At 73.1% G+C, this 115343-nt stretch carries 84 protein-coding genes and 2 pseudogenes (1 of these 86 cut by a window edge); 42 read left to right on the plus strand and 44 right to left on the minus strand.

Annotated elements, in window-relative coordinates; translation table 11 throughout:
- The 3 genes from ACFVHO_RS01895 to ACFVHO_RS01905 form a co-directional block, all read right to left on the minus strand.
- Positions 1-212, minus strand: a 212-nt coding sequence (locus ACFVHO_RS01895) for a hypothetical protein (RefSeq protein WP_385708777.1), incomplete at its 3' end; no start/stop codon positions are given.
- A gap of 136 nt (positions 213-348) precedes the next feature.
- The gene (locus ACFVHO_RS01900) at positions 349-741 is read right to left on the minus strand and encodes a VOC family protein (protein WP_385708779.1); all 393 of its coding nucleotides are present in this window, start codon (positions 739-741) and stop codon (positions 349-351) included.
- A 114-nt stretch (positions 742-855) separates the two neighbouring features.
- Positions 856-1176, minus strand: a complete 321-nt coding sequence (locus ACFVHO_RS01905; RefSeq protein ID WP_385708782.1) for an ArsR/SmtB family transcription factor — start codon at positions 1174-1176, stop codon at positions 856-858.
- A gap of 134 nt (positions 1177-1310) precedes the next feature.
- Here ACFVHO_RS01905 and ACFVHO_RS01910 point away from each other — a divergent pair, with 134 nt between their 5' ends.
- Complete coding sequence (locus tag ACFVHO_RS01910) at positions 1311-2783, plus strand: MFS transporter (protein ID WP_385708785.1); 1473 nt, start codon at positions 1311-1313, stop codon at positions 2781-2783.
- 44 nt (positions 2784-2827) lie between these two features.
- On the opposite strand, the gene ACFVHO_RS01915 is transcribed toward ACFVHO_RS01910, so the two are convergent.
- The 4 genes from ACFVHO_RS01915 to ACFVHO_RS01930 form a co-directional block, all read right to left on the minus strand.
- Positions 2828-4876 carry a HEAT repeat domain-containing protein gene (locus ACFVHO_RS01915; protein ID WP_385708788.1) on the minus strand — a complete coding sequence of 683 codons (2049 nt, stop codon included), beginning with the start codon at positions 4874-4876 and terminating at the stop codon, positions 2828-2830.
- A complete protein-coding gene (locus ACFVHO_RS01920; protein ID WP_385708791.1) occupies positions 4877-5563 on the minus strand; it encodes a DUF7019 family protein in 687 nt (228 codons plus the stop codon). It abuts the gene before it with no gap.
- 144 nt (positions 5564-5707) lie between these two features.
- Entirely contained in the window at positions 5708-9604 is a 3897-nt protein-coding gene (locus ACFVHO_RS01925) for a GH92 family glycosyl hydrolase (RefSeq protein ID WP_385708794.1), read from the minus strand.
- A 125-nt stretch (positions 9605-9729) separates the two neighbouring features.
- Positions 9730-11289 carry an Hsp70 family protein gene (locus ACFVHO_RS01930; protein ID WP_385708797.1) on the minus strand — a complete coding sequence of 520 codons (1560 nt, stop codon included), beginning with the start codon at positions 11287-11289 and terminating at the stop codon, positions 9730-9732.
- Between the two features lie 114 nt (positions 11290-11403).
- On the opposite strand from ACFVHO_RS01930, the pseudogene ACFVHO_RS01935 reads away from it, so the two are divergent.
- The 10 genes and pseudogenes from ACFVHO_RS01935 to ACFVHO_RS01980 all read left to right on the plus strand — a co-directional run.
- Positions 11404-12386, plus strand: a pseudogene (locus ACFVHO_RS01935) (RNA-guided endonuclease InsQ/TnpB family protein); the annotation flags it as partial.
- A 568-nt stretch (positions 12387-12954) separates the two neighbouring features.
- A complete protein-coding gene (gene ngcE / locus ACFVHO_RS01940) occupies positions 12955-14403 on the plus strand; it encodes an N-acetylglucosamine/diacetylchitobiose ABC transporter substrate-binding protein (protein ID WP_385708800.1) in 1449 nt (482 codons plus the stop codon).
- A gap of 115 nt (positions 14404-14518) precedes the next feature.
- Positions 14519-15448, plus strand: coding sequence for a carbohydrate ABC transporter permease (locus ACFVHO_RS01945; protein ID WP_385708803.1), 930 nt, complete (start codon positions 14519-14521; stop codon positions 15446-15448).
- 13 nt (positions 15449-15461) lie between these two features.
- Complete coding sequence (locus tag ACFVHO_RS01950) at positions 15462-16388, plus strand: carbohydrate ABC transporter permease (RefSeq protein ID WP_385708806.1); 927 nt, start codon at positions 15462-15464, stop codon at positions 16386-16388.
- 177 nt (positions 16389-16565) lie between these two features.
- On the plus strand, positions 16566-17765 hold the full coding sequence (locus tag ACFVHO_RS01955; RefSeq protein ID WP_385708808.1) for an ROK family transcriptional regulator: 1200 nt from the start codon (positions 16566-16568) through the stop codon (positions 17763-17765).
- A 122-nt stretch (positions 17766-17887) separates the two neighbouring features.
- Positions 17888-18985, plus strand: a complete 1098-nt coding sequence (locus tag ACFVHO_RS01960; protein ID WP_385708811.1) for a substrate-binding domain-containing protein — start codon at positions 17888-17890, stop codon at positions 18983-18985.
- 211 nt (positions 18986-19196) lie between these two features.
- Entirely contained in the window at positions 19197-19997 is an 801-nt protein-coding gene (locus ACFVHO_RS01965; RefSeq protein WP_190115423.1) for an ATP-binding cassette domain-containing protein, read from the plus strand.
- On the plus strand, positions 19994-21310 hold the full coding sequence (locus ACFVHO_RS01970) for a sugar ABC transporter permease (protein ID WP_385708814.1): 1317 nt from the start codon (positions 19994-19996) through the stop codon (positions 21308-21310). Before ACFVHO_RS01965 ends, ACFVHO_RS01970 begins: the two co-directional genes overlap by 4 nt.
- A 267-nt stretch (positions 21311-21577) precedes the next feature.
- Complete coding sequence (gene dxs / locus ACFVHO_RS01975; RefSeq protein WP_385709358.1) at positions 21578-23506, plus strand: 1-deoxy-D-xylulose-5-phosphate synthase; 1929 nt, start codon at positions 21578-21580, stop codon at positions 23504-23506.
- A 149-nt stretch (positions 23507-23655) separates the two neighbouring features.
- On the plus strand, positions 23656-25179 hold the full coding sequence (locus ACFVHO_RS01980) for an amino acid permease (protein WP_385708817.1): 1524 nt from the start codon (positions 23656-23658) through the stop codon (positions 25177-25179).
- Positions 25180-25433: 254 nt separating this feature from the next.
- Here ACFVHO_RS01980 and ACFVHO_RS01985 read toward each other — a convergent pair whose 3' ends face one another.
- Positions 25434-26453 carry a hypothetical protein gene (locus ACFVHO_RS01985; RefSeq protein ID WP_385708820.1) on the minus strand — a complete coding sequence of 340 codons (1020 nt, stop codon included), beginning with the start codon at positions 26451-26453 and terminating at the stop codon, positions 25434-25436.
- Positions 26454-26530: 77 nt separating this feature from the next.
- Here ACFVHO_RS01985 and ACFVHO_RS01990 point away from each other — a divergent pair, with 77 nt between their 5' ends.
- The 6 genes from ACFVHO_RS01990 (at position 26531) to ACFVHO_RS02015 (ending at position 34363) form a co-directional block, all read left to right on the plus strand.
- A complete protein-coding gene (locus ACFVHO_RS01990; RefSeq protein ID WP_385708823.1) occupies positions 26531-27733 on the plus strand; it encodes a CapA family protein in 1203 nt (400 codons plus the stop codon).
- Between the two features lie 281 nt (positions 27734-28014).
- Complete coding sequence (locus ACFVHO_RS01995; RefSeq protein ID WP_385708826.1) at positions 28015-30249, plus strand: HAMP domain-containing protein; 2235 nt, start codon at positions 28015-28017, stop codon at positions 30247-30249.
- A gap of 6 nt (positions 30250-30255) precedes the next feature.
- The gene (gene pgsB, locus ACFVHO_RS02000; protein ID WP_385708829.1) at positions 30256-32136 is read left to right on the plus strand and encodes a poly-gamma-glutamate synthase PgsB; all 1881 of its coding nucleotides are present in this window, start codon (positions 30256-30258) and stop codon (positions 32134-32136) included.
- Complete coding sequence (locus ACFVHO_RS02005; RefSeq protein WP_030357209.1) at positions 32133-32615, plus strand: poly-gamma-glutamate biosynthesis protein PgsC/CapC; 483 nt, start codon at positions 32133-32135, stop codon at positions 32613-32615. The genes pgsB and ACFVHO_RS02005 overlap by 4 nt, the downstream gene beginning before the upstream one ends.
- A gap of 16 nt (positions 32616-32631) precedes the next feature.
- Positions 32632-33702: a C40 family peptidase gene (locus ACFVHO_RS02010; RefSeq protein ID WP_385708832.1), complete on the plus strand. Its 1071-nt coding sequence runs from the start codon at positions 32632-32634 to the stop codon at positions 33700-33702.
- A gap of 196 nt (positions 33703-33898) precedes the next feature.
- A complete protein-coding gene (locus ACFVHO_RS02015; RefSeq protein WP_385708834.1) occupies positions 33899-34363 on the plus strand; it encodes a hypothetical protein in 465 nt (154 codons plus the stop codon).
- 13 nt (positions 34364-34376) lie between these two features.
- Here the strand turns inward: ACFVHO_RS02015 and ACFVHO_RS02020 are convergent, their stop codons facing one another.
- Entirely contained in the window at positions 34377-34745 is a 369-nt protein-coding gene (locus ACFVHO_RS02020) for an NTP pyrophosphohydrolase (RefSeq protein ID WP_385708836.1), read from the minus strand.
- A gap of 119 nt (positions 34746-34864) precedes the next feature.
- Here ACFVHO_RS02020 and ACFVHO_RS02025 point away from each other — a divergent pair, with 119 nt between their 5' ends.
- A complete protein-coding gene (locus ACFVHO_RS02025; RefSeq protein ID WP_385709361.1) occupies positions 34865-35899 on the plus strand; it encodes a hypothetical protein in 1035 nt (344 codons plus the stop codon).
- Positions 35900-35963: 64 nt separating this feature from the next.
- On the opposite strand, the gene ACFVHO_RS02030 is transcribed toward ACFVHO_RS02025, so the two are convergent.
- The 5 genes from ACFVHO_RS02030 to ACFVHO_RS02050 all read right to left on the minus strand — a co-directional run bounded on the left by ACFVHO_RS02030 (position 35964) and on the right by ACFVHO_RS02050 (position 43208).
- On the minus strand, positions 35964-38096 hold the full coding sequence (locus ACFVHO_RS02030) for a 3-hydroxyacyl-CoA dehydrogenase NAD-binding domain-containing protein (protein ID WP_385708839.1): 2133 nt from the start codon (positions 38094-38096) through the stop codon (positions 35964-35966).
- Positions 38093-39319, minus strand: a complete 1227-nt coding sequence (locus ACFVHO_RS02035) for a thiolase family protein (RefSeq protein ID WP_385708841.1) — start codon at positions 39317-39319, stop codon at positions 38093-38095. Before ACFVHO_RS02035 ends, ACFVHO_RS02030 begins: the two co-directional genes overlap by 4 nt.
- Positions 39320-40229: 910 nt before the next feature.
- Positions 40230-41525 (minus strand): HRDC domain-containing protein, encoded by a 1296-nt coding sequence (locus ACFVHO_RS02040; RefSeq protein WP_385708843.1) that lies wholly within the window; start codon positions 41523-41525, stop codon positions 40230-40232.
- A 78-nt stretch (positions 41526-41603) separates the two neighbouring features.
- Positions 41604-42266 carry a response regulator transcription factor gene (locus tag ACFVHO_RS02045; protein WP_016643199.1) on the minus strand — a complete coding sequence of 221 codons (663 nt, stop codon included), beginning with the start codon at positions 42264-42266 and terminating at the stop codon, positions 41604-41606.
- Positions 42267-42548: 282 nt separating this feature from the next.
- Complete coding sequence (locus ACFVHO_RS02050) at positions 42549-43208, minus strand: DUF3000 domain-containing protein (protein WP_385708846.1); 660 nt, start codon at positions 43206-43208, stop codon at positions 42549-42551.
- A 362-nt stretch (positions 43209-43570) separates the two neighbouring features.
- Between ACFVHO_RS02050 and hemE the strand changes: the two genes are divergently transcribed.
- Positions 43571-44635, plus strand: a complete 1065-nt coding sequence (gene hemE, locus ACFVHO_RS02055) for a uroporphyrinogen decarboxylase (protein ID WP_385708848.1) — start codon at positions 43571-43573, stop codon at positions 44633-44635.
- Positions 44636-45367: 732 nt separating this feature from the next.
- Here hemE and ACFVHO_RS02060 read toward each other — a convergent pair.
- Positions 45368-46753: an FAD-dependent oxidoreductase gene (locus tag ACFVHO_RS02060; protein WP_385708851.1), complete on the minus strand. Its 1386-nt coding sequence runs from the start codon at positions 46751-46753 to the stop codon at positions 45368-45370.
- Between the two features lie 109 nt (positions 46754-46862).
- Complete coding sequence (locus ACFVHO_RS02065; protein WP_385708854.1) at positions 46863-48131, minus strand: DUF4349 domain-containing protein; 1269 nt, start codon at positions 48129-48131, stop codon at positions 46863-46865.
- 260 nt (positions 48132-48391) lie between these two features.
- On the opposite strand from ACFVHO_RS02065, the gene hemG reads away from it, so the two are divergent.
- The 3 genes from hemG to ACFVHO_RS02080 all read left to right on the plus strand — a co-directional run bounded on the left by hemG (position 48392) and on the right by ACFVHO_RS02080 (position 51154).
- Positions 48392-49888, plus strand: coding sequence for a protoporphyrinogen oxidase (gene hemG, locus ACFVHO_RS02070; RefSeq protein ID WP_385708857.1), 1497 nt, complete (start codon positions 48392-48394; stop codon positions 49886-49888).
- A 4-nt stretch (positions 49889-49892) separates the two neighbouring features.
- Positions 49893-50612 (plus strand): hydrogen peroxide-dependent heme synthase, encoded by a 720-nt coding sequence (gene hemQ, locus ACFVHO_RS02075; protein WP_385708860.1) that lies wholly within the window; start codon positions 49893-49895, stop codon positions 50610-50612.
- A 167-nt stretch (positions 50613-50779) separates the two neighbouring features.
- Positions 50780-51154: an RNHCP domain-containing protein gene (locus ACFVHO_RS02080; RefSeq protein ID WP_385708862.1), complete on the plus strand. Its 375-nt coding sequence runs from the start codon at positions 50780-50782 to the stop codon at positions 51152-51154.
- Between the two features lie 3 nt (positions 51155-51157).
- Here ACFVHO_RS02080 and ACFVHO_RS02085 read toward each other — a convergent pair whose 3' ends face one another.
- From ACFVHO_RS02085 to ACFVHO_RS02105, 5 genes are all read right to left on the minus strand, one after another.
- Positions 51158-52804, minus strand: coding sequence for an alpha/beta hydrolase (locus tag ACFVHO_RS02085; RefSeq protein ID WP_385708864.1), 1647 nt, complete (start codon positions 52802-52804; stop codon positions 51158-51160).
- 162 nt (positions 52805-52966) lie between these two features.
- A complete protein-coding gene (locus ACFVHO_RS02090; protein ID WP_385708867.1) occupies positions 52967-53737 on the minus strand; it encodes a TIGR04222 domain-containing membrane protein in 771 nt (256 codons plus the stop codon).
- Positions 53738-53843: 106 nt separating this feature from the next.
- Complete coding sequence (locus ACFVHO_RS02095) at positions 53844-54599, minus strand: DUF4142 domain-containing protein (RefSeq protein ID WP_385708870.1); 756 nt, start codon at positions 54597-54599, stop codon at positions 53844-53846.
- Between the two features lie 102 nt (positions 54600-54701).
- Positions 54702-56114 (minus strand): DUF692 domain-containing protein, encoded by a 1413-nt coding sequence (locus ACFVHO_RS02100; protein ID WP_385708873.1) that lies wholly within the window; start codon positions 56112-56114, stop codon positions 54702-54704.
- A 225-nt stretch (positions 56115-56339) separates the two neighbouring features.
- The gene (locus tag ACFVHO_RS02105; RefSeq protein WP_385708876.1) at positions 56340-57107 is read right to left on the minus strand and encodes a DUF4142 domain-containing protein; all 768 of its coding nucleotides are present in this window, start codon (positions 57105-57107) and stop codon (positions 56340-56342) included.
- Between the two features lie 234 nt (positions 57108-57341).
- On the opposite strand from ACFVHO_RS02105, the gene ACFVHO_RS02110 reads away from it, so the two are divergent.
- A complete protein-coding gene (locus tag ACFVHO_RS02110) occupies positions 57342-57785 on the plus strand; it encodes a DUF5959 family protein (RefSeq protein WP_385708879.1) in 444 nt (147 codons plus the stop codon).
- A gap of 75 nt (positions 57786-57860) precedes the next feature.
- On the plus strand, positions 57861-58247 hold the full coding sequence (locus ACFVHO_RS02115) for a hypothetical protein (RefSeq protein ID WP_385708881.1): 387 nt from the start codon (positions 57861-57863) through the stop codon (positions 58245-58247).
- A 22-nt stretch (positions 58248-58269) separates the two neighbouring features.
- Here the strand turns inward: ACFVHO_RS02115 and ACFVHO_RS02120 are convergent, their stop codons facing one another.
- Entirely contained in the window at positions 58270-59070 is an 801-nt protein-coding gene (locus tag ACFVHO_RS02120) for an aminoacyl-tRNA hydrolase (RefSeq protein ID WP_385708884.1), read from the minus strand.
- A gap of 199 nt (positions 59071-59269) precedes the next feature.
- On the opposite strand from ACFVHO_RS02120, the pseudogene ACFVHO_RS02125 reads away from it, so the two are divergent.
- Positions 59270-60139: pseudogene (locus ACFVHO_RS02125) on the plus strand (ATP-binding cassette domain-containing protein); the annotation flags it as partial.
- A gap of 254 nt (positions 60140-60393) precedes the next feature.
- On the plus strand, positions 60394-61062 hold the full coding sequence (locus tag ACFVHO_RS02130) for an ABC transporter (protein WP_385708887.1): 669 nt from the start codon (positions 60394-60396) through the stop codon (positions 61060-61062).
- A gap of 7 nt (positions 61063-61069) precedes the next feature.
- On the opposite strand, the gene ACFVHO_RS02135 is transcribed toward ACFVHO_RS02130, so the two are convergent.
- Together ACFVHO_RS02135 and ACFVHO_RS02140 are read right to left on the minus strand one after the other, a co-directional pair.
- A complete protein-coding gene (locus tag ACFVHO_RS02135; RefSeq protein ID WP_385708888.1) occupies positions 61070-61255 on the minus strand; it encodes a hypothetical protein in 186 nt (61 codons plus the stop codon).
- Between the two features lie 234 nt (positions 61256-61489).
- Positions 61490-62383: a polysaccharide deacetylase family protein gene (locus ACFVHO_RS02140; RefSeq protein WP_385708891.1), complete on the minus strand. Its 894-nt coding sequence runs from the start codon at positions 62381-62383 to the stop codon at positions 61490-61492.
- Between the two features lie 262 nt (positions 62384-62645).
- On the opposite strand from ACFVHO_RS02140, the gene ACFVHO_RS02145 reads away from it, so the two are divergent.
- On the plus strand, positions 62646-63056 hold the full coding sequence (locus ACFVHO_RS02145; protein WP_385708894.1) for a VOC family protein: 411 nt from the start codon (positions 62646-62648) through the stop codon (positions 63054-63056).
- Between the two features lie 167 nt (positions 63057-63223).
- Positions 63224-64507, plus strand: coding sequence for a methyltransferase (locus ACFVHO_RS02150; RefSeq protein WP_385708897.1), 1284 nt, complete (start codon positions 63224-63226; stop codon positions 64505-64507).
- A 30-nt stretch (positions 64508-64537) separates the two neighbouring features.
- Here ACFVHO_RS02150 and ACFVHO_RS02155 read toward each other — a convergent pair whose 3' ends face one another.
- From ACFVHO_RS02155 to zapE, 3 genes are all read right to left on the minus strand, one after another.
- Positions 64538-65488, minus strand: coding sequence for a PPK2 family polyphosphate kinase (locus ACFVHO_RS02155; protein WP_385708900.1), 951 nt, complete (start codon positions 65486-65488; stop codon positions 64538-64540).
- A 56-nt stretch (positions 65489-65544) separates the two neighbouring features.
- Positions 65545-66927, minus strand: coding sequence for an alkaline phosphatase PhoX (locus ACFVHO_RS02160; protein ID WP_385708903.1), 1383 nt, complete (start codon positions 66925-66927; stop codon positions 65545-65547).
- Between the two features lie 113 nt (positions 66928-67040).
- Positions 67041-68135 carry a cell division protein ZapE gene (zapE, locus tag ACFVHO_RS02165; protein WP_385708905.1) on the minus strand — a complete coding sequence of 365 codons (1095 nt, stop codon included), beginning with the start codon at positions 68133-68135 and terminating at the stop codon, positions 67041-67043.
- Between the two features lie 47 nt (positions 68136-68182).
- Here zapE and ACFVHO_RS02170 point away from each other — a divergent pair, with 47 nt between their 5' ends.
- The 5 genes from ACFVHO_RS02170 (at position 68183) to ACFVHO_RS02190 (ending at position 72161) form a co-directional block, all read left to right on the plus strand.
- Complete coding sequence (locus ACFVHO_RS02170) at positions 68183-68995, plus strand: pyrimidine reductase family protein (RefSeq protein ID WP_385708908.1); 813 nt, start codon at positions 68183-68185, stop codon at positions 68993-68995.
- A 133-nt stretch (positions 68996-69128) separates the two neighbouring features.
- Positions 69129-69605, plus strand: coding sequence for an indole-3-glycerol phosphate synthase (locus ACFVHO_RS02175; RefSeq protein ID WP_385708910.1), 477 nt, complete (start codon positions 69129-69131; stop codon positions 69603-69605).
- Between the two features lie 144 nt (positions 69606-69749).
- Positions 69750-71135 carry a UDP-N-acetylmuramate--L-alanine ligase gene (gene murC / locus ACFVHO_RS02180; protein ID WP_385708913.1) on the plus strand — a complete coding sequence of 462 codons (1386 nt, stop codon included), beginning with the start codon at positions 69750-69752 and terminating at the stop codon, positions 71133-71135.
- 43 nt (positions 71136-71178) lie between these two features.
- On the plus strand, positions 71179-71586 hold the full coding sequence (gene msrB / locus ACFVHO_RS02185) for a peptide-methionine (R)-S-oxide reductase MsrB (RefSeq protein WP_385708916.1): 408 nt from the start codon (positions 71179-71181) through the stop codon (positions 71584-71586).
- 47 nt (positions 71587-71633) lie between these two features.
- Complete coding sequence (locus ACFVHO_RS02190) at positions 71634-72161, plus strand: hypothetical protein (RefSeq protein WP_385708919.1); 528 nt, start codon at positions 71634-71636, stop codon at positions 72159-72161.
- A 246-nt stretch (positions 72162-72407) separates the two neighbouring features.
- Here the strand turns inward: ACFVHO_RS02190 and ACFVHO_RS02195 are convergent, their stop codons facing one another.
- Positions 72408-75827 carry a tetratricopeptide repeat protein gene (locus ACFVHO_RS02195; RefSeq protein ID WP_385708922.1) on the minus strand — a complete coding sequence of 1140 codons (3420 nt, stop codon included), beginning with the start codon at positions 75825-75827 and terminating at the stop codon, positions 72408-72410.
- A gap of 304 nt (positions 75828-76131) precedes the next feature.
- Here ACFVHO_RS02195 and ACFVHO_RS02200 point away from each other — a divergent pair, with 304 nt between their 5' ends.
- Positions 76132-77391, plus strand: coding sequence for a hypothetical protein (locus ACFVHO_RS02200; RefSeq protein ID WP_385708924.1), 1260 nt, complete (start codon positions 76132-76134; stop codon positions 77389-77391).
- Positions 77392-78093: 702 nt separating this feature from the next.
- On the opposite strand, the gene ACFVHO_RS02205 is transcribed toward ACFVHO_RS02200, so the two are convergent.
- The 4 genes from ACFVHO_RS02205 to ACFVHO_RS02220 all read right to left on the minus strand — a co-directional run bounded on the left by ACFVHO_RS02205 (position 78094) and on the right by ACFVHO_RS02220 (position 84271).
- Positions 78094-80301, minus strand: a complete 2208-nt coding sequence (locus tag ACFVHO_RS02205; protein WP_385708927.1) for a tetratricopeptide repeat protein — start codon at positions 80299-80301, stop codon at positions 78094-78096.
- A gap of 517 nt (positions 80302-80818) precedes the next feature.
- Positions 80819-82087, minus strand: a complete 1269-nt coding sequence (locus tag ACFVHO_RS02210) for a DUF1266 domain-containing protein (RefSeq protein WP_385708930.1) — start codon at positions 82085-82087, stop codon at positions 80819-80821.
- 109 nt (positions 82088-82196) lie between these two features.
- Positions 82197-83468 (minus strand): cytochrome P450, encoded by a 1272-nt coding sequence (locus tag ACFVHO_RS02215; protein WP_385708933.1) that lies wholly within the window; start codon positions 83466-83468, stop codon positions 82197-82199.
- Positions 83465-84271, minus strand: coding sequence for an alpha/beta fold hydrolase (locus ACFVHO_RS02220; protein ID WP_385708935.1), 807 nt, complete (start codon positions 84269-84271; stop codon positions 83465-83467). Before ACFVHO_RS02220 ends, ACFVHO_RS02215 begins: the two co-directional genes overlap by 4 nt.
- A gap of 145 nt (positions 84272-84416) precedes the next feature.
- Here ACFVHO_RS02220 and ACFVHO_RS02225 point away from each other — a divergent pair, with 145 nt between their 5' ends.
- The 4 genes from ACFVHO_RS02225 (at position 84417) to ACFVHO_RS02240 (ending at position 90259) form a co-directional block, all read left to right on the plus strand.
- Entirely contained in the window at positions 84417-87125 is a 2709-nt protein-coding gene (locus ACFVHO_RS02225; protein WP_385708938.1) for a GTPase-associated protein 1-related protein, read from the plus strand.
- Positions 87126-87334: 209 nt separating this feature from the next.
- A complete protein-coding gene (locus ACFVHO_RS02230; RefSeq protein ID WP_385709364.1) occupies positions 87335-87994 on the plus strand; it encodes a tellurium resistance protein in 660 nt (219 codons plus the stop codon).
- Positions 87991-88887 carry a protein phosphatase 2C domain-containing protein gene (locus ACFVHO_RS02235; RefSeq protein WP_385708941.1) on the plus strand — a complete coding sequence of 299 codons (897 nt, stop codon included), beginning with the start codon at positions 87991-87993 and terminating at the stop codon, positions 88885-88887. Before ACFVHO_RS02230 ends, ACFVHO_RS02235 begins: the two co-directional genes overlap by 4 nt.
- A gap of 19 nt (positions 88888-88906) precedes the next feature.
- Entirely contained in the window at positions 88907-90259 is a 1353-nt protein-coding gene (locus ACFVHO_RS02240; RefSeq protein WP_385708943.1) for a protein kinase, read from the plus strand.
- Between the two features lie 84 nt (positions 90260-90343).
- Here the strand turns inward: ACFVHO_RS02240 and ACFVHO_RS02245 are convergent, their stop codons facing one another.
- The 10 genes from ACFVHO_RS02245 to ACFVHO_RS02290 all read right to left on the minus strand — a co-directional run bounded on the left by ACFVHO_RS02245 (position 90344) and on the right by ACFVHO_RS02290 (position 108940).
- Positions 90344-92689: a hypothetical protein gene (locus tag ACFVHO_RS02245; RefSeq protein ID WP_385708946.1), complete on the minus strand. Its 2346-nt coding sequence runs from the start codon at positions 92687-92689 to the stop codon at positions 90344-90346.
- A gap of 3 nt (positions 92690-92692) precedes the next feature.
- A complete protein-coding gene (locus tag ACFVHO_RS02250; RefSeq protein WP_385708948.1) occupies positions 92693-93202 on the minus strand; it encodes a hypothetical protein in 510 nt (169 codons plus the stop codon).
- Positions 93199-94917, minus strand: coding sequence for a hypothetical protein (locus ACFVHO_RS02255; protein WP_385708951.1), 1719 nt, complete (start codon positions 94915-94917; stop codon positions 93199-93201). The genes ACFVHO_RS02250 and ACFVHO_RS02255 overlap by 4 nt, the downstream gene beginning before the upstream one ends.
- Before the next feature lie 94 nt (positions 94918-95011).
- Complete coding sequence (locus ACFVHO_RS02260) at positions 95012-97039, minus strand: Hsp70 family protein (RefSeq protein WP_385708954.1); 2028 nt, start codon at positions 97037-97039, stop codon at positions 95012-95014.
- Positions 97036-99177, minus strand: a complete 2142-nt coding sequence (locus ACFVHO_RS02265) for an Hsp70 family protein (RefSeq protein WP_385708956.1) — start codon at positions 99175-99177, stop codon at positions 97036-97038. The genes ACFVHO_RS02260 and ACFVHO_RS02265 overlap by 4 nt, the downstream gene beginning before the upstream one ends.
- Positions 99174-99725 carry a nucleotide exchange factor GrpE gene (gene grpE, locus ACFVHO_RS02270; protein WP_385709366.1) on the minus strand — a complete coding sequence of 184 codons (552 nt, stop codon included), beginning with the start codon at positions 99723-99725 and terminating at the stop codon, positions 99174-99176. The genes ACFVHO_RS02265 and grpE overlap by 4 nt, the downstream gene beginning before the upstream one ends.
- 31 nt (positions 99726-99756) lie before the next feature.
- Entirely contained in the window at positions 99757-100113 is a 357-nt protein-coding gene (locus ACFVHO_RS02275) for a hypothetical protein (RefSeq protein ID WP_385708959.1), read from the minus strand.
- Positions 100110-105857: a CHAT domain-containing protein gene (locus ACFVHO_RS02280; protein WP_385708961.1), complete on the minus strand. Its 5748-nt coding sequence runs from the start codon at positions 105855-105857 to the stop codon at positions 100110-100112. Before ACFVHO_RS02280 ends, ACFVHO_RS02275 begins: the two co-directional genes overlap by 4 nt.
- Positions 105858-105866: 9 nt before the next feature.
- A complete protein-coding gene (locus ACFVHO_RS02285; RefSeq protein WP_385708964.1) occupies positions 105867-108155 on the minus strand; it encodes a hypothetical protein in 2289 nt (762 codons plus the stop codon).
- 308 nt (positions 108156-108463) lie between these two features.
- Entirely contained in the window at positions 108464-108940 is a 477-nt protein-coding gene (locus ACFVHO_RS02290) for a hypothetical protein (RefSeq protein ID WP_385708967.1), read from the minus strand.
- 553 nt (positions 108941-109493) lie between these two features.
- Between ACFVHO_RS02290 and phsA the strand changes: the two genes are divergently transcribed.
- Positions 109494-111299 (plus strand): O-aminophenol oxidase PhsA, encoded by a 1806-nt coding sequence (gene phsA, locus ACFVHO_RS02295; protein ID WP_385709369.1) that lies wholly within the window; start codon positions 109494-109496, stop codon positions 111297-111299.
- A 36-nt stretch (positions 111300-111335) separates the two neighbouring features.
- On the opposite strand, the gene ACFVHO_RS02300 is transcribed toward phsA, so the two are convergent.
- Complete coding sequence (locus ACFVHO_RS02300; protein ID WP_385708970.1) at positions 111336-112073, minus strand: hypothetical protein; 738 nt, start codon at positions 112071-112073, stop codon at positions 111336-111338.
- Positions 112074-112169: 96 nt separating this feature from the next.
- Here ACFVHO_RS02300 and ACFVHO_RS02305 point away from each other — a divergent pair, with 96 nt between their 5' ends.
- Both ACFVHO_RS02305 and ACFVHO_RS02310 read left to right on the plus strand, forming a co-directional pair.
- Positions 112170-113036, plus strand: coding sequence for a LysR family transcriptional regulator (locus tag ACFVHO_RS02305; RefSeq protein ID WP_385708973.1), 867 nt, complete (start codon positions 112170-112172; stop codon positions 113034-113036).
- Between the two features lie 48 nt (positions 113037-113084).
- Positions 113085-113855 (plus strand): PDZ domain-containing protein, encoded by a 771-nt coding sequence (locus ACFVHO_RS02310; RefSeq protein ID WP_385708976.1) that lies wholly within the window; start codon positions 113085-113087, stop codon positions 113853-113855.
- 66 nt (positions 113856-113921) lie between these two features.
- Here ACFVHO_RS02310 and ACFVHO_RS02315 read toward each other — a convergent pair whose 3' ends face one another.
- On the minus strand, positions 113922-114671 hold the full coding sequence (locus ACFVHO_RS02315) for a metallophosphoesterase (protein WP_385708978.1): 750 nt from the start codon (positions 114669-114671) through the stop codon (positions 113922-113924).
- A gap of 129 nt (positions 114672-114800) precedes the next feature.
- On the opposite strand from ACFVHO_RS02315, the gene ACFVHO_RS02320 reads away from it, so the two are divergent.
- Positions 114801-115343, plus strand: the 5' portion of a protein-coding gene (locus ACFVHO_RS02320) for a LysE family translocator (RefSeq protein ID WP_385708981.1). The gene runs 81 nt beyond the window's last position; 543 of the gene's 624 nt are visible here — the first part of the coding sequence; its start codon is at positions 114801-114803; its stop codon lies off the right edge, out of view.

Genomic DNA, 115343 nt, shown 5'->3' on the forward strand with positions numbered 1-115343 from the left:
TTCTTCGTGCCGGTGGAGTAGCGCCCGTCCGCGCTCGGTGTCACGAAGGAGTTGAAGTGGTCGTCGAGGCTGCTGGCGTAGTACGCGCACTGGTGCAGGTTCAGATAGCCGGAGGCGGCCGCCTCCTGTGGGTCCTGGGCCGCCTGGGCTGGCCCTGCCGTGCCCAGGAAGGTGCCCGCGCCGACCGCGAGGGCGAGTACCGGTCGCCACACGCGTATGGCCGTCCATCGCTTCAATTCGGTTCTCCCGTTCGGGTGCGGGATGCGCTCTGGAACCTTCCCGCACGTCCTGCGACGAAGGTCCCATGGGCACCCCGCACCCCGGTAGGGCGAAATCCGGCGATAGCGGTTATGCCTGTGGCAGGCCGCCGTACGGGACCGTGATCAGCTCCATGGCGTGCTCCGACGGATCGAGGAAGTACACGCCCTTGCCGCCGTCGTTGCGGTTGAACTCGCCCGGCTGCCTCTGGTGCGGGTCGGCCCAGTGGGCGAGGCCGCCCTCCTTGATCTTCGCGTACGCGGAGTCGAATTCGGCCTCGGAGACGAGGAACGCGTAGTGCTGCGGGGTGATCGACTCGGCGGGGATCGTGGCGAAGTCCAGGGTGACCGCGTTGCTCAGGTCGACCGCGATGAACGGGCCCCACTCGGATGTGATCTCAAGTCCCAACAGCTCCGCGAAGAACTCGGCGGACTCCCGGTTGTCCCGGGCGTGGACGATCGTGTGATTGAGCTGAACCGGCAAGGAATGCCTCCGTGGGCATCTCCCGCACCTCCATGCCTCACCCAGGCGGTGACCGGCACGCGATGCTGCCGGGGATCTTAGGCAGGCTCCGGGCGCGCTGTCGAGCGGATTCGATCAGTCCTGTGCGGGCTCGGCACCCACCAGGCCGAGCAGGCCGGGGAAGCGCTCGTCCAGTTCCCGGCGGCGCAGGACCGCCGTGCGGCTGTTGCCGTGGTCGACCATCCGGAGCAGGCCCGCCTCGCGCATCACCTTGAAGTGGTGCGACGTCGTGGACTTCGACACCGGCAACTGGAAGGACGCGCAGGTGCGTTCGGTGCCGTCGGGCTCGCGCAGGAACCCGGCGATCACGCCGAAGCGCAGGGGGTCCGCGAGGGCGTGCAGGACCGTGCGCAGGTCCATCTCGGCGGGCAGCGGGTGGCCTTCTTCGTCCGGCACGGAGTTGCTCCTCGCGTTCAGGTCCCATCAGGTTCTACTTGCATCGTACCTCTGCCGCGTGCCAGGGTCAGGACAGGTTCGATTGGTGTCGAACCTATTCCGTGATCTTCTTCCTCCCCGGGGGTTCCCTCGTCATGCCCGAATCGTCGAACAGCGCGGCGGCGACGCTGCCCGCGCCCACCGCGGCCGACCCCGCGGCGATCGCCGCGCCGAAGCCGCCCTTCGCGCCGCTCGTCGCGATCCTGCTCGCCGTCTTCGTCGTCCCGATGTCCATCTCGGGGACGGCGGTCGCCCTGCCCGGCATCGGCGCCGACACGCACGCAGGGGCGGCCCCGCTCCAGTGGGTGGTGAACGCCTTCAACGTCGCCTTCGCCTGCTTCACCCTCGTCTGGGGCTCCGTCGCCGACGTCGTCGGCCGGGTCAGGGCCTTCGCCGCCGGTGCCGCCGTCTACGCCGTCGCCTCGCTGGCCAGCGCGCTCGCCTCCGGCGTGCTCCTGCTGGACGCGGCCCGTGCCCTCGCGGGCGTCGGCGGCGCGGCGATCTTCTCGTGCGGGGCCGCCATCCTCTCGACGGTGTACGAGGGCCCGGCGCGGGCCAAGGCGTTCGCGCTCTTCGGCACCGTGGCGGGCGTGGGCATCGCGGTCGGGCCCTCGCTCTCCGGGGTGCTGCTCCAGACCGTCAGCTGGCGCTGGGTGTTCGCGCTGCACGCGGTCGCGCTCGCCGTCGTCCTGCTCGCCGTGCCGGTCATCGCGCGGGCGGTGCCGCCGACGCCCCGCACCGGCGCGAGGATCGACGTCCCCGGCAGCGTGGTCTTCGTCGTCGCCATGGTGCTGCTCACCACCGCCATCGTGCAGGGTTCCCAGTGGGGCTGGGGGAGCGCGGGCGTGCTCGGGCTCTTCGCCGGGGCGGTCGTGGCCCTCGTCGTCTTCGGCTCCGTCGAGAAGCGGCGCGCGCACCCGCTGCTCGACCTGGGCCTGCTGCGCGACCGGCGCTTCATGGCGCTGTGCCTGGTCCCGGTCGCCGGATCGTTCGGCTTCGTCACGATGCTCACGTACCTGCCGACCTATCTGACGGAGGTGACCGGGCGCGGCACCGGCGCGGCGGGCCTCATCATGGTCCTGCTCACCGCGCCGATGCTCGTCTTCCCGCTGCTCGCCGCCAAGTTGGTGGCCCGAGGCGTCTCCGCGCTCACCGTCATCTACGCCAGCCTCGCCACCCTCGTCGTCGGCGACGCCGCCCTCACGGTCTTCGGGCCCGACGTGTCCGTGGCCGTCGTCGCCCTGCCGATGATCGTCACCGGCGCGGGCATGGCGCTCGCCGCGGGCCTCGTCGACGGCCAGGCTCTGGCCCTGGTCGACCCCGCGAAGGCGGGCATGGCCGCGGGCTTCCTCAACACGCTGCGGCTCGGCAGCGAGGCCGTCGCGGTGGCGCTGTACGGCTCGGTCCTGACGACGCTCACCGCGTCACGGTCGTACGACTCTGCCTTCCACCTGGTCCTGTGGGGGCTCGCGGCGATCTGCCTGGTGCTCGGGTTGGTCGTCTTCGCTCTGATGGGCGGGCGCGGTGCCGCCGAGGCGGGTGCCGATGCGGAGAAGGGCCTGGACTAGGGCCTGTCCGATGGGTCGGCGCGGCGGGTGAGGTCTCGTCCGGCCTACGGCCCGAGCCCGACCCCGCGGGCCTCGGCTATCGCGTTCACCGCTTCGACGTGCCAGCCGTAGAAGTGCTCGGCCCTGCGGCAGTACGCCAGCACGTGCTCGTGCGCCTCGCCGGTTCCGATCTCCAACAGGGCGCGTACGGCGGCCTCTTGGGCGCCGAACCACGCGTCGGGGCCGAGGAGCGGCGCCAAGGGCGTGAGGCAGTCGGGTGTGCCGCGCTCGGTCAGGGCGAGGGACGCGGCCTCCCGCGCGGGGCGCAACGTGGAGAGCCTGCCCGCGCCGGGCTTGACGTGCCCGGCGCCCCACGGCGGAGGCGGTGCCGCGGCGAGCCGGACCAGGACGGCGGTCGCCTCGGCTCCGGGGTGGGCGGCGAGCGCCGCGACGAGCCGGTCGGCCAGGTCCTCGCTCAGGTCGTCCACGCCGTCGGCGAGCGCGATGAGGACGGGCAGGGCGGGGGCGCCGATGCGGCGCAGGGCGTGCAGGGCGGCGCGGGCGAGCTCGGGGGTGTCGTGAGGCTCGGCGGGGGTGATGCCCGTGTCGGTGTCGTGCGGTTCGGTGCTGTACGTGACGATCTCCCCGAGCGCCCGGGCCGCCTCCGCCACGGGGAAGGCGCCCAGGGCCGCCACCGCCCGCGTCCGCACCGCCTCGTGCGGCGAGCGCGCGCAGGCCAGCACCACCGGGAGGGTGTGCGGTGCGCCGATCAGGCCGAGGGCCCGCACGGCATGGGCGCGCAGGGTGCCGGGTTCCTCCTCGTCCTCGGCCAGGGCCGCGAGGGGTGTGGTGGCCTCCGGGGGCCGTAGGGCGCCGAGCGCGTCCGCGACGGCGGTGCGCAACGCCGTCGGGGCCGCGTCGTCCGTCAGGAGGGCCAGCAGCACCGGCGCGACCGCCGTGTGCCCGGCGGCGCCCAACGCTCTCGTCGCGCCGCGCCGTTGGGCCACGGTCCGGTGCGTGTCGGTGAGCAGTTCCTGGAGTTCCCGGAGCGGCGGCTTGGGGAGACGTGCGATGACGTTCGCCACGGCGTCGCTGATGTGCGTGTCACTCAGAGCCTCCAGCAGGGCCGGGCTCGCATCGGCGCGCGCGTACGCGGCGAGGGCCCGGGCGGCGGCCCGGCGCACGGTCGGCACCGGTGACTCGCGCAAGTGGTGCCGGAGCAGGGCGTGGTGCTCGCCCGGGTCCGGCACGGCGAAGAGGCCGGGCCGTTCCGCTACGTGAGAGCAGACGGCAGCCACGGCGTGGGGCGGGGCATCGGGGTGGTCCGGGGAGTGCGACGACGTGCGGAGCACCTCCCACAGGTGGGCGCGGCCGTCCTCCGTCCGGGAGAGCAGAGCCGTCGCCAGGCGTGCCGTCTCGGGGTCCGGGTCGCGCTGCGGGGCGTGCAGGAGCGTTTCGGCGGACGGCCACGGGTGCGCGGTCGGCCAGTCGATGTCGGGCAGTGCGTGCAGCGCCGTCACGGCGGCCCGGCGCAGGTGGCTGTCGGGGGCGGGGGTGTGCGCGAGGACGAGGAGGGCCGAGGTTGCGCGAGGGTCCCCGATCGCGCCGAGCGTCCGCACCACGCGTTCAGCGCGCCCCGGCAGGTATGCCCAGAGCGCGGCGAGGAGCGGAGTCACGGCCTCCGGCGCGCGCAACGCGGCCAGCGCGTCGAGCACACGCACCGTCCAGTATCCGCGGCCGGTCGCCAACTGGCCGCACAGCTCGACGAGTCCGCGCACGACCTGCGGCCCACCGATGGCGACGAGGGCGTCGACGGCGGGCTTCTCCAGCTGCTCGTGAGCGGCACGCGACGCGGCCAGCATCCGCAGCAGCCCGGGAACCGCGCGGTGCTCCCGCAGCCTCCCCAGGGCCTCGGCGGCCTGCCACCGCGGCCCGCGCCGCAGGCAGGCGAGCAGCGTCTCGACGGCCTCCGGCGAATCCGTGCTGCCGCCGAGGAACGTCGTGGCGCTGAGTCGGACGTCGAGAACCTCCGACCGCGTGGCCCGGCACAGCCCCGCGACATCCCCGGCCAAGCGCATCCGCACCAGATCGGCGAGCGACGACTCCTGCTCCACTCAGACCTCCCCGTCCACGGGCACCCGGTCCGACATCGCCACGTACAGCGGTGTCCCGACGACGATCGTCAGCTCCCGCCCGTCCTCCCGCGTCACGGTGCCGCGCATCAACTGCCGTGCCAGGAACTCGCAGTACATCGGCGGTACCGTCAACGCCTCGGCGACGCGCAGCACGTCGGACGTCACGCTCCCTCGATCCGGCATGGTGTTCCACGAGCGGACATTGAACTGGCGCTCCCACTCGGGCGGGGTGTCCTGAAGGAGCCGGAAGATCGACGGCAGTCCCGAGAAGCCGACCCGGTGCATGTCGGGAGCCGCCTGATGGCCGATCAGATGGTGCGCCGACCCGATGAGCGCGACGACCGTGTCACCGTCGCGCCCCGTCATCAGCGTCGGCTTGTCCGCCTCGCCGTACCCCGCGATCCGCAACCCCAGGTCCCCCCGGAACCAGGCGGCGGGCTCCGACATCCAGCTGACGTCGAACTCCCGCTCCAGATAGGCCTCCACGAGGTCGAGCCGGTCGTACGCGCTGGTCTCGGCGCGCGGCGACTGCACGGCCACGCTCACGACCTTCAGGTCGACCTTGGCCTCGACGGCAAGCCGCCTGAGGAGCTTCGGCGGGATCTGCCCGTACAGCATGTCCACCTTGGCGGTGGAGACGTAGACGTAGTACCGCAAGCGCTTCATGTCCTAGGTGTGGAGGGCCTTTTGCCCGCAGCCTCCCACACGCGTGTCCCCGGCGGTCCACCTTCGACGACGCAGGCCGGCCCCGGCCCGTCGACGGAGGGGTCGACGGGCCGGGGCCGGGGTTCGGGTGGGATCAGGCGGGCGTCAGCGGAGGAGTTCCACCTCCGAGAGGGTGCCCCGGCCCCCGGTGAAGACGAGGCGGTACTTCACGTACGACCCCGGATCGCTCACCGTGAACGGCCGTGTCTGCTTGTCCCAGGCGAAGGACTGGCCGGAGCGCTTGTCGACGGTCTTCCACTTCTCGCCGTCGCGGGAGCCCTGGAGGACCCAGCCGCGCGGGGCCTCGGCCTTGTCGGCGGAGGTGAGGGTGTACTGGACGGCCTTGGTGCGGCCCTGCACCGGCAGGACGACGGACGCCGCGTTCGCGTACGTGGTCGAGGAGTTGTCGAACAGCTCGCCCTCGACCTTCAGGGCGTCCGTGCGCGGGGACGGCACCTTGTCGTCGTCGGTGACGGAGACCGGCTGGGCGTTCTTGCCGGTGCCCCAGGCCGACGGCTTCGGGCCCATGTCGAACTCCAGGGTGCCGCCGCGTGCGATCTCCTCGTGGGGGAGCGCGGTCGACTTCCAGGTCTTGCCGTTGACCTTCAGCCCCTGCACGTACACGTTCTTCGCGCTGTTCTTCGGGGCCTTGACCACCAGGTCCCTGCCGTTGTCCATGTGCACGGTCATCTTCGTGAACTGCGGGGAGCCGATGGCGTACTCGCCGCTGCCCATGACCAGCGGGTAGAAGCCGAGCGAGGAGAAGAGGTACCAGGCGGACTGCTCGCCGTTGTCCTCGTCGCCGTGGTAGCCCTGCCCGATCTCGCTGCCGGTGTACAGGCGGGACAGGACCTCGCGGACCTTCTCCTGCGTCTTCGATGGCTGCCCGGCCGCGTCGTACATGTACGCGGCGTGGTGCGCGACCTGGTTGGAGTGCCCGTACATGCCCATCCGCACGTCACGGGCCTCCGTCATCTCGTGGATGACGCCGCCGTACGAACCGGCGAACTCCGGCGAGGCCGTCTCGGGCGTCGCGAAGTACGTGTCGAGCTTCTTCGCCAGGCCGCCCCGGCCGCCGTAGAGGTTGGCGAGGCCGCGGGAGTCCTGCGGGGCGGTGAAGGCGTAGCCCCACGCGTTGGTCTCGGTGTAGTCGTGGCCCCAGATCCGCGGGTCGAACTTCTCCGACGGGACGCGCCAGTCGCCCTTCTTGTTCTTGCCCTGGAAGAACCCGGCCTTGGAATCGAAGAGGCGGACGTAGTCACGGGCGCGGTTGAGGAAGTACGCGGACTCCTCCTTGTAGCGCTTCTCGCCCGTCTTCTTGTAGAGCGCCTGGCCCATCTTCGCGATGCCGTAGTCGTTGACGTAGCCCTCAAGTGCCCACGACAGGCCCTCGTGCGTCTCGGACGGGGTGTAGCCGAGGAACGGCGAGGTGGTCATGCCCTTGCGGCCGTAGCCCGACTTGTCCGGCGCGACCGTCGCGTTCTTCACCGCCGCGTCGTACGCCGCCTTCGCGTCGAAGCCCTTGACGCCCTTCACATACGCGTCGGCGAACGCCACGTCGGAGGACGTGCCGGTCATCAGGTCCGCGTAGCCGGGCGAGGACCAGCGCGACGTCCAGCCGCCGTCCTTGTAGTGCTGCACGAAGCCGTCGACCAGCTCGCCCGCCTTCTTCGGGGTGAAGAGGGAGTAGGCGGGCCACGTCGTGCGGTACGTGTCCCAGAAGCCGTTGTTCACGTACGGCTTGCCCTCGACGATCTTCGCGCCGGTGTGCGTGGGCGTGTCCGGACCGGTCTGCGGCGAGAACGGGGACGCGTACTTGTGCTTCGAACCGACCTTCTCGAAGCCGGAGTTCGGGTAGAGGTACAGGCGGTACAGGCTGGAGTACAGGGACGTCTTCTGGCCCTCGCTCGCGCCTTCGACCTCGACGCGGCCGAGGATGTCGTCCCACTTGTCCTGCGCCCGCTCCTTGACGCGGCCGAACGACGTGCCCGCGGGGATCTCCGCGTCCAGGTTGTCCTTCGCCTGGTCGACGCTGATCAGGGAGGTGGCGAGGCGCAGCGAGACCGTGCGGTCCTTGCCGGGCTTGAAGCGGAAGTACCCGGTGGCGTCGGTGGTGCCGCCGCCCGTCAGCTTGCCGCCGTCCGTGACCGGGCTGTCGAAGGTGCCGTACACGAACATGCGGGTGGCACCCGTGGACAGGCCCGACTTCACGTCGGAGTAGCCGGTGACGACGCCCTTCTCCTTGTCGAGGGTGAGGCCGACGTTGTGCTTGGTGTCGCCCGTCTTCTCGATGTTGTCGAAGACGATGCTCGCGTCATCACCGGGATAGGTGAACTTGAACATGGCCGCGTGGTCGGTCGGCGTCATCTCGGCCTTCAGGCCGTTCTCGAACGTCACGCCGTAGTAGTGCGGCTTCGCCGTCTCCTTCTCGTGCCGGAACGGCAGCGCGCGCTTGGCGCGGTCGGCCTCCGGCTTGTCCTTCGCCACCGACGGCATCACCTGGAAGGTCTGCCGGTCGCCCATCCACGGGCTCGGCTCGTGGCTCGCGCTGAACGCCTGCACGGTCGGCAGGTTGTCGTCGTTGTTGCCGCGCGCGTAGTCGTACAGCCAGCTGATGGAGCCCGCGTTGGTCACCGGCGTCCAGAAGTTGAAGCCGTGCGGGACGGCCGTCGCGGGGAAGGTGTTGCCGCGCGAGAAGCCGCCGCTGGAGTTGGTGCCGCGGGTGGTCGAGGCGTAGTCGGAGGGGCGCGCCTTGGGCTTGGCGGGCGGGGTCTCCTTCAGCGACACGTCGTCCAGCCAGCCCCGGAACTTCGCCGGGCCCTTGGGGGAGTCGTAGCCGACCAGGACGCGGTCCACCGTCTTGCCCGCGGCGACCTCGCCGATGCGCCCGACGACGTCGTTCCACTGGTTGACGTAGAGGACCTTCGCGTCGCCCTGCCCGCGCGGGGTCAGCGGGAAGCCGTGCTGGTCGGTGGCCTTGAGGTCACTCAGATAGGTGCCGTCCGTGAAGGCCAGGTCGACCGCGACGTTCGTGGCGTCGTAGTCGAGGTCGCCCTCCGCCATCGACGGGAAGACGCGGTACGACAGCTCGGTGTCGCGCCGCACGTCCACATCGACGTCGAAGACCTTGTTGTACGAGAAGCCGCGCTTGTCGGCCGTGTGCGTGCCCGCGTACCGCAGCGCCTGCGTGCCGGTGAACCCGGCGCGGGCCTTGGCGGTCGGCGACCCGGCGGGACCGCGGTCGATCAGGCTCAGCATGTCGGCGGGCGGGGCCGGGGTGTCGCCGCCGCCGACGGAGAGCTGCACGTCGGCGAGTTGCAGGGCGTCGCCCGCGCCGTTGTTGGCGGTGATGTCCAGGCGGTAGTGGGAGTACGCGGCTGTGTTCTCGAAGTCGTACTTCTTCGTCGTGAACGGGCTCGCGAACTTCTCGCCCTTGCGGGTGTCGAGGTCCTTCCAGTCCTTGCCGTCCGTCGAGCCCTGGAGCGTCCAGTCCTTCGGGTCGCGCTCCGGGTGGTCGTTGGCGGAGGTGAGCGCGTACGTCACCACCTTCGCGGGTTCGTCGAGCTCGAACTCCACCCAGCCCGTGGGCTTGAAGGTGAGCCACTTCGTCGACTTCTCGCCGTCGACCAGCTTCTCCTTGGTCTCCCCGGCGCCGGTGTTCTCCCCGCTCGCGCGGACGTCCACGACGTGGTCGTTCACGCTCCCCGGGATCCCGGAGCTGAAGTCGCCGTTGACCCCGCCGGCCTTCTTCTTGCCGTCGGGCCCCGTCTCGACCGTGTTCAGCCAGTCGGGCTGGGCGTCGCCCTTCTCGAACGAGGAGCTGAACTCCTTGTCCGCCCGCGGCGCCCGTTCCGGACCCGCGACGGCGGCGCCCTGCGAGGCGGCGAGCACCGCGAGGGCGGTGATGCCGACGGCGGCGGCCGTTCGGCGCCGGTGCCCCGCCGCGCCCGCGAGCGAGGCCGAGGCCCGGCGCGGTCTGTGTCCCCGAGGTCTGTGTCCCATCCCCTGAGTCCCCTCCAAGCAACTGTCCGGACAACGTTGTCAGTGGCTGCGCAGGGTCCAGTAGGGCGGTAAGTGGGCAGTGGTGTCAAGGGGGTTGAAGAGGGTTCGCGGGGGCTTTGGGGACGTCAGCGGAGGAAGCGCTCCACCTCCCGCGCGCGGTCGTCCATCTGCGTGCTGATCCGCTCGGCGACATCGGTGACCAGGCGCTCCACCTCGGTGGGGTCGAGCGCGGCGTTGCTCAGGGTGGTCTTGATGAGCTGCCGGGCGCCGAGTTCGGCGCCCTTCGGCAGGGCGACGATGACGGCCATCCCGGCGACGAGCGCGGCCATCTGCGCCGGTGTCGCCCCGGCGCGCATGGCCCTGCGCAGCCGCATCAGGCCCAGTTGCGGCGCCCTGGTGGCGACGCGCAGCGCCCCTTGGGAGTTGCGAAGGACCCGCCACAGGGCGCGGATGCGGCGGCTGATGGCCGTACCGATGATCTCGGGCAGCGTGATGTCGAGGGTGAACTGGTCGTCGCGGATGCCGTACGAACGGCAGATGCCGAGCACCAGCGGGATCAGCGCGGCCTCCAGCCGGGCGCGCAGCTCGGCCAGGACGGTGTCCAGGCCGGTGAGTTCGCGGATCAGCGCGTCGAGGTCCCCCTCGTCGTCCGTGTTCAGGCTGTCCGCCCGGGCGAGCAGGCGGCTCAGGAGCGAGTCCTTGGCCTGGTCGAACGCCTCGACCAGGCCCACGCGGATCGCCTCCTGGAACTCTGGGCGGTCCCTGAGCGCCTTGATGTCGCGGCGGAACCGGGTCACGTTGACGCTGTGCCGCCCGATGCTGGCGAGCCCCCGGGTCACCGAGAGGGAGGGCTCCGCGGCGTTCTCCACACCGGCCTCCGGGAACGCGGTGGCACACAGCTCGCGCACGACGGGCATGCGGGAGCCGCCACCCGTGAGGACGACCAGCTCGGGGGCGGTCGCGCCGAGCAGTCCGCGCACCTCCGTCAGCATGTCCGCGAAGCGGTCGGCCCAGCCGCCGGGGGCCCGGACGACGCGCTCGGGTATGTCGACCGACTGCAGCCGCTCCACGGTCAGGGAGACCAGCGGCAGGAACTCGGGGGCGCAGCCGGACCGCAGCTCCTGCAGCCGCAGGTCCTTGCCGGTGAACTGGGCCTCCTTGGCCCGGCGGCAGACCAGCGTCAGCATGTGGGCACCGCCGTCCCGGGCCAGGGCCTCCGTGAACTTCGCCGCGTCCGCGGAGTCCGTGTCCTCGAAGTCCGCGCGCACGATCCGGGCGACGGCCGTGTCGATCTCGCGGCAGCCCAGCTCGGCGCCCACGGGGAGGTTCCGCGGGACCAGGTCCTCGACGACGGTGAAGTCGGTCGTGGAGGAGCCCACGTCGACGACGAGGACCCGGTCGAGCCCGCCGTCGCCCGGACGCTCGGCCCGGCGGTCGCGGACGTGCACCAGGGCCGACTGGGACTCGGCGACCAGGCGCACCGGCACGTCCATGGCCCGGAGCTGGCGCAGGTAGGCCTTGACGGAGCGGCGGTCCCAGCCCGCGGGGTGGCCGACGTGGACCACGCAGTCCGCGTACACCTCGGGGTGCTTGGCGAAGAACTCCGCGAGGAACACCTGGGCGAACTGCACCGGTTGCAGGTCGGTGTGCTGGTGGCGGTTCTTGAAGTTGACGCTGAAGTGCACGCAGTTCCTGGCGCGGACGGCGTCTTCCCCGATGATGATGCCCGCGTGCTGGTGAGGGGCACCGTAAAGATCATTGGGGGGCGACTGTCAGTGCTCCCGGGTAGGTTCGGATGTATGACGACAGCTGCGGTCACGGAGGCGGCCGGGCATGCCCGGTATACGTACCGTGTGCGCCTGTCGGCGACGGCTCGCACCGCTCTTGAGGCGGAATGGGACCGGGTGCGTTGGGTGTGGAATGAGTGCGTCGCCAAGTCCAAAGCCGTGCACGCGCATAACCGGGCGGCCGGTGAGAAGGCGACGTGCGGGCCGGTGCAGCTCGCGGCGATGCTGACTGAGGCTCGCGGGCGGGATCGTGGTACGGCCGGTGTGGTCGCGGGATCTGCCCAAGCCGCCGTCCAGCGTGCGCGTGTACCGGGATGCGGTGGGGCACTGGTGGGCGTCGTTCGTCGTCCCCGCCGTGACCGACACCCTGCCCGCCACGGGGCGTGTGATCGGGATCGACTGGGGCGTCAGGGAAACCGCCACCACCACGTCCGACGAGCATGACCTCCCCCATGCCCAGCACGGCAAGACGGCCGCGCAGAAGCTCGCCCGCTACCAGCGGATGATGGCCCGCAGGAAGCCTCTGAAGGGACAGGCCGGATCGAAGGGCTACCGCGAAGCGAAGCGGCAGACCGCGGAACTCCACCGCAAGGTGGCAGCCCAACGGCAGGACACCGGACGCAAGTGGGCCAAGAAGGTTGTCCGTGACCACGACGCTTTGGCGGTCGAGGACTTCCGGCCGAAGTTCCTCGCGAAGTCGACCATGGCCCGCAAGGCCGCCGACGCCGCGATCGGCGCCACCAAGAAGGCCCTGGTCGAGATGGGCCGCAAGCACGGCCGCGCCGTGCACCTGGTACACCCCACGCACACCACGATGGACTGTGCGCAGTGCGGAGCGAGAACCAAGCACGCACTACCTCTTTCGACGCGAACGTATACCTGCACCGCGTGCGGAGCCGTCTCACCGCGAGACAAGAACTCCGCCCGTGTGATGCTGGTCCGGGCTGGTCTCGTACCCGGCTGGTGTTGATCGTGTAAGACCTGTACCCCCGCCGGGGGGCAGGCGACGTGAGTTAGGAATCCCCCTCGTTTACGAGGAGGAGGAGTCCCCCGTCCGCGTCCGGGATCGGGTTGTCGGTCAGCAGCATGAGCCCCCCATGCGCCGCGACGAATCAGCCACCGTGACCGATTGCCAGCGGCATACCACTCATGGTGCCCGAACCGGTCCTTCTCCGAGCGAAGTTCGCCGAAGTGCCGGAAATGACGGCTGTGCCGAAGGGCCCGGAACGGCAGGGGAGAAAGCCCGATTCGATTCCGTATTGGTACGGACTTTTATCGCCCGCGGAGTGCTCGCCACGTGCGTCTCGGCGAGGTCTCAACTCGGAAAAGCCTGCAGCCCAAACCTGCATTCGATCTTGCTTGGCCGACCGCGAGTGGACTATACCTGTCGGCGTCCGAGTTCCCCGGGCCGCCCCGGACCGACCAGTCGCGGCGGCCGTTCCACCGGCATCGGACGCATCCCGCACATCCCGCACCATCGCACGGCCCCAGCTTCACAACTCCGCGGTGCCGGGGAGGATCCGGTTCACCGCCTGAGTCCTGGAAGAAGGCGAGGACTTGAGCATGGGATCCACCCCTGGGACCTCCGGCAGGCCCGAAACGAGCGGTGTCGGCCGCCGTGACCTGATCAAGCGCGCGGCCGCGCTCGGCATCATCTCCGTCCCGACGATGGGCTTCCTTTCGGCCTGCGCGTCCGGCGGCGGCGGTGACAACGACAAGGCCAAGACCGTCAAGAAGACGAAGAACAACCCCTTCGGCGTCGCCAAGGACAACGACCTCGACGTCTTCATCTTCAAGGGCGGCTACGGCGACGCCTACGCCAAGGCGTGGGAGGCCAGTTACGAGAAGAAGTACGGCGGCTCGGTCGCGCACAGCGGTGAGCAGGACGTCACCGGCAAGCTCCAGCCCCGCTTCAACAAGGGCAACCCGCCGGACGTCGTCGACGACTCCGGCTCCAAGAAGATGAAGCTGGACACCCTGCACAAGGAAGGTCATCTGACCGACCTCACGCAGCTGCTCGACGCGCCGTCCATCGACGACCCGAGCAAGAAGATCCGCGACATCATGCTGCCCGGCACCATCGAGCAGGGCACCTTCGGCGGCAAGTTCCACGCGCTGTTCTACGTGTATGCCACCTGGGGCCTCTGGTACTCCAACAAGCTCTTCAAGAAGCACGGTTGGAAGGTCCCCAAGACCTGGGACCAGATGCTCGACATCATGAAGGACGCCAAGTCCAAGGGCATCGGCGGCCTCGCCCACCAGGGCAAGTACCCGTACTACATGAACATCGTGATCATGGACCTGATCGCCAAGACCGGCGGCATGGACGCCGTCAAGGCGATCGACAACCTCGACAAGAAGGCCTTCGTCGGCAACCCGGCCGCGAAGCGCGCCATCGAGGCGGTGTACGAGATCGTGGAGAAGGGCCTGCTGATGCCGGGCACCAACTCCCTGGAGCACACCGAGGCCCAGACCAAGTGGAACGAGTACAAGGCCGTTTTCATCCCCTCCGGCTCCTGGCTGGAGAACGAGCAGGCCAAGCAGACGCCCGACGACTTCGAGATGACGTTCCTGCCGCTGCCCCTGCTGCCCGGCTCCAAGATGAAGCTGCACGCCCTGCGCACCGGCGCCGACGAGCCCTTCATCGTGCCGTCCAAGGCGAAGAACGTCCCCGGCGGCCTTGAGTTCCTGCGCCGGATGCTCTCCAAGGAGGGCGCCACCGCCTTCGCCAAGGAGGCCAGTTCGCTGTCCGTGATCGGCCCCGAGTACGTCGACAAGAGCGTGCAGCTGCGCCCGGGCATCAAGACCGCGCTCGCCGCCGTCGACGCCTGTCCGGTCGACGAGCGCTTCAACTTCCGCTACTCGGAGTGGTACGGCGAGCTGGACGTCGCGATCCAGAACGCCACCGGTGAGCTGATGGCCAAGCGCATCACGCCCCAGAAGTGGCTCGAGCGCTGCCAGGCGGCGGTCGACAAGGAAGCAGAGAAGAACCCGGACACGAAGCGGAAGTAGTCGTCAGCCGCCGGCCGGGGCCGGGGCGCACGGCCGGGCCGGGCGCCGCCCACGGCCCGGCCGGGGGTCCGGCGCCGCCTCGGCACGGTCACGGCAAGGCCAGGAGCAGGGTGTTATGCATCGGAAAAAGTACCCGTTCATCGCGGGATTCCTCATTCTTCCCGTCGGGCTCTATGTATTGCTGGTGATCTGGCCCTATCTCCAGACCATCAGTTACTCCTTCACCGACTGGAGCGGCGCCTCCCAGAACTTCAATTTCGTCGGCCTCGACAACTACAAGGACCTCGCGAACGACGACGTCTTCATCAAGGCGCTGCAGCACAATGCCCTGCTCCTCGTCCTGGTCCCGACCCTGACGATTCTGCTCTCGCTGTTCTTCGCCTTCATGGTGAACGTCGGCGGGCGCGGCGGAGCCGGCGGTGTGTCCGGCGTCAGGGGTTCCGCCTTCTACCGCGTCATCTTCTTCTTCCCGCAGGTCCTGTCCATCGCGATCCTCGCCATCCTGTTCAAGGCGGTCTACCGCGGCGACGACTCGGGCCTCATCAACGGCACGCTGCAGGCCGTCGGCCTCGGCGACAAGAACAACCCCACGGAATGGCTGAACGACCCCGACCTGGTGCTCTGGTGCATCGTCTTCGTGATGGTCTGGGCCGGGGCGGGCTTCTACATGGTGCTGTTCTCGGCCGCCATGCAGTCCATCCCCAAGGACATCTACGAGGCGGCGCTGCTCGACGGCGCCGGACGGTTCCAGACCTTCTTCCGGGTCACGCTGCCGCTGCTCTGGGAGACCATCCAGACGGCCTGGGTGTTCCTCGCCATCCTGTCCATGGACGCGTTCCTGCTCATCTCCACGCTCACGTCGCAGGACTTCGGCGGTGGCCCCGACCACAGCAGTGAGGTCATCTCGACGTACCTCATGCGCAACTTCCAGACGTACAGCAAGAGCGGATACGCCTGCGCCATGGGTGTGGTGATGCTGCTGCTCACCCTGATCGTGTCCATCGTCACGCTGCGGCTCAGCCGCCGTGACCGCATCGAGTTCTAAGGAGGCGCGAGCGATGACGGCTCCTGCGACTCAGCCACCGGTCACCAAGGCCAAGGTGCCGGCCCAGCGCGGCTCCGGCTCCGGACCCGGCAAGGACGGCATGGAGGGCAGGACCCTCAACGCCTTCTCGCACGGCTTCCTGGTGCTGTGGGCGGTCATGATCGTCCTGCCGCTGTTCTGGATCCTGCTCGGCAACTTCAAGACCGACTCCCAGATCAAGTCCAGCGCCTGGACCTGGCCCACCGAGTGGACCTTCGACGCCTTCCAGCGCGGCTGGGAGAAGGGCGTCGGCGACTATCTGCTCAACACCCTGATCGTCATGATCGTCTCGGTGCCCCTGACGATGCTGCTCGGCGCGATGGCGGCCTATGTGCTCGCCCGCTACGACTTCGTCGGCAACCGGTTCGTGTACTACTTCTTCGTCGCCGGTTCGATGTTCCCGGTGTTCCTGGCGCTCGTACCGCTCTACTTCATGGTCGACCGGCTCGGCATGCTCAACACGTACCAAGGACTGATCCTGGTGTACGTCGCCTACTCGCTGCCGTTCACCGTGTTCTATCTGCACTCGTTCTTCCGCACCCTGCCGACGGCCGTGCACGAGGCCGCCGTGATCGACGGAGCCTCGCACACCCGGGTGTTCTTCCAGATCATGGTGCCGATGGCGAAGCCCGGACTGATCAGCGTCGGGATCTTCAACGTCCTCGGGCAGTGGAACCAGTACATCCTGCCGCTGACCCTGATGCAGAAGCAGAGCGGCTCCGACCCGGACCGCTCGATGCTCGCCCAGGGCCTGGTCAGCCTGATGAACCAGGGCAACTACGAGACCGACCTGCCCGCCCTCTACGCGGGCATGACCATCTCCATGATCCCGGTCCTCGTGGTCTACCTGTCCTTCCAGCGGCAGGTGCAGTCCGGCCTGACGGCGGCCACGATCAAGTAGTCGAACGCGATCAAGCACAGGGAACGCCCCGTACGCGGGGCGTTTCGTGTGCGGGGTGTGGCCTACTGGATTTTCGTCAAGGACTTGACTGCGGTAACCCGTTCAGAAGAGCTTGGAGTTCACAACTTGTACGGGCGGCGTCGGCGCCGTCCGCCATAGGCGGGAGTGGATGAGTCGATGGAGACTCCGGGGTCGCAGTCGTCACTGCACCGAGCAAATCTCGAGCGGGTCGTGCGCGCGGTGCGGCTGGCGGGATCGCTCACGCAGGCGGAGATCGCCAGGACGACGGGCCTGTCCGCCGCGACGGTGTCGAACATCGTCCGGGAGCTGAAGGACGGCGGCACCGTCGAGGTCACCCCCACCTCGGCCGGCGGCCGCCGGGCCCGCAGCGTCTCCCTCAGCGGCGACGCGGGCATGGTCATCGGCATCGACTTCGGCCACACCCACCTGCGCGTCGCCCTCGGCAACCTCGCCCACAAGGTGCTCGCCGAGGAGGCCGAGCCGCTGGACGTGGACGCCTCCGCCGCGCAGGGCTTCGACCGGGCCGAGCGGCTCGTCGGCAAGCTGATCGAGGCGACCGGAGTGGACCGCACCAAGGTCGCGGGCGTCGGCCTCGGCGTGCCCGGGCCCATCGACGTGGAGTCCGGCACGCTCGGCTCCACCGCGATCCTGCCGGGCTGGGCGGGCACCAAGCCCGCCGAGGAGCTCAAGGAGCGCCTCGGGGTGCCCGTGCACGTCGACAACGACGCCAACCTGGGCGCGCTCGGCGAGCTGGTCTGGGGGAGCGGCCGCGGGGTCAAGGACCTCGCGTACATCAAGGTCGCGAGCGGTGTCGGCGCCGGTCTGGTGATCAGCGGCCGGATCTACCGGGGGCCCGGCGGCACAGCGGGTGAAATCGGGCATATCACCCTGGATGAGTCCGGCCCCGTCTGCCGCTGCGGCAACCGCGGCTGCCTGGAGACCTTCACCGCCGCCCGGTACGTGCTGCCGCTGCTCCAGTCCAGCCACGGCACCGACCTGACCATGGAGCGCGTGGTCGCCCTCGCCCGCGACGGGGACCCGGGCTGCCGCCGGGTGATCTCCGACGTCGGCCGGCACATCGGCAGCGGTGTCGCGAACCTGTGCAACCTCCTCAACCCCAGCAGGGTCGTCCTCGGCGGCGCCCTGGCCGAGGCCGGGGAGCTCGTGCTCGCCCCGATCAGGGAGTCCGTGGGGCGCTACGCCATCCCCAGCGCGGCCCGTCAACTCTCCGTACTTCCGGGGGCACTTGGCTCGCGCGCCGAGGTCCTGGGGGCGCTCGCCCTCGCGCTCAGCGAGATGGGGGATTCAACCCTTTTGGACGAGAGCCTCCATGCCGCCACACCCGCCTTCACTTAGATAACGCATGGCACCGTTGTCATCTCGTTAAGGATTTACTCCTTGACGCGTGTCGGGCGGCCGAGTTGACTTCGAGCCACCTCGGCCGCAGCGACGCGGCCACGTCAGGGAGGCACCCCCAAATGAACGCATTGACGCGCCGCGTCGGCATAGGCACCGTCACCGTTTCCATGGCGCTGGCCTTGGCCGCGTGCGGCGAGGCCGGTGACGGCGACGACAAGGGCAGCGGCGGCGACGGCAAGACCATCGGCCTGCTCCTGCCGGAGAACAAGACCACCCGCTACGAGACCTTCGACCGCCCCATCATGGAGTCGAAGATCAAGTCGCTGTGCAGCGACTGCGAGGTCAAGTACAACAACGCCGCGCAGGACATCGAGACCCAGAAGAAGCAGTTCGACGCGCTGATCACGCAGGGCGTCAAGGTGATCATCCTGGACTCCGTGGACTACAAGTCCACCAAGGGCTGGGTCGAGCGCGCCAAGAAGGAAGGCGTGCAGGTCGTCGCGTACGACCGGCTCGCCGAGGGTCCGCTGTCCGCCTACGTCAGCTACGACAACGAGAAGATCGGCCGCCTCCAGGGCGGCGCGCTCGTCAAGGCGCTCGGCTCCGACGCCAAGAACTCCAATGTCGTCATGATCAACGGCTCCCCGACCGACCCGAACGCCCCCTTCTTCAAGAAGGGCGCCCACTCGGTGCTCGACAAGAACGTCAAGAAGGTCGCCTACGAGCAGGACATCCCGGACTGGTCCCCGGACGAGGCGAACAAGAAGATGGCCGCCGCCATCGACAAGCTCGGCAAGGACGGCATCGACGGCGTCTACTCCGCCAACGACGGCATGGCGGGCGGCATCATCACCGCCCTCAAGCAGCGGGGCATCGACGTCCCCGTCGGCGGCCAGGACGCGGAGCTCGCCGGCATCCAGCGCCTGCTGAGCGGTGACCAGGCCTTCACGATCTACAAGCAGATCAAGCCGGAGGCCGAGACCACCGCCGAGATCGCGGTCCGGCTGCTCAAGGACAAGAAGATCGACGACCTGACCGACCGCAAGGTCAACTCGCTCAGCGGCGACTACAAGGGCATCCCCGCCAAGCTGTACGACGCCCAGGCGATCACCAAGGACGAGGTGGCGGACACCATCGTCAAGGACAAGGTCTACAAGGCCAGCGAGATCTGCACCAAGCAGTTCAAGAAGGCCTGCGACGAGGCCGGGATCAAGTAACTCCCGGTCAGGTCCCAGGTGTTGACGCGGCCCGCACGCCGCGAGACACCTTCCCCAGCGGTCCGGTGCCCGCCCGCTACATTCCGCCCCGCAGTCGGAGGGCGGGCACCGGGCACCTTGTCCTGCGTGCCGCACGCACCCGTGTCCCCGCACACGCGGTCCGTGCCGCCCGCGCGCACCACCATCCCCGCCCCCCAAGGCGGCGAAGGAGATGATTCACGTGTCCGCTACGCCCGTGCTGGCGTTGCGCGGGGTCTCCAAGCGGTTCGGCGCCGTCCAGGCGCTCACGGACGTAGACCTCGAGATCCACGCCGGCGAGGTGGTCGCCCTCGTCGGTGACAACGGCGCCGGCAAGTCCACGCTCGTCAAGACCATTTCCGGGGTCCACCCCATCGACGAGGGCGCCATCGAGTGGGAGGGCAGGGAGGTCCGCATCGGCCGCCCCCACGACGCCCAGCACCTCGGCGTGGCCACCGTCTACCAGGACCTCGCGCTCTGCGACAACCTCGACGTCGTCGCCAACCTCTTCCTCGGCAGCGAGCTGAAGAGCGCCAGCGTCCTGGACGAGATCAAGATGGAGAAGCGCGCCCGGGTGCTCCTGGACACGCTGTCCATCCGCATCCCCAGCGTCCGCATCCCCGTCGCCGCCCTCTCCGGCGGCCAGCGGCAGGTCGTGGCCATCGCCCGCGCGCTGGTCGGCGACCCCAAGGTCGTCATCCTCGACGAGCCCACCGCCGCCCTCGGCGTCGAGCAGACCGCCCAGGTCCTCGACCTGGTGGAGCGGCTGCGCGAGCGCGGCCACGGCGTGATCCTCATCAGCCACAACATGGCCGACGTCCAGGCCGTCGCCGACCGGGTCGCGGTCCTTCGCCTCGGCCGCAACAACGGCGTCTTCCGGGTCGCCGACACCTCGCCCGAGGAAGTCATCGCCGCCATCACCGGCGCCACGGACAACGCCGTCACCCGCCGCAGGGCGCGCACGGCCACGGCAACGAAGGAGGGCGCGAAGTGAGCGACCTCGCCAAGACCCCCGACACCGACAAGGTCCGGACGGCCACCGGCGGCACCGTGGACGCCGAGCCGTCCGCGACCCCCGCCGCGGCCGTCGACCCGCGCCTCCTGGTGCGCGAGCAGGGCTTCGCCGGTTACTGGACGGAGTTCGTCCGCAAGGTCCGCGGCGGTGAGCTCGGCTCGCTGCCCGTCGTCGTCGGCCTCATCGTCATCGCCCTGGTCTTCCAGCTGCAGAACGACAAGTTCCTGTCCGCTTCCAGCCTCGCCAACATCGCGGTGTTCACCTCCGGCGTCGGCATCATGTCGGTCGGCATCGTCTTCGTGCTGCTGCTCGGCGAGATCGACCTGTCCGTGGGCTCCGTCGCCGGTGTGGGTGCCGCCGTCTGGGCGGTCATGAGCGTCACCCACGGGTGGGGCGACTGGATCTCGGTGTTCGTGGCCATCGCCTCCGGCCTGGTGATCGGCGCGCTGCACGGCTTCTTCTTCGCCAAGATCGGCGTACCGGCCTTCGTGGTCACCCTGGCGGGCTTCCTCGGCTGGAGCGGTCTGCAGATCTGGCTGATGGGCAAGGAGGGCAGCATCAACACGCCCACCGGCTCCGTCGTCGAGGACCTGACCACGCACTTCTTCGCCGACAAGGCCGCCGCGTACGGCCTGGCGCTGATCGCCGTGCTCGCCTACGGGGCCTCCCAGTACCTGGACGCCCGCCGCCGCAAGAACGCGGAGCTGCCCTCGCGGCCGCTCAGCGAGATCCTGCTGCGCACCGGCCTGCTCGCGGTCCTCGCCTTCGTCGCCGCGTACTTCCTGAACGAGCCGGAGGGCGCCCGCGGCCTGCCGCTCGCCCTGGTGCTCTTCCTCGCCGTGCTCGTCGTCGCGGACTTCGTGGCCCGCCGCACCACCTTCGGCCGCCAGGTCTTCGCGGTCGGCGGCAACGCGGAGGCGGCGCGCCGCGCGGGCATCAACGTCGACCGGGTGCGCATCACCGTGTTCGCGATCTCCGGCATGCTCGCCGCCTTCGGCGGGCTCTTCATCGCGAGCCTCTCCGGCGGCGCGACCAAGAGCCTCGGCGCCGGGAACACCCTGATGATGGTGATCGCGGCGGCCGTCATCGGCGGCACCAGCCTCTTCGGCGGCCGCGGCAAGATCTGGTCCGCCATGCTCGGCATGCTGGTGATCCAGTCGATCCAGCAGGGCCTGAACCTGGAGGGCATGCCCAACGAGATCCAGTACATGATCACCGGCGCGGTCCTGCTCGCCGCCGTCGTGATCGACTCGGTCTCGCGCAAGACCCAGAAGTCCGCGGGTCGCGCCTGATCTCGCAGGTCCACGCCTGATCACGCATGTCCGTGCCCGGTACCGATCATTCCGGTACCGGGCACGGGTGTGTCACCGAATAGGAACATCCGTTCCCGTCCGGAGGGCCGGATTTCCGGGCCGCCCCCGGTCGTACCAGTCGATTTACAGCCGATCGCGTGACGCGGGACCCATGGCCTGGACTACGCCGTCAGCGGCGGAACATTAGACTCGACAGGCCCGGCAATGCTCGAACAGCGCTACACGCTCTACTGCAAGGAGGCACGGGTGCCGCTGCTGACCCGCATCACGGGACCGCGCGATCTGGACCTGCTCGGCCCGGAACAGCTCAACCAGCTGGCGGACGAGATCCGCGGCTTCCTCGTCGACGCTGTCTCCAAGACCGGCGGTCACCTCGGCCCCAACCTCGGTGTCGTCGAGCTGACCATCGCCCTGCACCGCGTCTTCGAGTCGCCGAAGGACAGGGTCCTGTGGGACACCGGCCACCAGGCCTACGTCCACAAGCTGCTCACCGGCCGCCAGGACTTCGCCAAGCTGCGCGCCAAGGGCGGCCTGTCCGGCTACCCCTCGCGCGCCGAGTCCGACCACGACGTGATCGAGAACAGCCACGCCTCCACCGTGCTCGGCTGGGCCGACGGCCTCGCCAAGGCCAACGAGGTGCGCGGCAAGGACGACCACGTGGTCGCCGTCATCGGTGACGGCGCCCTCACCGGCGGCATGGCCTGGGAAGCGCTCAACAACATCGCGGCCGCCAAGGACCGCCCGCTCGTCATCGTCGTCAACGACAACGAGCGCTCCTACGCCCCCACCATCGGCGGTCTCGCCAACCACCTCGCCACCCTGCGCACCACCGACGGCTACGAACGCTTCCTGGCCCGCGGCAAGGACCTCCTGGAGCGCACGCCGGTCGTCGGCAAGCCGCTGTACGAGACCCTGCACGGCGCCAAGAAGGGCCTGAAGGACTTCATCGCCCCGCAGGGCATGTTCGAGGACCTCGGCCTGAAGTACGTCGGGCCCATCGACGGCCACGACATCGAGGCCCTGGAGTCCGCCCTGCAGCGCGCCAAGCGCTTCAACGGCCCCGTCATCGTGCACTGCATCACCGAGAAGGGCCGCGGCTACAAACCCGCGGAGGAGGACGAGGCCGACCACTTCCACGGCATCGGCCCGATCCACCCCGACACCGGCCTTCCGATCGCCGCGGGCGGCATGGACTGGACGTCCGTCTTCGGCGAGGAGATGGTCAAGCTCGGCCACGAGCGCGACGACATCGTCGCCATCACCGCGGCCATGCTCCAGCCCGTCGGCCTGCAGAAGTTCGCCAAGGCCTTCCCCGACCGGGTCTACGACGTCGGCATCGCCGAGCAGCACGGCGCCGTCAGCGCCGCGGGCCTCGCCACCGGCGGCGTCCACCCCGTCTTCGCCGTGTACGCGACCTTCCTCAACCGCGCCTTCGACCAGCTCCTGATGGACGTGGCCCTGCACAAGTGCGGCGTCACCTTCGTCCTGGACCGGGCCGGCGTGACCGGCACCGACGGCGCCTCGCACAACGGCATGTGGGACATGTCGATCCTCCAGTGCGTGCCGACCCTGCGCATCGCCGCGCCCCGCGACGCCGACCAGGTCCGCCTCCAGCTCCGCGAGGCCGTCGAGGTCGACGACGCGCCGACCGTCGTGCGCTACTCCAAGGGCGCCGTCGGCCCCGCCGTGCAGGCCGTCGGCAAGGTCGGCGGCATGGACGTGCTGCGCAAGGCGGGCACCGACCGGCCCGACGTGCTGCTCGTCTCCGTGGGCGCGCTCGCGCCGATGTGCCTGGAGATCGCCGACCTGCTCGACAAGCAGGGCATCTCCACCACCGTCGTCGACCCCCGCTGGGTCAAGCCGGTCGACGAGGCGATGGCACCGCTCGCCGAGCAGCACCGCGTCGTCGTCACCGTCGAGGACAACTCCCGCGCGGGCGGCGTCGGCTCGGCCGTCGCCCAGGCCCTGCGGGACGCGGGCGTGGACGTGCCGCTGCGCGACTTCGGCATCCCGCCGCGCTTCCTCGACCACGCGTCGCGCAAGGAGGTCATGGCGGAGATCGGTCTCACCGCCCCGGACATCGCCCGTCAGGTGACGGGTCTGGTGGCCAAGCTGGACGGCCGGTTCGAGCGGGCCGGCGCCGCGGTGGACTCCGTGGAGCCCGCGCGCGACTGACGTTAACGACCGAAGTGTCCGGATGGGCCGGTTTCGCCACCGTGAAGAGTGGTGAAACCGGCCCATTTGCGTGAATCCACCCGCGTCGGGGCATAAGCAGAACGTGCCCTCTCGATCATGTCGAGGACGACAAGCGTGGGAGGTACGCCGTGAGCAGCACCCTCTTCCGGACGAAGAAGGTCGAGCAGTCCATCCTCGACACCGAGGAACCAGAACACGCCCTCAAGAAATCCTTGTCCGCGCTGGATCTGACCGTCTTCGGCGTCGGTGTCATCATCGGCACCGGCATCTTCGTCCTCACCGGTACGGTCGCCAAGAACAACGCCGGTCCCTCGGTCGCCCTGGCCTTCGTGGTCGCCGGGGTCGTCTGTGCCCTCGCGGCGCTCTGCTACGCCGAGTTCGCCTCCACGCTCCCGGTGGCGGGCTCCGCGTACACGTTCTCGTACGCCTCCCTCGGTGAGCTGCCCGCCTGGATCATCGGCTGGGACCTCGTCCTGGAGTTCGCGCTCGGCACGGCGGTGGTCGCCGTCGGCTGGTCCGGCTATATCGCCTCGCTGCTCGACAACGCGGGCTGGCAGCTGCCGGAGGCGCTCAGCGGCCGGGACGGCGCCGACGGCTTCGGCTTCGACATCCTGGCCGCCGCCCTGGTCCTGGTGCTCACCGGCATCCTCGTCCTCGGCATGAAGCTCTCCGCGCGGATCACCTCCCTCGTCGTCGCGATCAAGGTGATCGTCGTCCTCGTCGTGATCATCGCGGGCGCCTTCTTCATCAAGGGCGAGAACTACGACCCGTTCATCCCGAAGGCCCAGGAGGTGGAGGCGGGCAGCGGACTGCACTCGCCGCTGATCCAGCTGATGTTCGGCTGGGCCCCCGCCAACTTCGGCGTGATGGGCATCTTCACCGCCGCCTCGGTCGTCTTCTTCGCCTTCATCGGCTTCGACATCGTCGCCACCGCCGCCGAGGAGACCAAGAACCCGCAGCGGGACATGCCCCGCGGCATCCTCGGCTCCCTGCTGATCTGCACCACGCTCTACGTGGCCGTGTCGATCGTCGTGACCGGCATGCAGCACTACTCGCAGCTCTCCGTGGACGCCCCGCTCGCCGACGCCTTCAAGGCCACCGGGCACCCCTGGTACGCGGGCTTCATCAGCTTCGGCGCCGCCGTCGGCCTGACCACCGTCTGCATGATCCTGCTGCTCGGCCAGACCCGGGTGTTCTTCGCGATGAGCCGCGACGGCCTGCTCCCGCGCTTCTTCTCCCGCGTCCACCCGCGCTTCAAGACCCCGCACCGGCCGACCATCCTGCTCGGCGTGATCATCGCGGTCGTCGCCGGGTTCACCCCGCTGAGCGAGCTCGCCGAGCTGGTGAACATCGGCACCCTGTTCGCCTTCGTGATCGTCGCGATCAGCGTGATCATCCTCCGCAGGACGCGCCCCGATCTGCACCGCTCCTTCCGCACCCCGTGGGTGCCGTTCCTGCCGATCCTGTCCGTCGGCGCCTCGCTGTGGCTGATGCTCAACCTGCCCGCCGAGACCTGGGTCCGGTTCGCCGGGTGGATGGCGCTCGGCGTCGTCGTCTACTTCCTCTACGGCCGCTCGCACAGCCGCCTGGGACGGCAGGAGGAGACGTCGGTGGGGGAAGTGCTGCGCCCGCCGGGCCGCGACAGCAAGTAACCGCCGACCGCCCCTCCGGGCACAGTCGCGCTGCAAATCCTGCCCCCGGAGCGCACGGCGAGGGCAGCCGCCGCCTCCGAACGGGCGGAGGCGGCGAGCCGGGCACGGGTGGCGAGGGCGGGGCGGTCGAGTGCGTACGGGGGAGCGGCAGGGGGAGCCGCGGAGGGCTGTGGTCCCGGGTGGCCCCTGGGGCGGGCGCGGGTGCCCGCTGGTGCCGCCCGGGCGCCCCCTGGGGCACCCGGGCGGCACCCGGACTACATCCGCCGCCAGTCCCGCGTCACCGACGCCATCGCCGACACCGCCGCCCGCAGGTGCCGCTCGCGGTCGCGGATCCGCGCGCCGAACTCGACGTGCAGGAACTCCGTGTCCTGTGCGGCGGCGCCCCGGCCCTGAACGTTCTTCCGGCCTTCGAGCGGGCAGGAGCGGGCCCAGGCACGGCACACGTCATAGCCGCGCCGCCGCAGCGCGTCCGCCAGGTCCCGGCCCTCGGAGACGGCCTCGCGGCCCTTGCCCGTGGAGGCGACCACGTCGTACTTGGGGGCGGAGTCGTCCGCCATCCCGTGCACCTGGATGCCGGGCACGCCGCGCTTCGCCAACTCGTCGCAGATGGCATGGAACACGCTCTTCCGCCGGTGTGCCACATCCGCCTCGTCGTCACGGCCGGCTTTGCGATGTGCCCCCGCAATGACCATGACGCCACCGGGGGAGCGGCTCAGGAGCGCGGCGCCGAGCCGTTCGGTGTGACGGTCGGCGACGGGGTGCGGGACCTGCACGGACCAGCGGATCGGGGAGTCGAGGTCCACATAGACCCGGCCCCAGCCGCGCGGTGCGGAGGCGTCCTCGGAGAGGTCGGACACCTCGGCGTAGCGCCGCCCGGACCCGGTGTCGACGACCGTGCGCACCCGGAAGTCGACGTCGGCCAGGCGGCGTTCGGCCCGGGAGCGGTGCCGGTCGAGGAGGAGGGCCACGCCCTCGGCGACGGTGCGCCGGTCCCTGGCCGAGGGGCGGCGGTAGCCGCTGTCCTCGGAGAAGCCCGAGGTGTACCCGGTGACCCGGCGCTCCAGGTCGGCCCGGACGCGGCCGCCGGACGACGGCGACGACGGCGTGGCCGATGCGGACGGCTTCCTGGAAGGTTCCCCGCCCTCCGGGGAGCGATCGGTCGGCCGACGGTCCGGCGAGCGCTCGGCCCACCCGGAGCGCGGCTTCTCGCTGTCCGACGCCGAGGAGCACTGTGTGAGGCACAACACGCTCGCCAGGACGACGGCAAGCGCCACAAGACCCCTGCGTCGCTTTGCGTTTGTTATCGACCGAATTGGAGGGTGAGTCATGGTTGTATAAAGATAGCCTCGTGATGACACGTCCCTCTCGCAGGCTCATAGCGACCTGCGCCGCCTCGCTCGTCCTGCTCGCGGGCACCGCCTGCGGTCCCTTCGGCGACGACGGCGACGCAGCCGCCGACGGCGAGCCCACCTTCACTGTCGCCGCCGCGGGCGACATCCTCATCCACCCCGAACTCACCGAGCAGGCCCGCAAGGACGGCAAGGCGACGGGCAAGGGTGAGAAGGGCATCGACTTCGGCCCGATGATGGCCGGCATCAAGCCGGTGATCAGCAAGGCCGACCTCGGCATCTGTCACTTCGAGCCGGTGGTCGGCGCGCCGGGCGGGCCGTTCCAGGGCTTCCCGGACTTCGTGGTCCCGCCGCAGATCACCACCGCCGTCAAGGCCGTCGGCTACGACCAGTGCTCAAGCGTCTCCAACCACAGCCTCGACCACGGCCCCGAGGGCGTCACGCGCACCCTGAACGCCCTGGACAAGGCGGGCCTGCGGCACACCGGAACGGCACGGAACCAGGCAGAGGCGGACAAGCCGCTCATCACCGAGGTGAAGGGCGTCAAGGTCGCCCAGATCGCCTTCGCCCTCGGGTTCAACGGCCGCGAAGTCCCCAAGGACAAGCCGTGGCTGGCCAACCTCACCGACTTCGACCGGATCGCCGCCGCCGAGAAGAAGGCCCGCGCCGCGGGCGCCGACGTCGTGATCCTGAGCATCCACTGGGGCAAGGAGCACCAGCCCAACGCCGCCGCCCAGCAGGTCGAACTCGGCCGCAGGATCGCCAAGGAGACCGGGATCGACCTCGTGATCGGCCACCACGCGCACGTCGTGCAGCCGATGGAGAAGGTCGACGGCACCTGGATCGCGTACGGACTCGGCAACCAGATCGCCCGGCACGACGCGCCCAGCGGACTGACCGAGGAAGGCGTCATCGGCTGGTTCGAGTTCCACAAGCGCGGCGACGGCTGGGACGTCAACGCCAAGTACGCGCCCACCTTCACGGAGATCCCGCCGGAGCCCGACGAGGACGGCGCGGCGCTGCCCAAGGACGCGGTGAAGGACCACCGGCTGCTCGACGTGGCCACCGCGCTGCGCGACGGCGACAAGCTCACCACCCAGCAACGGGCCCGCTACCGCCTCGCCTTCGAGCGTACGCAGGGCACTCTGCTCAACCGCGGCGCGAGCAAGGACGGACTCGAACCCCTGGAGAATCTGCCGGACTGAGAAACTCCGAAAGAACTCCAGGTGAACCGTCCGACGGCCTTGTGAAGGGTGTCGGAAGTGGATCTTTGACGTAGCTCACATCTCGCTACGCTCGTACATCCATCCGGACCCGTCATGGGTCATGTCATTCCAGATCGCACCCGCGTGCCCGCGCGCGCCGCGGCGCGACATCCATACCCCGTGTCACATCAGAGTCACTCACTGTGTCACTCCAGGAGAGGAGCACCCCCTTGGCCGCTTCGCCCACGAAGCGGCGGCACAAGGTCCGCCGAAGGACCGACATGTCACTGATCGGAGGCATCCGCCCCCCGATCGCCGCGCTGTCGGTCCTGCTCCTTGCCCTGGCGGGCGTCACCGCCCTCACTCTTGGCCGCGTCGGCCAGGAAGCCGTCCCCAAGGCGGTCAAGACGTCCCAGCAGCACTTCGCCGAGGACGGCGCCATCGCCCTGCGCGCCTCCATCGACGAGAGCGTCACCGACCTCACCCGGACCGCGGATCTGTTCAACGCGTCCGACCCGGTGCCCGCCGACGCCGTGCTCGACAAGATCAGCAGCGTGTACCAGAAGTGGATGGGTACCGCCGTCGTCGAGATCCGCTCGGGCAAGCTCCTCGCCGCCCGCGGCGAGAACGTGCCGCTGGCCGCGATCGACCGCTCGAAGCTCTCCGACGACGACGGCCTCGCGCCCCGCATGGTGCGCCTGGAGAGCGGCGAGACCCGCCTGCTCAGCTTCGCCGTCCTCGCCTGGAAGGGACAGCCGCAGCAGCTTCTGGTCGCCTCCAGCAGCCTGCGCTTCCCCGGCATCAGCCTCGGCAACTTCCGCTCCATCGCCGTCGTCGGCAACGACGGCAAGGTGCTGAGCACCGACGGCATCCCCGAGCCCGAGCAGGTCAGCACCGACGACGAACGGGCCGAGGTCAAGGCCTCCGAGAAGCAGCTCAAGGCCTTCGCGGAGACCTCGGCGAAGAAGTCCCGCAGCCACCCGATCCTGGCCAAGGAGCCCGGCTCCGGCGGCTATCTCGGCGTCAGCGGCCATCTGATCGGCGACCGCCACCTCGGTGAGCGGTCCGTCGCCGGCTACGCCTCGCTCGCCGCACCGGAGGCGGGCGAGTCCACTGTGGCCACCCGCCTCGGCCTCAGCGTCGTCTCCATGGTCCCGGTCGCCGAGGACGCCAAGCGCACCAAGGGCTCCGCCCTCGGCCTCTTCGCCGCGGGCGCGCTCCTCGTCATCGGCGGCCTCACCGTCTTCCTGCTCCTGCGCACCGTGCAGCGGCCGCTCATCCGGCTGTTCCTGGAGAGCCGCAGGCTCACCCGCGGCGACCTCGGCCGCCCGGTGTCCGTGCCCAAGCACGGCGAGGCCGCCCGCATCGGCGGCGCCCTGGAGCGGCTGCGCCGCCAGCTCAACGGCGAACCGGCCGCCAAGGCGCCCGGGGCCAAGCGCAAGGGCCTCGGCAGCCGGACCCTGCTCGCCGTCGCCGGTGTGCTGCTGCTCGTCTGGTCGGCGCCGCTGTTGCTGCTCCTCAACCGTGCCGGGGACACCGTCCAGGTGCCGCAGCAGATGGTCAACGACCAGCGTGAGCGCACCGACACCCTCTCCGACCGGGTCCGCCGCGCGCTCAACGAGGGCCACGCCGACCTCACCTCGCTCGCGTCCCTGATCGGTGCCCGCACCGACCCCTCGGACATGGACAAGGTCCTGGAGAGCACCCGCAACCAGCACTCCCGCTACCGGTCGCTGTACGTCCTCGACAAGGACGGCAAGGTCCTTTCCAAGGCCGGTGACGACCCGCGCAGCCCCTCCGGCGAGAAGCCGTCCGACGACCAGGTCCGGGTGATCGACGACGACGGCAAGGAGCCGGTCATCATCGGCACCGCCGAGGTGCCGGGCCGCCAAGGCGCCGCCGTGGTGGGCGAGTTCCGCATCGAGTTCCTGAACTCGCTGCTCAAGCGCCCCGGCCTCGGCGAGGTCCGGGTCGTCGACGCCAAGCGCCGGGTGCTCGGCGGCAACAACGGCTACCGCGAGTTCCAGGGGCTGCCCAGCGGCCGCCTCAACGGGCTCGTCGAGGGCACCGGACAGAAGGTCGGCGGCAAGCCGCGCCCGAGCGGCGTGCTGTACCGCGACGGCGGCGACATCCAGATCGCGGCCGCCGCCCCGTTCGCCGGTGGCGGCGCGGCCGAACAGCTCGGCTGGTCCGTGGTCAGCTGGCAGCCCGCGTCGAACCTCGAGATCCCCGAGTACACCCTGCAGAACCGCACGGTCCTCGCCGGCATGCTCGGCATCACGGCGGCCGCGGCCTGCCTCGGCTGGCTGCACATCATCGTGGTGCGGCCGCTGCGCAAGCTCGCCGACCAGGCCGAGGCACTGGCCGACGGCGACCGCAAGACCGTCCTGTACCCGGTCCACCACGACGAGGTCGGTGCCGTCACGCGCAGCCTCGAACTGATCAGGCAGCAGCTGCCGTCGGGCACGCAGCGCAAGCGGGACGGCGCGAGTGCCGGCCTCGCCGGAAGGAACTGAACCGCTGTGCTCTTCCTCTACACCGTCCTGGTGGTGTGCTGCGCCGTCCTGCTGGTCGCGGGCGTGATCGAGCAGCGGCGGCACTTCACCAACCTGGAACACATACCGTCGCGGGTGCTGGTCAACGGCATCCGCGGCAAGAGCTCCATCACCCGCCTGTGCGCGGGCGCCCTGCGGGGCGGCGACCTGACCACGGTCGCCAAGACCACCGGCACCGCGGCCCGGTTCATCCACCCGGACGCCACCGAGGAGCCGGTCTACCGCAAGTTCGGCATCGCCAACGTCGTCGAGCAGATCGGGATCGTGCGGCGCGCCGCCGCGTACAACCCGGACGCGCTGGTCATCGAGTGCATGGCGGTCATGCCGGCGCTCCAGGAGATCAACCAGTCCAAGCTGATCCGCTCCACCATCGGCGTGCTCTGCAACGTCCGTGAGGACCACCTCGCCGAGATGGGCCCGACCCTGGACGACGTGGCGCGCTCGCTGTCCCGCTCGATGCCGGAGAACGGCATCTGCGTGACCGCCGAGAAGGACCGCTTCGCCATCCTCAAGGAGGAGGCCGACGCCCGGAACTGCGAGCTGATCTACGCGGACCCGGAGACGGTCACCGACGAGGAGCTGCGCGGCTTCAGCTGGTTCACCTTCAAGGAGAACGTGTCGATCGCGCTGAAGGTCGCCGAACTCCTCGGCGTCGGCCGCGAGGTCGCCCTCCAGGGCATGTACGACGCGCCGCCGGACCCCGGTGTCCTCTCCGTCGAGCGGTACGTCACCGAGGAGGGCAAGAAGCTCCGCTTCGCCAACGTCTTCGCGGCCAACGACCCCGAGTCGACGCTGATGAACATCAACCAGCTGCTCGACCTCGGCGCCATCCACCGGCCCCTGAACGTCGTCATCAACTGCCGCCCCGACCGCGTCGAGCGCAACGGCCAGATGGGCGAGATCATCCCGGACCTGCAGCCGGACAAGGTCTTCGTCATCGGCCACCCCGCCAAGTCCGCCATCGACGCGATCCCCGCCGACTGGCGCTCGCGCGCGGTGGACCTCGGCGGCGACCGGCGTGACCCGGAGGAGTTCATGGGCCAGCTGCTCGGGCAGCTCGGCCCGGACTCCTCGCTCGTGGCCATCGGCAACATCCACGGCCAGGGCGAGCTGCTCCTGGAGCACCTCGCCGAACTGCCCGCCGACGAGAGCGAGGACCCGACGCCCGCGGCCACCCCGGCCGGCGCATCGGCGTCCGAGACCACGGGCAGCCACCATCTGTACGAGCCGCACATCGACCCCTACCAGCACTACCCCGAGGCGTACGAGTCGCGGTACACGAACACGGGGTCGCTCCAGATCGTCCCGGCACCGCACGTCCCCGTGCAGCGCACCGCCCAGCAGTCCTACCCGCAGTACGACGGCCAGGCCGCGCAGGGCCCCTACCCGGGGCAGGGCGCGTACCAGCAGGGTCAGGGGCAGTACGCGGCGCAGGAACCGTACGCGGCGCAGCAGGCGTCGTACGACACGTCGGTCACGTACGACGCGTACGGCCAGCAGCACCACCAGGCCCCGCACGCGCACCACGGCCAGCAGGGCCAGCAGGGCCAGCACCCGCAGCACGGCCAGCAGCCCGCGCACCCGCACCACGGCCAGCATGGTCAGCAGAGCCAGCACGGCCAGCAGCCCGTGCACGGCCAGCACAACCAGCACGCCCCGCACCAGCAGCCCCAGGGCGCGCACGAGCAGTACGCGCCCCACGAGTCCTACCGGGCGCCGCACGCGGCGCAGCCGCAGGACCCCTCCCAACCTCCCGCCCCCCGCGGCCTGTTCGAGCCGCGCGTCCCGCCCGCCCCGCCCGCCGCGGATGAAACCCAGCAGTGGCACAGCCCAGGAGAGCAGCGTTGATCCCGTCCGTCCTCACCCCCGAGATCGCCGCGGTCGGCATCGCGCTCGGGCTGCTGTTCTCGCTCGTCTGCTATCTGACGACCAACCTGTCGCCCGGCGGCATGATCACGCCGGGCTGGCTCGCGCTGACCCTCGTCGAGGACCTCCAGCGCGCCGCCATGGTGGTCGGCGTCACCGTCCTGACGTACGTCTGCACCCTGCTGATGCAGAAGTTCGTCATCCTCTACGGCAAGCGCCTGTTCGCCGCGGTCGTGCTCACCGGCGTGGTCCTCCAGGCCACCGTGATGATCGTGCTCTCGATCGAGTTCCCGCTGATGTACAGCAATCAGACCCTCGGCTTCATCGTGCCGGGCCTGATCGCCTACCAGCTGGTCCGTCAGCCCAAGGGCCCCACCCTGCTCGCCACGGGATCGGTGACCCTCATGGCCTATGTCGTCCTCACGGCCGGGATCCTCCTCGGCTTCATGCCCTCCGCCTGACCTAACGGAGCCACACATGCCGCCCAAGAAGAAGCGCCCCGCAGTCCACGCCGTCACCGTCCTCGCCCTGCTCGCGGGCAGCACCTACCTGACCGTCGAACTGCGCAAGGACGAGCACGACAAGGCGCCGAAGGTACAGTCCGTCACCGACACCCCGGACCTGACCAACGGCACCGGCCAGGCCGACGGGAAGCAGAAGTGGGAGCGGCTGCGCAACCCCGACCGCTCCGTCCTGCGCACCGAGGACGGCAAGGTCCTCGCCTCGTTCACCGACGGTGCCCGCACGGCGACCCTCTCCGGGCCGAGCCGTACCTTCGCCGAGCCCACCAACACCAAGTCGAAGGTCGTCACCGACGACTGGGTGCGGCTGATGCCGGAGGTGTGGCGCAAGGGCGCGGAGAAGGAGAAGTGGTTCAAGGACTGGTTCAAGGAGTTCGCGGGCAGCGAGGAGGACGACATCTTCGCGATGGCGTTCCAGTACGTCGAGGGCGCGCCCGTCAAGAAGGACGACGAGGGCATCTCCTACGCCGGTGACGCCAGCTTCGGGCCGCTGAACCCGGCCGGCAGCGAGGGCAACGACCTGCGCGAGGAGCAGTCCGACTTCTACGACTACCTCGGCATCCCCTACACCTTCCGCGACGGCACGACGATCCAGCCCGAGGCCAAGCGGGCCCGCGCCATCGACTGCTCCGGCTTCATCCGCACCGTCTTCGGCTACCGGGCCCGGTTCCCGCTGATGGCCAGCGACACCACCGGCGACGGGCTGCCCCGCACCGCCAACGGCATGGCCCGCGGCAAGCTCGGCGCGCCCGTCATCCCGCTCAAGGGCGTGGGCGCCACGGACCGCCCGAAGACGATCGACGTGGTCCAGCCCGGCGACCTGGTCTTCTTCAAGCTCGACGCCCGCACTAAGGAGCGCCTCGACCACGTGGGCATCTTCCTCGGCCACGACGCCGAGGGCCACAAGATATTCATCTCAAGCCGCGAAGAGGTCAACGGCCCCACCATCGGCGACAAGGGCGGCACGTCCCGCCTCGACGGCAACGGCTACTACGCCAAGGCGCTGCGCAGCGCCAAGCGCCTCTAGCCGCTGGGCTCCCGCGCGGGACCCGTCGGGCCGCGCGGGAGCGCCGTACCCCTCCTCACCCCCTACGTGGCGAGAACTCCACCAGCGACAGGAGCGACAACCCCTATCGCTGATGACAAGCCGCGCGACGGCGTGCTTGTGTGAGCCCGCCTGATCATCGTCGGCCCCACAACACGGGCCGCAGAAGGGGGAGTTCATGAACATCGCCAAGGTGCCCGCGCGCGTCCTGCTGCCGCTCGCCGGAGCCGCGCTCGCCACCGCCGCCCTCGCCGCACCCGCGACGGCCGCACCGCAGCACTGGACCGACGGCGAGGTCCACTACGCCCAATCCCGCTCGGTCCTCACCCCGTACGACGGCTCCGAGGGCGCCCGCGCCCTCCTCCGCGTCGACTGGGAGACCGGCAAGGGCGGCGTCTACGGAAACATGTGGGACCTCAAGAAGGACGGCAACGACTCCGTCCTGCAGGCCGGATACTCCTGGCTCGACGGCTCCACCTGGAAGCCCGTGACGCGCACCCTCAACACGGTCAAGGACGCCAGCGACAGCGGCCGCCACACCAGCCTGCACACCGACCCCGCCGTCAAGATCAAGGACCTGAAGGTCCGGGTCTGCACGGTCGACGGCGCGGGCGCGCAGGTGTGGTGCGGGGACTGGCACTGAGCGACGTGGCGGGCTAGTTCCTGACCGTCCGCGGCCCCACGCACTCCGCCCCCAGCTCGCCCACCCTGCGGCGCAGTTCGCGGTCCGCGGTCACCACCACGCAGGGGCCCGGGATCTCCGCGACCAGTTCGACGATGCGGTCGTCGCCGCTGGCGGGGGCGGAGTCGACGCGCACGCCGGGGACGGGCTCGACGCCGCGGGCCCGGCCCTCCACGACGAGGACGACGTCGAGGGGGCCGGGTAGTTCGGGCAGGCCCGCGGCGGCGAGCGGCACCAGACGGTCCCGCAGCCGCTCCGCCGCGCCCCGCCGGTCCCGCCACCAGCCGTCCGGCACGGAGCCCACGACATTGGCGGCGTCCACGACGAGGGTCACAGTGTCCATGCGGCCAAGCCTCGCACGCCCGGGTGCACCCACCTCCACCTCGCCCATTAGAGTTGCTGTGACCCGACGTCCCTGGCCACGGAAACCGCCGCATGCCCCCAGCCCCCACCCCACCGACCGTGAACGGCGACTGGCTCATACGCGCAGGCGACGGCAGGCTCGCCGTCTACGCCTGCGAGAGCGACGCCGTGGTCTGCCGCACCCAACGCCACCCGGGCGAGCCCTGGACCGCGCCCCGCGTCGTCGGCGGCGACCAGCGCGTCCACCCCGTCCTCGCCGTCGCCCAGGGCAGCGACACCTACGCCCACCTGGTGTCGTGGCGGCCCACGGTCTCCGGCGAGTCGGGCCTCGTGCACTCCACGCACTTCCAGCCGCACCTCACCGCCCTCGACTGGAACCCCCTCGGCCACCCCAACAAGAAGGGGCAGAGCACCGGCGCCCCCGCCGTCACCGTCGACGCCCAGGGCCGCGCCCATGTGTTCGTGCCCAACCGGGGCGGCGGGGTCAGCATGCGCGGCCAGAAGGAGAAGGGCGGCTGGGGCCCCTGGCGTGACCTGAAGGGCCAGGGGGTGCGCGGCCCGCTCGCCGTGGTGACGGGTGAATCCGGCCTGGTCACGGCGTACGCGGCCACGGCGGACGGCATCCTGCGCTGGCGCCAGGCCTCGCCGGGCGCCGTCCCCGCCCTGGACGAGGAGCCGCTGCCGGTCACGGCCCGCCCCGGCACCCTGCGCGCCCTCGCCACCTCCGCCGAGCACACCACCCTGTTCTTCACGGACGCGGACGGCGAGCTGCGCGCCTGGCGCGGCACCGCGGCCGACGAGCCGGTCCGCCTCCTCACGGCCGCGGGCCCCGGCCCTGTCTCGGCCATGCGCTGCGAACTCGACGGCCACGACTGCACGTTGCTGGCCCAGCGCGCCGAGAGCGGCCGCGTCGCGTTCGCCGCCTACCCGACCGAGCTGGAGTCGGCGGGCGCCTGGTGGGCCGAGTCCGGCCCCGCCCTGCCGGTGGACGCGCGGGTCGCCCTCGCCACCGACGCCGCGGGCCGGGTGATCGCGGCGACCTTCGTGCCCGGCACCGGAGCGCTGCGCCTGACCCACCGCAAGGACGAGCCGGGCCTCGCCCTCAAGGCGTGGGAGCAGGCGGTCTCCGCGTAGCGGCTCCGGACGCGGCAGTGCCCGGCACACCGATCGGCGTACCGGGCACTGAGGCGACTCCCTGCTACGCGGGGACGCTCGCGAGCCCCTGCTCCAGGAACCGCTTGCCGTTCACGCGCTCGCTGACACCCTCACGGTCCAGGTACGGCGTGACGCCGCCCAGGTGGAAGGGCCAGCCCGCGCCGGTGATCAGGCACAGGTCGATGTCCTGCGCCTCGGCGACGACGCCCTCGTCGAGCATGAGCCCGATCTCCTGGGCGACGGCGTCGAGCACGCGGGCCCGCACCTGCTCCTCGGTCAGGACGGAGTCGCCCTGCTTCAGGAGCGCGGCGACCTCCGGGTCCAGCTCCGGCTTGCCGCTGTCGTACACGTAGAAGCCGCGCTTGCCCGCCTCCACGACCGCCTTCAGGTTCGGCGACACGGTGAAGCGGTCCGGGAAGGCGCGGTTGAGCGTCTCCGAGACGTGCAGACCGATGGCCGGGCCGACCAGTTCGAGCAGGACCAGCGGCGACATCGGCAGGCCGAGCGGCTCGACGGCCTTCTCGGCGACCGGCACCGGGGTGCCCTCGTCGATGACGTTCTGGATCTCGCCCATGAAGCGGGTGAGGATGCGGTTCACGACGAACGCCGGGGCGTCCTTCACCAGGACCGCGGTCTTCTTCAGCTTCTTGGCGACGCCGAAGGCCGTGGCCAGCGAGGCGTCGTCGGTCTGCTCGCCGCGCACGATCTCCAGGAGGGGGAGGATCGCGACCGGGTTGAAGAAGTGGAAGCCGACGACCCGCTCGGGGTGCTTCAGCTTGGACGCCATCTCCGTCACCGACAGCGAGGAGGTGTTGGTCGCGAGGATCGCGTGCGCCGGAGCGACCGCCTCCACCTCGGCGAACACCTGCTGCTTGACGCCGATCTCCTCGAAGACGGCCTCGATGATGAAGTCGGCGTCGGCGAAGCCCTCGGCCTTGTCCAGGACACCGGAGACGAGCGCCTTCAGGCGGTTGGCCTTGTCCTGGTTGACGCGGCCCTTGAGGAGCAGCTTGTCGATCTCCCCGTGGACGTAGCCCACGCCCTTGTCGACGCGCTCCTGGTCGATGTCGGTCAGGACGACCGGCACCTCGAGGCGGCGCAGGAACAGCAGCGCCAGCTGCGAGGCCATCAGACCGGCACCCACGACGCCGACCTTGGTGACCGGGCGCGCCAGGTTCTTGTCCGGGGCGCCCGCCGGGCGCTTGCCGCGCTTCTGGACCAGGTTGAACGCGTAGATGCCGCTGCGCAGTTCACCGCCCATGATGAGGTCGGCGAGCGCGGTGTCCTCCGCGTCGAAGCCCTTCTGGAGGTCGCCGTCCTTCGCGGCAGCGACGATCTCCAGGGCGCGGTACGCGGCCGGGGCGGCGCCGTGCACCTTGGAGTCCGCGATGGCGCGGCCGCGGGCGACCGCCGCGTCCCAGCCCTCGCCGCGGTCGATCTCCGGGCGCTCCACCTTGACGGTGCCGTTGAGGACGGAGGCCGTCCACACCAGCGACTGCTCCAGGAAGTCCGCGCCCTCGAACAGCGCGTCCGCGATGCCGAGTTCGAAGACCTGCTTGCCCTTGAGCTGCTTGTTCTGGTTCAGCGAGTTCTCGATGATGACCGAAACCGCTCGGTCCGCGCCGATCAGGTTCGGGAGCAGCGTGCAGCCGCCCCAGCCCGGGACGAGCCCCAGGAAGACCTCGGGCAGCGAGAACGCGGGCAGCGCCTTGGAGACGGTGCGGTACGCGCAGTGCAGACCGACCTCGACGCCACCGCCCATGGCGGCGCCGTTGTAGTACGCGAACGTCGGCACCGCGAGGCCCGAGAGCCGCTTGAAGACGTCGTGGCCGCCCTTGCCGATGGCCAGCGCGTCCTCGTGCCGCTTCAGTATCTCGACGCCCTTGAGGTCGGCGCCGACGGCGAAGATGAACGGCTTGCCGGTGATGCCGACGCCGACGATCGTGCCCTCGGCGGCCTCCGCCTCGACCTGGTCGATCGCGGCGTTCAGGTTCGCGAGGGAGCCCGGGCCGAAGGTGGTCGGCTTGGTGTGGTCGAAGCCGTTGTCGAGGGTGATGAGGGCGAACCGCCCGGCGCCCGCGGGCAGATCGAGGTGACGTACGTGAGCCTGCGTCACGACCTCGTCCGGGAACAGCTCGGCCGCACCCTTCAACAGCTCAGTGGTGGTGGTGCTCACTTGTCGCCTCCGGCGTCCTTGTGGTGCGGGTTCTCCCAGATGACCGTCGCGCCCATGCCGAAGCCGACGCACATGGTGGTCAGGCCGTAGCGGACCTCCGGCTGCTCCTCGAACTGCCGCGCCAGCTGCGTCATCAGACGGACACCGGAGGAGGCGAGGGGGTGACCGAAGGCGATGGCGCCGCCGTACTGGTTGACGCGGGCGTCGTCGTCGGCGATGCCGTAGTGCTCCAGGAAGGCGAGGACCTGCACGGCGAAGGCCTCATTGATCTCGAAGAGACCGATGTCGGAGATGGTCAGGCCCGCCTGGGCGAGCGCCTTCTCCGTCGCCGGGATCGGGCCGTAGCCCATGACCTCCGGCTCGACACCCGCGAAGGAGTACGACACCAGCCGCATCTTGACCGGCAGGCCGTTCTCCCGGGCGAAGTCCTCGGAAGCGATGATCGAGGCCGTGGCGCCGTCGTTGAGGCCGGCCGCGTTGCCCGCGGTGACGCGGCCGTGCGTACGGAACGGCGTCTTCAGGCCGGACAGGTTCTCCAGCGTCGTGCCCGGACGCATCGGCTCGTCCTGGGTGGCCAGACCCCAACCGGTCTCGCCCGCCTCTTCGTTGGTGCGGCGTACGGAGATCGGCACCAGGTCCTGCTGGATCTTGCCGTTGGCGTACGCCTTGGCGGCCTTCTCCTGCGAGCGCACCGCGTACTCGTCGGCGCGCTGCTTGGTGATGCTCGGGTAGCGGTCGTGCAGGTTCTCCGCCGTCATGCCCATGAACAGGGCGGACTCGTCGACGAGCTTCTCGCTCACGAACCGGGGGTTCGGGTCGACGCCCTCGCCCATGGGGTGGCGGCCCATGTGCTCGACGCCACCGGCGATCACCGCGTCGTACGCGCCGAAGGCGATGGAGCCGGCCGTCGTCGTCACGGCCGTCAGGGCGCCCGCGCACATGCGGTCGATCGAGTAGCCCGGCACGGACTGCGGGAGACCCGCGAGGATGCCCGCCGTGCGGCCGATCGTGAGCCCCTGGTCGCCGATCTGCGTGGTGGCGGCCACCGCGACCTCGTCGATCTTGGCCGGGTCCAGGGCTGGGTTGCGGCGCAGCAGCTCCCGGATGGCCTTCACGATCATGTCGTCGGCGCGGGTCTCGTGGTAGATGCCCTTGGGGCCCGCCTTGCCGAACGGGGTGCGGACGCCGTCGACGAAGACGACGTCCCTGACGGTACGAGGCACGATGGCTCTCCTCCAGGGTGCGGTGCGCCTGCGGCGCGCTTCCTCCAGTCATGCTACTTGTCGGTAACTATGAGGCCAAGGGCTGGTCCGGGGAGGCGCACATCACATGCGGCGCACACCCGGACGACTCCCTCCGCTTCACGGCCCCTGGCCCTGGCCCGGGGCGCACCCCTCCCCGGTGCCCCGCCTGCTCCCCTCCACCGCTACGCGGCGGTTCCCCCACCCGCCCACCCGTGACTGCCGCCCCAGTCGCACCGCCGGAGGCGGACGTCCGGGCTGCGGGCGTGCCGCGCGGCCCGTCGTGTCCGTGTGTCGTCGCGAAGCCGTCGTTCGGCCTGTCGCAGGGTGCGTTGGCTAGGGGGTTGCCGAGCACCCTGGAAGTGCGATGGTGGGCCCGAAGCCTCTGCCCGGCCCGTCGCCACGAGGGGCTGCCTGGATGCCCGCCGCCCGGGTCCGTAGTCACGGCGTGCAGCCCCGAAGCCTCCGTTCGGCCTGCCGTCCCGGTGTGCAGGCCTGAAGCCTCTGCCCGGCTCGTCGCCACGGTGGTCGGCCTGAAGCCTCCGTTCGGCCTGCCGTCCCGGTGTGCAGGCCTGAAGCCTCTGCCCGGCTCGACGCCACGGTGGTCGGCCGAAGACTCTGCCCGGCTCGTCGCCACGGTGGTCAGCCCGAAGCCTCCGTCCAGCCCGTCGCCACGGTGGTCGGCCTTATGGCCGTCGCTCGGGGCCCGGCGTTGCGGAGTGCGGGCCCGGCCTCGTCGTTCGGCCCGTTGTCGTGGTGTTTCGGCCCGACGCCCGCCTGCGACTTTGTGGGTGGGCGGGTGGGAGGGAGCGCCGCGTAGCGGCGGGGGAGGGCGTTCTTGGGGATGGGGGGAGGCGCCCTCGGAGGGGAGGGCGCCTCGGGGGGGGCGTCGTTACGGGGCCGGGGTTGTGAGGGCTGTGGTGAGGGTGGGGGTTACCTGGGTGATCTGCCAGGGGCGGGCGCCGTGGGTGGAGAGGGCCGTGGCGACCGTGTCGGGGGTGAGGTCGGACGGGGGCTCCCAGCAGACGCGGCGGACCGTGTCGGGAGTGATCAGGTTCTCCTGGGGCATGTTCAGGCGCTCGGCGAGCGCGGAGACGGCGGCGCGGGCGGCGGAGAGCCGCGCGGCCGCGGCCGGGTCCCGGTCGGCCCAGGAGCGGGGCGGCGGCGGCCCCGCCACCGCCTGCCCGGGCTGCGGCAGCTCGGAGTCCGGCAGGGCCCGGGCGCGATCGACCCCGGACTGCCACTGCTCCAGCTGCCGCCGCCCCATCCGGTGCCCGAACCCGGGCAGCGCGGTGAGCGCGTGCACGTTCGGGGGCAGCGCCAGGGCCGCTTCCACGATCGCCCCGTCGCTCAGGACCTTGCCGGGCGAGACGTCACGCCGCTGCGCGATCCGGTCCCGGGTCACCCACAGTTCCCGTACGACAGCCATCTGACGCCGTCGCCGGACCTTGTGCATGCCGGACGTACGCCGCCAGGGGTCCTTGCGGGGCGGCGCGGGCGGCGCGGAGGCGATGGCGTCGAACTCCTCGCGGGCCCACTCCAGCTTCCCCTGCCGGTCCAGCTCCTTCTCGAGGGCGTCACGGAGGTCGACGAGGAGCTCCACGTCGAGCGCGGCGTAGCGCAGCCAGGGCTCGGGGAGCGGGCGGGTCGACCAGTCGACGGCGGAGTGGCCCTTCTCCAGGACGTACCCGAGGACGCTCTCGACCATGGCGCCGAGCCCGACCCGGGGGAATCCGGCGAGCCGCCCGGCGAGCTCCGTGTCGAAGATGCTGGACGGGACCATGCCTATTTCCCGCAGGCACGGCAGGTCCTGGGTGGCGGCGTGCAGCACCCACTCGGTGCCGGCGAGCGCCTCGCCGAGCCCGGACAGGTCGGGGCAGGCGACGGGGTCGATCAGCGCGGTGCCCGCGCCCTCGCGGCGGAGCTGGACCAGGTACGCGCGCTGGCCGTAGCGGTAGCCGGACGCCCGCTCGGCGTCCACGGCCACCGGTCCCGTACCGGCGGCAAATGCCGCGATGACCTGCGCAAGCGTCGCAGAGTCGGCCACGACGGGCGGAATGCCGTCTCGCGGTTCGAGGAGCGGGGTCGGTGTCCCTTCGACGGAGACGCCTGTGACGCCTTCGTCCGGAGGAGCGCCTCCGGTGGTTCGCAGTGAACTGTCTGCTGCGGTCTCTTGGGCGTCGGTCACCTGTCAAGGGTATCTGTGAACGCACGGCGCCCGTCGACGGAACGTTACGTCGACGGGCGGCCAGGGGGTGTAAATCGGTCAGTGGATGATTCCCGTGCGCAGGGCCACCGCGACCATGCCCGCCCGGTCGCCGGTGCCGAGCTTGCGGGCGATGCGGGCGAGGTGACTCTTTACGGTCAGTGCGGACAGGCCCATCGAGACGCCGATGGCCTTGTTGGACTGCCCCTCGGCCACCAGGCGGAGAACCTCCACCTCGCGGCCCGACAGCTCGCGGTAGCCGCCCGGGTGGCTCGGGGTGCCCGGCGGGCGCCGGTGCATACGGGCGGCGGCGGAGCCGATGGGGGCGGCGCCGGGACGGGTGGGCAGACCCACGTTGGTACGGGTGCCGGTGACGACGTAGCCCTTGACGCCGCCCGCGAGGGCGTTGCGCACGGCGCCGATGTCGTCGGCGGCGGAGAGCGCGAGTCCGTTGGGCCAGCCCGCGGCGCGGGTCTCGGACAGGAGGGTGAGGCCGGAGCCGTCGGGAAGGTGGACGTCGGCGACGCAGATGTCGCGGGGGTTGCCGATGCGGGGACGAGCCTCCGCGATGGACGAGGCCTCGATGACGTCACGTACACCGAGGGCCCACAGGTGGCGGGTCACGGTGGAGCGGACGCGGGGGTCGGCCACGACGACCATGGCGGTCGGCTTGTTCGGGCGGTAGGCGACCAGGCTTGCGGGCTGCTCGAGGAGAACGGACACCAGGCCTCCTGGGGTGGCGGGTCGGAACCGGCTCGGGGATGAAGCCGGGACGAACCGTGCGTTTCAAGGTCACAGACCTCTTCGGCACCAATGGCACCCGCCTTTAGGGGATGATCACGATTTGGTGAGTAACAAATTCGGGCGATTCGGACGCGTGATCGATCATCCGACGATCAACCCCTCTCACCAGGCGTGCCGTTCCCGTCGCACGCGCTCGACCCCCGGCCACGTCAACGCCGGGGGTCATCGCGGTGCCGCCCGGGGCACCGCCGCGCCGCGCCCTCAGGTGGAACGGGGTCCCCGCCGCTGTGGCAGCGACACCACCGAGCCGTCCGCCGCCGCCACCGGCGGCAGCCCCGCGATCTGGCACAGCAGGTCGCACCACGCCGCCAGGTGCGCCGCCGTGTCCGGCACCCCGGCGGCCGACTCGCGCGGCGTCCAGGACGCGCGGATCTCGATCTGGGAGGCGGGCGGGCGCTCGGCGAGCCCGCCGAAGTAGTGCGAGCCCGCCCGCGTCACCGTCCCGCTCGGCTCCCCGCACGCCAGGCCCCGGGCGGCGAGCGCCCCGGTCAGCCAGGTCCAGCACACCTCGGGCAGCAGCGGGTCCGCCGCCATCTCCGGCTCCAGCTCCGCCCGCACCAGCGTCACGAGCCGGAACGTCCCCTGCCACGCGTCGTGCCCGTCCGGGTCGTGCAGCAGCACCAGCCTGCCGTCCGCCAGGTCCTCCTCGCCGTCGACGACGGCCGCCTCCAGCGCGTACGCGTACGGGGCGAGCCGCTTCGGCGACCGGGTCTGTTCGACCTCGATCTGCGGCCGCAGCCGTGCCCCGCGCAGCGCGTCGACGGCAGCACGGAACGGCGGTGGACCCGCGTCCGCCACCACCCCCTGCGCGCCGTCCATCTCGCCCGCGTCGTCCGACCGTTGTCCTTGAGCCGCAGCCATGCGGGGAAGATTAAGGGGAACGGCGCCTCCGTGCAGGGAGGCGCCCCTCTCGGGGCGCGCTTTGCTCACTCCTTGACCCGGGCTCGGGTGGTCTTCGGGTGTCGCGCTTGCGCGCTTGTCCTCAAGCGCCGGACGGGCTGGATCCTGCCGGGTGTGGTCTCTTTCGCGTCCCGCCGTGGGGCTGCTGGTCTGTCGCGCTTGCGCGCTCGTCCTCAAGCGCCGGACGGGCTGAATGCGGCTCGTCCTCAGGTTCCGGGCGGGCTGAGTCGGTTGCCGGGCGGGGTGAGTTCGCCTGGGCGTGGGTGATTTTCGTCCGGTTGACCCGGCGTCCTGTGGTGTGGGGCGCGTGCGAGACTTTGGGGGTGAGTGTCAATGACGAGGCCACGGGCCGGCGAAACGCAGCTACGTACGACTCCGCATTCCTGAAGGCGTGCAGGCGTGAGCCCGTGCCGCACACGCCGGTGTGGTTCATGCGGCAGGCGGGGCGCTCACTGCCCGAGTACCGCAAGGTGCGTGAGGGCACGGCCATGCTGGAGTCCTGCATGATGCCGGAGCTCGTCACGGAGATCACGCTGCAGCCGGTGCGCCGTCACGGCGTGGACGCGGCGATCTACTTCAGCGACATCGTCGTGCCCCTCAAGGCCATCGGCATCGACCTCGACATCAAGCCGGGCGTCGGGCCCGTCGTCGAGCAGCCGATCCGCTCCCGCGCCGACCTCGCGCGGCTGCGGGACCTCACGCCCGAGGACGTCGGTTACGTCACCGAGGCCATCGGCATGCTCACGCGCGAACTGGGCGAGACGCCGCTCATCGGATTCGCCGGTGCGCCTTTCACCCTTGCGAGCTACCTCGTCGAGGGCGGTCCGAGCCGTAACCACGAGCACACCAAGGCCATGATGTACGGCGACCCGCAGCTGTGGGCCGACCTGCTCGACCGGCTCGCGGAGATCACCGGCGCCTTCCTGAAGGTGCAGATCGAGGCCGGCGCGAGCGCCGTGCAGCTCTTCGACTCCTGGGTCGGCGCGCTGGCCCCCGCCGACTACCGCCGCTCCGTGATGCCCGCGTCCACCAAGGTCTTCGACGCCGTCGCCGGGTACGGCGTGCCGCGCATCCACTTCGGCGTCGGCACCGGCGAACTGCTCGGGCTGCTCGGCGAGGCCGGGGCCGACGTGGTCGGCGTCGACTGGCGGGTGCCGCTGGACGAGGCCGCCCGGCGGGTGGGTCCCGGCAAGGCGCTCCAGGGCAACATCGACCCTGCCGTCCTCTTCTCCTCCCGCGAGGCCGTCGAGGCGAAGGCCGACGAGGTGCTCGCCGCGGCCGCCGGTCTCGAGGGGCACGTCTTCAACCTCGGCCACGGCGTGCTGCCCACCACCGACCCCGACGCCCTCACCCGCCTCGTGGAGTACGTCCACACGCGTACCGCCTGAGGCGCCCACGCGACGCGAGCGCTGCCCCGGCCTCCTCCTGGCGGAGGCCGGGGCAGCGGCGCGTTCGTCCCTCCCGGAGTCCGACGCCGTACGACGCCCCCCTCGACCCCGGGAGGGAACCCCCCCATCCGCAGCCGCTCTCCCACCCGCCCCCCGACGGGTGGGAGTTCGGTTCGCGCGGGTACCACCCCCCACAGCGTTCCGAACACATGTTGCCGTGCGTGTTCGTTCCACTCTGACGCGTCACATAGTGCGGCCCGCTTGTGGGGTCCGTGCCGATTCTGTGAAAAGTGGCGGAAAAGAGCGGGTAACTGGTGGGAGGTGCGGCATGGGGTGGATGAGGCCGGTGGGGGCGGGTGTGGTGCCGCCGTGTGTCCGGTGGTGCGGACGGCGTGGCCGCTCAGCGGGGTTCGGGCTGCCTCGTCTCCGTAGTGCGTGGCGCATGCATGCATGGGGCGTGCGCCCGGCGTGTTCGGGTTCTGCCAGTGGACCGGACCAATGTAAGGAATCGGCCACGCCTCAGGGCTTGCCCTGCGCGGTGGCGGAATGCCGGAAAGCGCGTTCTGACCTGCGTGGCAGACGCGTTCCGGGGGAGCGGTGCGCGGGGCGTATCAGGCCCCGCGCACCGTGCCGTCCGGCCGTGCCCCCGGAACCCGCCGCCGCAAGAGCGCGGACCGCGCCAGGGGCGGGGCGGCACCCGGACCGGACGGTGAACGCCTCGTCCCCGGCCCCTCAGGCCCCGCCCGCCCGCACCGCCGACACCGCCTTGCGCGCCGCCACCAGGACCGGGTCCCACACGGGCGAGAACGGCGGCGCGTACCCGAGGTCGAGCGCCGTCATCTCCTCCACCGTCATGCGCGCCGTCAGCGCCACGGCCGCCACGTCGACCCGCTTGGCCGCGCCCTCACGGCCCACGATCTGGACGCCGAGCAGTCGGCCCGTGCGCCGCTCGGCCAGCATCTTCACCGTCATCAGGGCCGCCCCGGGGTAGTAGCCGGCCCGGCTCGTCGACTCGATGGTCACCGCCACGTACTGCAGGCCCGCCGCCCGCGCGTCCTTCTCCCGAAGGCCCGTGCGCGCGATTTCCAGGTCGCAGACCTTGCTCACGGCGGTGCCGACGACGCCCGGGAACGTGGCGTACCCGCCGCCCACGTTCGACCCGATGACCTGCCCGTGCTTGTTCGCGTGCGTGCCGAGCGCGATGTGCCGCTCCCGGCCCGAGACCAGGTCCAGGACCTCCACACAGTCGCCGCCCGCCCAGATCGCCTCGTCCGCGACCGGCCCGCGCACCCGCATCGCCAGGTCGGTGAGCAGCCCGCCGTGCTCCCCGAGCGGCAGCCCCGCGGCGCGCGCGAGCGCGGTCTCGGGGCGTACGCCGATACCGAGCACCACCACGTCCGCGGGGAACTCGCGGTCCTCGGTGGCCACGGCCCTGGCCCGGCCGTCGTCGCCGGTGAGGATCTTGGTGACCTCGGCGTCGTTCACCATCGTGATGCCCATGCCGGTCATCGCCTCGTGCACGAGGCGGCCCATGTCCGGGTCGAGCGTGGACATCGGCTCCTTGCCGCGGTTGACCACGGTGACCTCGTAGCCCCGTCCGATCAGCGCCTCCGCCATCTCCACGCCGATGTAGCCCGCCCCGATCACCACGGCGTGGCGGCCCGGCGTCCCGGTGAGCGTGTCGAGGAGCGCCTGCCCGTCGTCCAGGGTCTGCACGCCGTGCACGCCCGGGGCGTCGATGCCGGGCAGGTCCGGGCGCAGCGGCCGGGCGCCGGTGGCGATCACGAGCTTGTCGTACGCGGTCCACTCCTCGGTGCCCGAGGCGAGGTCCCGCGACCGCACCCGCCGCTCCCGCGCGTCGATCTCCACGACCTCGGTACGCATCCGCAGGTCGATCGCGCGTTCCCGGTGCTCCGCGGGCGTCCGCGCGATCAGGTCGTCCCGCTCGGCCACGTCGCCGCCCACCCAGTAGGGGATCCCGCACGCCGAGAACGAGGTGAAGTTGCCCCGCTCGAAGGCGACGATCTCCAGCTCCTGCGGCGACTTCAGCCTGCGTGCCTGCGACGCGGCCGACATCCCTGCCGCGTCCCCTCCGATGACCACCAGTCGTTCACTCATGCGGACACGCTACGGGGCGGGGGCAGTTCGGGTCCCGGTGCCGTCCCCGGCACGGCACCGGGACTCGTCCCCACCCCCGCGCCGGGACCCGTCCCCACCCCCGCGCAGGTCAGGAACCGCCTGAACCCTTCGGGGCCTTCGGGGTCTTCGGGCCGCTCGGGCCGCTCGGGTCGGCCGGACTGCTGCCGCCAGAGGCCCCCGCGCCTCCCGTGCCTCCCGCGACTCCCGCACCCCCCGCGCCTCCAGGCCCCGTGGCACCGCCCGCCCCACCCGGATCCACGGCCCGGCCCGGGCCCACGGCCAACCCCGCGGGCACCGCGACCGCCCGCCGTGCCGTCCACGGCCGCACCACCCGCAGCCACAGCAGCACCAGCAGCGCCGCGACCGCCGCGAACGGCAGGGCCGCCGCCAGGCCGACCGCCAGCCACCCCAGCATCGTCACGAAGGCGCCCCAGCCGCCGGACAGCGCGCCCGTGAACGTCGGGTCGTCGTCGTCCTTGCCGTCCGTACCGGCCTGCGGCGACTCGGTGAGCGTGAGCGTGATGGTGGCCATCGTCGTGCGGTCCTTCAGCGAGGACTGCCGCGCGAGCAGCGCCTCCAGGTCCGCCTGACGGCTGCTCAGCTCGCCCTCCAGCGACACGATGTCGCTGATCTTCGTGGCCTTGTCCATCAGTGCCCGCACCCGCGCCACACTCGCCCGCTGCGTCCTGATCCGGCTCTCGACGTCCACGACCTCCTCGGTGACGTCCTCGGCCTTGGCGTTGCGGCTGATCAGCTTGCCCGTGCCCGCGAGGTCGGAGAGGACCTGCTCGTAGCGGTCCTGCGGGACGCGGAGCACGACGCGGGAGCGGTCGTGGCCGCGCCGGTCGCGGTCCGTGGACTCGTCGCCGACCAGACCGCCCGCGCCCTCGGCCGCCGTCCGCGCCCGCTCCAGGGCCCGCGGCACGTCCTTGACGCGTACGGTCAGCGAGGCCGTGCGGATGATGTGGGTGTCGGCCGCCCGCAGCGGCCCGGACGGATTCCGGGCGTCGCCGCCCGCGCGCTCCTTCCCGTTCCCGGCACGGTCGCCGTCCGCCTTGGCGCCTTCCCGCGCCCCGCTCTCGTCGGTCAGGGCGCCACTGCCGTCGGCGGGTGCCTGGCTGGCCTGCGCCCCCGCGGCCCGGTCACCGCCGGAGTCACTGCTCTTGTCGTCGCTGTCACCGCCCGCGCCGCACCCCGCGAGCGCGAGCGTCACGGTGAGGAGCACCGCGGCGAGCCCGGTGAGCGGACCCCGCCGTGCCCGGCCGAGGGGCGTCGACGCACCCGGGGCCGGTGGCGCGTCGGCGGGCGCGGGCCTGCCGCCCGTACCGGATGACCCTGACGTGCTGGACGTGTGCATCGACGTACCCCCGAGGTCGTGGTGAGTGTGCTCCTACGACGCCGGGACCGGTCACGATGTTCGGTCCGGGTGGTCCCGATGAGGTTCCGGCGCGGTCACGGAGGGGACTCGTCCGGAAGTGCGCCGGGGGGAAGTGGACCGGAGGGGGGCGGGTGCCTGGGCCGGGGTGCGGGTGCCTGGGGCGGAAGGGCGCGGGCGCCCGGGCCGGAGGCGTTCAGGTGCGCGAAAGGGTTGCCGAGTGGCTCTGAGAGAGTGGGGGCATGCGCGCAGCGGACACACGGACCAGCCAGTACTCCTCCGCCCCCGACGGGCCCCCGGGCGGTCTCGGTCACGTCGTCGTCATCGGCGGTGGGATCGCGGGTCTCGCCGCCGCGCACCGCCTCCTTGACGCCGGAGCGCGCGTCACCGTTCTGGAGGCCTCCGACCGGCTCGGCGGGAAGCTGCGCGCGGGTGAGATCGCGGGCGTAGGGGTCGACCTCGGCGCCGAGTCGATGCTGGCCCGCAGGCCGGAGGCGGTCGGTCTGGCACGCGAGGTGGGCCTCGGTGACCGGCTGCAGCCACCGGCGACGGCGAGTGCCGCGATCTGGACCCGCGGCGCGCTGCGGCCGATGCCCAAGGGGCACGTCATGGGCGTGCCCGGCGACGCGTCCGCCGTCGCCGGGGTGCTCTCCGACGAGGGCCTGCGCCGCGTGGAGAGGGACCGTGAACTGCCGCCCACCGAGGTCGGTGACGACGTCGCGGTCGGGGAGTACGTCGCCCGGCGGGTCGGCCGCGAGGTCGTGGACCGGCTGGTGGAGCCGCTGCTCGGCGGGGTGTACGCCGGGGACGCGTACCGCATCTCGATGCGCTCCGCCGTCCCGCAGCTCTTCGAGGCCGCCCGCACCCACACCTCCCTCACCGAGGGCGTCCGCGACCTCCAGGCACGGGCCGCCGGGAACCAGCAGTCCGGCCCCGTCTTCATGGGCATCGACGGCGGCATCGGCCAACTGCCCCTGGCCGTCGCGGAGTCGGTGCGGGCGCGCGGCGGCGAGATCCTGCTGAGGTCCGCGGCCCACGGGCTGCGCCGGGTCGAGGACGGCTGGGAGGTGTACGTCGACGACTGGGACCTGGAAGCCGACGCCGTCGTCCTCGCCGTGCCCGCGCCGCACGCCGCCCGTCTCCTGGAGCACGACGTCCCCGGGGCAGCGGCCGAGCTGCGCGCCGTCGAGTACGCCTCCATGGCCCTGATCACCCTCGCCTACCGCCGTGCCGACGCGGTCGCGCTGCCCGAGGGGAGCGGGTTCCTGGTGCCGCCGGTCGACGGGCGGACCATCAAGGCGTCGACGTTCGCGAGCCAGAAGTGGGGGTGGATCGGGGAGCAGGACCCGGATCTGTTCGTGCTGCGTACGTCCGTGGGGCGGTACGGGGACGAGAAGGACCTGGGCCGCCCGGACGACGAGCTGGTCGACGTGTCGCGGGCGGACCTGCGCGCCGCCACCGGCCTGGACGCGGCGCCCGTCGCCTCAGCCGTCACCCGCTGGGACAGCGGACTGCCGCAGTACCCCGTCGGCCACCACGCGCGCGTGGCCCGCGTCCGCGAGCACGTGGGCCGGATGCCGGGCCTCGCGGTCTGCGGGGCGGCGTACGACGGAGTGGGCATCCCGGCCTGCGTCGCCAGCGCGAACGCGGCCGTCGACCAGCTGACAGGGGACCTTTCCGGGGTGCGCGAGCTCACTGCCAACCCGGTGCAGAGCCTGCACGGCGGCGCGGGAGAATAGCCGCATGAGTGACGACGCCCCCGCCAAGATCCCGAACGCCGGCAAGAAGGCCAAGGACCTCAACGAGGTCATCCGCTACACCCTGTGGTCCGTCTTCAAACTGCGCGACGTCCTGCCCGAGAGCCGCCTCGGGTACGCCGACGAGGTCCAGGAGCTGTTCGACAAGCTCGCTGCCCGCGACATCACCGTCCGCGGCACCTACGACGTGTCCGGTCTGCGCGCCGACGCCGACGTCATGATCTGGTGGCACGCGGAGACCGCCGACGAGCTCCAGGAGGCGTACAACCTCTTCCGGCGCACCAAGCTCGGCCGCGCCCTGGAGCCGGTCTGGTCGAACATGGCGCTGCACCGCCCCGCCGAGTTCAACAAGTCGCACATCCCGGCGTTCCTCGCCGACGAGACGCCCCGCAACTACGTCTCGGTCTACCCCTTCGTGCGCTCCTACGACTGGTACCTGCTGCCCGACGAGGACCGCCGCCGCATGCTCAAGGACCACGGCATGATGGCCCGCGGCTACCCCGACGTGCGCGCCAACACCGTCGCCTCGTTCTCCCTCGGCGACTACGAATGGCTGCTCGCCTTCGAGGCCGACGAGCTGTACCGCATCGTCGACCTCATGCGGCACCTGCGCGCCTCCGAGGCCCGCATGCACGTCCGCGAGGAGGTCCCGTTCTTCACCGGCCGCCGCAAGTCCGTGGCGGACCTGGTGGCGGGTCTGGCGTAGCCGGTAATTCGGTTGCCGCGCCCGCGCGGTGCGGGTTTCATCGAGAGGTCGGGCCGACTGGGGTCCGGCCTCTCGTGCGTGGACAGAAAGCCGGTGTTGTATGCCCAGGGCCCTGCGGAATCTCTCGAGTTCACCCCATTCCGCATCGCTCAGGAGTCCTCTCTCCCATGTCACGCAACACCTCTCGGCGGGCGCGCACTGAAGCACGCGCCCAGTCCTTCCGCTGCTTGCAGTGCGGCCTCGACGTCCCGATGACCGCACCCGGCACCGACCACCGCAACCACTGCCCCACCTGCCTGTGGAGCCGTCACCTCGACGACACTCCCGGCGACCGGGCGGCGGACTGCGGAGCCAGGATGGAACCCCTCGCCATCTCCGTACGGGGAGACGGCGAGTGGGTCCTCGTCCACCGCTGCACCCACTGCGGCGTCCTGCACGCCAACCGCACCGCGGGCGACGACAACGCCCTGCCGCTGACGCGTCTCGCGGTGCGCCCGCTGGCCCAGCCACCGTTCCCGCTGGAGCGGCTCGGCGCGCTCTGAGGCCTAGAGCGGCTTGGGGAGGCTCGCCGCCCGCGCCCCGGACAGCGGCTTCGGCTCCGGGTGCGGCGCGCACGACGCGCGTCGCACCGGGAGCTCGCCCTCCAGGAGATACGCGTCCACGTGGCCGTTGACGCACGCGTTCGGGCCGCCCGCGATGCCGTGCGTGCCCGCGTCCTTCTCGGTCACCAGGACCGAACCCGCGAGCCGGTGGTGCAGTTCGAGTGCGCCCTCGTACGGTGTCGCCGCGTCCCGCTCTGCGGCCAGGATCAGGGTCGGCGGCAGGGCGCCGGCGGCGGCGCGCACGTCGAGGGCCTGCTGGCGGGGCGCGGGCCAGTAGGCGCACGGCAGGTTCATCCAGGCGTTGTCCCAGGTCTCGAACGGCGCGAGCCGCGCGAGGGCGGAGTTGTCGCGGTCCCAGGTGGGGAAGTCGGTGGGCCAGGCGGCGTCGTTGCACTCGACGGCCGTGTAGACGGCGTTGCCGTTCTCGTCCTCGGCGGCGGCTGCCGGGTGCGGCGCGGCCTGCTGGATCAGCGGCTGCGGGTTGCCCTTCAGATACTGCGAGAGGGCCGTCGCCCGCATCGGCCAGTAGTCGTCGTAGTACGCGGCCCGCAGGAACGCCGCCCGCAGCTGCGACGAGCCGACCTTGCCGCCCGCGGGCTTGTGGGTCAGCTCGGCGCGGACGCTCTCGTAGGAGCGCTGCACCTCCTGCGGGGTCGTGCCGAGGCCGTACGTCTTGTGGTGCTTGGCGACCCAGGTGCGGAAGTCGGCCCAGCGGCGCTCGAAGGCGAAGGACTGGTCGAGGTTGTTGGCGTACCAGATCTGGTCGGGGGCCGGGTTGACCGCCGAGTCGAAGACCATGCGGCGCACGTGGCCTGGGAACAGCGTCGCGTAGACGGAGCCGATGTAGGTGCCGTACGAGGCGCCCATGAACGTCAGCTTCCGCTCGCCGAGGGCGGCGCGCAGCACGTCCAGGTCGCGGGCGTTGTTCAGGGTGGTGTAGTGGCGCAGGTCCGGTCCTGCGTGGCGGGCGCAGCCGCGTGCGTAGGCCTTCGCCTGCGCGATCCGCTCGGCCTTGTACGAGGCGTCGGGGTGGGTCGGCGAGTTGGTGGGCGCCTTGGTGAACTGCCGCGGGTCCTGGCAGGACAGGGGCGCGGAGCGGCCGACGCCGCGCGGTGCGTAGCCGACGAGGTCGTACGCCGCCGCGATGCGCCGCCACTCCGGCATCGGGCCGACCATCGGGAAGTACATCCCGGACGCGCCGGGGCCGCCCGGGTTGAAGACGAGCGCGCCCTGCCGCGACACCACGGCCCGGCCCGACTTCCCGGTGGCCTCGACGCGGCTGACGGTCAGCCGGATCTGCTTGCCGTCGGGGTGGGCGTAGTCGAGGGGGACGGCGACCGTGCCGCACTCCACGGACGGCGGCAGGTTCTCGGCCTTCGGGCAGGGGCCGAAGTCGATGCCGGTGGTCTGGGCGCGCTGGGCGGCGAGGGCGGTGCCGAGGGTCTCGGGGGAGGGGGTGGCGGAGGCACCGGAAGAGGGGGCGGAGGTGGCGGCGCTGCTCGCGGGGGCCGCGGCGAGGGCGGTCAGGACGAGGGAGCCGATGGTTACGACGGTTCTGTACCGGGCGGCGGCGGTTGCTGGTGCTCTCATCGCTGTTCTGTGTCCCTTTCGCGGCGCGGGCCCAAGTGATCGCGTAAATCGCAAAATCACAACAAAAGGGATATTCAGTTCGAAGAGTGGCAAAGTCCAGCACCGGCCCGCCGGCGTCGCGAGTCGCGCCCCAATGGCCCCTCGGACCGGCCGCGCGGAACCCTACGGCCGCGTGTCGCGGTACCCGTCGAGATTCGGGTCCCGGTGCGAGAGCGCGGCGCGCAGGGCGGGGTCCTCCAGGGCGCGCAGTCCGCGCACGGCCACCGACGTCAGGTCGTCCCGCGAGGGCAGCGTGCCGAGCAGCCGCCGCCCCGCCGGTGAGGCCCAGGGCGTGGTCGGCACCTCGAAGCGGGCGATGGCCAGGCAGCTCACCGTCAGGAAGAACGGCAGCGCGAACCACACCGCGACCGGCAGCTCCCCCTCGCGCCCCGGTGCCGGAAGCAGCGTCGCGCACGCCCCGAGGACGACGACGGCGGCCGCGGCCGCCCGCACCTGCCGCGCCGCGCCCGCGATCCCCGACCACATCCCGTCCGGCACCGCGAGGCCCGCCGCGACCAGGCGGTCCGCGAGCGCCCGCACCCCGTCCCCGGCCGCCGCGGCCGTGCGCACCGGCGCGATCCGCGACTGCCCGGCCGGACCTATCGCCCCGAGCACCGACCGCTCCAGGTCGTCCCCCGGCACCGGATCCACCACGGTCGCCCACCCCGTGTGCGCGAGCAGCAGCCGCCGCCCCCGCGCCATCGAGAGCAGCGCCACATCGACGACCCGGCCGGGCCCGCCCGACAGGAACGCCGCCTCGTACACCGTCAGATGCCGCCCCTCGTGCGCCCCGCGCGCCTCACTGGCCGCGGCCCGCACGGCGGCCACACAGAGCCGACCGCAGGACAGAGCGGCGAGAGCACAGGCGAGGAGCAGCAGCGGGACCCAGAACATGCCGGATTTCTATGTGAAGGAGCTGTGACGCCGCTACCGGTTTCCCACGATGTGGACACCCCCGCCGCGCCGGCTGCCCCACCGGTCCGGCCCCCTCCGCCCTGCCTCAGCCGCGCAGTCCGGGCGCGGGCCGCGAGACCGCGGGAGGCAGGGAGTACGTGGGAGTCGGGGAGACCGGTGCCGCAGGGGGTGGGGAGTCCTGGGGGCCCGGGGGTGCGGGGGTGCGGGCCGGGGGCGGGGTCGTGGACGTGGCGGCGTCGCGGGCCAGGCCGTCGAAGTCGACCAGGCCCGTCCCCTCGAGGACCTTGATGTGGTCGAGGACCGTGGTGTTCGCGTCGTCGGCGAGCGCCCGCACCTGGGAGTTGCGGGTGGTGGCGCGGACCTCCGCCACGAGCGAGAAGACCTTGCCGTGCGCGCGCCGCAGGATGTTCGCGAACTTCACGTCGTACGCCGTGCCGCGCTCCGCGCTCAGCTCCGCCAGCCAGCGCCGCTGCTGGGCGCTCGGCTGGCTGGGCAGTTCGAGCCGCAGCGCCGCCGCCACCTCGCGCACCCGCGCGTCCAGGAACGTGTGCCCCTCGACCAGGTGCTTGCCCGCGACGTGCACGGCCCGGGTGGTGCCGCGCTCCCCGGCCTGCTGTCCCGCGGGCAGCTCCCACAGGCCCGCGAGCCGCACCTTGGTGACGAAGTCCCGGTCGAGCGCGGACAGCGGTCCGTAGTCGGTCGACACGGTCCCCGAGGTGAGCGCGTCGAGGCCGGTGCCCGAGCGGTCCTCGTAGGACCACACGGGATAGACCAGCGCGGCCAGCGTGGCCACGAGCCCCGTGAGGACGAGACCGGTGCCGCTGATGATTCGGGAACGCATGACGCCTCCTGTCGCGCCACCGCACGCTAGTGCGCGGCGCGGGGGAGGCGTCCCGCATACCGGACGGAGTACGCCAACGGCTGTACGAGGCCCGGGAGTTGGTTACGTCGCCGAGGCGGGGTCGGCGTCCACGCCCGGGTGGCCGGGGGCGCGCCGCCGTGCCTTGCGCAGCGCGATCCCGGCCGCCCTCGTCCGCAGCCAGCGGGTGAGGGGGCGCCCGTCGAGCGGCTTCGGCCCCGAGCGCTCCAGCCACCACGCCGTCAGCTCGCCGCGCGCCGCCGCGTCGTCGGGCCGCCCCGCGAGCAGCAGGTGCTCGGCGAAGTCCAGCGCGTCCTGGCGGTAGCCGCCCGTCATGGGACGGGTGCGGGCGTAGCCGAGGAAGTCCGCACGGTACGTGTCGCCGATGATCCACGGCAGCTCGGGGGCTACCTTCGCGACCACGTCCGCCCGCTTGGCGCCGAGCGCGCGGCTCTGCACCCGAAGGCGGGCCCCGTCGAAGCCCTCCGGCGCGGGGGTGCCCGCGACGAGGGCGGAGAGGAGGGCGGCCTGGGCGAGGGCGACGCGCTGGCGGGTCGCGGGGGTGGCGGGGGTGGCGGCCGGGTCGGGTGCGGTGGGCGTGGGTCCGGCGGCCGGGGCGGGTGCGCCGTCCGGCGCCGGGACCGCTGCCGAGTCCTTCGCCGGGGGCGGGGCCGACGCCATGGCCACTGTCTCCCGGATCGCCGCCAGCTCCCGCTCGAGGTCGCCCGCCTCGGGGAAGTTCTCGTCCCGCTCCAGGAGCACCCCCGGCGGCCGGGTGCGCGCGGCGAGGTCGGCGAGGATGTCGAGGACGGGCCGCGGCACGGGGTGGGCGTGGCTGTCGTGCCACACGCCGTCCCGCTCGAAGCCGCCCGCCACATGGACGTACGCGATGGCCTCCACCGGCAGCTCGTCCAGGGCGCGGGCCGGGTCCTCGCCCCGGTTGACGTGGTTGGTGTGCAGGTTGGCGACGTCGATGAGCAGCCGGACGCCGGTCCGCTCCACCAGCTCGTACAGGAACTGCCCCTCCGTCATCTCCTCGCCGGGCCAGGAGATGAGGGCGGCGATGTTCTCGACGGCGAGCGGCACGGGCAGCGCGTCCTGGGCGATGCGGACGTTCTCGCACAGCACGGCGAGCGCGTCGCGGGTGCGCGGCACGGGCAGCAGGTGTCCCGCTTCGAGGTGCGGCGACGCGGTGAGGGCGCCACCGGCCCGTACGAACGCGATGTGCTCCGTGACGAGCGGCGAGCCGAGTGCCTCCGCGCGCTCCGCGAGGGCGGTGAGCCGGGCCTCGTCCGGGCGCTCCGCGCCGCCGAGGCCGAGCGAGACGCCGTGCGGCACGACCGTCACGCCGCGTTCGCGCAGCCGCAGCAGGGAGTCGGGCAGGTGGCCCGGGCACACGTTCTCGGCGACGGCCTCGACCCAGTCGATGCCGGGCATGCGCTCGACGGCGTCGGCGATCTCCGGGCGCCACCCGATGCCGGTCCCCAGCTGAGCCATCGTTCCGGTCGTTCCTCGTGCGGTCGTTCCACGTGCGGTCGTTCCTCGTACGGCGGCGGCCTCACGCGCCGCCGCCTCCCGTACCCCTGTCTCCTGTACCGCTGTCGTCCCCCGTGCGGGCATCGTCGTTCCCCCTCCTTGCCGCTGGTCCTCCCCGGTCGTTCACGTAGCCGTAGTCATGACCGCGCCAGACCGGGGTGAACCTTCTGATCAGGGGTTTCAGAGCTACATTTGAGGTTCGGGCCGATCGGTGTTGACGGTGCCCGGAGCGCCGGGGGAGGGCCGTGAGGTGCCGGAGACGTCGCCGGTGGGGGACGCGGGGTCGGGCTGCGGGGGATTGTTGCCGTCGGGCGGCGGGGGTCCGGTCGGGCTCGCGGTGGACTTGCCCGCGGTGCCGTTCGCGATGGCGTCGAAGTCGACGTACCCGGTGCCTTCGAGCATCGTGATGTGGTCGAGGACGGTCTGGTTGGCGTCGGACGCGAGCTGGCGCACCAGGGAGTTGCGGGTGGTGTCGCGGACCTGGGCGATGAGGCTGAAGACCTTGCCGTGCGCGACGCGCAGCAGGTTCGCGAACTTGCGCTGGTAGTCCTCGCCGCTCGCCTCGGTCAACTCCCGCAGCCAGCCTTGCTGCTGGGCGTTGGGCTGGTTCGGCAGTTCGATGCCGAGCTGCGAGGCGACGCCGCGCACCCGCTGGTCGAGGTCGGTGTGGCCGACGATCAGATGGTCGCCCGCCTCCTTGATGGCCTTGCTCGGCGCGCGTTCGAGGGCCTGCTGCCCGGCGGGTATCTCCCAGAGCCCGGCGAGGCGCACCTTCACGATGAAGTCCCGGTCGGTGGCGGACAGCGGGCCCCAACGGGTCGACACGCTCCCGGCGTTGAGGTTCGCCTCGCCCGTGCCCGAGCGGTCGGCGTAGGACCACACCGGGAAGGCCAGGGCTCCCACGGTGACGACGAGGGCCGCGATGATCAGGGCCGTGCCGTTGATCCGTCCCATGTGCCTGATGCGCTGCAAAGTGCCTCCCGAGCCGCATCCCGGCCGGGGGCCGGGCCACTTGGTGGTACGGGAAGGTACGGGAGGGGCGGGGTCGATGTTCAGCGACGTGAAGGTTCTGTGACGGGGGTCACGTTACGAGGGTGTGTGGGCGGGTGGCGCGCGGCCTCGGCGTTGTCAGTGTCGTCCACTAGGGTCCGGAAGGACACAGGCCACACGGGGAATTGGGGAGGGGCCATGGCGCCTGCGGAGCCGATCGACTTGATCCGCCTGGAGGGCGAGGACAACAGCGTCGTCGTCAGGATCACCGGAAAGCGTCCCGCACCGGGACGCCCCGGAATCGACGAACTCGTCGGCGAGATCCTCGTCGACACCGCCTTCGTCAGGGGGACGCTCGCCACATCGGTGTCCCCGGAGGACCTCACGCAGTGGCGCGAGACCCTAGACGCCCTGGACGGCGGCGACGACAGCACCTGGCGCGAGGGCGGCCGCGCCCCCGAACTCCTCGTCGAACTCGACCCGGACGGCGAGCGCGCCCACGTCACGATCGCCGACCACACGATGTCCCTGACGACGGTCACGGCGACCGTCACGCTCACGGACGAGTGGTTCGACGAGGCGTACGACCGCTTGGACGCGACGTTGCGGGCGTGGCCGGTGGAGGGGGCGCTGCAGGGGTGACGGGCGGGGGCCGCGTCACGGCTCGGCCGGTGTCGCCTACCTGGCGGGGATCTTCTACGGGCGTGAGGAGGTCGAATGGCGCACGCGGCAGGTGCTGAAGGCCCGTGGTGGGGCAGCGTCGAGCACTGGCGGTCCTATCTCGCCTCCTACAGCGTCGACGTCCTGCGGGCGAACGAGACCGACGCGTCACGGGACATCAGTGACGCCCAGCGGGCCGCCGGATGGCTCGGGCAGGCGGGCGCGACCGAGGAAGCCGCCTACATGGACCGGGTGTTGCTGATATCGGGCTTCGGCGACGCCCAGTTCTGGCTGCTCGACCCCGGCGACGTCTCGCCCGACGGGGAATGGGCCGCCAACATCTGGGCCAGCTGGTACCCGGGCCTGCGCGAGCGGCGCCGCTCGTTCGCCGACCTCGTCGCCGACGAACGGCGGTCCTTCGAGGAGCTGCGGGACGAGCACTGACCCGGCGCGGCCCGTGTGTGGGTCAGGAGTGCCGCAGCGCCGGGTGGTCCGCCACCACCGTGCAGGAGCCCGGGGCGATCTCCGTGAAGCCCGCGTCGCGGACCACGGGGAGGCCGCTCGTGGTCAGTTCGGGCCAGTGGGACGCGGCGGCGGTGCGGACGGACAAGGGGAAGCCCGCCTCGCGCCAGGCGGTGCGGGCCGGGGCGGAGAGGTCCCACCAGGCCAGCTGGGCGCCGTGGCCCGCCTGGGCCATCGCCTTGCCCGCCGACATGGCGATGTCGGGGTTCAGCCAGAGGACGGGGGTGGACGGGTCGGGGTCCCGCGGGGGCTCCGGGTCGTCCAGGTCCGTGCCGGAGACCTGGAGACGGGCCAGGTCCTTGGGCCAGCCGTCGAGGGGCACCGGCGGATACACCCGCACCTCGGCCGACTTGCCCGTCACCGTGATGCCGGGCAGCGCCTCCGCCCGCCGCCACTCCGCACCGCGCGCCCTGCGCACCACCTTGCGGATGCGGGCGTCCTGCCAGTCCCGCATCACCTGCGCCCATTCCCCGTCGCCGAGCGCCCGCTCGTCGCTCAGGATCGTCAGGACCGCGCGGGCCGCCGTCTCCAACGCGTCCGTACGGGCCGGGGGCGCGTCCCGCTCGATCCGGGCCACCAGGGGCAGCACGAACTGCGGGGCCTCGTCGCGCGGCGTGCGTTCGACGCGGAAGGGGCTGCCCGGAGAAGCGGAGCCCTCAGCGGTCGGGGTGTCCTGGGAGTCCTGTGCGGCCGGGGAAGCCTGGGTGTTCGGGGAGTCGTCCGGGCGGGGCGCGTTGCTGGTCACCCGTCCAGTCTGCCAGGGCGGTGATCGCGGCCCCGGTCCGGTGCTGCGGTGCTCGTGGTCCGGGCCGGTGCAGCAGTGACCGTGGTCCGGCCCGGTGTTGCGGTGTCCGTGGTCCGGCCCGGTGCTGCGCTGGCCGTGGCCCGGCCCGGTGCCGTGCCCCCGGAGCCGTCGCGCGCGGCCGTGCGCGAGGATGAGGCGCATGACCAGCGACCACCTGCTGCGCCTCGACGCCGTCGGCCGCCGCTACGGCCTGCGCGGCCCGTGGGTGCTCCGGGACGTCCGCCTCGACGTGCGGGCCGGCACCCTGGTCCGGGTCGAGGGCGGCAACGGCACCGGCAAGTCCACGCTCCTGCGGCTGCTGGCCCGTATCGACGCCCCCTCCACGGGCCGCGTCACCGGCCGCCCCCGCACCGCCTACGTCCCCGAACGCTTCCCCGCCGCCCTGCCGTTCACCGCCCTCGGCTACCTCACCCACCTGGGCCGCGTGCACGGCCTTTCCGGGAACGCGGCGGCCCGACGGGCGCGGGAGTGGCTGGAGCGGTTCGGCGCGGGACAGTACGCGGACGCACCGCTGTCCGAGCTCTCCAAGGGCAGCAGCCAGAAGGTCGCCGTGGCCCAGGCGCTGCTCGCCGAGCCCGAGTTGCTCGTCCTCGACGAGGCGTGGACCGGCCTGGACGCCGAGGCCCGCGACACCCTGGACCGCGCCGTCGCCGAGCACACGGCGGCCGGTACGGCCGTCGTCCACGTCGACCACGACCCGCGGCGCCTCGCGGGGCACGCCGACGAGACGTACGCGATCACGGGGACCGGCGTGAACCGGGTGACGGGGGAGGGGAGTTCCGCCGGGGCGACGGCCGGAACGGGGGCGACCGCCGGTCCCGTCGTCGTCATCGAGGCCCGCGGACCTCACGGGGCGCCGCCCCCGCTCCCCGAGACGGTGACCCGCGCCGCCGTCACCACCCCCGGCCCGGACGACACCACCCGCCTGGTCGTCGCGGCGGCCCACTCGGACGTCGCCCTGCGCGCACTCCTCGCGGCCCGCCCGCCGTGGCACGTGGTGTCGGTGAACCGGGGCAGCGGGCACGGTCGGGCGGGGGAGGGCGCGGCGGCGGCCGGGGGCGCGCTCATGGACGTAGGAGGGGACGCGGACCTGGGCGGGCGGCGCGGCGACGTCCCGGGTGCCCGGGGCGCACCGGCCGCCCGGCCTGACGCTCGGCCCGACGGCCGAGCCGCAGCTGAGCCCGAGCCCAAGCCCAAGCACACGCCCAAGCCCAAGCACACGCCCAAGCCCGAGCACAGGCACGACGACGAGGACGCCCACCGGTGACCGCCCTGCTGCGCTACCACACCGCACTCCTCCTGCGCTCCCAGCGCTGGCTCGCCCCCGTCGTCCTGTACGCGGCGTTCCTCGCCGTCGGTGTGCAGGGCGGGCAGCCCGTGCTCGACTCGCTCGCGTACGCGGCCGCCGCGCTGCTGCCCGTCGGCGCCTGGCTGGTGCGGATCTGCGTCACCAACGAGCCGCCCGCGGCCCGCGACTGCGCCGCGGCGGCGGGCGGTGCCCGGCGGGCGCACCTCGCCTGTCTGCTCACCGCCTTCCTCGCCGCGGCCGTCCTCGGCACGGCGGCCGTCGTGGCCGTCGCCGTCATGAGCGACGCGGCGAGCACGGACCATCAGACGGCGGTGGCGCGGGGTCCCGCGGCCGGGGCGGGGCTGCTCGCGATGCTCGTCAGCGCGTTGCTGGGCACGGCCGTCGGCGCCCTCACCAGCCGACCGCTGCTGCGCTCGCCCGGACGGGCCGTTCCTGCGCTCCTGTTCGGCGTGCTCATCGCCCTGGTGACGGCGGGCTCACCGGCCAGGGTGGCGCTGACGGAACTGGTCAGCGGTTCGCGGGACGGGGTGGTCCCGGTGCCGGTGGGGGCGTTCGTGGGGGCGCTGGCCGCGGCGGTGCTTGCGGCGGGGGTGGCGTGCGGGGTCGCCTCACGGCGGGGGTGAGGACCGGTCAGCCCGAGCAAGCCGTCCGCTGGGCCTCCTGCCACTCGCAGACCGGGCACAGGGTGCTGCCGCGGTGGGACTCCGGGTACTCCGTGGGTTTCCGGCACAGCACGCACTCCGCGAACGGCGGGCCGGCCGTCGGGCGGGGGCCGGTCGCGGGGGCCGGGGCACAGTACTCGTCGTCGTCCGCCATGGTGGCGAGCCTAGGCGCTGTCCGGCGGGTCGGGCGACAGGGGCCGCCGAGGCCTCAGGGCCCACCGGCAGACTCAGGGCGCGCCAGAAGCCCAGGGCCCGCCAGAAGGCCACCGCCATCGGCACGGACCTGACGCCGTACCGGTGCGACGTCTCGGGGCAGTCGTCGCTGCGCACGCCGTATCGGACAGCGCTTCACGCCAGTGCCGGTGCCGAGGGCCCAGGAAGAGGCGGATCAGGCCGACCGCCCCTCCTGCGGAGTGCGCGCGGCCCCGATCTGCTCCGAGACCCGGACGAAGCGGAATCCGCGCTCGCGCAGCTCCGGGACGATCGTGCGCAGGGCGCGCTCCGTCGCCGGGGCGGCGCTGCGGGTGCAGTGCAGGACGACGACCGAGCCGGGCCGTACCCCGTCGAGCACCTGCCGGGCCACCGCCCCCGGGTCCGTGGCGAACGCGTCGCCGCCGACCACGTCCCACTGCACGGCGGTCACCCCGGCCGGGGCGAGCGCCCGTAGCGCCCGCTGGTCGTAACAGCCGCCGGGGAAGCGGAAGTACGGCACCGGGCGCTCGACACCCGCCTTGCGGAAGGCCGTGAAGGCGCGCTCCACGTCGGCGCGCATCCGGTGCGGGGCGACGGTGGGCAGGCCGTAGCAGTCGGGGGTGAAGGAGTAGTGGCTGTACGAGTGGTTGGCGACCTCGAAGAGGGGGTCGCGGCCGATGGCCCTGGCCTGTGCCGGGTACTCCTCGGCCCAGCGGCCCGTCATGAAGAACGTCGCCGGGACCTTCAGACGGCGCAGGGTGTCGACCAGGGCCGGGTTGTCGAAGCGCTCTCCCGCCCGGGCGCGGGGGCCCTGACCGGCCGTCATGTCGGCGTCGAAGGTGAGGGCGACGGTGGGCGCGCCCTGCCGGGCGCGGGGGGCGTTCTTGAAGACCGGGGTGAGGCCCTGGGGGCCCGGGGCGAGGGTGGGCGGGGCGGCCTTCTCGGCGCGGGGGCTGTGGTGGGGGGCGGGTTCGTGGGGGCGTGACGCGGGGCCGGAGGGCGAGGCGCAGGCGCTGAGGGCGGTCAGCGCCCCCGCGGCGAGGGCGACCAGGGAGGCGCGGGCGGTCCGGTGCTGTGCGCGAGTGATCATGCGGTGAAGATAACTGTGCAAATAGGATTAATCGGGTAGGCGGGGCTTGCCCGAGGCCTGCCTGTGGGGGCGCCCGGCCGAAGCTCGCGGGAGGCGCGGGAGGCGCGGGAGGCGCGGGAGGCGCGGGAGGCGCGGGAGGCGCGGGAGGCGCGGGAGGCGCGAGAGGTGGGGGAGATGGGGGAGATGGACGGGGCGCAGAGGGCGCGGGAGGCGTGGGAGACAATGCGCGCCCGACCCGTGGTCGTACGAAAGGACGTGCCTCATGCCCGCCTCCCTCTACAACGTCGCCTTCGGCTGCGCCGACGCGTACGGACTCGCGCGGTTCTGGAGCGAGGTGGTGGGCCACCCGCTGGACGAGGAGGACGGGCCCGGCGACCCCGTCGCCGTGATCACGCTGCCCACCGGCCTGCACCTGTACTTCGAGAACGTCCCCGAGCCCAAGACCGTGAAGAACCGCGTGCACGTGTGCCTCCAGCCGGACGGCCCGCGCGACGAGGAGGTCGAACGGCTCCGGGGAGTCGGCGCGGTCGTGCTCGCCGACCGTCGCGAACCCGACGGCACGGGGTGGGTCGTCTTCGCGGACCCGGAAGGCAACGAGTTCTGTGTGCTGCGCAGTGCGGCGGAACGGAATCGGGGCGAGGCCCTGACCTGCGGCGGGGTCGGCTCGGAGTGAGGGGTGCGGACGGAGACGCGGACGGGGTTCGCGTGGGAAGTCCGGGTTTGCCAGGGGGCGTGCGCTGTGGAATCGTCCTGAGATCCTGACTTCCCCCGCCGCTTCCCGGTCGCCCCGCGCCCCCGGGCCCCGCGCACCCGCGACCACGAGGAGTTGACGAGCCGTCGATGTCCGACCACACCGACATCACCTGGACCGAGGACATCCGGCCGACCAGGTCCCGGCCGGGACGCACGGCGGACAACGGCGACAGCGACAGCCCCGCTGACAGCACCCCCGGCACCCCCGGCACCTCCCGTACTCCCAGCACCTCCCGTACTCCCGGCACCGCCAGCACCCCCACCACCCTCACCCACACCACCCCCTGGCACTCCGAAAGCGGCCTCCCCGCCCCCCGGCGCGTCATCGTCGCCGACGACCGGATGAAGGCCGACGCCGCCTACCGCCTGGTGTGCGAGGGCACCGCGCTGCTGTGGCGCGGGGACTACCAGGGCGCCCGGCAGCTCCTTCGCGCCCTCGGGCGACGGCTCGACCGGCTGACGCCGAAGCCGGGGGCCACCCCGGCCGAGACGTTCCACCGGCACCGGCAGGCCCGCGGCCACCGCGCCAGGGTGCTCGGCATGCTCCTCGTCGTCCTCGAGGACGACCACGGGCTCGCCCTGCGCCGCGCCCCCGACGTCCGCGCCGCCTGCACCGAGGCCTACGGCCCGCCCCGGCACCGCACCGTCGTGTCGCTGCGCGAACTGCTCGGCGTGATCGGCGCCCACGAATGGCGCCGCAAGGGCGTGCCGATCCCGGCGCTCGACGCCCGCATCCACCCGCACTACGGCGTGTTCTCCCCGGTCAGGGGCGAGTACGTCGACCTCGTCGGCGACGCCCCGCTGCCCGCCGCCACCCGGAGCGCCCCCGCGGTCGCCTTCGACCTCGGCACCGGCACCGGCGTGCTCGCCGCCGTCCTCGCCCACCGCGGCCTGGACCGGATCGTCGCCACCGACAGCAGCCCCCGCGCGCTCGCCTGCGCGCGGGACAACGTCGAACGGCTCGGCATCGGCGACCGCGTGGACGTCACCGACAGCGGGGACCTCTACCCGGCGGGGCGCGCCGCCCTCGTCGTCTGCAACCCGCCGTGGCTCCCGGCCCGCCCCACCTCCAGCGTGGAGCAGGGCGTGTACGACCCGGGCGGCGCCATGCTGCGCGCCTTCCTCGACGGCCTCGCCGAGCACCTGGAGCCGGGCGGCGAGGGCTGGTTGATCCTCTCCGACCTCGCCGAACACCTGGGCCTGCGGACGCGCGACGAACTCGTCGGCGCCTTCGACACGGCCGGTCTCCGCGTCGTCGACCGCCTCGACGCCAAGCCCCGCCACCCCCGCGCGAGCGACACCACCGACCCCCTGCACGCTGCCCGCGCCGCCGAGGTCACCTCCCTGTGGCGGCTCGCCCCGGCGACCTGAACCGAGGCCTCCGCACTCCGGGACGCGCTCTCAGCCCTCGCTCAGGAGCCGCGCCTTGCACGCGGCCACGTCGAAGTCCGCCTTCGGGTACTGCGGGTCGAGCGCCTCCAGATGCTCACGAAGGAGCGTGCTGATCGCCCAGTTCCGGTACCACTTGCGGTCCGCGGGCACCACGAACCAGGGCGCCGCCGACGTCGAACAGCGCTCCAGGGCAAGGTCGTACGCCTCCTGGTAGGCCGGCCACACCGCCCGCTCCTCGATGTCGCCCGGGTTGAACTTCCAGTGCTTCTCGGGGGTGTCGAGGCGGGCCGCGAGACGGCGCCCCTGCTCCTCGTACGAGAGGTGCAGGAAGCACTTCACGAGCGTGACGCCGTCGTCGGCGAGGGACTGCTCGAAGCGGTTGATCTGGGCGTAGCGGCGGGTCACCTGGGCGCGCGGCACCAGTTCGCGGACGCGGGCGATGAGGACGTCCTCGTAGTGGGAGCGGTCGAAGATGCCCAGCTCGCCCGCCTTGGGCAGCGCCTTGCGGATCCGCCACAGGAACGGGTGCGCGCGCTCCTCGGCCGTCGGCGCCTTGAACGCCCGGATGCGGCAGCCCGACGGGTTGAACAGGCCGGCGACATGCTTGATCGTGCCGCCCTTGCCGCTGGTGTCCATGCCCTGCAGGACCAGGAGCACCCGGCGCGGGTCGCCCTTCGTGCTCGCCGCGTACAGGCGCTCCTGGAGGTCGGCGAGATGTTCACCCATCCGGGCGGTCGCCGCGAGCCCGGCCGCCTTGTCCGCCGGGCCCGCGGGGGTCGCGGCCGCGTCCTGGGCGGCGAGGTCGTAGGGCTTTCCCTCGGGGACGCGCAGCAGGTCGCTGAGCCGGAGCGCGGGCTCCTCGGCGGTGCCTTTGTCCTTCCGGCCCCGCTCCTGGGCACGCTTGCCGCCCTTCTTGCCGCCGTCGTCCTTCTTCCCGCCCTTGCCCTTGCCCTTGGCCACAGCCCGCACCTCTTCCGGTCGCCTGCCCCGATCGTGCGCCGGGGCAGGCGGCGGCGCTACCTGTGCCAGGGGCCCGTCACGGCGAACGTGGTGCCGGGCGTGTAGCAGTTCACGTACATGGTGTCGTGGTCGGGGGAGAACGTGACGCCCGCGAACTCGCCCCACTCGGGCTCTTCGGGGGTGCCCGTGTTCTGGGCGTTGCGCGCCATCGCGTACACCTTGCCGCCGCGTGTCACGCCGTACACGTGCTGGGTGCCGCCCCCGTCCTCGCACACCATCAGGCCGCCGCTGGGCGCGAGGCAGATGTTGTCCGGGGACTCGCCGGGGAGCTGGATGTCGGTGTCGGGGCCGAAGACGATCACGAGGGTGAGGCGGCGGCGCGCCGGGTCGTAGCGCCAGACCTGGCCGTAGTGGTCGCCGGCGGACCCCTCCGCGCTGCGCGCGTAGCTGGAGACGAAGTACACGCAGCGCCCGCCCCAGTAGCAGCCCTCCAGCTTCTGGGCGTGCGTGATGCCCTTCGGGCCGAAGTCCTGGTTGCGGATGGGGGTCTGGGCGGCCAGCGGGTCGGGTACGTCGGCCCACTCGACGCCGTCGAAGGCGGCGCCGGCCTCCTGGATCGCGGACAGGTCCGGTACGCCGGGCACGCGCATCGCCTGGAGCCGTCCGCCCGCGCGCAGCGAGCCCCTGCCGCCCTCGGGCTTGTCCGGCAGGAAGCGGTAGAACAGGCCGAACGGCTTCTGGAAGGCGTCCTCCGTCTCGTAGACGACACCGCGCCACGGATCGACGGCGACCGCCTCGTGCTGGAAGCGGCCCATGGCGGTCAGCGGCACGGCTCCCGAGCGCCGCGGATCCACCGGGTCGACCTCGAAGATGAAGCCGTGGTCCTTGGTGTAGCCGTTCGTACCCGCCTTGTCCTCGGTCTCCTCGCAGGTCAGCCAGGTGCCCCAGGGGGTCGGACCGCCCGCGCAGTTGACGGCCGTACCGGCGATGGCGACGCGCTCGTCGACCACCCGGCCGTGCCGGTCGAGGCCGAGCGCCGTACAGCCGCCCTTGGCCATCGGGTCGTAGGTGAGGCCCTTGACCGTCGGGACGCCGAGCTTCGCGGTGACGCGGTTCTCGTGGTTGCGGACGAGGTGGACCCCGCCACGCCGGCCCCGGAACGCGGCCATCCCGTCGTGGTTGCTGGGAACCTTGCCCTCGCCCGAGCGCAGTTCGTCGCCCTCGCGGGACAGGACCCGGTAGCGGAATCCTTTCGGCAGGTCGAGCAGGCCTTCGGGGTCGGGCACGAGGGGGCCGTAGCCCGCCTTGCCCTGGGTGGCCGCGGTGGCCGTGCCCGCGAACAGCTCCGACAGGGCGCCGGTGAAGGCGATGGACGCCCCCAGGGCTCCGGTGCCGGCGAGCACTTGGCGTCTGGTCGCGGACAGCTTGGCGTCTGACATGGGGCAACCTCCTGTTGGCGGACAGGAACATGACCCGCACGTGTGTAGCACGCAGGCGGCCCGCGCACGAGGGTTTGGACACCCACGCGATCAACCGTCGCCGGGACGGCCGCTCAGTCGCGCACGAGCCCCTTCGCGTCGCGGGCCAGCGCCGTGAGGCGCGAGATCGCCCGGAAGTACTTCTTCCGGTAGCCGCCGTTCAGCATCTCCTCGCTGAAGAGCCTGTCGAACGGGACGCCGGAGGCGAGCACCGGCACCTCCCGGTCGTAGAGACGGTCGGCGAGGACGACCAGGCGCAGCGCCGTCGACTGGTCGGGCACCGGGGTGACGTCCGTGAGGCACACGGCCGTGACGCCGTCGGTGAGGGCGCCGTACCGGCTCGGGTGCACGCGCGCGAGATGGCCGAGCAGGTGCGGGAAGTCGTCGAGGGCGGCGCCCTCGGTCGCGTACGCGGCCTTGGTGACCTGCTCGTCGGAGTACGGCGTGGGGGCCTCGGGCAGACCCCGGTGGCGGTAGTCCTCGCCGTCGATGCGCAGCGCCTTGAAGTGCGCCGAGAGGCCCTGGATCTCGCGCAGGAAGTCGACGGCGGCGAACCGGCCCTCGCCCAGCTTCCCGGGCAGCGTGTTGGAGGTCGCCGCGAGCGCCACGCCCGCCTCGACGAGCTTGCCGAGCAGCGACGACACCAGGACGGTGTCGCCCGGGTCGTCCAGCTCGAACTCGTCGATGCACAGCAGGCGGTGGCCGCTGAGCGTGCGCACCGTCTGCTGGAAGCCGAGCGCGCCGACGAGGTTGGTCAGCTCCACGAACGTGCCGAAGGCCTTGAGCGCGGGCTCCGCCGGGGTGGCGTGCCACAGGGAGGCGAGCAGGTGGGTCTTGCCGACGCCGTAGCCGCCGTCCAGATAGACGCCCCGGGGTCCCGCGGGGGCCGTCTGCTTCGCCCGGGAGAACCAGCGCCGCTTGCCCGACCCCGACGCGTGCGCCCCGCCGAGCCCGCCCGCGAAGGAGCCGAGGACCCGCACGGCCTCGCTCTGGCTGGGCTGCCCCGGGTCCGGGATGTACGTATCGAAGCGGACCGCGTCGAAGCGCGGCGGCGGCACCATCTCGGCGACGAGACGGTCCGCGGGCACCTGCGGCTCGCGGGCGCACAGGGACACGGGGCCCGCATCGGCTAGGGGACTCTGCCCGGCGGCAGGGGAGGTTGCTGACACGATTCTCCACTGTAGAGCCGTCGCGGGGCCGTGTAAGACTGCCCGGCATGCGACGCCTGTTCCCTGTGACCGAGCACACAGTCGAATCGACCCCGGCCGGGAGCGCCCCCGCGCCCGCCCGGGACCGGGCGGGCGAGGACCGCGAGTGGTCCCTGGACGAGCTGGCCGACGCGTACGCCTACCCGGCGGGGACCGGCGCCTGGCTGCGCGCCAACATGGTCTCGACGCTGGACGGCGCCGCCCAGCACGAGGGCCGCTCCCAGCCCCTCTCCAACGCCACCGACATGCGGATCTTCGGCACCCTGCGCGGACTCGCGGACGTGGTCGTGGTGGGTGCGGAAACGGTACGCCAGGAGGGCTACCGGCCCGCCCGCGCCCGGGACTCCTTCGCGGCCCGCAGGGCGGCGGCGGGGCAGGCCCCGGCCCCGGCGATCGCGGTCGTCAGCGCGAGCCTCGACCTGGACTTCCACCTGCCCCTGTTCACCTCCCCGCTCACCCCCACCTTCGTGGTCACCGGCGCCGCCGCGCCCGCCGACCGGGTGGCCGCGGCCCGCAAGGCGGGCGCGGAGGTCGTGATCGCGGGCGAGGGGGCCGGGGCGGACCCCGCGCGGGTCGTACGCGAACTCGGCGAGCGGGGCCTCGCCCGGCTGCTCACCGAGGGCGGGCCGAGGCTGCTCGGCCAGTTCGTGGCGGCGGGCGCGCTCGACGAGCTGTGCCTGACGGTCTCGCCGCTGCTGACGGCGGGGGACGCCCAGCGCATCGCGGGCGGGCCCGGTCTCGCGGTGCCCGGGAAATTCGTACTGGCGTCCGTTCTGGAGGAGTCCGGGTTCCTGTTCACCCGATACCGCCGGGGCTCCTGACAATCAGCGGAATATTCCGTTCCGTTTCGCTTTCGCGGGGCACACTAAATCTCGCAGCCCCCGCTCAGGCAGGGGCAGGATGGTTTCCGCAGGGGGCCGGAAGCCCGGCCCACGGAGGAGAAGGGCGCCTGTCGTGTTCACAAGCGTATTGATGATCGAGAAGGCCCTGACGTCCGCCGACGTGGAGTTCGTCACCACCTTGCACAGCGACGAGCCGGTCACCTTCCATGTGCTGCTCCAGCCCCGCGGCGACCAGGCGGACCGCCTGCTGCGGGCCATCGACGACGTCGCCCTCGGCGAGCTCGACGAGGCCGTCCGCGAGGGCAAGGTGCCCGAGGGCCAGGACGCGGTGGCCCCGGCCGAGAGGGCGCTCCAGGTGTCCCTCGTCGCGCTGCGGGCGGCGGGCAGCCAGGCCGCGGGCCGCCTGATCGAGGACCACCCCCTGGACGCGCTCCAGGAGCTGGTCGACGACGTGGGCGCGGACGAGGTCATCGTGCTGACGGAGCCCCACCTGGTGGAGGAGTTCTTCCACCGCGACTGGGCCTCCCGGGCCCGCCACAAGGTGGGCGTACCGGTCCTGAAGCTCTTCGCGCACACACCTGAGGACTGAACGCGCGCCTCGGCGCCGCGCGGGGCGCCGGTCGCGGCCCGTCCGGCGTGCGACGCCGGGGCCGCGGGCCGATCGGCCAGGGGCGACGGGGCCCAGTAGGCTGGCCCCGCGCACGTGACCGTCCCACCCTCCGGAGAGAACTCGATGCCCACCGCCATGGACCGACCGCACTTCATCGGCATCGGCGGCGCCGGAATGTCGGGCATCGCGAAGATCCTCGCCCAGCGCGGCGCGAAGGTCGCCGGCAGCGACGCCAAGGACTCCGCCACCGCCGAGGCCCTGCGCGCCCTCGGCGCCCGGGTGCACATCGGCCATGCCGCCGACCACCTGGCCGACGACGCGACCTGCGTCGTCGTCTCCTCCGCGATCCGCGCCGACAACCCGGAACTGGCCCGCGCCGCCGAGCTCGGCATCCCGGTGGTGCACCGCTCGGACGCGCTGGCCTCGCTGATGGACGGCCTGCGCCCGATCGCCGTCGCGGGCACCCACGGCAAGACCACCACCACGTCGATGCTCGCGGTCAGCCTCGCCGCGCTCGGCCTGCGCCCCTCGTACGCGATCGGCGGCGACCTGGACGCGCCCGGCTCCAACGCCGACCACGGCAGCGGCGAGATCTTCGTGGCGGAGGCCGACGAGAGCGACCGCAGCTTCCACAAGTACGCGCCCGAGGTCGCCATCGTCCTCAACGTGGAGCTGGACCACCACGCCAACTACGCCTCGATGGACGAGATCCACGAGTCCTTCGAGACCTTCGCCGACCGGATCGTGCCCGGCGGGACGCTCGTCATCGCCGCGGACCACGAGGGCGCGAGGGAGCTGACCCGGCGCATCGTCAAGCGCAAGCCCGAGCTGCGGGTCGTCACCTACGGCGAGTCCGCCGACGCCGACGTGCGGATCACCGACGTCACCCCGCAGGGCCTCAAGAGCGACGTGACCGCCGTCATCGACGGCACCGAGCTGCGCTTCGCCGTCTCCGTGCCCGGCCGGCACTACGCGCACAACGCCGTCGCCGCCCTCGCCGCGGGCGTCGCCCTCGGCATCCCGGCCGCCGAGCTGGCCCCCGCCCTGGCCTCGTACACGGGCGTGAAGCGCCGCCTCCAGCTCAAGGGCGAGACCGCCGGAGTGCAGGTCGTCGACTCCTACGCGCACCACCCGACGGAGATGACCGCCGACCTGGAGGCCATGCGCGGCGCCGCCGCCGACGCCCGCCTCCTGGTGCTCTTCCAGCCGCACCTGTTCTCCCGCACCCAGGAGCTGGGCACGGAGATGGGCCAGGCCCTGGCGCTCGCCGACGCCTCCGTGGTCCTGGACATCTACCCGGCCCGCGAGGACCCGATCCCCGGCGTGACCAGCGACCTCATCATCGACGCCGCGCGCGCGGCGGGCGCCGACGTGCGGGCCGTGGCCGACAAGGACGCGGCACCCGCGGTGATCGCGGGAATGGCGCGGCCCGGCGATCTCGTTCTCACCATGGGAGCGGGCGACGTCACCGACCTCGGCCCGCTGATCCTGGCCGAGCTGTCGAAGTAGCCCGCCCCGGCGGGCCGGAATGTCCACGAAGGGGATGCGACCCATGTCGTACGACGTCGAGAAGCCCGACGAGCAGTGGCGCGCGGAGCTGACCCCCGCCGAGTACCAGGTCCTTCGCCAGGCCGGCACGGAGCCCGCGTTCCGGGGCGAGTACACCGACACCACCACCAAGGGCGTCTACTCCTGCCGGGCCTGCGGCGCGGAGCTGTTCACGTCGAACGAGAAGTTCGAGTCGCACTGCGGCTGGCCGAGCTTCTACGACCCGCGGGACTCCGAGGCCGTCGAGCTGATCCAGGACACCTCGCACGGCATGGTCCGCACCGAGGTGCGCTGCGCCCGGTGCGGCTCGCACCTCGGGCACGTCTTCGAGGGCGAGGGCTACCCGACGCCGACGGACCAGCGGTACTGCATCAACTCCATCTCGCTGCGGCTGACCGCCGACGAGAGCTGACCTGATCCCGGCTCGGTGGCGCCGTGGCCCCCGGCTAGCGTGAGGGCATGTCGACCACGGGGGCCCGCGGGCCGGTTGGAGTGAGCTGTCCCGGCTGTGGCGGCGCGGACGTCGCCGCGGTGCGGGAGGCCGCGGGCGGCCGCGGAGCCGCCCGCAAGGAGCTGGCGGCGCGGCTCGCCAAGGGGCCGGGCAAGTCCGGTGACGGACTGCTGCACTTCGCCGAGGGCATGGTGCTCGTCGGGCTCTCCCTCGGCTGGGCGTGGATGGGGACGGACCCGGAGAAGCCGCTGTACGTCTGGGGCGGGATCGTCCTCGCCGTGCTCCTGTTCATCGCCACGATCGTCGTGGTGCGCGGCGACGGACGCGAGAAAGCCGCGGAGCGGGCCGGTGCGGCGCGCGCCGACGCGCTCTGGGACCCCGCGCACTACTGCCGCGGGTGCGAGTCCGTGTTCTGCCCCCAAGGGGAGCCGTGGTCGGGCCTGCTGACGCCGGAGCAGTTCAAGCGCCTCGTGTGGGACGAGGCCGGGTACGCCGACCAACTGCCGCCGGGGGAGCGGGGGAACGGGGCGAATTGAGGGGTGCAGAGGGGTTACAGAGGGGCGTGTTACGGGAGTTTGGTCGTGCGCCGGTAGTGCGCTCCCGTGCGCCGTGAGATTTCCTCGAACGAGGCGTTCCGGTTCTGTGTTTACCTAGCTACGGTGTTTGTCAACTCGGGGGCGACGTTCATTCAAGTACAAGAAACATGGAGTCGCACGTGAACTCTGCACGACGCTCGAACGCGCACGACCTCTCCGCCCCGCTGCCGGGCGAGGAGAGCATCTTCATGTGGATCTGGCGGGGCTAGTCGCCCCGGGCTCCGCGAGGGCGAGGCGGAGATCCCGCGCCCGCCCGGCACAGTCGAGCCGCTCGTACAAATCCAGCGCGTCCTCCGCGAAACCCCGTGCGGAGGACGCGTCCTGCGTGTGCGGGGCCGTGCGGGCGAGGCCGTCGAGGGACCGGGCCGTCGCCAGCGGGCTGCCGACCTCACGGGCCAGGCGCAGCGCCTCGCGGAGCGCGTCGAGCGCCGCCTCGTACCGGCCGAGCAGCCGCAGCGCCGTGCCGGTGCCGAGGAGCGCGGCCTGCAGGTCGAAGGGGCTGCCGACGCTGCGGGCGATGCGCTCCGCCTCCGCGAAGTGCCACAGCGCCTCGCCGGGCCGCCGGTTCCCGGTGTACGCCGAGCCCAGGCTGATCAGGGTGTCCGACTCGCCCCGCGCGTCGCCCGCCGCGCGGTAACTGGTCAGGGCGCGGCGGAAGTACGTGAGGGCCTGCTCCACCTGGCCGGTGGCCTCGCAGACGCTGCCCAGGTTCGAGAGCAGGTTCGCGCGCTCCTGCCTGCCCCCGACGCGGTGGGCCAGGCGCAGGGAACGCTCGAAGTGGGCGCGGGCCTCGTCGTGGCGGCCGTCGAGCCGGTACACCTCGCCCACGTTGTTCAACGCCCGCAACTGGCCGTACAGGGAGCCGGTGTCCTCGTGGATGCGCAGCACCGCGCGGAACTGCTCCAGGGCCTCCCGGTGGCGGCCCGCCGCGTGCAGCGCCACCCCCATCATGTTGACCACGTCCGCCCGGCCGCACGCGTCGTCGACGCGCTCGTACAGGGTGTGCGCCGCCCGCAGCACCCGCAGGCACAGGCCGCCCCGGCCCGCGGCGAAGTGGGCCCGGCCGGACTGGAACAACGCGTCCGCGCGGCCGCGGACGTCGTTCAAGTCCTGAAAGAGCAACAGCGCCTCGGTCGCCCGGTGCAGGGCCTTGGCGTGGTCCTTCTGCGTCAGTACGTCGGCGTGCTCGACCAGGGTGCGGGCCAGCGCCACCCGGTCCTCGCGCAGCCGGGCCGCGGCCACCGCCGCCTCGAACAGCTCCGCCGCCAGGTCCCAGGTACCCCACAGGCGCAGCGACTTGGCCAGGACGTGCGGGAACAGCACCGCGTGCTCCGGCGACTGCGCGGCCGCCGCGCGAGCCACGGCGAGCAGATTGCCGCGCTCCACGCTCAGCCAGGCCGCGGCCTCGTCCGCGCCGTCGGCCGCGTCGCCGCTCGTGTCGCCGCCGCCGAAGTCCGGGGCGTACGGGCAGGCCAGGTGCGGGCCCGGCGGCAGGACGCGGCGGTGCGGGTCGACGCGGACCGCCGCGCGGTACGCCCCCGTCAGATAGCAGTTGAACAGCCGCGCGAGCGCCGCGCGGCGGGCGGAGTGCGGCTCGTCGCGGGTGCACATCCGCAGGCCGAAGGCGCGGGTGAGGTCGTGCAGGCGGTAGCGGTCGGCCACCGGCTCCTCGACGAGGTTGCGGTCGAGGAGCTGATCGAGGATCTTGCGGGTGCGGGCGGTCTCCAGGGGCGGGTCGGGGGCGGCCTGCTCGGCCCCGCGCGCCGCACCGGTGTGCTCCGCCGCGAGCGCCGTCGCCGCGCGCAGCGTGATGTCCGGGCCCGGGTGGAGCGCGAGGCGGCGCAGCAACCTGGCCGCCTGCGGGGGCAGTTCGGTGTACGAGAGGGAGAAGGCCGACGCCACCGCGTCGCTGTCGAACTCGTCGAGCGGGTCGGTCGCCTGGACGAGCCGGTCCGTCAGGTGGTCCAGGCTCCAGGAGTCCCGGTGCCGGAACTGGCTCGCGAGGAGCTGGAGCGCGAGCGGGTGGTGGCCGCACGCGGCGACGGTCCGCGTGAGCGCCGAGGCGTCGGCGGGCAGCCGGCCCGCCCCGGCGACGCGCGTGAACAGCGTCGCGGCCTCCGCCGTGGACAGCACCTCCAAGTACAGCGGCGTCGCCCCGGCCAGGCCGGTGAGCCGGTTCCTGCTGGTCACAAGGACACGGCAGGACGCGGCGCCGGGCAGGAGCGGACGGACCTGCTCGGCGTCGCGGGCGTTGTCGAGGACCACGAGGACGCGCCGCCGCGCCGTCCACTCCCGCCAGCGCGTCACCCGCGCGTCAAGCGAACCGGGCAGCTCGCCCGTGAGCCCGGCCGCGTGCAGCAGGACGGCGAGCGCCTCGGCCGGGTCGTACGGGGGCAGCGCGCCGTACCCGCGCAGGTCCACGTAGAACTGGCCGTCCGGGCAGGCAGCGCGCAGACGGTGCGCGGCGTGCAGCGCGAGCGAGGTCTTGCCGACGCCGGGCATGCCGTGGATGACGGTGAGGGGGAGGGAGGTGCGGGGGGCCGGGTCGGTGAGGGTGGTGGGGTCGGCGGGTCCGCTGACGGCGGGTCCGGCGGCCGGGCTGCCTCCGGTGAACTCGCCCAGAAGTACGCGTAGTTCGCTCGCGCGGCCGGTGAAGTCCCGTGCGTCGCGGGGGAGGTTGCTGCGGGGGCCGTTGCCGCTGTCCCGGCCGTCCTTCTCGGGGGTTCCTTCCTCCGTGCCGCTGCTGCCCTGGCCTTCCTGCTCCGGTGCGCCCGGGAGCGGGGCCGACGCGCGCGGCCCGTCGGCGGCGGACGCGGTGGGCGACGGGTGACCCCGCACGTCCGGCGTGGTCGTCATCAGCGCGCGGTCCTGTTCGAGGATGCGCAGGTGCAGCTCCTGGAGTTCGGCGCAGGGCTCGATGCCCTGGCCGCTCTGCAGCCGGGCCCGGGTGGCGCGGTACAGGCCGAGGGCCTCGTCGTCCCGGCCCGAGCGGTACAGGGCCAGCATCAGGGCGGCGACGACCCGTTGGGCCAGGGGGTTCTGGGCGGCCAGCTCGCGCAGTTCGCCGATGAGGTCGGCGTGCCGGCCGAGGTCGAGCTCAAGGCGGATGCGTTCCTCGCGCACCCGGCGGTGGTCCTCCAGGAGGCGGGCGCGCGCCGACCGCGCCCAGGCGCCGGTGAACTCCGTCAACGGCTCGCCCCGCCACAGCGATTCGGCGGTGCGGAGCAGGTCGACGGCGCGCCCGCTGTCGCCCTGCCGGGCGGTCACCGCGGCCTCGGTGCGCAGCCGCCGGTAGCGCAGCAGGTCGACGGCGTCCGGCGCGATCCGTAATCGGTAGAGGCGCGGCGCGTACCGCTCCAGGGCGGCCTGTTCGCCCGCCGCCCGGGTCAGCCGCGAACGCAGCCGCGACAGATAGCTCTGCAGGGTGTCCTGGGCGGTACGGGGCGGCTCGTCGTCCCACACGCGGTCCATCAGGGTGTCCAGGGAGACCGGCTCGCCGTGGGCGTGCACCAGGACCGCGAGCACACAGCGTTCCTTCGGCGACCCCAGCTCGCAGCGCAGGCCGTCCTGCCAGAGTTCCAGCGGCCCGAGGGCCCGTAAGTCCACCGTCACCCCCGATGGGCGCACGCCCGGCGGGCACACCGCACCGCCGCTGTCGGCCGTCCCGCACGCGTGTCCATGGGCGGAACATTCCCCCGACCGGCCCGGTGAATCTCAACACACGTTGCGAACAAGGGAGTTGGGGTGCGGGTGGTGCGCGCCGGTGCGAGCCGGAGTACTGGCCTATGCCCTCGGCGAGCGGCACTCGGACTGCAGGATTCCTGCAACCCGGCCATCCAGTCCCGCCCGGCACGCTGGGCGCGTCCGAGCGACACCGCCGGTCCGACGGCGGAGAACCGGGGGAAACGACATGAGTGTGACGATGCTGGAGGCGTACGGGCAACCCGTGCCCGTGCGCCCGGACGTGGAACGCTGGGCCACCCGGCCCGTCAGGCGACGCGTACTCGCCGTGGTGCACACGGTGACGTCGGGGCGGCGGCTCCTCGACGCGGTGCGGCTCCTGGAGGGCGACTGGCGGGTGCAGGTGTTCTTCACCGCGGCGCCCGACGTGTTCAGCGGCGGGGTGGCCGACTTCCTCGACGAGCTGCGGGCCCTGGTCCTGCCGTGGAGCCAGGCCGTGCAGACCGTCTTCGACCTCGCGCTCGCGGCCGGCCACGGCGGCCTGCACGAACTGCACGCGCCGGTGGTCGTGCTGCCGCACGGCGCCGGACACAACAAGATCGTGCGGGCCCGGCGGGGCGGGGCCGTCGCCGCGCGGGGCGTGTACGGGCTGAGCAGGCAGCGGCTCGTACGGGACGGGTCGGTCGTCCCCGAGGCGATCGTCCTCGCCCACCGCGAGGAGCTGGCGCGGCTCGGCCGCGAATGCCCGGAGGCGGTGCCCGTCGCCGAGGTCGTCGGCGACCCCTGCTTCGACCGCGTCATCGCGAGCAGGCCCGCGCGGGCGCTGTACCGGCAGGCCCTGCGCACCGGTGCCGGGCAGCGGCTCGTCCTCGTCTGCTCCACCTGGGGCCCGGGCTCGCTCCTCGGCTCCTGCGGCCGCGAGCTGATCGAGCGGCTCATGGCCGAACTGCCGCCCGCGGACTACCGGGTGGCGGCGCTGCTGCACCCCCACGTGTGGCACTCCCACAGCGAATGGCAGGTCCGCAGCTGGTTCGCGGGGCTCAGCCGGGACGGGCTCGGCGTCGTCAGCCCCCGCGCCGACTGGGTCGGCGCGCTCGTCGCCGCCGACTTCGTCGTGGGCGACCACGGCTCCGTGTCCCTGTACGGCGCCATGACCGGGCGGCCTGTGCTGCTCGCCTGCCTGCCGGACGCCGATGTGGACCCCGGCTCGCCGATGGCCGAACTCGGCTCGTTCGCGCCCCGGCTGCACGACGACAAGCCGGTACGCCGACAGCTCGCGCGCGCCGTCGCGACGTACCGTGCGGACCTGCACGAGCGGGTTGCCGCCCGCATCAGCTCCGAGCCCGGTCGCTTCGCGCGCAAGATGCGCGCCCTGCTCTACCGCAAGCTGCGGCTGCGGCCGCCCGGCGGCCTCCCCGCCACGGAGCCTGCCGGGCTGCCTCGTGTCCTGGCGTACGACGAGCCGGGGAGCGTCGCGTCATGGCGCTGACCGCCCAGCTGACGGCCACCGCCGTGGTGGGGTCCGTCGAGCGCGTCCGGGTGACGCTGCGGTGCCCCGGACGCGGTGCGGACTTCGTGGACGAGCACCTCCGGGTGGCGCTGCCCGCGCCGGGGGGCTGGGGGCGGCTCGGGGACGTGCTCCACGAGGAGTCGGCTGCGCCGGGGCGGGTGGGGTGGGTTGCTTCCCGGTACCCGGGGGCGTTGGTCGTGGCCGTGTATGACGGGGAGGTGTGTCGCCTTCGGGTCGGGCCGCGTGGTCGCGAGGTGATGCTGCGCGCGGGCCCGTGCCCGGGGGGTGGAGTGGTGCCGCCCTGGCCGGTGTTCGCGTCGCTGGCGCATGCGTTGGCCGCTGCGGGTGTGGGGGGTTTTCCGCCGCTACCGCGGCGGATGTCTCCCACCCCGCCCACCCGTTTCCAGTTGACCGGATGGTGACCGTGTCCTGTGGGGGTTGCTCGCCGTTGGCGGCTGCGGTGCGGCTGCGGTGCGGCTGCGGTGCGGCTGCGGTGCGGCTGCGGTGCGGCTGCGGTGCGGTGCGGGGAGTCCTGCCCCTAGCGCTGTGGGCAAATCGTGACGCAGGGCGATAGGGGTCTCCCCTGGTCGAGCGGAGTCGAGAGCTCGGGGAAGGGTGGGCACAGCCCCGGCCGACGGAGCCGGCGCGGCGGTGTGTGCTGCTTCTCCGGCATGGGGGCGGTCACGGTTCCGGTAGGGCCTCCAGGTGGGACCTGGCCGTTCTCGCGTCCGGGGACGTGGCGCGGCCTGCCGTGCCGTAGAGGGTGAGGGCCTCGGTGTAGTGGGTGCGGGCCGTGGTCGGGTCGGCGCGGTGTTCGGCCAGTTCTGCCAGGGCGTGCAGGGTGCGGGCCGTTTCGTAGGCGGCCGACATGGCGCGGAGGGTGGTGAGGGCGGGGGACAGGTGTGACTCGGCCAGGTCGGGTTCGTCGCGGGCCAGGTGGGCGCGGCCGAGGAGGACGGAGGCGCGGGCCGCGTTGTACGTGTCGCCCGCGTCCCGCAGCGTCGCGTGCGCGGCGGTCGCGTGCCGGGCCGCCTCGGTGGGGCGGCGCCGGGTGAGGGCCACGTCGGCGAGGTTCAGACGGGCGAGGCCGCCCGCGCGGACGTCGCCGACGCCCGGCAGGGCCTCCGCGGCCCGGGTGAAGTACCGCGCCGCCTCGTCGAGCCGCCCGAGCCGCTGGTGGGCCAGGCCCCGGTAGTTGAGCGTACGGGCGTGGCCGAGGGCGTCGCCGTCGGCCCGGAACTGGCGGGCCGCGCGCTCGAACATCGACAAGGCCCGCTCGTGGCAGCCCATGCCCAGCTCGCCCACGCCCCCGGAGGTGAGCATCCGGCACTGCGCCACCGTGTCGCGGAGCCCCTCGGCCGCGGCGAGGCCCTCGTCGTGCGCGGCCCGCCACTCCGCGTAGAACTTGCGGCGCAGGAACAGTGGCCACAGGGCGTCGGCGAGCTGCCAGGTGACCGTGGGGAAGACGGTTCGGGCGAGGCGCAACACCGCCATCAGGTTGGGAAGTTCGCGCTCCTGCCAGTCCAGGGCCGCCTCCGTGCCCGCGCTGAACTCCTCCGTGAGCACCGGGCCGGGGCCGTGGTCGCGGGCCAGCGTGCGGTGCTGCGGGTCGACGGCCCACTCCGCCGCGGTCGCCGTGGCGAGATAGTGGTCGGCGATCCGGCGCAGCGCCGCCGCACGCTCCCACTGCGGCTCGTCCTGCACGGCCTTCGCCGCCGCGTGCAGCCGGACCAGGTCGTGGAAGCGGTGGCGGTCCTCCTCGGCGTCGGTGAGCAGGTTCGCCTCGTGCAGCAGGTCGAGGAGTGCGCGGGCCTCGGCGGCGCAGGGGGAGGCGGCCGCCGGTTCGGGCCGCGCGGGCCGGGGCGGTGCCCCCGCGCCGCCGGGCCCCGGGTCGGGGCGGGCCAGCGCGGCGATCGCCACGGCGTCGCCGAACTCCGTGCCGGGGTGCAGGCCGAGCAGCCGGTACAGCCGCGCGGCCTCCGGCGGCAGTTCCTGGTACGTGAGGTCGAGGGCCGCCCGCACGTTGTGGTCGCCGTCGATCGCCAACCCCTCCAGCCGGTCGTGCTCCGCGGTGAGCGCCCGCACCATCGTGGTGATCCCGCGCCGGGGCCGGGCCGCGAGCCGCGCCCCGGCGACCCGCACCGCGAGCGGCAGCCCCGCGCACAACTCGACCAGGGCGCGGGCCTGTTCGGGCTGCGCGTCCACCCGGTCGTCGGCGAGCGTGGCGGCGAGCAGCTCCACGGCCTCGTCCACGCCGAGCGGCTCCAACTGCACCGAGTGGCAGCCGTCCACGGTCAGGCCCGGCATCCGCCAGCGACTGGTCACGGCGGTCACGCCGGTGCCGCCCGGAACGAGCGGGCGGACCTGCGCGGCAGACGCGGCGTCGTCCAGGAGCACCACGAGCCGTAGCTCCGACGTCAACGAGCGGTACAGCGCGGCCCGTTCGGCCAGCCCGGCGGGTACCTGCGCGGCCGGTACGCCGAGTGCGCGCAGGAACCGGCCGATGACCTCGCCCGGGTCGGCGGGGCCGCTGGGCGACTGGGCGCCCAGGTCCGCGTACAACTGTCCGTCGGGGAAGTCCGCGCGCAGCGCGTGCAGCCAGGCCAGCGCCAGCGCGGTCTTGCCGACGCCGCCCAGGCCGCTGACCGCGACCAGCGTGTGGTGGCCCGCGTGGCCGGACGTGCGGCGCTGGCGTTCGAGCAGGCGCAGTTCGGCGGTGCGGTCGGTGATGCGGGCGGGGGGTGGCAGCTGCCAGGGCGGGCGGGGTGGTGGGTGCGGGGTCGTCGGCGGCTGGATGTGGATGCCGCCGTACACCGTCTGCGCCTGTACGGCGGGACCGTGCACCGTCCCGCTCAACTCGTTCTGGCCGCCCTGCTCCTGCCCCCGCACCGAGCACCCCCTCCACCGCGTACCGGCTTCCCGCGCCGTGCTGAGGGCATCCTTTCCGTACGCGCGATCGATATCCGCGGGGTGGCCGGGGGCGGGCCGGAGGCGTCCGAAACGCGCCCCCTCCGGGCGGGGATCCGTCGTGCCCTCGCCCCGGAGGACTGACGCCGCCCCGGGGCCGCGGCGCCCGCCTGGCCGTGGGCTGTACCCACCCTTCCCCGAGCTCTCGGCTCCGCGAGCGCAGGGGAGACCCCTATCGCCCTGCGGCACGATGGCCCACAGCGGTGGGAGAGCCAGTGGTGGGCCACACGGAACCCACACCCACAGCGGTGGCCGGTGCGGCTGCGGCAGCGGACGCGTCACCGTGCCGCCACGGCCGCACCCGCAGTCGCCGACGATGGCAAGCCCCCACTGGAGACGGTCACCCTGCGGCCGACTGGAAAGGGGATGGGGGTCCCCCTGCTCTTTAAGAGCTTGGGGGAGGGTGGGAAATTGATCCGCCGCGGTAGCGGCGGGAAGGTCACAGAAAGGGGACCCGCAGCCACGGGCTGTCCGGGTCCGACGTCAGGGCGTGGTGTGCGCGCAGCACAGACGTGTACCACGTGCCGAACTCCTCCTCGTCGAAGTGGAGACACCGCCCCAGGACGTATCCCGCGGAGAACTCCTCCCAGGAGGCGTACGCCGCGCGGGCCTCGTGGGCGACGCGTTCGAGGGCGGTGACCAGCTCGGTGTGGGTGGCGTAGCGGGCACCGCGGCCCCAGCGGGCCATCTTGGAGGCGCGGCCGAGGTCCCAGGCCGCGACGGTGGCGACGTGACCGTCAGGCGGGAGCAGTCCGTCGGCGCGGAACCGGGCCTCGTAGCGCAGGACCTTGCCGACCAGGGCGCGCAGCGCGTCGACGAACTGGTCCAGCTCCGGATCGTCGCCGGGGCGGTGCGGGACGTCGGGCCCTCCGGTCTCGACGACGCGGTTGCGCAGGGTCACCTCGACGCAGCGGCGCCACAGCTCCGCGTCGACCGGCGGGCCCTGCTCGGCGAGCACGGCGGTGCGGGCGCCGAGGACGAAGTCCCAGTACCAGGGGCTGACTTCACGGTCCAGGAGGCGTTCCTGCACGCCGTGCCACTCCTCGCGGTCCCGCACGCCCCACCACTCCTCCAGGCGCGCCACCTCGTTGGTGTACCCCGCGCCGTGCCAGTCGAGGGTGTTCCAGGGCGCGCCGTTGGCGAAGCAGAGGTGGGCGCCGCAGGCCAGGCCGTGCAGGACGGGGCCGTCCGGCGCCCCGGTGCGGCGGGTGTCCACGCGGTCGTCGATCCGGCCCGGGCGGTGGTGTTCGTCGTGCAGGTCGGCCCAGACCTGCCGCTCCTCCTCGGTGGTGAGGTAGTACTGCTCGCACGGCGTCTGGGTGTTGACCACCATGACGTCGATCCCGTCGGGGCCCTCGGGCCACTGCCGCGCGAGGGTGCCGAGCGTGACGTACTCGTACACGACGTCGGGGTGCGGTCGCGGCAGCAGCCCCGCGGTGTACACCTGCGCCACCCTGCGGCCGTCGGGGACCTCCACGCTGAACAGGGGCGGGGCGTCCGGCGCCGCCGCGAGGTCCGTGAGCGGCACCGGCCGGTACAGGCCCTCGACGGCGAGCGCCCGCAGATAGCCGTAGCCGTCCTCGGCCTCGACCAGCTCGTACAGGTGCTCCTCCAGATCGGCGGGCGCCTGCCAGCGGGTGCCGTCCTGGGGCGCCGGGACGACCGGGAACACGTCGTCGTGGTAGTCGTCTTCGGCTGCCGCGTACATGGCCGGATGCTCGCTTCCGTGCTGGGGATGATCTTTCCCGAACGGTATCCGACGAGGCGCGGGGCCCTCTTTCAGTCCACCACTTCAGCCCACCACTCAGCTCACCACCTCAGTCCACCACCCGCAGGGGCAGCGACTTGAGGCTGTTGATGAAGTGCGAGACGAGGCGGACCGGAGGACCGGCCAGCCGCGGCCGCGGCACGGCGGCCAGGAACTCCTCGTAGAAGACGGCCAGTTGCAGCCGTGCGAAGTGCGCGCCCAGGCAGACGTGCGGGCCGCCGCCGAACGACACGTGCGGGTTCGGCGTCCGCCGCAGGTCGAGCCGGTCGGGTTCGGCGAAGACCCGCTCGTCGCGGTTGGCCGAGGCGTGGAAGACGACGACCTTGTCGCCGCGCCGGACCGGCCTCCCGGCGAGGTCGGTGTCGCGGGCCGCCGTCCGCCGGAAGCTCAGCACCGGCGGATGCCAGCGCAGCAGCTCCTCCACCGCGCCGGACACCGGAGCCGCCCCCGACCGCAGCGCGCCCAGCTGGTCCGGATGCTCGACGAGGGCGAGCACCCCGCCGGGCGCGGCACCGCGCACCGTGTCGTTGCCCGCGACGGTGAGCAGGAAGAAGAACATCTCCAGCTCGCCCGCGGCCAGTTCGGGCGTGGTGGCGAGCGCCGTGAGGATGTCGTCGCCGGGGTGGCGGCGCTTGTGCGCGGCGAGTTCCGTGGCGTACGCGAACATGTCCGCCAGCATCGCCGGTGACCGCGGATTCACCGGCCGCCCGTCCGGGCCGAGTACCGGCTCGCCCGCCTCGTCCGGGTCCTGGTAGCCGATGACCCGCTGCGTCCAGTGGAGCAGCAGCCCCCGGTCGCTCTCCGGTACGCCGAGCAGGTCCGCGAGGTTCAGGAGCGCGTAGTCGTCGGTGACCGCGGGCACCAGGTCGCAGCGGCCGTCCCCGGCGCGGGCCCCGGCCACCGCCCGCCCGAGGAGCGTCCGGGCCCGCTCCCGGGCCCGCTCCTCGAAGCGGGCGATCCGGCGCGGTGTGAAGGCGCGGCTCACCAGCGTGCGCAGCCGGCCGTGGCCGGGCGGATCCTGATTGAGCATCATGCGGCGGATGAAGGGCAGATCCTCCGGGTCCGGGTCGCGGATCTGGGTGGCGCCGAGGTACGAGGAGTACGTCGCCGCGTCCTTGAGGACCGCCGTCACGTCCGCGTGCCGTGTCACCGCCCAGAACCCGGGCCCCGCGGGCCAGCCGAGCACGGCTGGTTCCTCCTGCCGGGCGACGGGGTGGTGGTCGCGCAGGACCCGGTAGCGGTCGTACGGGACGCCGTCGGCGTACAGGCGCGGGTCGAAGACGTCGGGGAGCGCGGCGGCGGGACCGGGCGGTGGGGTCATGCGTCGGGGGTGCCGGGAGTGGCGCGTGCCGTGCCGTCGTCGGCCCGCAGGAAGTCCTCCACGGCGCGGATCAGGTCGAGCGGCGCCTCGTCCATCGCGTAGTGCCCGGCGCCCGGCAGGTCCACCAGCTCGCCGCGCGCGAACCAGGTCAGCCAGGTCTGCCGCATCAGGTCCGCCGACAGGGCCGGGTCCAGGGCGCCGGTGACGGCGAGCGCGGGCACCTGGCAGTTGTCGAGGCGCGCGTGGAAGTCGTCGCCCGTCCAGGAGTCGAGCCAGGCACGGAACGCCTTGGCGTCGCTGCACGCGAGGGAGCGGGCGACCATGCGGCCGAGCCAGGCGTCCGGACGGACCCCGCCCGTCGTCACGTCGATGATGGCGCGCCGGTTCTCCGGCCGGTGCGCCGCCGACGCGAAGAGCTCGCCCTGCTCGGGCGGCAGCGGCAGGCCCGACGCGGGCACCGGCGAGATGCCCACGATCCGCCGCACCCGCTGCGGCGCGATCGTCACCACGCGTTGCGCCACGCTCCCGCCCATCGAGTGCCCGACCACCGAGAACCGCTCCCACCCGAGCCGGTCGGCCAGGTCGACGAGGTCGGCGGCCCCTTCGGCGGTGGTGTACGAGCCGACGGCGTCCTTGGCCTCGCCGTACCCCCGCAGATCCACCAGGGCGTACTGGAAGGCGTCGGTGTCGAGGTCGGCGAGCAGCGGCGCGTACGCCGAGCGGTCCGCGAACCAGCCGTGCACGGCAAGCACCTTGTGAGGGCCTTCGCCGACCAGCTGATGAGGAAGCATGAAGGTGGTCACGACCGTCACCATGGCCGCGACCGGCGGGCCGCGCAAGAGTGCCGTCGCGCCCCTCGGGCCCCAAGTGGCGGGGTGAAACTCCCGGTGGGATCGGGAAGTTGGCTTAACTCCTGCGGCCGGTGCCCGCCGGTGGTCACAATGTGGCATGGCCATCCGCCACCTCAACTACCGGCTCGACGAGGAGCCGGTCACCGGCGCCGTCCGGCTGGTTCCGGTCCCTGTTCCGTCCGGCCCCGAGCGTGGCTCCGGGGCCGCGTCCGCCGTGCCGGAGGGCGCTTCGACGTCCGGGCGGGGCTCGGCTGCGGCTCCGGCTTCCGCGACGGCCGACCCGCCGCCGACGGACGACGCGGAAGTCGCCGAGTGGGTGGCGCTCACCATCGGCGCCGGGTGCGGACGGGGCGCGGACGGGCTCGGGCGCGACGCGCGGTTCAGCTTCAGCAGGCTGCCCGACGGCGCCAGCCTGCTGTGCCGCACGGGCGGCACCGGACACGAGGTCCGGGCGATCCACCTCACCGGAGCCGACACGGCACGCTTCGCCGAGGAGTGGCCGGTCACGCTGCTCGCGGCCGGGGCGGACCTCTGCGCCGACCCCGGGACCGACGGGGACGCCTCCGTCGAGTCCCCCGAACTCCCGCACGGTGGCGGCCCGTTCGGCCCCGCCGAGCTGACCGTCTTCGCCCGCGCGCACGAGCCCCGCGTCGCCCCCTTCCTCGCCGACGTCCGCCGCCTCTTCGACGACCCGGCCGGACGTCAGCTCGTCGTGGCCGAGGAGAGCCCGGACACCGTCGCCCGCTGGATCGCGCTGGCCTGCGCCTCGTTGCCGCCCGCGTACGTGCCCTCGCTGACGTTCACCACCCGGGCCGCCGACCCAGGCCGGGCCCCGCAGCACATCGTCGGCATCGGCCCCGACGCCGACTTCGACCGCTTCGACGTCACCACGCTCGACCACCTCTACCGCGTCCACGACGGCCTCGACGGCCCCGGCAGCCCGCCCGCCACCGACCTCTGGGCCACTTGGACGGCCCGCCTGTGGCTCGCGGGCGTACCGCTGCCCCGGCCCGTCGGCGACACCGACACCACCGCCGACACCATCGCCGACCCGGCCGCCGTCCCCGACGCCCGCGACGACAAGGCCGACTCCGATTCCCACTCCGACCTCGACGCCTTCTCACCGACCCGCCTCGTCCCCACCCTGCTCCGCGCGGGCCTGCTGTCCGGCGGCGACCTCGCCGAACTGACCGGCGACGCCCTGCGGGACGCGGTGGACGCGCTGGTGGGAGCGGTGCGCGTCAGCGGCGGGGGGCCTTCGGCAGGTCGTACCGGCGAGGGCTCTCCGGCGGGCGGTACCGGTGACGGCGCCGCACCTGACCAGGGCGCCACCGGCGTGCCCGACGACGCCCACGCCGACGACGCCCCGGAGACCCTTCCCGCCGACCTCACCGATCTCGCCGACCTCACGCCCCTGACCACCCTCTGCCGAGAACTCCACAGCCACGCCCCGCAGGCCGCCGCGCCCCTCGCGCTCGCCCTGGCCCGGCACCGCCTCGGCGGCGCCGACCCCCGCGAGCTCCCCGGTGAACTGACCGCCGTCTGCGACGAGTTGCCCCTCGGGGCCGACGCCAGGAGGGTGCTGCGGGCCGAGTACGGCGGGGACGCCGACGAAGCGCTGTGGCGGGCCCTGCGGGAGCCGCCGGAGGCCTGGGTGGAGCCGCTGCGGCTCGCGCTCGCGGTCGCCGCCGACGGCGGGCGCGGCATCGACGCGGCGATGAAGCGGCTCGCCCGCGCCCTGCGCACCCCCGAAGGCGGCGACCGTGAGCGGGCCGTCCACGTCCTCGACGCCGTCGACTACGCCCCCCTGACCCGGCGCGTCCTGAGAATGCTCGGGTCCGACGGCGGCATGGGGCGGCTCGACCGGCTGCGGGAACTCGCCGCGTCGCCGCAGGGCGACTGGCTGCGCCGCAACCTCGACGACAACTCGCCGCCGCCGCTGCGCCTGGCCGTGGCCGCGGCCCGCTGGGGCGGTCCCGGTAACGGACTGCGCGGCGCCGAGCTGTTCGGCAAGCTCGCCGAGACCCTGCCGGGGCGCCGGGTGAGCGACGCGGCGACGCTGGCACAGGTGTGGCGGCTCGTCTGGCGCGGCACCGACCCGGCGCCCGCCGAACTCCCCTGGCTGGCCCGCACCTGCACCGTGCCGCTGCTCGTCCAGGCGGGCCTCGGCAGGCACATCACGGGCGTCGTCACCGCGCCCGACCGGGTCGACCAGGAGACCGTCGCGTTCGCCCGCGACCTGCTGCACGAACGCGGCCTGAACCGGTACCAGCGCGCCACCGCCCAACTCCTCGTCCTCGCCCAGGACCTGGCCGACCTGCGGCTCTCCCTGCCGCAGAGCGTCCACCGGCTGCAGGCGCTGCACGTCGACGCGGCCCCCCTTTCCGTCACCGTGCGCCGGGGCGTGGGCGGGCTCGTCGCGGTCGCCCTCGTGCGCGCCGGGGCCCAGCAGCTCGCCCGCCCGCCCGTGTTCGACTACCTGATCTCCTCCGGGCCCGAACTCCTCGACACCTACCGGCAGTTGATGCTCGAAGAACGCAGACGCGACCAGCTCGAACAGGACCTCCCGCGACGACCGGAGGACATCAGCGCGTACTACTACCTCTGGCGGCCCACCCGGCGTCCCGGCGTCAGCCGCGACTGGCGGCAGGTCGCCCAGGAACTCCTCCACGAGATCCTCGCCCCCGTCGTGGCCCGCCTCGACGAGCGCCGCCTCGGCGAGGTGGCCACCGTCATCGCCCACCGCCAGGGCGAGGCCCGGGTGCGGGAGTGGAACGCCTGGCGCCACGGCTTCCGCACCGGGTAGCCCCCGCCACGCCCCGTCCGCCCGCCACGCCCCGCAACCGTGCCTCGTTCCCCGTACGTCACCCCGTACGTCGCCTCGTACTGAGGCACCGTCAGCACCCGACCTGATCCACCCCGAACCGCCTGGAGAGGACCAGCGTGAGCCGAACAAAAATCACCAGTGTCACCGGTGAGTCCAGCGAGACCGCCGACAACTTCCCCGGCGGCTCCATGGCGAGCCGCCCCGTGCACTTCATCTGGATGCTCGACTGCTCGGGCTCCATGAGCGTCAACGGCAAGATCGGGCAGCTGAACTTCGCCATCCGCGAGGCCATCCCGGAGATGCGGCAGGCCGCCGACGCCAACCCCGCGGCCTCGCTGCTCGTGCGGGCCATCTCCTTCGCCAGCGGCGCGAGCTGGCACGTCGGCGAGCCGACCCCGGTCGACAGCTTCTCCTGGGAGGACGTGCACACCTACGGCGGCACCGACATGGGCGCCGCCTTCAAGCTCGCCGCCGGGGCCCTGGAGACCCCGCCGATGCCGCAGCGGGCCCTGCCCCCGGTGCTCGCCCTCGCCTCCGACGGCCAGCCCACCGACGACTGGCGGTCGGGCCTGCGCGCCATCGACAGCACGCCCTGGGGCAAGCGGGCCGTGCGCGTCGCCGTCGCCATCGGGGACGACGCGGACAAGAGCATGCTGAAGGAGTTCCTCGCCAACCCCGAACTGGAGCCGCTGCAGGCCAAGAACCCGCGCCAGCTCGCCGCCGCCATCCGCTGGATGTCCACCGCCGTCGTGAAGGACGCCTCCACCCCCAAGGTCGAGGACGCCAAGCCCGCGACGCCGGTGGGCCCGCCGCTGACCAAGGGCGGCGACGAAGACGAGATCTGGTGACCGCTGTCCGCGCGCCGCTGGACCGGGCAGCCGACTGGGAGCTGCTCCGTGGCGCCGTCAAGGGCGTCGCCAAGAAGTACAGCCAGGACTGGTGCGCCGCCAAGGCCACCGCGGGCGGCCGCGCCGTCGTCCTGACGGTCGCCGACGGCCACGGCTCCGCCGCGCACTTCCGCAGCGACCAGGGCGCGCGCTGGGCCGTCGAGGAGTTCACGGCCTGCGCGGAGGTCTTCGCGCACGAGGCGGTGCGGCTGGGAGCCGACGCGGCGAGCTGGCCGGGGCTTCGCGCCGAGGCCCGGCTCCTGCCGCGCGCCGCCGGACACCGCTGGCAGCAGCGGGCCCTGGTGCACGACTCCAGCTCGCCCGCGCACGGTGCCGGGCCCGCCCGGCGCGCCGCCGCCCGCGCCCGCCGCGACCAGGACGGCGCCGCCGGGACCTGGGACCTCGCCGCGTACGGCAGCACCCTGCTGGGCGCCGTCCTGACCCCGCACATGCTCCTGTGCTGGCAGTTGGGCGACGGGGACATCGTGCTCGTCGACGACGGCGGCGTACCGCACACACCGCTGTCCACCGGGCCCGACATGGGCGACGAGACCGACTCGCTGTGCGAGCCGGAGCCCTGGCGCAAGACCCGCATCCACTGGCAGCCCATCACCGGCGGCCCGCCGCCGGCCGTGCTGCTGTCCACCGACGGGCTCTCCAAGAGCTTCGCCGACCACCAGGGCTTCCTGGACTTCGCCACCGGCGTGTGCGAACGCGCCGTCGGACAGGGCGTCGCCGCCGTCCAGGGACAACTGGAGGACTGGCTGGCGCGGGCGGCGAAGTACTCGGGGGACGACACGACGCTCGTCGCGGCCTTCGCGACGGCGACGGCGGAAGGAACGACGACGGCATGACGGAAGGAACGGGGACCGCATGAGCAACGGCATGCTCGCCACCGGCAAGAAGCTGGTGACCGAGGCCGGGGAACAGGTCACGGTCGGGGAGCTCTTCGGATCCGGCGGCCAGGGCGAGGTGTACCGCGTGTCGACGGTCCGCGGCGACCGCGCCGTGAAGTGGTACTACCCGCAGCTCGCCGACGCCCGCCAGCGGCACATCCTGGAGGGGCTCATCGAGAAGGGCTGGGACGACGACCGCTTCCTGTGGCCGCGGTCCATCGTCATGGACCCCGACGGCAAGGAGCCCGGCTTCGGCTATCTGATGGACGTGCGTCCCGCGCGCTTCCAGGACCTGCCCGCGCTGTTCCGGCGGGACCGGTCCGTGAAGGACGCGACGATGCGCACGCTGGTGACGGTCGCCCTGCACACCGTCGAGGCGTACCGCGCGCTGCACTCCAAGGGCATCGCCTACCGCGACATCAACTGGGGCAACATCTTCTTCGACCCGCGCACCGGCGACGTCCTGGTCTGCGACAACGACAACGCGGTCGTCGAGGGCGGTACCGCCGGGGTCGCGGGGACCATGGACTTCATGGCGCCGGAACTGGTGCGCGGCGACCGGGGCGCGCAGCCCGGCACCCAGACCGACCTGCACTCCCTCGCCGTGCTCCTGTTCCTGCTCCTGATGAACGAGCACCCCTTCAACGGGGCGCTCGCCATGCGCATCCACTGCATGGGCGAGGCCGCCAAACGCAAGCTGTACGGCACCGACCCGGTCTTCGTGTACGACCCGGCGGACACCCGCAACCGTCCCGTCGCCGGTGAGCAGCCGACCGTCATCGCCACTTGGGCGGCGCTGCCGCAGATCCTGCGGGACCTGTTCGTGCAGACCTTCACCGACGGCCTGAAGGTGCCCGCGAAGCGGGTCCGTGAGACGCAGTGGCGGGACGCGCTCAGCCAGGTCCTCGACGCCATCACCCAGTGTCGCCTGTGCGGCCGGCAGAACCTGACGCAGCCCGACGGCGCGCCGCCGGACTGCTGGAAGTGCGGCCGCCCCCTCCAGCTCCCGCCCCGCCTCGAACTGGTCACCGCCACCGGCACCACCCTGCGCACCCGCCGCGGCATCCGCCTCGACCCGAGCGCCCGCGTGTACGCCCACCACCTGGACGGCGACCCCGACCGGCACGACTTCCGCGCCGTCGTCGGCGAGGTCACCGAACACCCCAAGCAGCGCGGCCGGTACGGCCTCACCAACCGCACCCAGAACGTGTGGACGGTCCGCAAGGACGACGGTTCGGTACGCGAGGTCGAGCCGGGCCGCACCATCGCACTGCAGTCCGGGCTGCTCCTGGAGTTCGGGGGCGGGGTGGAGGCGGAGGTCAAGGAATAGGGGCGTAGCGGCGTAGGAGGGCTGAGGGGGCTGAGAGGGCTGAGGGACCGGCCGGACCGTACGGGGCCGGTTCCGCGCCCGGCCTCAGCTCTGGCGGGCGCGGGTGCGCAGCCAGCGGCGCCACCACCTGCGCCACGGCGGGGGCTCCGCCGGGGGCGGCGGCAGGTGCGCCGCGGGCAGGTCGGCGTGCGCGGGCGGCGCGGGCACGGCGACGGCGTCCGGGCGGGGCAGCGGCGTGACCGTGATGGTGCAGGCGGTCTCCGGCACGGTCAACGCGACCGCGCCGCGCGCCTTCTTGTGCGTGGTGCGCGGCACGCGACGGGAGTCGCCTCGGGTGCCGTCGTGCCAGCCGACCTGTACGAGCACGGCGGGCTCCGGCCAGGTGAACCACGCGTTGGCGCGCCCGCGCGCGAGGCGGACCACCGTCAAGTCCTTGACGGGGGCGGGACTTTCGACGACGACACTGGAACCGGCCACCGCGCGGTCGCCGAGCACGCTCACCGCCGTCATCCGCAGCCGTCCCGCCGAGGGCGGGTTCACTTCGAGCAGCAGGTCCCGCCCGTCCTCCTCGCGCAGGCGCGGTTCCGTCGCCCGCGGCCCCGACAGGTCCGGCGCGTCCCCGCCGGGCGCGGCGTCGGCGGTCATGCGGGCGAAGCGCTCCGACACGTCCGTGCCCGGCTCGACCGGACCTCCCGGCCACGGCACCAGCGTGCTCCAACCGCGCCTGGGCGCACGCCACGCGAGCCGCACACGGTCCCCGGCCAGCTCGGCGGTCAGCACCTCCACGGGGGTCGGCCACTCCTCGGCGCGGGCCATGACGTGCACCCCGGGCGACCGCACGACGGTGCCGTCCGGCCCCGGATAGCCGCAGCTCACCTGGTACGTGTAGATCCCCGGCGGCAGCGCGTCGTCCACCAGGCCCCGACGTCCGCAGGGCACGACCGTCGGCCCGCGCGCCGCGCCGACGTCCGGCACGTCGTAGCGCAGCACCTCGATGTCGACGGCCGCCCGGTGCGGCTGCCACTGCACCTGGACGCCCCCCGGCACGGGCTTGGTCAGCAGACACTCGACGTCCGGGGCGACGAGGACGGGCGCGGTCACGCGCGGCACTCCGGCGACGCGGTCGCCCTGTACCGGCAGCACGGCGTAGCGCAGGGTGCGGCCGAGCGGCGGTGACGGGTCCTCCGCCGTCAACTCCCTTGTCCCCGCGTCGACGTCGGTGATCCGCCCGATCTCGGTGGCCGACTCCGGGGCGCCGTCGGGGAAGCGCAGGACGGTGTACGTCACCGGGGCCGGGAGGGTGCCGGGCGCGCGGGCGGTGCGCCAGGTCAGGGTGGTCCGGCGGCTGTTGGAGGTCGTCGCTGTGACGGATTCCAGGGAGGGCGTCGCGGAGGTGGGAGTCCCGGAGGTGGGCGTCCCGAAGGTGAGTGTCCCGAGGGAGAGTGTCGCTTCGGCGGGCGTCCTGGTGGCGGGTGTCGCGTCCGTGGGCGTCCCGGTGGCGGGCGTCGGGTCGGCAGGGGGAGCGTCGGCCAGGGCGGTGGCGGCCCGCAGGAGGCCCGCGCGCAGCTCCGGGGCGTCCGTGGCGCGCCGCAGCGCGCCCAGCCAGGCCACGGCACAGGCCCGCGCGTCCCCGCGCTCCCGCGCCCGGTGGGCGTCGCGCGTCAGCCGCGCCACCTGGGCGGAACGGGCGCGCAGCGAGGCCAGCAGGGCGGCGAGGACGTGGTCGTCCGGCGCCGTCGGAAGGCGTGCGGCGACCGCCTCGGCCCGGCGCAGCCGGGGGTCCGGCCAGACGTCGTTGAACTCCTCGGCCGCGCGGCGCGCCTCCCCGGCCGGGGGGAACGCGGCGTCCACGGCGGCGGCCAGGAGGCGGGCCTCGCTGCGGTGCACGCCGAGCGCGGCGACGTCGTCGGCGGTCGTCGCCGCGTACGCGCCACCGCCGCGCCCACCCTGCCGGTCGCCCTCGCCGTCGCCGCCCTTGCCGTCGGCGCCGTCCTTCAGCAGGCAGCACAGCTCCCACAGGACGATGTGCCGCAGGCCCATCGGGTTGTCCCGCGCCAGGGTCTCCAGGACGTCCGTGACCGCCGCCGCCGTCAGCGCGCGCGGGTCGGCCGACACCTGCCAGGCCTCCCGGGCCCGCCGCACGAACGGCACGTCCACGCGCTGCCAGAGCCCGCCCCGGCCGGGGAACCACAGCCCGTCGAGGACACGGAAGCCGTCGTCCGTCTCCGCCATGGGCAGGGTGCCGAAGACACCGCCCGCCGCCCGCTGCCGCCCCGGCTCCCGCAGCAGCTCGGCGGCGTGCCGGAACCCCAAGTCGCGGATGTTGGTGCGCAGTTGGCGGTATCCCCGCATGCCGGGGAACTGCGGGAGCACGGGCAGCGGGGGTGTGCCCTCGGTGCCCCGGACCCCGGGCCGCCAGGTCGTCGCCACCGGTCAGCCTCCCGGCGCCGTGAAGAAGTACACCCGGACCACGGCGGTCGACGGGCTGTTGCTCAGGTCGTGGAAGTCGTCCGTCGCCGTCTTCCGAGTGAACATCTCCGGACGGCCCTCGCCGAGCAGCGAGTTGACGCGGTGGGCGTACATCGTGCCGCTCTGGCCGCCGCCGAAGGTCAGCACCAGCGCGGCCGTGCGGCCCTGCCACTTCTTGGTGGACCGGCCGATCTGTGCCACGAGCGCGTCCTTGTCCGTGCCCTTGACCTCGAACTGCTCGGGCTTGCGCTCCACCGAGCGCGGCCCCGTGGGTTTCGGCTTCGGCTTCGGCGACTTCGTCCCGTCCGCGCTGTTCGACGGCTTCGGACGCGCGGCGAGCGGGTCGGGCCGGTCGGCCATCGACACCAGGGCGAGCACGAGCAGCAGGTCCGCGAAGAGCCAGCCCGCGAGGACGACGCCCGCGACCCGACTGCCCGTGCCCCGCCCGCGTCCGCGCCGCCGGTACGGGCTCACGCGTCACCTCCGGTCGACGGGGGAGACGGCGGAGAGGGCGGGCGCCGGGTGGGCGGGCGCAGGGCGCGGGTGCGGTTCGAGGCGACGTCGGACGCGGCCGGGGGGTGGGGGGTGTCGTGCGGTGCGGGGTCGTGCGGTCCGTCGTCGTGTGGTGTGTGGTCGTGCGGTGCGTGGTCGTGCGGGGTGTCGCGTGGTGCGTCCTGCGGGGTGGTGGCTTCATGTGGTGTCGGTGTCGGTGTCGGTGTCGGTGTCGGTGTCGGTGCCGACGTGGGCGTGGGTGCTGGGGCCGGTCCTCGCGCAGGTGTCGCTTCCGGTGCCGCTGCCGGTGTCCGGCCGTCCTCGGCCGCCCGCGGCCCGGGTACGGGAGCCCCGTTCGTGCCGCCCGGTCGCGGCGTCGGCGTGCCGTAGTGGCCCGTCGACGCGTCGTACGAGGGCTGCGACGCGCCGTACTGCTCCGTGTCGGGCGCCCCGTACCCGCCCGCGTGCGGCGCCCCGTACGGGTCCGGCGCCGACGCCCCGTACAGATCCGCCGCCGGACGCGCCGCCCCGTTGCGCACGGGCACTCCCACCGGGTCGGCCGCGGAGCCCGCCGCCGACCGCACGCCCGACTCCACCCGGGCCGCCGCGTCCTGCCAGTGGGCCGCGGCCGCGTCCCAGCGCTCCGTGGCCTCGCGTATGCCGTCCATCGCGTCGCTCGTGCGGCCGGTGCTGGTGACCAGGGCCTGGGAGGCCTGTTCGGTGGCGCGGGCGACCGACTCCGACTTGGTCACGAGCTCCCGCTGGGCGGTGACCAGGGCCTTGAGCGAGGTCTCGACCGTCGTGCCCGCCGCCCGCACGCGCTGGGCGATGACGTCGGCGGCGGCGGTGTTCGCGGCGCCCGCCTGGACGGTCGCCGCCTGGACGTCGCGCAGCGTGGTCTCCATCCGGTTCGCCGCCGCGCCCAGCTTCGGCACCTCCTCGGTGAGCTTGGTCGCGGCGTCCTGGAGCGACGTCGTCGCGCTCGCCACCGCCCCGGCCGTCGCCGTCAGCTCCTTGTGGTTCTTCTCGGCCTTGGCGGCGAGGGAGTTCAGCTGCCGTGCGGCCTTGGTCAGTTCGGTCGAGAACTGCTGGGGGGAGGCACTGCGGTGCTGGGCGAGCAGCATCTGGAGCCGGGTGAGCACGGACGCGAGCCGGGCGAGCAGCCGCTCGCGCTCCGCCTCCTGGTCCGCCTCCTCCTTGTCGGCGCGCCAGCGCACGCGCGCGTGCACGACCGAGAGCAGCACGAGCAGGGCGATGAGGACCACCGCGGTCAGCGCCACGTTCTCGAAGCGTCCGAGCGGCGACAGATGGCCGCCGAAGCCGGACTGCCACAGCTGGAGGAAGGGCCGCGTCGCCTCCTTGCGGTTCTCCTCGGCGAGTTCCCCGTACGCGCGCACGGCGTCCCGCAGACCGAACCAGGTGATCAGCAGCGGGATGAAGACGAGGACGCCGAGCGCCGCCTCCAGGACGCCGTCGCGGCGCGCCGAAGGGCGGGAGCCGGGCGCGGTGACGGTCTCGGGGCGGACGTAGGCGTGCACGAGGTCCAGCTCGGCCCACTTGTCGAGCCGCTTGCCGTGCGTCAAGTCATCGGCCAGCGTCCGGAGTTCGGCGGCGCGCGGGCTGAGCGTCGGCCTGCCCGCGAGGTCCTGAAGCTGCTTGATGAGATCCTGCTTGTCCAGCAGTTCCGCGGGCGTCAAACGCGTACTCCCTGTCTCGGAGTGGCCTGGGCCGCTGCGCGGCCGTCCCGGGCCGGTGGCGGGAGCGCCGGGGCTCCGCGCCCGGGAGGCCTCGTCAGTCGAGGACGTCCCCCCGGCCGCGCCGGTTCCTGCCGTCGCGGCCGAGCAGGCGCGAAAGCGCCTCGGCTCCGGGGTGTTCACGGTCCCACACGAGGCACTTGCCAAGGGCCTCAATCGCCTCATCCCGCGCACCGATCCGGTGCAGTTCCTCCGCGTGCCGGAAGGTGCGCCGCGCGAGCAGCGCCCGCACCCGCTCGTTCGTCGGGTCGTGCCCGTACGCGCACCGCAGCCACCGCTCGGCGTCCGCGAAGTGGTCCGGCGACATGTCGGCCATCGCCGCCGCGCAGTGCACGTCGATCATCGCGTCGAGGACGTCGGCGCGGTCCGTGTGCGCGGTGGCCTCCTGCCAGGCCTGATGGGACGCCTGCACGGCGTGCTCGTACCGGCCGTGCTCCAACAAGAGCTGCGCGCGGGCGAGTTGGCGTTCGGTGCCGCGGCCGGGGCGCTGCCGTACGACACGGGCCTCGGCGTCCGGCCGCTCCCGCAGCTCCGGCGCACCCGCGCCTTCCGCCGGGCCGCCCGCGCCTTCCACCCGGCCGCCCTCGGCCCCCGTGCCGGAGCCCGCACCCGCTCCCGCATCCGCACCGGCCCCTGCCCCCGCCCCCGCATCCGCTCCCGCATCCGTACCCGTGGCCGCGCCCCCGTCCCCGCCCGCCCCCGCCCCGAGCCCCGCCTCAAGCCCCGCCAGCAACTCCCGCGCCTCCGTCACGATGTCCCGCAGCAGCGCCACCGCCTCCTGCCTGCGCCCCTGCCGGGCCAGATCCCGGGCGCGGGCGACGTCCTGGCGCGGCGCGGCCGGGGCGTCGTCGGCGGGGGAGCGGGACGGAGGGTCGAGGGGGGCGTCGAGGGAGGAAAGGGGGAAGAGGCTCGCGGTGAGGGCGGGGGCGTCGGCGAGGGTGTCGCGGGCCGGGTCGGCGGGTTCGAGCAGGCCCTCCTCCAGGGCGGTCGAGCGGGACGAGGGGGCGCCGCCGCCCCCGAGCCGCACCGCGTGCTTGAGGGCGCCGAGGGCGAGCAGCTCCGGCGGCCCGTGGGCGGTGCGCCGGCCGAGGCCCGCGACGCCCGAACGCACCTGCTCCATCAGCGTGCCGCCGCCGACCAGGAGCAGGGTGTCCACGTCCGCGCGCGGCACCGCGGACTCGTCGAGCAGGGCCTGGGCGCGGCGCACGGTGCGGCGCACGTGCGGCTCCAGGAACGCGTCCAGGTTCGGCCGGGTGATGCCCATGCGCAGGGCGGGTCCGGTGCCCAGGTCGAGGGTGAGCGACGCGAAGTCCGTGACCGCGGCGCCGTCCCCGGCGGCCGGTCCCGTCAGCGCCTCCCGGGCCCGCTCGGCCCGCTCGCGCAGACCGAGCCACACCTCGGCCGGGGCGCCCGTCACCGACGCGGGCCCGCGGTGCGCCCGCAGGAGCCGCACCGCGGACTCCAGGGTGGCCTCGTCGAAGGCGCGCCCTCCCGAGGTGCCCGCGCCGTCGTAGCCGAGGGCGCGGCAGTGCCCGCGCACGCCTCGTACCAGGCCGAGTTCGAAGCCCTCGTACCCCATGCCGTACACGAGGAACGTGCCGCTGTCGCGGTCCGTGGTGTGCCCCATGACCGCGGCCATCGAGTCGCTGATCAGCCGCACCGGCGTGAGCCCGGCCTCGCCCGCCGCGTCCCGAAGGGCCTGGCGCTGCGCCGACTGGAAGGACGCGGGCACGCTGATGACGGTCTGCGCGACGAACGCGTCCGCCTGCTCCTCGACGCGTTCGCGCAGCGCCCGAAGGAGCCGCACCACCACCGTGTCCACGTCCGCCGTCTGCCCCCGCCACGAGGCCGAACCGCCGCTGGCCACCAGGGACTTCAGGCTCGGGAACGTCACCGGAAGGACGCCCGCCACGGCCGGGGCGCAGCGCAGCCACGACGGTCCGTCCGCGGGCAGGTCGAGGCGGCGCACCTGCTGCCCCGCCCCGGCGAACAGCGCCCGCACGCCGGTGGCGCCGAAGTCCACGCCGAGGCTGACGCGGTCCGCCCCGGCCCTGGCTGCCGTCATCCGCCGGCCGTGTCGTCAGGGACCTGGAGGATGCCTCCGTAGTCCTTCTTGCTGGGCAGGGTCGGCACCGCGCGCTCGGAGTAGGCGACGGCGATCATGCTGCGCAGGTTCTTGGCCTGCTCGGCGGTCTGGATGCGGTTGCCCTGCCGGTGGGCCGCCTTGACCTGCTCGACGGCGTCACTGATCGCGTTGACGGTCTCCAACGGGGCGCCGTCCGAGGCCAGTTCGGCCTGCCGGAACTGACTGGCGAGCCCGCACTGGTGGTACATGTCGTCGAGCAGCAGCTCCGTGAGGCGCTTGTACTCGCGGCTGTCGCCCATCTCCACGGCCCGCTGCGCCTGCGCGATGTCGCGGCGCGCTTTCATCTCCTGCGTCTGCTCGATGTAGGTGCCGTACTGCTTGAGGAAGCGCTGCGCCTCCCGCACGGCGAGCCCCAGCTCCTCGCGGAGGATCGCGCTGTCCACCTCCTGCTCGGTCTCGGGCGGCGGGGTGCGGGGCTTCTCGCGCCGGGGTGTCGCCTCCAGGACCATGTCCGTGCCGCGCACGGAGATCCGTACGGTGATGATGCGGTCCGCGGAGTAGTTGAACGACACGTCCACATGGCAGTTGATCTCGATCTCCTGCGGCAGCTCGAACTCCACCACGCCCTGTTCGTGGTTCTCGCTCGCCACATGGCTGTCGCCCTCGTACACCGGCACCCGGATCAGCCTGCTGTCCGTCGCGTGGAACGTGCGCTGGCGCGGCTCGGGCAGCGGATAGGGGGAGCCCGCCGGGATGATCTCGACGAACACGTCCCGCTGCGCGCCCTTCACGGCGGCGATCCCCATGGCCATGGGCGTCGACTCGAACAGGCCCGTGGAGCCCACCGGACGGCCGTTGACCAGGCTCTGCCCGCAGTCCACGCACGTCTCGGCGGTGTACTCGTTCGTCCGGGCACACTTCGGGGCGGGACACTCCACGCCGTCGAGGGTCTGTGCGAGCACGCCCGCGCCGTAGGCCACGCACTCCATCGGGTTGATGTTGCGGCGCACCTTGTCGGCGCCGAAGAACGCCTCCACCGCCTCGTACACCGGGCGGGTCAGCGTGCCGCCGCCGACGAGCAGCACGTCGGAGATGTCCTCGGGCGTCAGCTCGAAGCCCGACAGGGTCTCCTTGACCAGGTCCATGGTGCGGGTCACCAGGGGTGCGATCAGCGCCTGGAACTCGTCGCGGGTCAGCGCCATCTCGACGTCGACGATCCCCTCGGGACCGCGGTACGCCGCCGGGATCACGATGTACGTCTCCGGCAGCTCGTTCAGCTCCCGCTTGGCCGCCTCCGCCGCCTTCTTCGCCTGGAACAGGAACTCCTTGTCGCCCGCCGGGTCGACCCCCCGCTCCGCGCGCATCCACGCGATGATCCGCTCCACGATCACCAGGTCGAAGTCGTCGCCGCCCAGCCAGATGTCCCCGGCGGAGCGGAGGACCTGGAACTGGCTGTGCCCCTCACGGTCCTTGACCGTGTTCAGGACGGAGATGTCGAAGGTGCCGCCGCCCAGGTCGTACACCAGGACACGGCTGCGGGCGCCGTCCGGCTTGTGCAGGCCGAAGGCGACCGCGGCGGCCGTCGGCTCGTCGACGATCTTCTTCACCACCAGGCCCGCGCGCTCCGCGGCCTCCCGCGTCGCCGCCCGCTGCGCGTCCCTGAAGTACGCGGGCACCGTGATCACCGCGTGCGAGACCTGCTCGCCGAGGGTGCGCGCCGCGTCCCGCACCAGCTTGTCGAGGATGACGCTGGAGATCTCGGCGGGCGTGCGGGTGCGGCCCCCGAGCGTCACATGGGCGCGCGGGTCGTCGTCGGGCCCCGCCACGATCTCGTAGCTGAGCCGGTCGCGGGCCTCGGCCACCGAGGTGTCCGCGAAGTCCCTGCCCATCAGCCGCTTCACCGACACGATGGTGTCCCTGGGCTGGCGCACCGCCCAGTTCAGGGCGTCCTCGCCGACGATCGTCTGCTCCTTGCCGTCGCGCCGCACCAGGCCCACGACGGACGGCGTGAGCCGGTCGCCCTTGCTGTTGGTGAGCACCGCGATGTCGCCGCGGTGCGGATCGTGCGCGGCGACGGCGCTGTTCGTCGTGCCGAGGTCGATCCCGATGGCCTTCATCCGTGCGTGGTCCCTTCCCGTGGTGCCCTGACTGTCCCGCCGTCGGTGCCGCTGTCGGCGCTGCTCTCGGTGCCGCTCCCGGCCGCCGCGACCACGACCCGGGCGGCGCGCAGCACCCGACCCCGGTATCGATACCCGCGCCGCACGACCTCAAGGACCTCGTCGTCCACCACCCCCGACGGGGCGGAGCGCACCTCGACGACGTGGTGCGTGGCCGGGCCCGCACGCTCCCCGACGCGCCCGAACACCTCCAGGCCCTCATCGGACACGGCCGACTCCAGCTGCCGCACGACGAGTTCGAGACTGTGGTGGTACGCGGCCGGGTCCGCGCCGTCCGGCCCTTCGGCGAGGAGCCGCCCGCAGGCGTCCAGCGTGTCGGCGCACACCAGAAGCAGCCGCTCGGTGTGCGCCCGGTGCGCGGCGTCCCGGGCGGCCAGCGCCCTGGAGCCCTCGTACGCGGCCAGGGCGGCGGCCCCGTACGGGTCGCCGGAGCCGTGCGGGGCGTGGGGGTCGGCGGGATCCGGGCGCGGGGTGCCCGGCGGGTCCATCGGGTTCACGGGCGCGCCTCCTTTCGGGCGGTCAGACGTCGAAGCGGACGAGGTCGGCGAGGAGGCGGGCGGCGGCCTCGTCGGACAGGGGATCCCCGGCGCCGGGCCCGCCCGGTCCGGCCTGTTCCTGGAGCAGCCGGTCGATCTCCGCGACGGCGCCCGGGAGTTCGGCGGCGAGTTCCACGTCGTACCGGAACAGATCGACGAGCAGTCGCCCCCGTACGGTGCGCAGCTCGTCCCAGGCCGCCTGGGTGAACGGGGTCATGAGGCGCCGGGCGAGCAGCTCGAACGGCACGTCCCGCAGGTCCGCCTGCGAGGTCCACGGGGTCACACCGGCATCGGCGAGGACGTCGTAGGGGCTCGGTCCGCTGTCGGGGTCCCTGATCACGAGGGGCCGCCTCCTTCGGTGGTCAGGGCGGTGAGCCAGCGGCCCACCGCGTCGAGCAGCGCCCGCCGGACCCTGCCGTCCATGACGTCGGCGCGGGTGGCGCGGATCAGATGGTGCAGGGCCCTGCGGACGTCGCCGCCGGCGAGTTCGGCCTCCGCCCGGTCGGTCAGCGCGGCCGCCCAGGACGCCAGGTCGTTCTCGTCCGGCGGCGGCTCCGCGCCGTCGCTGCGCATCAGCTCGCCCACGCCCACGACACCCAGGTCCGTGGCGAGCAGCCGGTCCAGCTCCTCCAACGACTCGCCCAGGGTCTCGCGGTAGTTGTGGGCGAGGGCCTGGCCGAGGCCCACGTCGAGCAGGCCGAGTGCCTCGTGCAACAGGCGCAGGCGGGCGGGGAGTTCGTCGGTTCGGGCGTCCAGGGTGAAGACGAGGGCGCGGGCCAGGTTGTCCCGCGCGTGGTTCGACGCCGGGTTCAGGGCGAGGGCGCGGCGCAGGTCCGCCTCCGCGCCGTACACGTCGGAGCGCATGCCGTGCTTGGTGCGGGTGTAGCCGCGCCACACGCCCCGCATCGAGTACAGGGACGAGAGCCGCCCGTCGAGCTGGTCGCGCACCTCGCGCTCCAGCGGGTGCAGGACCGGCGGCACCGCCTCGACGAGCGCGATGGCCTCGTCCAGGACGTCGCCGCGGCGCGCCCGGTCCTCGTCGAGGAGGGCCTCCACCCGCCCGAGCACGGTCCGCACCAGCGCCTTCTTCGCCCGTGCCGTCATGCCCGCGCGGCGCGCCACCCCCACCAGGCGCTCCCACTGCTCCAGGGCCCGGCCGAGCCCGCACCCGCCGTCGGCGAGCGCGGTGCGCGACAGCTCCAGACGTACCCGGACGGCCAGTTCGACGCCGTCCTGCAGCAACCGGGCATGCCGGTGCGGCAGATGGACGTACGCCGGGTCCCGGCGCAGGAACTCCTGGCAGTACGCGCACCCCTCGATGTGGCGGCGCGGGTCGGGCGCGGCGGCGGGGCCCGCGCAGTCGTCCGGGAGCGTCGTCAGGGTCGGGAACGCGGGCAGGGCGCGCAGCGCGGGTTCGAACTTGTGCACCGCGCACAGCGTGAGGGCCCGCGCGAGGCCCGAGAACGCCCAGCGCAGCTCGCGCACCGCGTACTCGCCCGGGTCCTTGCCGTCCTTCACGGCGGCGTCCAGGTCCGCGGCGAGATCGGCCAGGGGCAGTTGCAGCTCCAGGAGGCGTACGTAGCGCGGCCCGCAGGCGAGGGCGGCGCGCGCCCCCGGCACCCCGAGCAGCCCGCCGACGTCCTTGAGGATCCGCGCGCCCGCCAGCTCCGCTTCCAGGAACTCCGCCAACTCCTCGTACGAGGCCGCCTGTTGGGGCCTGTCCTGCTCGGTGTGCCGCTGCTCGTACGCCGAGAGCAGGCCGAACAGATGGCGGCTCAGCTCCCAGCGCAGCCGCGTCATGTCCTCATGCGTCAGTTTCCGCTCGTAGCAGGCGGCCCGCTCGGCCCGCCAGCCGTCCCAGTACACGTCGTCGCTCAGGAGCGTGGCCCAGTAGGAGAGCGCCAACTCCCAGGTCCGCACGGCGTGTTCCCACGCCCCGCTCTGCTCCAGGTCCTGCGCCTGCCACAGCCGGGCCACGGCCAGGCCGTGCACGGTCGCCATGTCTCCCGGCGCGGCCGCGAGCCGCCGCTCCCACTCGGCGGTGGCCGCGTCGCGCCCCCGCGCGAGGAGCAGCAGCAGCGGGGCGTCCCCCGGGAACCGCTCGCACAGGACGTCCACGAAGCCGGGCCCCGCGTGCTCGTCGTCCGGCGACAGCGTGGCGAGCGCGGCCCGCAGGCCGTCCGGCTGCTGCCACCGGTACAGCAGCGCGTCCACCTGCAGCCGCCTGCCCGGCAGCCGCAGCCGGTCCCACGCGACGCGCTCCGACCACGTCATGCCGCCGCGCTCCAGGAGCGTGTACGAGGCGTCGCTCACCGCGGCCATGGACACCCCCGGGTGCACGCCCGCCGCGCGCAGCGCCCGGTAGGGGTACGTCTCGTCGCGCAGCGCGAACGGGTCCGCGGCCAGCGGGCCCCGGGTGGGGCCGTCGGCCCACGGCAGCAGCTCGACGAGCCGCCGCAGCCTGCGGCGGCGCACATCGGCCCGGTCGAGCCGCTCCGCCGCCCGGCCGTACGCCTCGACGGCCTCGCTCCACCGGCCCTCCGCCTCGAGGGACCGGCCCCGCGCGTACGCCAGGTGGGCGTCGGCGTCCCCGTGCCCCCGGCACTCCTCGAAGGCCTCGGCGGCCCGCCGCCACTCCTGGTGCGCGTCCGCGATCCGGCCCCGGGCGTACGCGGCGACGGCGGGCGCGTCCCGGTACGCGCCCAGCGCCCGGGCGGCGGTGACGACGGCGCCCCACTCGCCGTCGGCCTCGGCGGCACGCACGCGCGCGTACGCCGCTCGCGCGACGTGATCCCACTCCTTGCCCGCACCGCCCGCGCCGCCCACAGCGCCCGCACCACCCGCGCCGCTCGCATTACCCGCACTGGCCGCGCCACCCGTACCGCTCGCCTCGCCGAGCAGGTCGTACGCGGCGGCGACCCCCCGCCACTCCGCGGCCGTCCCCGTCCCCGTCCCCTCGCCCGCCGCCCCGACCGCTTCCTCGGCCACCCGGGCCCGCGCGTACCGCCGCCGCGGCGCCACGTCGGCCCACGCGTCGGGCAGCACGAGCAGCGCGTGCAGGGCGTCGGTCCACCGCGAGGAGAGTTCGTGCGTGCGGGCGAGCGCGTAGAGGTGGAGGTGGAGGGACTCCCGGGCGGTGGGGGAGAGGCTCGGGGCGAGTGGAGTCGGAGTGACGTCGGCGATGGGGGAGTTCGGGGTGGCGTCGGCTACGGGACCGAGCCCGGGGCCGTGCCCGGTGCCGGGCGGCGACAAGGGGGTACGAGGTGAGGGCAGGGCGGCCCCGGGCGCGCCGCCGGTGAACGCGCGGGCGTAGATGGCGCAGGCCGCCGCCCAGTCGCCCCTGGCCTCCGCGCGGCGGCCCTCCACCTTGCGGCGCAGCGGGGCGACGGTGCCGTCACGGGCCGAGTCCGGAAGGCCCGCAAGGAGCCCTGAGGCGGCGGCCCAGTCCCCGCGCCCGTCGGCGGCGGCACGGGCCCGGGCGTAGAGACGGCGCACCTTCACCTCGCCGTCGGCGTACTCGTCCGGCAGCCCCCCGAACCCGTCGATGACGTCCTCCCACTCGCCCTGCGCGTCGGCGAACATGCCACGCGAGTAGCGCAGTTGGGCCTGTACGTCGACGAACTCGGCCGGGAGCGCGGCCAGGTGGGCCACGGCACCGCCCCAGTCCCACAGCTCCTGACAACGACGGCCCTGGGCGTAGGTCCAGCGGAGGGTCACGTCGCCGTAGGGGGCGTGGGGGGAGGCGGCGAGACGGGCCGTACGGCGCGGGCCGTCGGACCGGGGTGCGCCGGGTCCCGCGTTGCGCAGGTGGTCGAGCCGGGGATCACGGGGGCGTCGCGCGTCCGCGCCGGGGCCGCTTCGGACGCCGACGGGAGGCTCGGCGCCCATCGGGACGGCTCCCGCCGCCCCGCCCCCGGCCATCGCGTCGCTGCACTCACGGAAGGCGGCGGTCGCCGTCGGCCAGTCACCCGCCTCGGCCGCCGCTCGCCCACGCGTGTAGGCGTACCGGACGGGGGCGTCGGAGATGTCCGGGGCTTCCGGTGTCCCGGGGACGCCGGTGCGGGGCGGGCCAGCATGGGCTGGGCTGCCATTGCCATTGCCGGTGCGAACCCCCTCCCCGGCCGCCACCCCACCCCCGGAACCACCACCGTTCAAGGCGCCCCCGCCAGCCCCCGTACAGACCCCGAACTCCGCCACCGCCCCCCGCCAGTCCCCGGCGCCCTCAGCGATCCGGCCCCGTACGTACGCCGCGCGTGCGGTGAGTGTCTCGTCGCCGGGGAGGAGGGTCAGGGCCTCGGCGTAGGCGTGGGCGGCTCGGGGCCAGTCGGTGTGGTGGTGGGCGTGGGTGGCCGTTGCGAGGGCCGTGGTGAGGCGGAGTCGGGTGCGGGCCGCGGTGAGGCGGGCGCGGGGGGTGGGGGAGTCGGGGGTGGTGGCGAGGATCTGCTCGTAGAGGGTGATCGCGGTGGGCCAGTCGGCGGCGGCCTCCGCGGCACGGGCCCGGTCGGCCAGGTCGGCGGCCTGGCGCAGCTGGTCCGCGCGGTCGACGAGCGCGGCGGGCAGCGGGCACGGCAGGGCGTCCTGGACCTCGGCGAGCCGCCGCGCCGCGTCCGCCCCGTCCCGCCCGGCGGCGAGCACCCCGCAGAGCGCGTCGAGCTCGGGCCAGGCCAGTTCGAACGCCGCCTCGTCCCGCAACTGCCGCTGCTCGTCCTCGTACTGCCGTGTCGGTGTCCGCAGGATCCGGAGGACCTGCGCCCACTCGCCGCGGTCCCGCTCGAACCGCGCCGCGTCGATCAGCGTCGCCGCGCCGACGTGCCCGACGGGCCGCTGGAACGCGCGCAGGGCGTCCGCGCCCTCCCGCAGCGGGTCGGCCGCCGCGCTGTCGTCGTCGCGCACCTCCCGCGCCTTGAACAGCCACCCGTGCCGGTACTCCGCGTGCAGGAACAGCGCGGGCGTCGCCCACTCGACGGCGGTGTGCCGCGGCAGATGGGAGATGCGGCGGCGCGCGGCGGCCATCGACTCGTCGACGGTCCGGTTCGCCGCGAGCCCCTTCAGGAGCTCCGGGCTGAAGCGTCCCGCCGACACGTCGCTGACGCGGCCGCGCATGGCGACGACGGCGGGCACGCCCCCGCCGATCAGCGCCTGCGCGAGCCCCGAGAACGGCTCGGTGTGCACCCCGTCCGGGCCTGAACTGTCCGCCCCGGAACAGAGGTTGAGAACGGCGAGCCGCAGCCGCGGTGCCTTGAGGAGGATGCCGCTGAGCAGGTCGGCGGGCACCGGGTCCACACCGCCGTGCTCCGTCTCCAGACGGACGACGCCCTTGCCGAGATCCTCGTCGTACGTGCCGTGGGCGATGAGGAGCACGACCGTCGGCAGGTCGCCGTGCGCGCCGAGCGCCGACTCCAGACGCTCGCGGGTGGCCCCCTCGACGACCGTGGTGCGGACGGCCACCTCGGGCAACTCCTGGCGCAGCGCGGCCACTTCGGTGTCCACGCGCAGTGCGGGGCCCGACCCGGCCGGGGAGGCGCAGGCGACGACGAGGCGGATCAGGCTGGGCTCGTCCGCCGGGTCGGGCAGGCGGCGGCCGAGCGGCCCGCCGGGCAGCGAGCGGGCCAGGGAGTAGCCGGGGCCGAGGGCGAGGGACTGCTGCGGAAGCCCGGCGGGCGCGCACAGCGCTTCGAGGGGCAGTTCCCGCAGGTGCGGCGGCAGGTCGAAGCGGAGCCGCAGGCCACGCGGCGGGCGCAGGCGCTGGGCGAGTTCGAGGGCGGTGGCCAGACAGCCCCCGGCCCCGCCGCCCCTCGCGGTCGCGCTGTCCCTCCCGTTCTCGCCATCCCTTCCGTCGCCGCCGAACAGCAACTCGTAGACATCCCGGCCGAGTTCACGCAGCTGCTCGGCGGTGTGCCGCTCGCCCATGGGCGCGAGGCCGAGGTCGGCGGCGACAAGGCGGTCCCAGCGGGCCCGGAACGCCGTCGGCGCGCCGTCCACGGCGATCACGCCGAGGGCGCAGGCGGGTCCGCTCACGGCCACGAGGCAGTGGGACGGGCCGACCGGGCGGACCCGGATGCGCAGTTCCTCGTACTGGAGCACGGCCGTCGCTCACCTCCAGCTCTCGTCGAACTGTTCGCGTACGAAGTCGAGTTCGCCCTGGGCCCGGTTCCGCTCCTCCGTGATCTCCGGGTCGTCGGGGAAGTGGGCGAGTGCGGCGGTCAGTTGCCCGACGGCCTCCTCCAGGACGGTGCGCGCGCCGGACAGGCTGCCCGAGCCCCAGCGGCGCAGGGCCAGGCCGCGCAGCACGATACCGAGGCTGAGCTGCGCCCGCCGCAGTCGCGGGCCGATCACCACGGAGCGCCGCAGGTCCTTCGCGGACTTCTCCAGGTCGGCGTCCTCGCGGTTGGCCTCGCGGATGCCGCGGTCGGCGAGGACTCGGGCCAACTGGCCGTCCAGGCGCGGACGTTCGTTGGCGCCGATGACGGAACGGGCTGTCTCCAGGGTGTTCGCGGCGCGGGTCAGGCGCCCGGCGCGGTAGGCGTCCTTGGCGGCGGCGAGGGCGAGGCCGACGACGGCCGCCTGCGTGTGCCGGTAGCGTTCGAGACGCCTGCTGTGGACGAGGGCGCGGCGCCAGCACGCGGCGGCGGCGCCGAAGTCGGGGCGGTCGGCGGTGAGATGGTCCCTGCCGAGGGTGACGCGGGCGTGCAGGGCCAGCTCCCGGGCGTCCCGGGCGAGCCGCCGGTGGCGGTCGGGGAGGCCCGCGTACCCGGGGTTGAGCCCGTCGAAGCGGGCGCAGTCCGCCTCGCAGACGGGCGCCGCGGCGGAGCCCGCCGCACGGGCCCGCGCGCGGCAGTCGCGACAGCGCAGTTCGGCGAGGGCGGCGAGGGCGTCTCCGGGCAGCCCGGAGGCCAACTGGAGGTGGGCGAAGCCGAGTTCGGAGAAGGTGTGGACGAGGGTGGGGTGGGCGGTTTCCGTGTCGGCGTGTGCGTGTGCGTGTGCGTGTGCGTCTGCTTCGGGGGCGGTACCTGTGCCGGTGTTGGTGTCGGTGGCGCCGCTTCCCCCGGCGGTGAAGACGCCGAACTCCCGGACCCGGCCGAGCGCGGCGATCGCCAGCGGGCCGCAGCGCAGCGGGGCGCCCCAGGGCCCGGGGAACCCTCCGGCCTCGTCGAGGAGCCGCGCGGCGTCGGCCTCGCGCTGGAGCAGTGCGTCCGGGGGCACGCGGCTGCCGCTTTCGCCCTCGTCGGGCAGGTGTCCCGCCACGCGGTCCCGCAGTGCGGTACGGAGGTCGGGTACGAGGTCGGCGCCCACGTCCACGCCGTACCGCCGTCCGGCCGCGAGCCGTACGCGATCCCAGAAGGAGTCGTCGTAGAGCAGGGTGCCCCAGGCGGCGATGGCGAGCTCGCAGGGAGGGGCTGTCGGGGCCGTTGGGGGCATCGGGGGCGTCGGGGCTGTGGGAGACGTTGGGGGCGCCGGGGCTGTGGGGGACGTGGGGGAGTCCGTCGTGCGCGAGCCGTCGGTGCGGGGTTCCTGCGCCGGGGGTTCGGCGGAGGGCTCCTGCGGCGGGGAGTCGGCGAAGGGCTCCTTCGCAAGGGAGTTGAGGAGGGCGATCGCGAGGGCGTGGGTGACGCGGTGGTCGGAGGGGTCGCGCCGGGCGGCGCCGCCGAGTACGTCGACGGCGAGGCCCCGCCGCCCGCCCACGGCCAGGGCGACGCCGTGCAGCGCCGCGAAGTGCCCGAAGTCCGGCTCGACGTCCCACGCCGCGGCGAACAGCGCGGCGGCTCGCGGCCAGTCCGGGTCGGCGCGGTCGAGCGCGGCGAGCCCGGCCTTGCGGAGCAGCGCGGCGATGTGCGGGGCGCTGTGGGCGTTGCGCGGGGTTTCGGGGGCGACGCCCGGAGCGTTGTGGGCGTTGTGGGGGGTTTCGGGGACGACGTGCGGGGCCCTGTGGGCGTTGCGCGGGGCACCGTGGACGATGTCCGGGGTGTTGCGCGGGATGCTGGATGCGGAGGCGGGGGTGCTCGCCGCGTCTGCGCCTGCCGTAGCCGTGCCCGCCCCCGCGTCGCCCCGCGCCCCGGACAGGACCACCGCCACCCACCGCCCCTCGTCGTCGAGCGCCCCGCCCCGCTCCGCCGCGCGGAGATCGGCCCGTGCCCCTTCGCGGTTCCCCGCCGCGAGGCGTGCGTAGGCGCGCTGGACGAGGGCGCGCGGGTGCGGTGCGGCGCACGCGAGGGAACGGGTGAAGTGGGCGTCGGCGGCGTCCAGTTCGCCCTGATGGGCCAGGGCGCAGCCGAGCCAGAACAAGGGAGCGGAATCGTCGGGCTCCGCTTCGTGGGCGAGGTGGAACTCGGCGAGCGCGTCGTCGAGGTCCCCGCGGGTCAGGCGCAGACGCCCGAGCCCCACGTGGGCGCGCGCCGCGACGCCGGAGCCTGGGGTGAGCGAGAGGGCGAGCCGGAAGCTTCGCTCGGCAGCATCAGCATCCGAGCCCGGATGGGCACCAGGCCTCGCCTGGGCGCCGGGGCTCGCGTGGGCGCCGGGGCTCGCGTGGCTTCCTGCGCCCGCATGGATGCCGGTGCGGCCGTCAGTCCCCGCCCCCCGCCGCCCGAGGCGAGCCTCCCCCTCCGCGCACGCCCGCTCCGCGTCGGTGAGTGTCGACTCCGTCCGTGGCTCCACTCCCACAAGCCCCCGTTCAGCAGTCGGTGACCGGCATGTCAGCCCGCTGCCTCGTCCAACTCCGAGCGCCAGCGGCCGAGTCGGCGATCGTAGTGCAGCGGTCCCACCCGGAACTTCGTCAAGTCGAGGCCCAGCAACTGCTCATACGCCTCGGCGGGCAGATCCGGTTCCAGGACGACGCTCAGGCCGCTCCGGTCGTCCTGGAGTACCAGGGGGCGCGGCGCCCCGACGCCCCCCGCGGCTTCCCGGCCCGCCCCGCGCCGCACCACGCCCTTGAACGACACATAGGCGTCCCGCACCGCCTCCGCGCCCAGGCCGCTGAGGAAGGCCTGGAGCGGCAGTGAGACGAGGAGGAGCCACGGGAGTTCGGCCGCGCCGCGGTGGTCGACGGCCCGGCGGACGCGGGCCGTGCGGACGCCGAGGCCGTCGAGCGCCGTGACCAGGTCCTGGCCGAGGGCTTCCGGGGCCTCCTGGTCGAGCAGCAGCTCCGCGCGCAGCGGCAGGGCGTCGGGCATGGGGGCGCGTTCTCCTTCCGGCGGCGGACGGGGCCGGGATCGGGGCCCGGGGCGGGTGCGGACCTGGGGCCCGGGCCCGGGACCCAGGACCCGCAGCCTAAAGGTGTCGGTCGCTCCCGCACCGGGAAACAGCGATCTCTCACCCGCCCCGGCGGCCCGGGAACCTCCACCCGCATCACTCCTCGACACCCCGCCGAGCACCCTCCTCGGCGCCTCACCAGCACCCCTTCGGCGCCCCGCCCCGCCCCCCCCGGTGCATCCGCCATGCACCCGTCATGCACCGTTTTTCCGGAATGCGGGATTCACGGAACTTTCACCCCATGCCGTGAGTCTTCTGAGGTGAAGGCTGAAGAACAGCCGGGTCAGCCGAACCATCGGAGACAGCTGAGCACGGGGGTGTTCGACCTTGACCGACGTGACCCACGCGACCGACGCGACCGACATGAAGACCGGCACACACGCAGGCATCGACCACGATGCCGCCACGCACGACCTCGAAACCCGCGGCCTCGATGAAGCCCGCGGCCTCGAAACCCGTGAGCTGACGCCGTTCATGGCGCCGCTCACCGTCCCGCCCGTCCTGCGCCCGGCGGGCGGTGACGTCCTGGAGGAGACGGAGATCGCCGTCCGCCCCACCTGGGTGCGCCTGCACCCGCAGCTGCCGCCCACGCTCATGTGGGGGTACGAAGGGTGCGTGCCGGGCCCCACGATCGAGGTGCGCCGGGGCGAGCGCGTGCGGATCGCCTGGACGAACCGCGTGCCCAAGGACAGCGAGTTCCCCGTCACGGCCGTCGAGGCCCCGCGTACGTCGCCGCCCCCGAGCACCCGCCCGGGCCGCGAGGGCGTCGAGCCGAACAAGGACGTGGCGGCCCTGCCCGCCTGGACGGTCACGCACGTGCACGGCGCGCAGACGGGCGGCGGGAACGACGGCTGGGCGGACAACGCCGTGGGGTACGGCGACGCCCAGCTGTCGGAGTACCCGAACGACCACCAGGCGGTCCAGTGGTGGTATCACGACCACGCCATGAACATCACCCGGTGGAACGTGTACGCGGGCCTCTACGGCACGTACCTGGTCCGGGACGACGAGGAGGACGCGCTCCAACTCCCCTCCGGCAAGCGGGAGATCCCGCTGCTCCTCGCCGACCGGAACGTGGACACCGACGAGGACGGCCGCCTCACGGGACGCCTCCTGCACAAGACCACGATCGTCGACCCGAAGAACGCGGAGACGGGCAAGCCGGTCTCCCTGCCCTTCACCGGCCCGTACACCACGGTCAACGGCCGCATCTGGCCGTACGCGGACGTCGCCCCGGGCTGGTACCGCCTCCGCCTGGTCAACGCCTCCAACGCCCGGACGTACGACCTGGTCCTCGTCGACGAGGACGACGAACCGGTGCCGGGCGTGCTGCACCAGATCGGCAGCGACGGCGGCCTGCTGCCCCGGCCCGTGCCCGTCGACTTCGACGCGGCCCTGCCCACGCTCACGGTCGCGCCCGCCGAGCGCTTCGACCTGCTCGTGGACTTCCGGACGCTCGCGGGCAAGCGGCTCCGCCTGGTCAACAAGGGCCCGAACGCCGCGCCCGGCGTGCCCGACCCGGCGGGTGACGTGGCCTATCCGCACGTCATGGAGTTCCGCGTCGGCAGGGGTGGCGGCGCCCCGGAGACCTTCCGGCTGCCCGAGGTCCTGTCCGGCTCGTTCAGGGCCATCGGCCACGGCGTGCCGCACGGCCACCGCCTCGTCGTGCTCACCCCGCCCGCCACGAAGGGTGGCGGCGGTCACCCGGAGATGTGGGAGATGGTGGAGGTGAAGGACCCGGGGTCCATCCAGGTCCCCACCGACGGCATCATCCAACTGCGCGGCTCGGACGGCGTGTTGAAGACGTATCGGCGCATCGCCCGCACGTTCAACGACGGCCTCGGCTTCACGATCGGCGAGGGCGCGTACGAACAGTGGAGCTTCCTCAACCTCGCGGTGAACCCGAACGTGACCCACCCGATGCACATCCACCTGGCCGACTTCCAGCTCCTCGGCCGCGACGCGTACGACGCGTCGGGCTTCGACGTGACGATCGGCGGCACCCGCGCCCCGATCGCCCACGACCCGCAGACGCGCATCCCCCTGGCCCCCAACGAGCGCGGCTGGAAGGACGTGTTCCGGGTGCCCGGAGGCCAGCTCCTTCGTGTCATCGGCAAGTTCGACGGGGCGTACGGCCGGTTCATGTACCACTGCCACCTCCTCGAACACGAGGACATGGGGATGATGCGACCGTTCGTCGTGATGCCGAAGGAGGCGCTGAAGTTCGACCACGGGGGCGGACACGGCGGCGGGCACGGGGGCCACGACGGCGGTCACTGAACGCGCGGTCGGGCACGGCGGCCGGGACGTGCGGCCTCAGGCCGCCCGCGTCCCCGCCGCCGCGTGCTCCACCGCCGCCCGGGCGAGCCCCCGCACGAACGGATGCGCGCGCGAGCCGTCGCCGTACTGCTCCGGCTGGAAGAGCGAGGCCAGGAAGAAGGGGTGGCCGGGAAGTTCGGCGACCCGCACCTGGCCCTGCTCGTCCCTGCCGCTGAAGCGCAGGCCGTGGGCCTCCAGGGCGGGGAGGTGCACGCTGCCGTCGGGGCCGTACAGACAGTGGAAGCGCTCCAGGGAGCGGTCGGCGCCGAGGAGTCGCTCGGCGAGGGAGCCGGGCGTGAGCCGCACCATGCCCTCGTGGCCGACGAGCGAGCAGGCCAGCGGCGTGACCATCAGGTCGTCGGCGTCCGGGTCGTTCTCGGCGTGCGCCACCCCGGTCAGGCCGCACGCGTTCCGTGCGAACTCCAGGAGCGCGTGCTGGAAGCCGCCGCACGTGCCGAGGAACGGCACGCCGTCCTCGCGGGCGGTGCGGATCGCGGCCAGCGCGCCCGCCTCGCTGCGGTACGGACTGCCCGGAAGGACCCACACCGCGTCGAAGCCGCGCACCGCGTCCGGCTCCTCGGCGTCCGTCGTCGGGATCCAGTAGGCGTCGAGGAGAAGCCCGTCACGGGCGGCGAGCGCGGACAGCAGGAGCGGGACGCGGGTGTGGGCGACGACGGACGGGGAGCGGTCGGCGATCAGGGCGATACGGGCCACGGGGGCCGGTGTTCCGGTCATGGCCGTCATCCTGGGCCGCCCCGCCCGTTCACGTCCAACGATGAAATCTGCACCCTCCATAAGCAACGCTGATGCCCATGGGTGATCCTGACCGGCATGGACCCGCACCTCCTGCGTACGTACATCGCCGTCGCCCGCCTTGCCTCGTTCTCCGCCGCCGCCCGCGAGCTCGGCTACACCCAGTCCGCCGTCTCGCAGCACATCGCCGCCCTGGAACAGGACCTCGGCGCCCCGCTCCTGACCCGCCGCCCGGTCGCGCCCACCCGCGCGGGCGAGCGGCTTCTGGAACACGCGGGCCCGCTGCTCCTGCGGCTCGACGCGGCCCGCGCGGAGGTCACGGCCCTCGCGGGCGCGGTCGACGAGCACCTCACGCTCGTCGCCGCGCCGACGGCCCTGACACCCCGTACGCTCCGGGCGCTCCCGCCGACCGGCGTCACCCTGCGCGTCCTGCCGCGCGCCGACGTCCCCGAAGCCGTCGCGACGGGCGCCGCCTCCCTCGGGCTCGTCGACGGCCTGGCCGCGCCCAGCGACCCGCTGCGCCTCGCCGACGTGGCCCCTCTCGGCGTCCGCGGCGTCGGCGAGGAACCCGTCCGCGTCCTGCTGCCCGCAGGCCACCCGCTGGCCCACCGCACCGGCCTTCGCCTCGGCGACCTCGCCGACGCCCGCTGGCTGGACGCGCCCGGCGCGGGCCTGCCCCTGGACCAGCTGCGGGCGGCCCACGGCAGCGGCGGCTTCCGCCCGGCCCTGCGCTACGAAGGCACCGACGTCCGCACCCTCACCGCACTCGCCGCCGCCGGCCACGGCCTCGTGCTGCTCCCGGAGTCGGCCGCCGCCGCACCCGGCACCGTTGGCGTACCGCTCACCGAGCCGCGCGTCGTCCACCGCACCGAACTCGTGCACGCCGGGGCCCCGCACGGTCCCGCCGAGGTGTTCGCCGCACGCCTGGACGTCACCCGTTCGTGAATCGTCGCGCGGGGTCACGCCGGGTAGGGCTGTGGCCGGAGGCGAGCCATGGAACAGACCGCGTTGCGTCCCAAGCCGCTGCCGGGAGACGAGCCCGACCCCGGCCGATCATCCGCCACATCCGCCACACCCCCCACAGCCACGGCGTCCGCCGGGTCCGGGAAGCCCGGACGGTCGGCCGCACCCCGCAAGGGCCACCGTCCGCACGCCGCACGCCGCCGCGGCAGACGGCTCTTCTCCCTGCTCTTCGGCCTGTTCTGCGCCGTGGTCCTGCTGCTCTCGGGCATCGGCCTCGGCACCGTGGGCGCCACGGTCATCGGCATGAGCAAGCTCGCGGAGATGCAGAGCCAGGCGGGCGAGCAGGGGGCCGCCATGGGCGCGGCGCCCGCGACGGCCTCGGGGACGGGGCCGGACCAGGCCGCGGACCCGAAAGCTCCCCCGAAAGCCCCCTCGGAGGTGCCCCCGAAAGCGCCCCCGAAGGCGTCCCCTGACGTGTCCCCGAAGAAGACCTCCTCCGGCAAGGGCGCCGCGGCCGTCGGAGCGGACGCCCCGCGCCCCGCCCTCGGCGTCGAGGCCGTAGACGCCCCGGGCGGAGGCGGCGCGCTGGTCGTCGGGGTGCACCAGCCGGGCCCCGGGCACGCAGCCGGTCTCGTACGCGGTGACGTCCTGCTCGCGTTCGGCGGCAGCCGGGTCACCTCGGCCGGTGACCTGGCGAAGGCCGTCGCGGGCGCGCGGCCGGGCAGGAACGTCACGCTGACGGTCCGTCATGCGAGTGGCGCGCGGCAGGTGTTGTCGGCGCGGCCGGGTCTTCTCACGTGAAGGCGGCTCCGAGGTGCCGCTTGCGTGACCACCCTGAGGTGCCTTGCGTGACCACCCAGAGGTGTCTTACGTGACCACCCTGAAGTGCGTGGTCAGCCGCCGCTCGTCGTCCAGGACGTGGAAGGCGAGCCCGACGGGGGCGTCCAGGTCGATCAGGCCCTCGCCCTCCCAGGGCAGCCGCAGCGTCGAGACCACGCCGGGGCCGACGATCAGCGGCCGCCCCGCGAAGGTGGTCGCCGCCGGGGTGTGCGCGTGCCCGATGATCAGGCCCACGATCTGCGGGTGCCGCGCCACCAGGGCCGCGAGGGGCTCCGGCTCGCGCAGCCGCCAGGTGTCCAGGCGCGGGTGGTGCATCCGGACGGGGTGGTGGTGGAAGGACAGCAGGACCGGAGTGCCGTCGTCGAGCCCGGCGAGCCGGTCCTCCAGCCACGCGTACGTCTCCTCGTCCAACTGCCCCTCGTCGCTGCCGGGCAGGCTGGAGTCGACCATCAGGATCTCGGTGCCGCCCACGCGGTGGGCGCGGTTGACCGGCGCGTTCGAGGGCGAGCTCTCGCCGAGCAGCGCCGTCCGGTAGGGGCCGCGCACGTCGTGGTTGCCGGGGCAGGTCAGGACCGGCCAGGGCGCGTCGGTGAAGAGCAGGCGCGCGGCCTCCTTGTACTCGGCCTCCTCGCCGTGGTCGGCGATGTCGCCGGTCACCAGGAGCGCGTCCAACGGCCCCGGCAACGCCCGCAGATGGTCGAGCACGCGCTCGGCCCGCTCCGTCGCGCGTGCCGTCCCGTCCAGGTGAAGGTCACTGATCTGCGCCAGTACCAGCATGTCGTACGCCCCTCCGTGCCGAATTGATCTAATGGCTGGAAGGGATCTAACCATTAGTCGGGCCGATGGTGGAACGGCCAATCGCAAACCGGTGGCATGGGGAGGAGCGGGCCGCCCATGATGGGCGCCATGCTGACCACCCTCGTCGCCTTCCTCGGCGCCTGCACGCTGATCGCCGCCTCGCCCGGGCCGAGCACGGTCCTGATCGTCAAGCAGTCGCTGCGCAGCCGGCGGGCCGGGTTCATGACGGTCCTCGGCAACGAGACCGGCATCTTCGTCTGGGGCCTCGCCGCCGCCTTCGGCCTGACCGCACTGGTTGCGGCCTCGCAGGTGGCGTACGACATCATGCGTGTCGTCGGCGCCGGGGTGCTGCTCGTCTTCGGCGCCCAGACGCTGTGGAACGCGCGCAAGAAGAAGGCGGACGCCGACGAGGAAGACGCGCCGGTCAAGGCGCGGTCCTCCTGGGCGGCCTACCGGAGCGGGCTGCTGCTCAACCTCGCCAACCCGAAGGCCGCCGTCTTCGCGATGTCCTTCCTGCCGCAGTTCGTGCCGTCGGGCGCGCCCCAACTGCCGTTCATGATCGGCCTCGCCGCGCTGTGGGCGGTCTATGAGGTCGGCTACTACGGCCTGTACGTGTGGTTCGTCGGCCGGATGAAGGCGGTGCTCTCGCGG

It is taken from the genome of Streptomyces sp. NPDC127108, assembly GCF_042677545.1.
Classification (GTDB): domain Bacteria; phylum Actinomycetota; class Actinomycetes; order Streptomycetales; family Streptomycetaceae; genus Streptomyces.

What these genes read in the sequence shown, in the direction of transcription:
- ACFVHO_RS02150 (WP_385708897.1), top strand. Translation starts at nt 63,224, where the DNA reads ATGTCCGACCACACCGACATCACCTGGACCGAGGACATCCGGCCGACC.
- ACFVHO_RS02105 (WP_385708876.1), bottom strand. Translation starts at nt 57,107, where the DNA reads ATGGGACGGATCAACGGCACGGCCCTGATCATCGCGGCCCTCGTCGTC.
- ACFVHO_RS01960 (WP_385708811.1), top strand. Translation starts at nt 17,888, where the DNA reads ATGAACGCATTGACGCGCCGCGTCGGCATAGGCACCGTCACCGTTTCC.
- ACFVHO_RS02090 (WP_385708867.1), bottom strand. Translation starts at nt 53,737, where the DNA reads ATGTTCTGGGTCCCGCTGCTGCTCCTCGCCTGTGCTCTCGCCGCTCTG.
- ACFVHO_RS02230 (WP_385709364.1), top strand. Translation starts at nt 87,335, where the DNA reads ATGGCGAGCCGCCCCGTGCACTTCATCTGGATGCTCGACTGCTCGGGC.
- ACFVHO_RS02080 (WP_385708862.1), top strand. Translation starts at nt 50,780, where the DNA reads ATGTCACGCAACACCTCTCGGCGGGCGCGCACTGAAGCACGCGCCCAG.
- ACFVHO_RS02240 (WP_385708943.1), top strand. Translation starts at nt 88,907, where the DNA reads ATGAGCAACGGCATGCTCGCCACCGGCAAGAAGCTGGTGACCGAGGCC.
- ACFVHO_RS02210 (WP_385708930.1), bottom strand. Translation starts at nt 82,087, where the DNA reads ATGTACGCGGCAGCCGAAGACGACTACCACGACGACGTGTTCCCGGTC.
- ACFVHO_RS01910 (WP_385708785.1), top strand. Translation starts at nt 1,311, where the DNA reads ATGCCCGAATCGTCGAACAGCGCGGCGGCGACGCTGCCCGCGCCCACC.
- ACFVHO_RS01920 (WP_385708791.1), bottom strand. Translation starts at nt 5,563, where the DNA reads ATGAAGCGCTTGCGGTACTACGTCTACGTCTCCACCGCCAAGGTGGAC.
- ACFVHO_RS02170 (WP_385708908.1), top strand. Translation starts at nt 68,183, where the DNA reads ATGCGACGCCTGTTCCCTGTGACCGAGCACACAGTCGAATCGACCCCG.
- ACFVHO_RS02290 (WP_385708967.1), bottom strand. Translation starts at nt 108,940, where the DNA reads ATGCCCGACGCCCTGCCGCTGCGCGCGGAGCTGCTGCTCGACCAGGAG.
- murC (WP_385708913.1), top strand. Translation starts at nt 69,750, where the DNA reads ATGCCCACCGCCATGGACCGACCGCACTTCATCGGCATCGGCGGCGCC.
- ACFVHO_RS02160 (WP_385708903.1), bottom strand. Translation starts at nt 66,927, where the DNA reads ATGTCAGACGCCAAGCTGTCCGCGACCAGACGCCAAGTGCTCGCCGGC.
- ACFVHO_RS02135 (WP_385708888.1), bottom strand. Translation starts at nt 61,255, where the DNA reads ATGGCGGACGACGACGAGTACTGTGCCCCGGCCCCCGCGACCGGCCCC.
- ACFVHO_RS02095 (WP_385708870.1), bottom strand. Translation starts at nt 54,599, where the DNA reads ATGCGTTCCCGAATCATCAGCGGCACCGGTCTCGTCCTCACGGGGCTC.
- ACFVHO_RS02050 (WP_385708846.1), bottom strand. Translation starts at nt 43,208, where the DNA reads ATGGCTGCGGCTCAAGGACAACGGTCGGACGACGCGGGCGAGATGGAC.
- ACFVHO_RS02015 (WP_385708834.1), top strand. Translation starts at nt 33,899, where the DNA reads ATGAACATCGCCAAGGTGCCCGCGCGCGTCCTGCTGCCGCTCGCCGGA.
- ACFVHO_RS02115 (WP_385708881.1), top strand. Translation starts at nt 57,861, where the DNA reads ATGGCGCACGCGGCAGGTGCTGAAGGCCCGTGGTGGGGCAGCGTCGAG.
- ACFVHO_RS02225 (WP_385708938.1), top strand. Translation starts at nt 84,417, where the DNA reads ATGGCCATCCGCCACCTCAACTACCGGCTCGACGAGGAGCCGGTCACC.
- msrB (WP_385708916.1), top strand. Translation starts at nt 71,179, where the DNA reads ATGTCGTACGACGTCGAGAAGCCCGACGAGCAGTGGCGCGCGGAGCTG.
- ACFVHO_RS01965 (WP_190115423.1), top strand. Translation starts at nt 19,197, where the DNA reads ATGATTCACGTGTCCGCTACGCCCGTGCTGGCGTTGCGCGGGGTCTCC.
- ACFVHO_RS02060 (WP_385708851.1), bottom strand. Translation starts at nt 46,753, where the DNA reads ATGAGTGAACGACTGGTGGTCATCGGAGGGGACGCGGCAGGGATGTCG.
- ACFVHO_RS02110 (WP_385708879.1), top strand. Translation starts at nt 57,342, where the DNA reads ATGGCGCCTGCGGAGCCGATCGACTTGATCCGCCTGGAGGGCGAGGAC.
- ACFVHO_RS02140 (WP_385708891.1), bottom strand. Translation starts at nt 62,383, where the DNA reads ATGATCACTCGCGCACAGCACCGGACCGCCCGCGCCTCCCTGGTCGCC.
- ACFVHO_RS02100 (WP_385708873.1), bottom strand. Translation starts at nt 56,114, where the DNA reads ATGGCTCAGCTGGGGACCGGCATCGGGTGGCGCCCGGAGATCGCCGAC.
- ACFVHO_RS02305 (WP_385708973.1), top strand. Translation starts at nt 112,170, where the DNA reads ATGGACCCGCACCTCCTGCGTACGTACATCGCCGTCGCCCGCCTTGCC.
- ACFVHO_RS01925 (WP_385708794.1), bottom strand. Translation starts at nt 9,604, where the DNA reads ATGGGACACAGACCTCGGGGACACAGACCGCGCCGGGCCTCGGCCTCG.
- ACFVHO_RS02265 (WP_385708956.1), bottom strand. Translation starts at nt 99,177, where the DNA reads ATGAAGGCCATCGGGATCGACCTCGGCACGACGAACAGCGCCGTCGCC.
- ngcE (WP_385708800.1), top strand. Translation starts at nt 12,955, where the DNA reads ATGGGATCCACCCCTGGGACCTCCGGCAGGCCCGAAACGAGCGGTGTC.
- ACFVHO_RS02020 (WP_385708836.1), bottom strand. Translation starts at nt 34,745, where the DNA reads ATGGACACTGTGACCCTCGTCGTGGACGCCGCCAATGTCGTGGGCTCC.
- ACFVHO_RS02065 (WP_385708854.1), bottom strand. Translation starts at nt 48,131, where the DNA reads ATGCACACGTCCAGCACGTCAGGGTCATCCGGTACGGGCGGCAGGCCC.
- ACFVHO_RS02310 (WP_385708976.1), top strand. Translation starts at nt 113,085, where the DNA reads ATGGAACAGACCGCGTTGCGTCCCAAGCCGCTGCCGGGAGACGAGCCC.
- hemG (WP_385708857.1), top strand. Translation starts at nt 48,392, where the DNA reads ATGCGCGCAGCGGACACACGGACCAGCCAGTACTCCTCCGCCCCCGAC.
- ACFVHO_RS02260 (WP_385708954.1), bottom strand. Translation starts at nt 97,039, where the DNA reads ATGACGGCAGCCAGGGCCGGGGCGGACCGCGTCAGCCTCGGCGTGGAC.
- ACFVHO_RS02200 (WP_385708924.1), top strand. Translation starts at nt 76,132, where the DNA reads ATGAGTGTGACGATGCTGGAGGCGTACGGGCAACCCGTGCCCGTGCGC.
- grpE (WP_385709366.1), bottom strand. Translation starts at nt 99,725, where the DNA reads ATGGACCCGCCGGGCACCCCGCGCCCGGATCCCGCCGACCCCCACGCC.
- ACFVHO_RS02315 (WP_385708978.1), bottom strand. Translation starts at nt 114,671, where the DNA reads ATGCTGGTACTGGCGCAGATCAGTGACCTTCACCTGGACGGGACGGCA.
- phsA (WP_385709369.1), top strand. Translation starts at nt 109,494, where the DNA reads ATGGCGCCGCTCACCGTCCCGCCCGTCCTGCGCCCGGCGGGCGGTGAC.
- ACFVHO_RS01990 (WP_385708823.1), top strand. Translation starts at nt 26,531, where the DNA reads ATGACACGTCCCTCTCGCAGGCTCATAGCGACCTGCGCCGCCTCGCTC.
- ACFVHO_RS02085 (WP_385708864.1), bottom strand. Translation starts at nt 52,804, where the DNA reads ATGAGAGCACCAGCAACCGCCGCCGCCCGGTACAGAACCGTCGTAACC.
- ACFVHO_RS02300 (WP_385708970.1), bottom strand. Translation starts at nt 112,073, where the DNA reads ATGACCGGAACACCGGCCCCCGTGGCCCGTATCGCCCTGATCGCCGAC.
- ACFVHO_RS01995 (WP_385708826.1), top strand. Translation starts at nt 28,015, where the DNA reads ATGTCACTGATCGGAGGCATCCGCCCCCCGATCGCCGCGCTGTCGGTC.
- hemQ (WP_385708860.1), top strand. Translation starts at nt 49,893, where the DNA reads ATGAGTGACGACGCCCCCGCCAAGATCCCGAACGCCGGCAAGAAGGCC.
- ACFVHO_RS01945 (WP_385708803.1), top strand. Translation starts at nt 14,519, where the DNA reads ATGCATCGGAAAAAGTACCCGTTCATCGCGGGATTCCTCATTCTTCCC.
- ACFVHO_RS02010 (WP_385708832.1), top strand. Translation starts at nt 32,632, where the DNA reads ATGCCGCCCAAGAAGAAGCGCCCCGCAGTCCACGCCGTCACCGTCCTC.
- ACFVHO_RS01955 (WP_385708808.1), top strand. Translation starts at nt 16,566, where the DNA reads ATGGAGACTCCGGGGTCGCAGTCGTCACTGCACCGAGCAAATCTCGAG.
- ACFVHO_RS02190 (WP_385708919.1), top strand. Translation starts at nt 71,634, where the DNA reads ATGTCGACCACGGGGGCCCGCGGGCCGGTTGGAGTGAGCTGTCCCGGC.
- ACFVHO_RS02215 (WP_385708933.1), bottom strand. Translation starts at nt 83,468, where the DNA reads ATGACCCCACCGCCCGGTCCCGCCGCCGCGCTCCCCGACGTCTTCGAC.
- ACFVHO_RS01950 (WP_385708806.1), top strand. Translation starts at nt 15,462, where the DNA reads ATGACGGCTCCTGCGACTCAGCCACCGGTCACCAAGGCCAAGGTGCCG.
- ACFVHO_RS02145 (WP_385708894.1), top strand. Translation starts at nt 62,646, where the DNA reads ATGCCCGCCTCCCTCTACAACGTCGCCTTCGGCTGCGCCGACGCGTAC.